General features: G+C 71.5%; 115 protein-coding genes and 3 tRNA genes (1 of these 118 only partly in view). 73 read left to right on the top strand and 45 right to left on the bottom strand.

From position 1 onward, the window contains the following. Positions 1 to 152, top strand: partial view of a dTMP kinase gene (locus tag GA0070561_RS24545; RefSeq protein WP_091405680.1) — the final stretch only. 517 nt of this gene lie to the left of the window's left edge; 152 of the gene's 669 nt are visible here — the last part of the coding sequence; its start codon lies off the left edge, out of view; the stop codon is at positions 150 to 152. Here GA0070561_RS24545 and GA0070561_RS24540 read toward each other — a convergent pair. Continuing rightward, the gene (locus GA0070561_RS24540; RefSeq protein ID WP_091406455.1) at positions 137 to 829 is read right to left on the bottom strand and encodes an SDR family NAD(P)-dependent oxidoreductase; all 693 of its coding nucleotides are present in this window, start codon (positions 827 to 829) and stop codon (positions 137 to 139) included. The two genes, GA0070561_RS24545 and GA0070561_RS24540, sit on opposite strands and share 16 nt — an antisense overlap. 158 nt (positions 830 to 987) lie before the next feature. Between GA0070561_RS24540 and GA0070561_RS24535 the strand changes: the two genes are divergently transcribed. The 4 genes from GA0070561_RS24535 (at position 988) to GA0070561_RS24520 (ending at position 5,299) form a co-directional block, all read left to right on the top strand. Next, entirely contained in the window at positions 988 to 2,004 is a 1,017-nt protein-coding gene (locus GA0070561_RS24535; RefSeq protein WP_091406453.1) for an NAD-dependent epimerase/dehydratase family protein, read from the top strand. Positions 2,005 to 2,080: 76 nt separating this feature from the next. After that, entirely contained in the window at positions 2,081 to 2,995 is a 915-nt protein-coding gene (locus GA0070561_RS24530; protein WP_091405675.1) for a MurR/RpiR family transcriptional regulator, read from the top strand. Beyond that, complete coding sequence (gene murQ / locus GA0070561_RS24525) at positions 2,992 to 3,933, top strand: N-acetylmuramic acid 6-phosphate etherase (protein ID WP_091405672.1); 942 nt, start codon at positions 2,992 to 2,994, stop codon at positions 3,931 to 3,933. Before GA0070561_RS24530 ends, murQ begins: the two co-directional genes overlap by 4 nt. Before the next feature lie 376 nt (positions 3,934 to 4,309). Then, positions 4,310 to 5,299: a sigma-70 family RNA polymerase sigma factor gene (locus GA0070561_RS24520; protein ID WP_091405669.1), complete on the top strand. Its 990-nt coding sequence runs from the start codon at positions 4,310 to 4,312 to the stop codon at positions 5,297 to 5,299. Positions 5,300 to 5,371: 72 nt separating this feature from the next. Here GA0070561_RS24520 and GA0070561_RS24515 read toward each other — a convergent pair whose 3' ends face one another. Continuing rightward, positions 5,372 to 6,349: a C40 family peptidase gene (locus GA0070561_RS24515; RefSeq protein WP_091405667.1), complete on the bottom strand. Its 978-nt coding sequence runs from the start codon at positions 6,347 to 6,349 to the stop codon at positions 5,372 to 5,374. Between the two features lie 501 nt (positions 6,350 to 6,850). Between GA0070561_RS24515 and GA0070561_RS24510 the strand changes: the two genes are divergently transcribed. Further along, positions 6,851 to 7,372, top strand: coding sequence for a DUF6232 family protein (locus GA0070561_RS24510; RefSeq protein ID WP_091405664.1), 522 nt, complete (start codon positions 6,851 to 6,853; stop codon positions 7,370 to 7,372). A 51-nt stretch (positions 7,373 to 7,423) separates the two neighbouring features. Here the strand turns inward: GA0070561_RS24510 and GA0070561_RS24505 are convergent, their stop codons facing one another. Both GA0070561_RS24505 and GA0070561_RS24500 read right to left on the bottom strand, forming a co-directional pair. Further along, a complete protein-coding gene (locus GA0070561_RS24505) occupies positions 7,424 to 7,753 on the bottom strand; it encodes a DUF3817 domain-containing protein (RefSeq protein WP_091405661.1) in 330 nt (109 codons plus the stop codon). Positions 7,754 to 7,778: 25 nt separating this feature from the next. Further along, positions 7,779 to 8,201, bottom strand: coding sequence for a hypothetical protein (locus GA0070561_RS24500; protein ID WP_181539325.1), 423 nt, complete (start codon positions 8,199 to 8,201; stop codon positions 7,779 to 7,781). A 134-nt stretch (positions 8,202 to 8,335) separates the two neighbouring features. Between GA0070561_RS24500 and GA0070561_RS24495 the strand changes: the two genes are divergently transcribed. The 3 genes from GA0070561_RS24495 to GA0070561_RS24485 are packed head-to-tail and all read left to right on the top strand — an operon-like array spanning position 8,336 to position 9,605. Next, on the top strand, positions 8,336 to 8,671 hold the full coding sequence (locus GA0070561_RS24495) for a DUF6158 family protein (RefSeq protein ID WP_091405655.1): 336 nt from the start codon (positions 8,336 to 8,338) through the stop codon (positions 8,669 to 8,671). Further along, on the top strand, positions 8,671 to 9,009 hold the full coding sequence (locus GA0070561_RS24490) for an SRPBCC family protein (RefSeq protein WP_091405651.1): 339 nt from the start codon (positions 8,671 to 8,673) through the stop codon (positions 9,007 to 9,009). The genes GA0070561_RS24495 and GA0070561_RS24490 overlap by 1 nt, the downstream gene beginning before the upstream one ends. 53 nt (positions 9,010 to 9,062) lie before the next feature. Next, on the top strand, positions 9,063 to 9,605 hold the full coding sequence (locus tag GA0070561_RS24485) for a DUF1360 domain-containing protein (protein WP_091405648.1): 543 nt from the start codon (positions 9,063 to 9,065) through the stop codon (positions 9,603 to 9,605). A gap of 55 nt (positions 9,606 to 9,660) precedes the next feature. Here GA0070561_RS24485 and GA0070561_RS24480 read toward each other — a convergent pair whose 3' ends face one another. The 5 genes from GA0070561_RS24480 to GA0070561_RS24460 all read right to left on the bottom strand — a co-directional run bounded on the left by GA0070561_RS24480 (position 9,661) and on the right by GA0070561_RS24460 (position 13,223). Next, on the bottom strand, positions 9,661 to 9,855 hold the full coding sequence (locus tag GA0070561_RS24480; RefSeq protein ID WP_091405645.1) for a hypothetical protein: 195 nt from the start codon (positions 9,853 to 9,855) through the stop codon (positions 9,661 to 9,663). Positions 9,856 to 9,904: 49 nt separating this feature from the next. Then, a complete protein-coding gene (locus tag GA0070561_RS24475) occupies positions 9,905 to 10,138 on the bottom strand; it encodes a hypothetical protein (protein WP_274531013.1) in 234 nt (77 codons plus the stop codon). A gap of 52 nt (positions 10,139 to 10,190) precedes the next feature. Further along, entirely contained in the window at positions 10,191 to 10,874 is a 684-nt protein-coding gene (locus GA0070561_RS24470) for an SDR family NAD(P)-dependent oxidoreductase (RefSeq protein ID WP_091405639.1), read from the bottom strand. A 99-nt stretch (positions 10,875 to 10,973) separates the two neighbouring features. Beyond that, positions 10,974 to 11,825: a helix-turn-helix domain-containing protein gene (locus tag GA0070561_RS24465; protein ID WP_244166437.1), complete on the bottom strand. Its 852-nt coding sequence runs from the start codon at positions 11,823 to 11,825 to the stop codon at positions 10,974 to 10,976. A gap of 303 nt (positions 11,826 to 12,128) precedes the next feature. Then, positions 12,129 to 13,223 carry a 3-deoxy-7-phosphoheptulonate synthase gene (locus GA0070561_RS24460; RefSeq protein ID WP_091405633.1) on the bottom strand — a complete coding sequence of 365 codons (1,095 nt, stop codon included), beginning with the start codon at positions 13,221 to 13,223 and terminating at the stop codon, positions 12,129 to 12,131. A 273-nt stretch (positions 13,224 to 13,496) separates the two neighbouring features. On the opposite strand from GA0070561_RS24460, the gene GA0070561_RS24455 reads away from it, so the two are divergent. Further along, positions 13,497 to 13,715 (top strand): hypothetical protein, encoded by a 219-nt coding sequence (locus GA0070561_RS24455; RefSeq protein ID WP_091405628.1) that lies wholly within the window; start codon positions 13,497 to 13,499, stop codon positions 13,713 to 13,715. Here GA0070561_RS24455 and GA0070561_RS24450 read toward each other — a convergent pair. After that, a complete protein-coding gene (locus GA0070561_RS24450; protein ID WP_091405623.1) occupies positions 13,682 to 14,431 on the bottom strand; it encodes a phosphodiesterase in 750 nt (249 codons plus the stop codon). The two genes, GA0070561_RS24455 and GA0070561_RS24450, sit on opposite strands and share 34 nt — an antisense overlap. 99 nt (positions 14,432 to 14,530) lie before the next feature. Here GA0070561_RS24450 and GA0070561_RS24445 point away from each other — a divergent pair, with 99 nt between their 5' ends. From GA0070561_RS24445 to GA0070561_RS24430, 4 genes are all read left to right on the top strand, one after another. Next, a complete protein-coding gene (locus GA0070561_RS24445; RefSeq protein WP_091405620.1) occupies positions 14,531 to 15,820 on the top strand; it encodes a M16 family metallopeptidase in 1,290 nt (429 codons plus the stop codon). Next, positions 15,817 to 17,154, top strand: coding sequence for a M16 family metallopeptidase (locus GA0070561_RS24440; RefSeq protein ID WP_091405617.1), 1,338 nt, complete (start codon positions 15,817 to 15,819; stop codon positions 17,152 to 17,154). Before GA0070561_RS24445 ends, GA0070561_RS24440 begins: the two co-directional genes overlap by 4 nt. Before the next feature lie 203 nt (positions 17,155 to 17,357). Continuing rightward, entirely contained in the window at positions 17,358 to 18,383 is a 1,026-nt protein-coding gene (locus GA0070561_RS24435) for an aspartate-semialdehyde dehydrogenase (protein ID WP_091405615.1), read from the top strand. A 159-nt stretch (positions 18,384 to 18,542) separates the two neighbouring features. Then, positions 18,543 to 18,983 (top strand): PPOX class F420-dependent oxidoreductase, encoded by a 441-nt coding sequence (locus tag GA0070561_RS24430; RefSeq protein ID WP_091405612.1) that lies wholly within the window; start codon positions 18,543 to 18,545, stop codon positions 18,981 to 18,983. Between the two features lie 15 nt (positions 18,984 to 18,998). Here the strand turns inward: GA0070561_RS24430 and GA0070561_RS24425 are convergent, their stop codons facing one another. Beyond that, the gene (locus GA0070561_RS24425) at positions 18,999 to 19,580 is read right to left on the bottom strand and encodes a nucleotidyltransferase family protein (protein ID WP_091405608.1); all 582 of its coding nucleotides are present in this window, start codon (positions 19,578 to 19,580) and stop codon (positions 18,999 to 19,001) included. Positions 19,581 to 19,684: 104 nt separating this feature from the next. Here GA0070561_RS24425 and GA0070561_RS24420 point away from each other — a divergent pair, with 104 nt between their 5' ends. The 7 genes from GA0070561_RS24420 (at position 19,685) to GA0070561_RS24390 (ending at position 26,196) form a co-directional block, all read left to right on the top strand. Beyond that, positions 19,685 to 20,368, top strand: coding sequence for a TMEM175 family protein (locus GA0070561_RS24420; protein ID WP_091405603.1), 684 nt, complete (start codon positions 19,685 to 19,687; stop codon positions 20,366 to 20,368). A 73-nt stretch (positions 20,369 to 20,441) separates the two neighbouring features. Continuing rightward, on the top strand, positions 20,442 to 20,858 hold the full coding sequence (locus GA0070561_RS24415; protein WP_091405600.1) for a CBS domain-containing protein: 417 nt from the start codon (positions 20,442 to 20,444) through the stop codon (positions 20,856 to 20,858). Positions 20,859 to 21,223: 365 nt separating this feature from the next. After that, on the top strand, positions 21,224 to 21,595 hold the full coding sequence (locus tag GA0070561_RS24410; RefSeq protein ID WP_091405597.1) for an SCP2 sterol-binding domain-containing protein: 372 nt from the start codon (positions 21,224 to 21,226) through the stop codon (positions 21,593 to 21,595). Then, complete coding sequence (locus GA0070561_RS24405) at positions 21,595 to 23,655, top strand: amylo-alpha-1,6-glucosidase (protein WP_091405594.1); 2,061 nt, start codon at positions 21,595 to 21,597, stop codon at positions 23,653 to 23,655. The genes GA0070561_RS24410 and GA0070561_RS24405 overlap by 1 nt, the downstream gene beginning before the upstream one ends. A gap of 95 nt (positions 23,656 to 23,750) precedes the next feature. Next, entirely contained in the window at positions 23,751 to 24,503 is a 753-nt protein-coding gene (locus GA0070561_RS24400) for a lysophospholipid acyltransferase family protein (RefSeq protein WP_091405591.1), read from the top strand. Positions 24,504 to 24,602: 99 nt separating this feature from the next. Further along, entirely contained in the window at positions 24,603 to 25,211 is a 609-nt protein-coding gene (locus tag GA0070561_RS24395) for an isochorismatase family protein (protein ID WP_091405589.1), read from the top strand. A gap of 4 nt (positions 25,212 to 25,215) precedes the next feature. After that, positions 25,216 to 26,196 (top strand): GlxA family transcriptional regulator, encoded by a 981-nt coding sequence (locus GA0070561_RS24390; RefSeq protein ID WP_091405587.1) that lies wholly within the window; start codon positions 25,216 to 25,218, stop codon positions 26,194 to 26,196. Here GA0070561_RS24390 and GA0070561_RS24385 read toward each other — a convergent pair. From GA0070561_RS24385 to GA0070561_RS24365, 5 genes are all read right to left on the bottom strand, one after another. After that, complete coding sequence (locus GA0070561_RS24385) at positions 26,078 to 26,800, bottom strand: hypothetical protein (RefSeq protein ID WP_141710450.1); 723 nt, start codon at positions 26,798 to 26,800, stop codon at positions 26,078 to 26,080. The genes GA0070561_RS24390 and GA0070561_RS24385 overlap by 119 nt on opposite strands. 72 nt (positions 26,801 to 26,872) lie before the next feature. Then, positions 26,873 to 27,586 (bottom strand): response regulator, encoded by a 714-nt coding sequence (locus GA0070561_RS24380; protein ID WP_091405585.1) that lies wholly within the window; start codon positions 27,584 to 27,586, stop codon positions 26,873 to 26,875. Then, complete coding sequence (locus tag GA0070561_RS24375) at positions 27,559 to 28,767, bottom strand: hypothetical protein (protein ID WP_208603855.1); 1,209 nt, start codon at positions 28,765 to 28,767, stop codon at positions 27,559 to 27,561. Before GA0070561_RS24375 ends, GA0070561_RS24380 begins: the two co-directional genes overlap by 28 nt. Further along, positions 28,757 to 29,935, bottom strand: a complete 1,179-nt coding sequence (locus GA0070561_RS24370) for a sensor histidine kinase (protein ID WP_091406451.1) — start codon at positions 29,933 to 29,935, stop codon at positions 28,757 to 28,759. Before GA0070561_RS24370 ends, GA0070561_RS24375 begins: the two co-directional genes overlap by 11 nt. Positions 29,936 to 30,053: 118 nt before the next feature. Further along, a complete protein-coding gene (locus tag GA0070561_RS24365) occupies positions 30,054 to 30,449 on the bottom strand; it encodes a VOC family protein (protein WP_091406449.1) in 396 nt (131 codons plus the stop codon). Positions 30,450 to 30,588: 139 nt separating this feature from the next. Between GA0070561_RS24365 and GA0070561_RS24360 the strand changes: the two genes are divergently transcribed. After that, positions 30,589 to 31,587 carry a hypothetical protein gene (locus GA0070561_RS24360; protein WP_091405583.1) on the top strand — a complete coding sequence of 333 codons (999 nt, stop codon included), beginning with the start codon at positions 30,589 to 30,591 and terminating at the stop codon, positions 31,585 to 31,587. A gap of 35 nt (positions 31,588 to 31,622) precedes the next feature. On the opposite strand, the gene GA0070561_RS24355 is transcribed toward GA0070561_RS24360, so the two are convergent. Beyond that, the gene (locus tag GA0070561_RS24355) at positions 31,623 to 31,946 is read right to left on the bottom strand and encodes a plasmid stabilization protein (protein ID WP_091405580.1); all 324 of its coding nucleotides are present in this window, start codon (positions 31,944 to 31,946) and stop codon (positions 31,623 to 31,625) included. A gap of 368 nt (positions 31,947 to 32,314) precedes the next feature. On the opposite strand from GA0070561_RS24355, the gene GA0070561_RS24350 reads away from it, so the two are divergent. Then, entirely contained in the window at positions 32,315 to 33,061 is a 747-nt protein-coding gene (locus tag GA0070561_RS24350; RefSeq protein WP_091405575.1) for a GAF and ANTAR domain-containing protein, read from the top strand. A gap of 179 nt (positions 33,062 to 33,240) precedes the next feature. After that, on the top strand, positions 33,241 to 33,738 hold the full coding sequence (locus GA0070561_RS24345; protein WP_091405571.1) for an STAS domain-containing protein: 498 nt from the start codon (positions 33,241 to 33,243) through the stop codon (positions 33,736 to 33,738). Between the two features lie 39 nt (positions 33,739 to 33,777). Here GA0070561_RS24345 and GA0070561_RS24340 read toward each other — a convergent pair whose 3' ends face one another. From GA0070561_RS24340 to GA0070561_RS24330, 3 genes are all read right to left on the bottom strand, one after another. Next, a complete protein-coding gene (locus GA0070561_RS24340) occupies positions 33,778 to 34,821 on the bottom strand; it encodes a hypothetical protein (protein ID WP_091405568.1) in 1,044 nt (347 codons plus the stop codon). Further along, complete coding sequence (locus tag GA0070561_RS24335) at positions 34,821 to 35,318, bottom strand: SigE family RNA polymerase sigma factor (RefSeq protein ID WP_091405565.1); 498 nt, start codon at positions 35,316 to 35,318, stop codon at positions 34,821 to 34,823. Before GA0070561_RS24335 ends, GA0070561_RS24340 begins: the two co-directional genes overlap by 1 nt. A gap of 120 nt (positions 35,319 to 35,438) precedes the next feature. After that, on the bottom strand, positions 35,439 to 35,816 hold the full coding sequence (locus GA0070561_RS24330) for a VOC family protein (RefSeq protein ID WP_208603854.1): 378 nt from the start codon (positions 35,814 to 35,816) through the stop codon (positions 35,439 to 35,441). 675 nt (positions 35,817 to 36,491) lie between these two features. Between GA0070561_RS24330 and GA0070561_RS24325 the strand changes: the two genes are divergently transcribed. Then, complete coding sequence (locus GA0070561_RS24325) at positions 36,492 to 36,794, top strand: MerR family transcriptional regulator (RefSeq protein ID WP_091405557.1); 303 nt, start codon at positions 36,492 to 36,494, stop codon at positions 36,792 to 36,794. A 230-nt stretch (positions 36,795 to 37,024) separates the two neighbouring features. Here the strand turns inward: GA0070561_RS24325 and GA0070561_RS24320 are convergent. Next, a tRNA-Arg gene (locus tag GA0070561_RS24320) sits at positions 37,025 to 37,100 on the bottom strand. Between the two features lie 158 nt (positions 37,101 to 37,258). Here GA0070561_RS24320 and GA0070561_RS24315 point away from each other — a divergent pair. Further along, positions 37,259 to 37,954 (top strand): hypothetical protein, encoded by a 696-nt coding sequence (locus tag GA0070561_RS24315; RefSeq protein ID WP_091405552.1) that lies wholly within the window; start codon positions 37,259 to 37,261, stop codon positions 37,952 to 37,954. A 21-nt stretch (positions 37,955 to 37,975) separates the two neighbouring features. Here the strand turns inward: GA0070561_RS24315 and GA0070561_RS24310 are convergent, their stop codons facing one another. Then, a complete protein-coding gene (locus GA0070561_RS24310; RefSeq protein WP_091405549.1) occupies positions 37,976 to 39,061 on the bottom strand; it encodes an alpha/beta hydrolase in 1,086 nt (361 codons plus the stop codon). 159 nt (positions 39,062 to 39,220) lie between these two features. Next, the gene (locus tag GA0070561_RS24305; protein WP_091405546.1) at positions 39,221 to 39,640 is read right to left on the bottom strand and encodes an HPF/RaiA family ribosome-associated protein; all 420 of its coding nucleotides are present in this window, start codon (positions 39,638 to 39,640) and stop codon (positions 39,221 to 39,223) included. Between the two features lie 304 nt (positions 39,641 to 39,944). On the opposite strand from GA0070561_RS24305, the gene GA0070561_RS24300 reads away from it, so the two are divergent. The 3 genes from GA0070561_RS24300 to GA0070561_RS24290 all read left to right on the top strand — a co-directional run bounded on the left by GA0070561_RS24300 (position 39,945) and on the right by GA0070561_RS24290 (position 43,639). Next, positions 39,945 to 40,751 (top strand): single-stranded DNA-binding protein, encoded by an 807-nt coding sequence (locus GA0070561_RS24300; RefSeq protein ID WP_091405542.1) that lies wholly within the window; start codon positions 39,945 to 39,947, stop codon positions 40,749 to 40,751. 294 nt (positions 40,752 to 41,045) lie between these two features. Next, positions 41,046 to 42,104 carry a cobalamin biosynthesis protein gene (locus GA0070561_RS24295; RefSeq protein WP_091405539.1) on the top strand — a complete coding sequence of 353 codons (1,059 nt, stop codon included), beginning with the start codon at positions 41,046 to 41,048 and terminating at the stop codon, positions 42,102 to 42,104. Further along, positions 42,101 to 43,639, top strand: coding sequence for a cobyric acid synthase (locus GA0070561_RS24290; protein ID WP_091405535.1), 1,539 nt, complete (start codon positions 42,101 to 42,103; stop codon positions 43,637 to 43,639). The genes GA0070561_RS24295 and GA0070561_RS24290 overlap by 4 nt, the downstream gene beginning before the upstream one ends. A 255-nt stretch (positions 43,640 to 43,894) precedes the next feature. Here GA0070561_RS24290 and GA0070561_RS24285 read toward each other — a convergent pair whose 3' ends face one another. Then, positions 43,895 to 44,296 carry a rhodanese-like domain-containing protein gene (locus GA0070561_RS24285; RefSeq protein WP_091405532.1) on the bottom strand — a complete coding sequence of 134 codons (402 nt, stop codon included), beginning with the start codon at positions 44,294 to 44,296 and terminating at the stop codon, positions 43,895 to 43,897. Between the two features lie 137 nt (positions 44,297 to 44,433). Here GA0070561_RS24285 and GA0070561_RS24280 point away from each other — a divergent pair, with 137 nt between their 5' ends. From GA0070561_RS24280 to GA0070561_RS24260, 5 genes are all read left to right on the top strand, one after another. Next, a complete protein-coding gene (locus GA0070561_RS24280; protein ID WP_244166421.1) occupies positions 44,434 to 45,210 on the top strand; it encodes a uridine kinase family protein in 777 nt (258 codons plus the stop codon). Positions 45,211 to 45,277: 67 nt separating this feature from the next. Continuing rightward, positions 45,278 to 46,423 (top strand): M48 family metallopeptidase, encoded by a 1,146-nt coding sequence (locus tag GA0070561_RS24275; RefSeq protein WP_091406445.1) that lies wholly within the window; start codon positions 45,278 to 45,280, stop codon positions 46,421 to 46,423. Between the two features lie 36 nt (positions 46,424 to 46,459). Continuing rightward, complete coding sequence (locus tag GA0070561_RS24270) at positions 46,460 to 47,803, top strand: dipeptidase (protein ID WP_208603858.1); 1,344 nt, start codon at positions 46,460 to 46,462, stop codon at positions 47,801 to 47,803. Between the two features lie 77 nt (positions 47,804 to 47,880). Beyond that, positions 47,881 to 48,087, top strand: coding sequence for a hypothetical protein (locus tag GA0070561_RS24265; RefSeq protein WP_030333429.1), 207 nt, complete (start codon positions 47,881 to 47,883; stop codon positions 48,085 to 48,087). Positions 48,088 to 48,179: 92 nt separating this feature from the next. Then, on the top strand, positions 48,180 to 49,772 hold the full coding sequence (locus tag GA0070561_RS24260) for an ATP-dependent DNA ligase (RefSeq protein WP_244166420.1): 1,593 nt from the start codon (positions 48,180 to 48,182) through the stop codon (positions 49,770 to 49,772). A gap of 10 nt (positions 49,773 to 49,782) precedes the next feature. Here GA0070561_RS24260 and GA0070561_RS24255 read toward each other — a convergent pair whose 3' ends face one another. Beyond that, complete coding sequence (locus GA0070561_RS24255) at positions 49,783 to 50,604, bottom strand: SURF1 family cytochrome oxidase biogenesis protein (protein ID WP_091405522.1); 822 nt, start codon at positions 50,602 to 50,604, stop codon at positions 49,783 to 49,785. 205 nt (positions 50,605 to 50,809) lie between these two features. Here GA0070561_RS24255 and GA0070561_RS24250 point away from each other — a divergent pair, with 205 nt between their 5' ends. Both GA0070561_RS24250 and GA0070561_RS24245 read left to right on the top strand, forming a co-directional pair. Next, positions 50,810 to 52,213, top strand: coding sequence for a cobyrinic acid a,c-diamide synthase CobB (locus GA0070561_RS24250; protein ID WP_091405518.1), 1,404 nt, complete (start codon positions 50,810 to 50,812; stop codon positions 52,211 to 52,213). Continuing rightward, positions 52,210 to 52,779 carry a GNAT family N-acetyltransferase gene (locus GA0070561_RS24245; RefSeq protein WP_091405515.1) on the top strand — a complete coding sequence of 190 codons (570 nt, stop codon included), beginning with the start codon at positions 52,210 to 52,212 and terminating at the stop codon, positions 52,777 to 52,779. Before GA0070561_RS24250 ends, GA0070561_RS24245 begins: the two co-directional genes overlap by 4 nt. 71 nt (positions 52,780 to 52,850) lie before the next feature. Here the strand turns inward: GA0070561_RS24245 and GA0070561_RS24240 are convergent, their stop codons facing one another. After that, a complete protein-coding gene (locus GA0070561_RS24240; protein WP_091405512.1) occupies positions 52,851 to 54,980 on the bottom strand; it encodes a transglycosylase domain-containing protein in 2,130 nt (709 codons plus the stop codon). Positions 54,981 to 55,101: 121 nt separating this feature from the next. Between GA0070561_RS24240 and cobC the strand changes: the two genes are divergently transcribed. From cobC to GA0070561_RS24220, 4 genes are all read left to right on the top strand, one after another. After that, positions 55,102 to 56,187, top strand: a complete 1,086-nt coding sequence (cobC, locus tag GA0070561_RS24235) for an Rv2231c family histidinol phosphate aminotransferase CobC (protein WP_091405510.1) — start codon at positions 55,102 to 55,104, stop codon at positions 56,185 to 56,187. Further along, complete coding sequence (cobT, locus tag GA0070561_RS24230; protein ID WP_091405507.1) at positions 56,187 to 57,284, top strand: nicotinate-nucleotide--dimethylbenzimidazole phosphoribosyltransferase; 1,098 nt, start codon at positions 56,187 to 56,189, stop codon at positions 57,282 to 57,284. Before cobC ends, cobT begins: the two co-directional genes overlap by 1 nt. Before the next feature lie 40 nt (positions 57,285 to 57,324). After that, positions 57,325 to 58,566, top strand: a complete 1,242-nt coding sequence (gene cobA / locus GA0070561_RS24225; RefSeq protein ID WP_091405503.1) for a uroporphyrinogen-III C-methyltransferase — start codon at positions 57,325 to 57,327, stop codon at positions 58,564 to 58,566. Between the two features lie 159 nt (positions 58,567 to 58,725). Then, positions 58,726 to 60,012: a hypothetical protein gene (locus GA0070561_RS24220; RefSeq protein ID WP_141710449.1), complete on the top strand. Its 1,287-nt coding sequence runs from the start codon at positions 58,726 to 58,728 to the stop codon at positions 60,010 to 60,012. Positions 60,013 to 60,060: 48 nt separating this feature from the next. Here the strand turns inward: GA0070561_RS24220 and otsB are convergent, their stop codons facing one another. The 3 genes from otsB to GA0070561_RS24205 all read right to left on the bottom strand — a co-directional run bounded on the left by otsB (position 60,061) and on the right by GA0070561_RS24205 (position 64,872). Beyond that, positions 60,061 to 62,625 (bottom strand): trehalose-phosphatase, encoded by a 2,565-nt coding sequence (otsB, locus tag GA0070561_RS24215; protein ID WP_091406443.1) that lies wholly within the window; start codon positions 62,623 to 62,625, stop codon positions 60,061 to 60,063. 41 nt (positions 62,626 to 62,666) lie between these two features. Further along, positions 62,667 to 64,067: an alpha,alpha-trehalose-phosphate synthase (UDP-forming) gene (locus GA0070561_RS24210; protein WP_030333449.1), complete on the bottom strand. Its 1,401-nt coding sequence runs from the start codon at positions 64,065 to 64,067 to the stop codon at positions 62,667 to 62,669. A gap of 142 nt (positions 64,068 to 64,209) precedes the next feature. After that, positions 64,210 to 64,872 (bottom strand): hypothetical protein, encoded by a 663-nt coding sequence (locus tag GA0070561_RS24205; RefSeq protein ID WP_091405496.1) that lies wholly within the window; start codon positions 64,870 to 64,872, stop codon positions 64,210 to 64,212. A 209-nt stretch (positions 64,873 to 65,081) separates the two neighbouring features. On the opposite strand from GA0070561_RS24205, the gene ettA reads away from it, so the two are divergent. The 4 genes from ettA (at position 65,082) to GA0070561_RS24185 (ending at position 68,667) form a co-directional block, all read left to right on the top strand. Further along, on the top strand, positions 65,082 to 66,758 hold the full coding sequence (ettA, locus tag GA0070561_RS24200; RefSeq protein WP_091405493.1) for an energy-dependent translational throttle protein EttA: 1,677 nt from the start codon (positions 65,082 to 65,084) through the stop codon (positions 66,756 to 66,758). Between the two features lie 12 nt (positions 66,759 to 66,770). Then, positions 66,771 to 67,217: an acyl-CoA thioesterase gene (locus GA0070561_RS24195; protein WP_091405490.1), complete on the top strand. Its 447-nt coding sequence runs from the start codon at positions 66,771 to 66,773 to the stop codon at positions 67,215 to 67,217. After that, positions 67,214 to 67,951 carry a DUF8185 domain-containing protein gene (locus GA0070561_RS24190; RefSeq protein ID WP_091405486.1) on the top strand — a complete coding sequence of 246 codons (738 nt, stop codon included), beginning with the start codon at positions 67,214 to 67,216 and terminating at the stop codon, positions 67,949 to 67,951. The genes GA0070561_RS24195 and GA0070561_RS24190 overlap by 4 nt, the downstream gene beginning before the upstream one ends. A 131-nt stretch (positions 67,952 to 68,082) precedes the next feature. After that, entirely contained in the window at positions 68,083 to 68,667 is a 585-nt protein-coding gene (locus tag GA0070561_RS24185; protein ID WP_030333460.1) for a type III secretion system chaperone family protein, read from the top strand. A 21-nt stretch (positions 68,668 to 68,688) separates the two neighbouring features. Here GA0070561_RS24185 and GA0070561_RS24180 read toward each other — a convergent pair whose 3' ends face one another. The 4 genes from GA0070561_RS24180 to GA0070561_RS24165 all read right to left on the bottom strand — a co-directional run bounded on the left by GA0070561_RS24180 (position 68,689) and on the right by GA0070561_RS24165 (position 72,702). Next, the gene (locus GA0070561_RS24180; protein ID WP_091405482.1) at positions 68,689 to 69,117 is read right to left on the bottom strand and encodes a globin; all 429 of its coding nucleotides are present in this window, start codon (positions 69,115 to 69,117) and stop codon (positions 68,689 to 68,691) included. Positions 69,118 to 69,240: 123 nt separating this feature from the next. After that, positions 69,241 to 70,626: an MFS transporter gene (locus GA0070561_RS24175; protein ID WP_091405479.1), complete on the bottom strand. Its 1,386-nt coding sequence runs from the start codon at positions 70,624 to 70,626 to the stop codon at positions 69,241 to 69,243. A gap of 233 nt (positions 70,627 to 70,859) precedes the next feature. Then, complete coding sequence (locus tag GA0070561_RS24170; RefSeq protein ID WP_091405477.1) at positions 70,860 to 71,918, bottom strand: mechanosensitive ion channel family protein; 1,059 nt, start codon at positions 71,916 to 71,918, stop codon at positions 70,860 to 70,862. A gap of 61 nt (positions 71,919 to 71,979) precedes the next feature. Next, positions 71,980 to 72,702 carry a hypothetical protein gene (locus GA0070561_RS24165; protein ID WP_141710448.1) on the bottom strand — a complete coding sequence of 241 codons (723 nt, stop codon included), beginning with the start codon at positions 72,700 to 72,702 and terminating at the stop codon, positions 71,980 to 71,982. 371 nt (positions 72,703 to 73,073) lie between these two features. On the opposite strand from GA0070561_RS24165, the gene GA0070561_RS24160 reads away from it, so the two are divergent. Beyond that, on the top strand, positions 73,074 to 73,610 hold the full coding sequence (locus tag GA0070561_RS24160; RefSeq protein ID WP_030488239.1) for an HNH endonuclease: 537 nt from the start codon (positions 73,074 to 73,076) through the stop codon (positions 73,608 to 73,610). A gap of 15 nt (positions 73,611 to 73,625) precedes the next feature. On the opposite strand, the gene GA0070561_RS24155 is transcribed toward GA0070561_RS24160, so the two are convergent. After that, positions 73,626 to 75,221, bottom strand: coding sequence for a DUF6194 family protein (locus tag GA0070561_RS24155; protein ID WP_091405470.1), 1,596 nt, complete (start codon positions 75,219 to 75,221; stop codon positions 73,626 to 73,628). A gap of 54 nt (positions 75,222 to 75,275) precedes the next feature. Between GA0070561_RS24155 and GA0070561_RS24150 the strand changes: the two genes are divergently transcribed. After that, positions 75,276 to 76,049 carry a MerR family transcriptional regulator gene (locus GA0070561_RS24150; RefSeq protein WP_244166419.1) on the top strand — a complete coding sequence of 258 codons (774 nt, stop codon included), beginning with the start codon at positions 75,276 to 75,278 and terminating at the stop codon, positions 76,047 to 76,049. On the opposite strand, the gene GA0070561_RS24145 is transcribed toward GA0070561_RS24150, so the two are convergent. From GA0070561_RS24145 to GA0070561_RS24135, 3 genes are all read right to left on the bottom strand, one after another. Then, complete coding sequence (locus GA0070561_RS24145) at positions 75,992 to 76,768, bottom strand: class F sortase (RefSeq protein ID WP_244166435.1); 777 nt, start codon at positions 76,766 to 76,768, stop codon at positions 75,992 to 75,994. The two genes, GA0070561_RS24150 and GA0070561_RS24145, sit on opposite strands and share 58 nt — an antisense overlap. 75 nt (positions 76,769 to 76,843) lie before the next feature. Further along, positions 76,844 to 77,368, bottom strand: coding sequence for a hypothetical protein (locus tag GA0070561_RS24140; protein ID WP_181541042.1), 525 nt, complete (start codon positions 77,366 to 77,368; stop codon positions 76,844 to 76,846). 97 nt (positions 77,369 to 77,465) lie between these two features. After that, positions 77,466 to 77,930 (bottom strand): Lrp/AsnC family transcriptional regulator, encoded by a 465-nt coding sequence (locus GA0070561_RS24135; protein ID WP_091405454.1) that lies wholly within the window; start codon positions 77,928 to 77,930, stop codon positions 77,466 to 77,468. A gap of 148 nt (positions 77,931 to 78,078) precedes the next feature. Between GA0070561_RS24135 and GA0070561_RS24130 the strand changes: the two genes are divergently transcribed. From GA0070561_RS24130 to GA0070561_RS24065, 14 genes are all read left to right on the top strand, one after another. After that, positions 78,079 to 78,981 carry a tryptophan 2,3-dioxygenase gene (locus tag GA0070561_RS24130; protein ID WP_091406439.1) on the top strand — a complete coding sequence of 301 codons (903 nt, stop codon included), beginning with the start codon at positions 78,079 to 78,081 and terminating at the stop codon, positions 78,979 to 78,981. 19 nt (positions 78,982 to 79,000) lie between these two features. After that, the gene (kynU, locus tag GA0070561_RS24125; protein ID WP_091405450.1) at positions 79,001 to 80,308 is read left to right on the top strand and encodes a kynureninase; all 1,308 of its coding nucleotides are present in this window, start codon (positions 79,001 to 79,003) and stop codon (positions 80,306 to 80,308) included. Continuing rightward, positions 80,305 to 81,642: an FAD-dependent oxidoreductase gene (locus GA0070561_RS24120; RefSeq protein WP_091405446.1), complete on the top strand. Its 1,338-nt coding sequence runs from the start codon at positions 80,305 to 80,307 to the stop codon at positions 81,640 to 81,642. Before kynU ends, GA0070561_RS24120 begins: the two co-directional genes overlap by 4 nt. A gap of 23 nt (positions 81,643 to 81,665) precedes the next feature. Beyond that, positions 81,666 to 83,147, top strand: a complete 1,482-nt coding sequence (locus GA0070561_RS24115; protein WP_091406437.1) for a 2-hydroxymuconic semialdehyde dehydrogenase — start codon at positions 81,666 to 81,668, stop codon at positions 83,145 to 83,147. Between the two features lie 20 nt (positions 83,148 to 83,167). Further along, positions 83,168 to 83,965 carry a 2-keto-4-pentenoate hydratase gene (locus GA0070561_RS24110; RefSeq protein WP_091405443.1) on the top strand — a complete coding sequence of 266 codons (798 nt, stop codon included), beginning with the start codon at positions 83,168 to 83,170 and terminating at the stop codon, positions 83,963 to 83,965. Beyond that, positions 83,962 to 84,894 (top strand): acetaldehyde dehydrogenase (acetylating), encoded by a 933-nt coding sequence (locus GA0070561_RS24105; RefSeq protein WP_258401084.1) that lies wholly within the window; start codon positions 83,962 to 83,964, stop codon positions 84,892 to 84,894. Before GA0070561_RS24110 ends, GA0070561_RS24105 begins: the two co-directional genes overlap by 4 nt. Next, positions 84,891 to 86,015 carry a 4-hydroxy-2-oxovalerate aldolase gene (gene dmpG / locus GA0070561_RS24100; RefSeq protein ID WP_167362489.1) on the top strand — a complete coding sequence of 375 codons (1,125 nt, stop codon included), beginning with the start codon at positions 84,891 to 84,893 and terminating at the stop codon, positions 86,013 to 86,015. The genes GA0070561_RS24105 and dmpG overlap by 4 nt, the downstream gene beginning before the upstream one ends. Then, complete coding sequence (locus GA0070561_RS24095) at positions 86,012 to 86,785, top strand: 2-keto-4-pentenoate hydratase (RefSeq protein WP_091405440.1); 774 nt, start codon at positions 86,012 to 86,014, stop codon at positions 86,783 to 86,785. The genes dmpG and GA0070561_RS24095 overlap by 4 nt, the downstream gene beginning before the upstream one ends. Further along, positions 86,782 to 87,204: a RidA family protein gene (locus tag GA0070561_RS24090; protein WP_091405437.1), complete on the top strand. Its 423-nt coding sequence runs from the start codon at positions 86,782 to 86,784 to the stop codon at positions 87,202 to 87,204. The genes GA0070561_RS24095 and GA0070561_RS24090 overlap by 4 nt, the downstream gene beginning before the upstream one ends. Then, a complete protein-coding gene (locus GA0070561_RS24085; protein ID WP_091405434.1) occupies positions 87,201 to 87,725 on the top strand; it encodes a 3-hydroxyanthranilate 3,4-dioxygenase in 525 nt (174 codons plus the stop codon). Before GA0070561_RS24090 ends, GA0070561_RS24085 begins: the two co-directional genes overlap by 4 nt. Beyond that, entirely contained in the window at positions 87,725 to 88,726 is a 1,002-nt protein-coding gene (locus GA0070561_RS24080; RefSeq protein ID WP_091405430.1) for an amidohydrolase family protein, read from the top strand. The genes GA0070561_RS24085 and GA0070561_RS24080 overlap by 1 nt, the downstream gene beginning before the upstream one ends. 94 nt (positions 88,727 to 88,820) lie before the next feature. Beyond that, a complete protein-coding gene (locus tag GA0070561_RS24075; RefSeq protein WP_091405425.1) occupies positions 88,821 to 90,284 on the top strand; it encodes an amidase in 1,464 nt (487 codons plus the stop codon). A gap of 57 nt (positions 90,285 to 90,341) precedes the next feature. Continuing rightward, positions 90,342 to 90,656, top strand: coding sequence for an aa3-type cytochrome oxidase subunit CtaJ (ctaJ, locus tag GA0070561_RS24070; protein ID WP_433354287.1), 315 nt, complete (start codon positions 90,342 to 90,344; stop codon positions 90,654 to 90,656). Then, positions 90,643 to 91,050, top strand: coding sequence for a DUF5130 family protein (locus tag GA0070561_RS24065; RefSeq protein WP_091405419.1), 408 nt, complete (start codon positions 90,643 to 90,645; stop codon positions 91,048 to 91,050). The genes ctaJ and GA0070561_RS24065 overlap by 14 nt, the downstream gene beginning before the upstream one ends. Before the next feature lie 166 nt (positions 91,051 to 91,216). On the opposite strand, the gene pepN is transcribed toward GA0070561_RS24065, so the two are convergent. Further along, positions 91,217 to 93,766 carry an aminopeptidase N gene (gene pepN / locus GA0070561_RS24060; RefSeq protein WP_091405416.1) on the bottom strand — a complete coding sequence of 850 codons (2,550 nt, stop codon included), beginning with the start codon at positions 93,764 to 93,766 and terminating at the stop codon, positions 91,217 to 91,219. A 221-nt stretch (positions 93,767 to 93,987) separates the two neighbouring features. Between pepN and GA0070561_RS24055 the strand changes: the two genes are divergently transcribed. The 4 genes from GA0070561_RS24055 to GA0070561_RS24040 all read left to right on the top strand — a co-directional run bounded on the left by GA0070561_RS24055 (position 93,988) and on the right by GA0070561_RS24040 (position 97,155). Next, positions 93,988 to 94,614 carry a mycothiol-dependent nitroreductase Rv2466c family protein gene (locus tag GA0070561_RS24055; RefSeq protein WP_091405414.1) on the top strand — a complete coding sequence of 209 codons (627 nt, stop codon included), beginning with the start codon at positions 93,988 to 93,990 and terminating at the stop codon, positions 94,612 to 94,614. A gap of 181 nt (positions 94,615 to 94,795) precedes the next feature. Further along, positions 94,796 to 95,311 (top strand): hypothetical protein, encoded by a 516-nt coding sequence (locus GA0070561_RS24050; protein ID WP_181539386.1) that lies wholly within the window; start codon positions 94,796 to 94,798, stop codon positions 95,309 to 95,311. A gap of 89 nt (positions 95,312 to 95,400) precedes the next feature. Next, positions 95,401 to 96,600 (top strand): DUF1015 family protein, encoded by a 1,200-nt coding sequence (locus tag GA0070561_RS24045; RefSeq protein WP_091405411.1) that lies wholly within the window; start codon positions 95,401 to 95,403, stop codon positions 96,598 to 96,600. 87 nt (positions 96,601 to 96,687) lie between these two features. Next, entirely contained in the window at positions 96,688 to 97,155 is a 468-nt protein-coding gene (locus tag GA0070561_RS24040) for a ribose-5-phosphate isomerase (protein WP_091405408.1), read from the top strand. An 11-nt stretch (positions 97,156 to 97,166) separates the two neighbouring features. On the opposite strand, the gene GA0070561_RS24035 is transcribed toward GA0070561_RS24040, so the two are convergent. After that, positions 97,167 to 97,508 carry a hypothetical protein gene (locus GA0070561_RS24035; RefSeq protein WP_091405403.1) on the bottom strand — a complete coding sequence of 114 codons (342 nt, stop codon included), beginning with the start codon at positions 97,506 to 97,508 and terminating at the stop codon, positions 97,167 to 97,169. Positions 97,509 to 97,647: 139 nt separating this feature from the next. Here GA0070561_RS24035 and GA0070561_RS24030 point away from each other — a divergent pair, with 139 nt between their 5' ends. Next, positions 97,648 to 98,193: a hypothetical protein gene (locus GA0070561_RS24030; RefSeq protein WP_091405400.1), complete on the top strand. Its 546-nt coding sequence runs from the start codon at positions 97,648 to 97,650 to the stop codon at positions 98,191 to 98,193. A gap of 165 nt (positions 98,194 to 98,358) precedes the next feature. Here the strand turns inward: GA0070561_RS24030 and GA0070561_RS24025 are convergent, their stop codons facing one another. Next, positions 98,359 to 98,625 (bottom strand): hypothetical protein, encoded by a 267-nt coding sequence (locus GA0070561_RS24025; RefSeq protein WP_091405397.1) that lies wholly within the window; start codon positions 98,623 to 98,625, stop codon positions 98,359 to 98,361. A 94-nt stretch (positions 98,626 to 98,719) separates the two neighbouring features. Continuing rightward, positions 98,720 to 100,867 (bottom strand): M14 family zinc carboxypeptidase, encoded by a 2,148-nt coding sequence (locus GA0070561_RS24020; RefSeq protein WP_091405394.1) that lies wholly within the window; start codon positions 100,865 to 100,867, stop codon positions 98,720 to 98,722. 179 nt (positions 100,868 to 101,046) lie between these two features. On the opposite strand from GA0070561_RS24020, the gene GA0070561_RS24015 reads away from it, so the two are divergent. Together GA0070561_RS24015 and GA0070561_RS24010 are read left to right on the top strand one after the other, a co-directional pair. After that, positions 101,047 to 101,556, top strand: a complete 510-nt coding sequence (locus tag GA0070561_RS24015) for a SigE family RNA polymerase sigma factor (protein ID WP_091405391.1) — start codon at positions 101,047 to 101,049, stop codon at positions 101,554 to 101,556. Beyond that, a complete protein-coding gene (locus tag GA0070561_RS24010; protein WP_091405388.1) occupies positions 101,553 to 102,383 on the top strand; it encodes a hypothetical protein in 831 nt (276 codons plus the stop codon). Before GA0070561_RS24015 ends, GA0070561_RS24010 begins: the two co-directional genes overlap by 4 nt. 111 nt (positions 102,384 to 102,494) lie before the next feature. Here GA0070561_RS24010 and GA0070561_RS24005 read toward each other — a convergent pair whose 3' ends face one another. From GA0070561_RS24005 to GA0070561_RS23995, 3 genes are all read right to left on the bottom strand, one after another. After that, the gene (locus GA0070561_RS24005) at positions 102,495 to 102,887 is read right to left on the bottom strand and encodes a hypothetical protein (RefSeq protein WP_091405386.1); all 393 of its coding nucleotides are present in this window, start codon (positions 102,885 to 102,887) and stop codon (positions 102,495 to 102,497) included. 119 nt (positions 102,888 to 103,006) lie between these two features. Continuing rightward, a complete protein-coding gene (locus GA0070561_RS24000) occupies positions 103,007 to 103,519 on the bottom strand; it encodes a hypothetical protein (RefSeq protein WP_141710447.1) in 513 nt (170 codons plus the stop codon). Between the two features lie 312 nt (positions 103,520 to 103,831). Next, positions 103,832 to 103,905 (bottom strand) — tRNA-Gly (locus tag GA0070561_RS23995). 321 nt (positions 103,906 to 104,226) lie between these two features. Between GA0070561_RS23995 and GA0070561_RS23990 the strand changes: the two genes are divergently transcribed. The 6 genes from GA0070561_RS23990 (at position 104,227) to GA0070561_RS23965 (ending at position 109,765) form a co-directional block, all read left to right on the top strand. Continuing rightward, positions 104,227 to 104,300, top strand: a tRNA-Pro gene (locus GA0070561_RS23990). Positions 104,301 to 104,438: 138 nt separating this feature from the next. Then, a complete protein-coding gene (tig, locus tag GA0070561_RS23985) occupies positions 104,439 to 105,785 on the top strand; it encodes a trigger factor (RefSeq protein ID WP_091405381.1) in 1,347 nt (448 codons plus the stop codon). A gap of 222 nt (positions 105,786 to 106,007) precedes the next feature. Next, positions 106,008 to 106,649 carry an ATP-dependent Clp protease proteolytic subunit gene (locus GA0070561_RS23980; protein ID WP_007464111.1) on the top strand — a complete coding sequence of 214 codons (642 nt, stop codon included), beginning with the start codon at positions 106,008 to 106,010 and terminating at the stop codon, positions 106,647 to 106,649. Between the two features lie 10 nt (positions 106,650 to 106,659). After that, positions 106,660 to 107,322, top strand: coding sequence for an ATP-dependent Clp protease proteolytic subunit (locus GA0070561_RS23975; protein WP_030333536.1), 663 nt, complete (start codon positions 106,660 to 106,662; stop codon positions 107,320 to 107,322). Between the two features lie 209 nt (positions 107,323 to 107,531). After that, entirely contained in the window at positions 107,532 to 108,827 is a 1,296-nt protein-coding gene (clpX, locus tag GA0070561_RS23970) for an ATP-dependent Clp protease ATP-binding subunit ClpX (RefSeq protein ID WP_030333537.1), read from the top strand. Between the two features lie 140 nt (positions 108,828 to 108,967). Beyond that, positions 108,968 to 109,765, top strand: a complete 798-nt coding sequence (locus tag GA0070561_RS23965; protein WP_091405377.1) for a carbon-nitrogen hydrolase family protein — start codon at positions 108,968 to 108,970, stop codon at positions 109,763 to 109,765. A 62-nt stretch (positions 109,766 to 109,827) separates the two neighbouring features. On the opposite strand, the gene GA0070561_RS23960 is transcribed toward GA0070561_RS23965, so the two are convergent. Beyond that, complete coding sequence (locus GA0070561_RS23960; protein ID WP_091405373.1) at positions 109,828 to 110,052, bottom strand: hypothetical protein; 225 nt, start codon at positions 110,050 to 110,052, stop codon at positions 109,828 to 109,830. Positions 110,053 to 110,856: the final 804 nt, after the last annotated feature.

Below are 110,856 nucleotides of genomic sequence, written 5' to 3'. Positions count from 1 at the left end.
TGCCCGAGTACCCCAGCTTCGTGCTGGTGGACGCGGGCCGCACGGCCGAGGAGGTGACCGAGCAGATTCAGGCGCACCTGGAGACCTGGCTACCGCCGTCCGCCTCCGGCGGAGAGGACGTCGGCCGGGTGGTGGCTCAGGCCCGCCCGTAGACCGGCACGGTGGCGCCACTGGTCGGGGCCGAATCGGCCGACGCGAGGAACCGGATCACCGGCGCGATCTCGGCCGGGGTCACCCAGCGGGAATGGTCGGCGTCGGGCTGGGCCGCCCGGTTCGCCGGTGTGTCGATGACGCTGGGCAGCACTGTGTTGCAGCGCACGTGCTGCGACCGGTACTCCACAGCGACCGCGTTGGCGAAGGCCAGAACCGCCGCCTTGGCCGTCGAGTAGCCGGCCGCGCCGCGAAACGGGGTGACCGCCGCGCGGGCCGAGACGCAGACCACCGCGCCGCCGCCGGACGCCACCAGGTGCGGGAGCGCGGCCTGGGTGACCAGGTAGGTCGGCCGCAGGTTGACGGTGAGCATCCGCTCGAACTCCTCGACCGGGGTCTCGTGCACCAACCCGCCGCTGGCGTACCCCCCGACGAGGTTGACCACCGCGCGCAGCGGCGCCGCCGGTTCGCCGGCCGCGGCCTCGACCGCCTGCGCCGCGCCCGCCGGCTCGCCCAGGTCCGCGACCACCCGGACCAGTCCGGCCGCCGCCGGCTCCGACCCGGGCCGGGCTTTCCGCTCCGGTACGACCACCCGCCAGCCCGCCTCGACGAACGCGGTGACGACAGCCCCGCCGAGCCCACCGGAACCCCCGGTCACCAACACGCTGCGCTCTCCCATGAACCCCACGCTAGTGCCCCCAGCCCTCATCCAACGCCCCGTCGATCATGAAGTTGTTGCCGTGACACGCCGAGTCGAGTGGCAACAACGTCATGATCGCGGTCTGCCGTGGGCAGAGCGGCTGGCCGAATCGACCCGCGACGGCGCAGGATCGGCGGATGCGGATCCTCATTCTCGGTGGCACGCGGTTCCTCGGCCGGGCGACGGCACGGCTCGCCGTCGAACAGGGGCACGAGGTGACCTGTGCGGCCCGTGGCGTGTCCGGGGCGGTGCCGGCCGGGGCGCGATTCATCGCGGCCGACCGCGATGACCCCGAGTCGCTGGTCCCGCTCGCCGCCGCGGGCTTCGACGCCGTGGTCGACGTGACCCGCCAGATCAGCCACGCCCGGCACGCGCTGGCCGCGCTCGCCGACCACGTCGGCCACTGGTCGTTCGTGTCGACGATCTCGGTGTACGCGGACCACGCCACCCCGGGCCAGACCGCTGCGGACGCGCCGATCCTGGCGCCGGCCCCGCCGGACGTGGACGGTCCGGTCGGACCGGACCACCGCTGGTACGGCGAGTGCAAGGTGAGCATCGAGGAGTTGGTCCGGGAGCGGATGGGCGTGGACCGTTCGTTCATCTGCCGGGCGGGGCTGATCGTCGGCGCGGAGGATCCGAGCGATCGTTTCCCGTACTGGGTGCGGCGGCTGTCGGCCGGTGGCGAGGTGCTGGCCCCCGGGCATCCGACCGATCGGGTGCAGTTCGTGGACGTCGCCGATCTGGCCGGTTGGCTGTTGCACGCCGCCAGCACCCGCCTCGGCGGCACGTACGACGGCACCGGTCCGGCGATGTCCAGGGCCGAGATGTTGGCCGGGGTGGCCGCCGGGCTGGGCATCGCCGATCCGGCCCTCACCTGGGTCGACCAGGAGTTCCTGCTGTCGCACGACGTGCGCGAGTGGTCGGGGGAGCGGGCGCTGCCGCTCTGGGTGCGGCTGCCGGAGACCGCCGGCCTGATGGACCGGGACGTCCGGCCGGCCCTGGACGCCGGTCTGACGATCCGTCCGCTGGCCGATACCGTTCGGGCGACCGCGTCCTGGATGACCGCGCACCCGGCAGCCGTCCGGCAGGGTGGACTCGACCCGGCGGATGAGGCGGCGATCCTGGGAAAGTGGCAGGCTGTGCGGGACCGGTGATCCCGGCGATCGAAGTTTCCCCCCACCTCGGACAGTCATAGTTGACGCTCACGCCTGCTGAAAGTAAGTTTCATCCGTGGCGAAGAGTGCGAAGATTTCTGCGAGTCACGAGCCCGGTGGGCTGATCGTCCACATCAGCGGGCTGTTGCCATCGCTGTCGCCCGCCGAGCAGCGGGTCGCCCGGCTGGTGGTCTCCGACCCGGCGGCCGCCGCCCGTCGGACAATCACCGACCTCGCCACCGCAGCCGAGACATCCGAGGCGACAGTCATCCGGTTCTGCCGTTCGGTGGGCATGGACGGCTACCCCCAACTGCGCATCCGCCTCGCCGCCGAGGCCGCCCGCCGGATCGAGCCACCGGACGCCCGAGTGGTCGGCGGTGACATCCCGCCTGGCGCCGACCTCGCCCAGATCATCGCCACCATCGCGTTCAACGACGCCCGCGCCGTCGAGGAGACCGCCGAGCAACTCGACCCCGCCGTCTGCGAGCAGGTGGTCGAGGCGATCAGCGGTGCCGGTCGGATCGACATCTACGGCGCCGGCGCCAGCGGGTTCGTCGCCTCGGACTTCCAGCAAAAGCTGCACCGCATCGGCCGGATCGCCTTCTACTTCCCGGACGTGCACACCGCGCTCACCTCGGCCGCCCTCCTGGGCCGGGGAGACGTGGCGATCGGCATCTCGCACACCGGCACCACCTCCGACGTGATCGAGGTGCTGGAGCAGGCCCGTACCCGTGGTGCCGCGACAGTGGCGCTGACCAACTTCCCGCGCTCGCCGATCACCGACGTGGCGGACTTCGTGTTGACCACGGCGGCCCGGGAGACCACCTACCGCTCCGGCGCGACGGCCAGCCGGCTGGCCCAGCTCACAGTGGTCGACTGCCTCTTCGTCGGGGTGGCCGCCCGCAACCGGGCCCGGGCCCGCAAGGCCCTGGAGGCGACCGCCGAGGCGGTCCAGTCGCACCGGGTGGGTGCCAACCGGAGGCGGGCATGACGGCCGGTGCGGAGATGCCCGCACGGCCCGCTCGCCCCACGGTCCGGGTGGGTGCCCCCACCGAACGGCGTAACCCGCTCAGCGTCGACCTCGACCTGATGTCGACCCGGGACGTGCTCACCGTGATCAACGAGGCGGACCGGCGGGTGCCCGCGGCGGTCGCCGCGGTGCTCGACGAGATCGCCACCACCGTCGACCTGGCGGTCGCGGCGCTTCGCGGCGGTCACCGGGTGCACTACTTCGGGGCCGGCACCTCGGGCCGGCTGGGCGTGCTCGACGCGGCCGAACTGGCCCCCACCTTCAACTCGCCCCGACACTGGTTCTGCGCGCACCTCGCGGGAGGCCCGGACGCCATGTGGCGGGCCGTCGAGGACGCCGAGGACGACGACCGGGGCGGCGCGGTCGAAGCGGCCAGTTGTGTACGGGCCGGGGACCTGGTGGTTGGTCTGGCGGCCAGCGGACGCACCCCGTACGTCCTCGGGGCGCTCGCCTCGGCCCACGCCAAGGGCGCCTCGACGGTGCTGCTCTGCGCCAATCCGGAGGCGGAGGCCGCCCGGTCGGTCGACGTGTTCATCGGGGTGGACACCGGACCCGAGGTGGTCACCGGGTCGACCCGGATGAAGGCGGGCACAGCGCAGAAGTTGGTGCTCAACACGTTCTCGACCGCCGTCATGGTGCGCCTGGGGCGGGTCTACTCGAACCTCATGATCGATATGGTGGCCACCAACGCGAAACTTCGCGGACGAATGATCTCGATTCTGGTCGAGGCCACCGGTTGCTCGGAGGAACTCTGCCGGCAGGCCCTCACCGAGGCGGACGGGGACCTGAAGACGGCGCTCGTCGCCCTCGTCTCGGGCGCCGAGATCGACGCCGCCCGGGCCGCGCTGGCCCGCTCGGCCGATCAGGTGCGCGGCGCCCTCGCCCTGCTCGCCTCCTAGCCCACCCGCCCCGGGAAGCGAACCGGCCTTCGGATTGTTCATCTGGCCGGGGGGTAATAACACCCCCGTGAATGAACCGACCGGTCCACCGGTGCGTATCTGGCAGTGACCAGGATCGCATCGCGGTGGTGACCCGGGTCGCTGTGCCCCCACGGCGGGCGGTGTTGCCATGGTGCGGTAACCCGTACGTGGTGCCCAGTGGCGAGCCACCCGATGGGGTGCTGACAGCAAACATGGACCGTGCTCTCAGCTACTACTCAGGCATTCGTGACACTTTCGACTCACGACGAGGAATCCCCGACACGTCTCATCTGTTGTGTAGGTGTCAGCACCGATCGGCACAGCAGAAGTTACCAGGGGCTGACAGGTGTGGGGAATGGCAAGGAACCGGGCAACCGGCGCGAGCGAGGGGACCGTGGGCAACGTGGACAAGAACATCGGCATGCGAACCGACGAGGTTGCCGAGGAGCGCGACCTGGTCGGCGTCTACCTGCACGAGATCTCCCGGACGCCACTGCTGGACGCCGCCAAGGAGGTCGATCTCTCCAAGGCGATCGAGGCCGGCCTCTACGCCGAGCACCTGCTCGGTGAGGAAGCCGTTCCCGCCGGTGTCGACCGGGCCGACCTGGAGTGGCTGGTCGTCGAGGGTGAGCGGGCGAAGGACCTCTTCATCCGCGCCAACCTCCGACTGGTCGTGTCGATCGCCCGACGGTACGTGCGCTCGGGGATGCCCATGCTGGACCTGATCCAGGAGGGCAACACCGGCCTCGTCCGGGCGGTCGAGAAGTTCGACTACGAGCGCGGCTACAAGTTCTCCACCTACGCCACCTGGTGGATCCGGCAGGCGATCAGCCGGGCGATCGCCCAGCAGGAGCGCACCGTCCGTCTACCGGTGCACCTGGTGGAGGACGTCAACCGGATGCGCAACGTGGCCCGGCAGCTGACCCGTGAGTTGGGCAGCGACCCGGAGCCGGAGCAGATCGCCAACGCCCTCGGCGTCACCGTCGAGCGGGTGAACGAGCTGCGCCGCTGGTCGCAGGACACCGTTTCGCTGGACACCCCGGTGGGCGACGACGGCGACACGAACCTCGGTGACCTGGTCGCCGACAGTGACGCTCCGTCGCCGGAGGACATCGTCCTCAGCGGCCTGGAGCGGCAGCGCATTGAGGGGCTGCTCAACCACCTCGACGACCGGTCCGCCGGCATCATGCGGGCCCGCTACGGGCTGGAGGACGGCCGGGAGCACTCGCTCACCGAGGTCGCGTCCCGGTTCTCGCTGTCCCGCGAGCGGATCCGGCAGCTGGAGATCCAGGCCCTCGGCCGGCTCCGCGAGCTGGCTCGGGCGGAGGGGCTGCAAGCAGCCTGACCTGGTAGTAATGACGGCGAACGGCCGGCGTCCGATAGGGGGACGCCGGCCGTTCGCCGTTTCCGATCGTGGTTAGCGGACCCGGCCGTAACCCTGGATGGACATCATGTTCATGCCACGCTTGAGCACGTTGCGACCGGCGCTGGGCGCGTCGATCACCTGACCGTCGCCCACGTAAAGAGCGACGTGCCCGAGCCCGCTGTAGAAGATCAGGTCGCCAGGGCGTAGTTCACCCCGCCCGATGTGGGCTACCGCGCTCCACTGCATCCGGGTGTTGTGCGGAAGGGACTTCCCGGCCGCCCGCCAGGCCGCCGAGGTCAGGCCGGAACAGTCGTAGCCGTTCGGCCCGTCAGCCGCCCAGACGTACGGCTTGCCGATCGCGCCGAACGCGTAACGCACCGCGGTGCCGGCAGCACCGGACACGGCGGGCACGTTCTTGGCCTCGGTCGTCGCCGCCTTGGGCTCGGGTCGCTCGGTGGCGGCCCCGTACGCCTGCCGGCGCAGCTCGTACAGCTTGGCAAGGTCCTGCTCGATCTGCTTCTTACCCGCGGCGAGCTGACGCGCCTGTGCGGCCTGCCGGGTCAACGTCGCGCCCAGGCGGGCCTTCTCGTCGAGCAGCCGCTGCTGATCGGCCGTGAAGCCGGAGATGCGCTCCTGCCGCTGGCGGGTCAACTGCTCGATCGTGCCGAGCCGGTCCAGCAGCGCGGCCGAGCCCCCCGGGCGCAGCAGGGCGTCCGCGGTGCGCAGGCCGCCACTCTTGTACGCGGTGGAGGCGAGCTCCGCCACGTCGGCCCGGCTCTGCTCGACCTGCTGTTCGAGCGGGCCGATGCGGGTCTGTAATCGGGCCACGGCGGCCTCGTTTGTCTTGATCTCCTCACGCAGTTTGTTGTACGACTCGACGACCCGCTCCAACTCGGCCGAGGACGTCTCGATCCGGCGGGTCAGGTCGGCGGGGGACGGTTCGGCCTGGGCCACCGCCGTCGGGGCGATCAGCGCGGCCGACATGCCGACCAGCGCCACGGTGCGCAGCAGATTTCTCAGGGATGACAAGAGCGGAAGGCCCCTCTCCCACGGCCGCCGGGGCTGCTGACGCCCTCGACGACACCGGCCGGGGCCATCCGGGCGGACGGCACTGGGCCGGACCGGCTCGCCCAACCTAACCCGGGACGGTTGTCGCTCGCAGTTGAAGCAGGGGCGAAAGTTGGCAGAGTTGCCGGCCGGGCCCCTGGGCTGGGTGGCGCCATCGTGGCTCATGACACCTCCGAACGAGGGAACATCACCCTTTTCGCGAGCTACTGACGGATATACGACTTTCGTCGTTCCGGGCGCATGCCGCCGGATTCCTGGCCGCCATAACCGATAAAACCTGAAATGGATGCTGTTTCTCGGCGATGTCACCCGGTCGTGCCGAGCTGTCGGGACCCGGTAAATGCCCAGGTCGACTGGCGGTGCCACAACACAATGAAGTCCGGAGCCGGGAATCCCGTCGACAGCCAGCGATGACTGTCGCCAGCGGGCCCACTCGGCCAACCGTCCCCTTCGGGAGGAACCGTGAATCGTGAAGGCGCAAAGACGCGACCGCCGCGAACGGTGCCGGGCGCCCGGTCGACCCTGCTGTACGCGCGGCCCGGCATCATCGTGACCGTCGACCGGTTCACCGTCGGTCGGAACAGTTACCGGGTCGCCGACCTGACCCATCTGCGTACCACCCGGGGCCCGCACGACCGGATCGCCGTCCGGGCCGTGGTCATCACCGCCAGCATGCTCGGCGGTGTGGGGGTGCTCCTCGGCTTCACCGGCGGTCTGCAACGCCTCACCGCCGAGGCGTACCTGATCCTCGGCGCGGTGTTCCTGCTCCCGGCCGCTCTCGCCCTGGTCGGCGATCGCTGGCGCCCACCGCCGCACGAACTGTGGGGGTGGTACCAAGGCTCGGAGGTGCTGCTCTTCAGCGCCGACGACGAACGGCAGTTCGGCCAGGTCACCCGGTCGCTGCTGCGGGCCCGGGAGGTCAACCGCTACGGCAGTTGGGTCGACCCGCTCGCGGAAGCGGACCCGTGGCGGCCCAACCGTTGACCCGGCGGCGGTGCGCCGGAGCCGCGTCCGGCCACCGGCCGGACAGCAGGCTCAGCGGGCGACCGGCTCCGGAGCCCGTTCCTGCTGCGGTGCGGCCACCCAGGCGCTGACCCGGCGCTCGGCGTAGAACGAGACGAACGGCACCGTGCCAGCCAACATCACCAGCAGCATCCGCTTCAGCGGCCAGTCGGCTCGGCGGCTCAGGTCGAACGCGGCCACCAGGTAGATCATGTAGAGGAAGCCGTGCGCCGGCCCGATCGTCTCCACGACGACCGGGTTGTCGAACGCGTACTTCAGTGGCATGCCGATCACGACCAGCAGGATCAGCACCACGCCCACGATCCAGGCGATCACGCGGTACCGGGTAAGGGCAGCGCCCACCTTCGTCCGTCCTTCCGAGCCCGGCTCAGCCGGGATAGTCACCGGGCCGGGCGCCCGGATTGGCGTTCAACCATGACAGGTAGTGGTTGTAGGCGGCCAGGTCGGTGTCCTCGACGACATCGCCGGTGGCCGGCACCCGGGACACCCGCACCGGGCGGCGTACCGCCGGTCGGGACCCGGCGGCGACCGCCGGCGCCGGCTCGACGGCCGGATCCGCCGGCGGCGCGTCGGCATCGGCCGCCTTGCGGCGGGCCAGCTTCACCTCACGCCACCAGACGTAGACCACGAAGCCGGCGAAGATCGGCCACTCGACCGCGTACCCCCAGCTCAGGCTGTTGCCGGCGGCGGCCCGGCTGATCTGCCACCAGCCCAGCCCGAGGAAGCTCACGACCAGCACGACCATGGCCACGTGACGTGCGATCCACGCCGGGGTCCAGAGCCGCCTCATGACATTGAGGGTACCGGGGGCGCTACCGGTCTCCGACACCGTGTCGTAGTCGTCGCCTCGCCGGCTTGGTTTGGCATCACCACGCCTGGGCAATCGTCTAGACGCCAGCCCACACGAGATCAAGGGGGGCGATCATGACCGGATCGGTACGTGAGGACGGCTTTGCGTCCGGCGGCAGTGCGGATATGAGCCCGGAGCAGCGGGTGCCCGAGTGGGGCGGCGATCAGCTCGCCGACCCGGCCGGCGCTTCCGGCCTCGACGGCGACCTCGGCATCGACCCGACGGAGCTGACCGACGAGGACCTGATCCGCGAGATGCACAGCCTGCACCGAACCCGCCTGGACACCCTGCGGCACGCGGCGGACTCCGCACTCGCGAACCACCTGCGGCGCACGGCGGAGCTGGAGACCGAGTACCTGGCCCGACACCCGGGTCGCGAGGTCGATCCCAGCCGCCTGCGGGACGCGTGATGCCGGCGCGCGCCGTGCGCGGCATGTCCGCGCCACCCGAGGTGGTCTTCAACACGGCCACCGACCCCGACCGTGCCTCGGCCTGGCTGCCGGAGCCGCTGCGCGGCGACGGCAGCCCCGCCGCGGAGATCAGCGGCGAGGAACTGCGCGCCCGCTGGGGCGACGGCGACACCGACGACTGGTCCGCCGAGATCCGGGTGGAGCCGGCCGATTCCGGCGGCGCCCGGATCCAGCTCGACCTGGCCGACGGGTCCGGCGGGCCCGGTCCGGACCAGTTGGCCGACGAGGCGCTCACCAACCTGGCACGCGAGGTCGCCGACAACCTCCAGGCCGGCTGAGCCGGCCGCGCGGGACGCCGTTCCCGCACCACCACGACAGTTGAGGAGATCGGGTGAGCGACACTGGCCTGCGACAGAAGGCGGCCCGGCTGCGCCGGGCGTACGCGCCGCACGAGCACCGGCCGCTCGGCGGCTACCTGGTGGCGATGGGCGCCTACGCCGGGGTGACAGCGGCTCTCGCCGGCCTGGTCAAGGCGACCGGCCGACCGGTGCCGGAGCGTCCCGCGCCGTCCGACGTGGTGCTGCTCTCCATCGCCACGCACAAACTGAGTCGGTTGCTGTCGAAGGACGCGGTGACCAGCCCGTTGCGGGCGCCGTTCACCCGCTACGACCGTCCGATCGGCAGCGGCGAGGTGATGGAGCAGGTCCGCGACTCGGGCAGCCCCACCCGGCACGCCATCGGCGAGCTGCTGAGCTGCCCGTTCTGCCTGGCGGTCTGGGTGGCCACCGGGCTGACCGGTGGCCTGGTGCTCGCGCCCCGGCTCACCCGCCTGGTGGCCACCGCGCTGACGGCGGTCGCCGCGTCCGACTTCCTCCAGATGGCGTACGCGACGGCGCAGCAGGCCGCCGAGGGCGGGCACCAGGACGAGGACTGACGAGCAGTACGCGAAAGGGGGGCCGGCAGACACCGGCCCCCCTTTCGCGTACGCCTCAACGTTGCATGCCGGACCAACCGTGCGGCGACTCCGGCTCCCGTTCGTCCTCGTCCGCCCCGGTGATGATGTCCCGATCCACCGCCGTGCGGTCGTGCTCGTTGGCGAAGTCCGGCTCGGGCGTGGTGTCCCTGCCCTTCGGGGGCTGACCCAGCGCCGGCACCTTCTCGTCGTGGTCCTCGTGGTGCGTCATGTCGGTGTCCCTCCTGCGGTCATTCACGCGATGGTGCCGCCCAGGTCGCTCAGCCGATGGAACCGCCCAGCAGGTCGCTGGCCTCGTCCACCGCGTACTCGCCCTCGGGAAGCGCGTCGATGCGGGCGAGCAGGTCCGGTGGAAGCTCGGCGGCCACCGCCCGGCGATAGATCTCCGCCTGGGTGACCCGCTCCTGCGCCCGGAAGATGTCGTCGAGCAGGTCGTCGAGGGCCTGGGTATCCGGCTCGCCGGCCACGGATGCGTCGTCGGTCACGTCGATCAGCTACCCGGGGCGGAATCGGTCAAACGTCACGCCGATGGCCGACGTACGGGACTCACCAGGGCAGTTCCCCTGCTTCGTCCTGGAAGGTCCCCGTCGGCCCGGTCGGCGCCAGGGTCGCCAGGCGTACGACCTGTCGGGCACTCTCTTCCACCGGTCGCCCGATGCCGAAGGGGGCGGTCATGTCGGTGGCGGTAGGGCCCGGTTCGAGGGCGTTGAACTTGATGCCCGGCTGTGACTTCGCGTACTGCACGGTCAGCATGGTGGCCGCGGACTTGGACGCCGAGTACAACGCGAGCGACAAGCCGAACTCCGGACGCTCAGGGTTGTTCACCGCCCAGAACGATCCGGCGCTGCTGGAGATGGTGACGACTGTGGGATTCGACGACTTGCGAAGCAGAGGCAGCGCCGCCTCGGTGACGCGCACGATTCCCACCGCGTTGGTGTCGAAGGATCGCAGCGCGGCGGGCCCGTCCAGCTCGGTCACCAGAATGCCCGCGTTGTGCACCAGGACGTCGAGTCGACCCTCGGCCGAGTCGATCGTCGCCAGTGCGGTGCGCACGGACGCGTCGTCGGTGACGTCGAGCTGGACGAATCGCGATCCAAGAGTCGCGGCGGCTTTCTCGCCCCGCTCGACATCACGCGCGCCGATGTAGACCTCGTGCCCCAACTCCAGAAGCTGTCTGGCGGTCTCGAAGCCAATGCCCTTGTTGGCTCCGGTGATCAGTGTGACGGTCATCCCGAACGCTATCCACGGCAGTTCGGCGTACCCGGAGCCCTCTTGAGACCGGGGTCTGACAGGACCCCCTCTGATCGCCGGAGCTGCCCTCGGCACGTCTCAGGTCTTCGCGGCCTGGACTGCTCGTGGTTCGCTGACGGCAGGTAGGCCGGCGGCGGCAAGGAGGGTCAGCTTCTCCGCGTCACTGGACCCGGCGTCGGCATGAAACACGACGAGCATCAGGCCATCCGCTCCGGCGATGCCCAGCCGTTCCCGATTGAGGGTCAGCTCCCCGACCTGCGGGTGATTCAGCCGAATCGGCGTTCCGCGCTGTCCGCGTACTTCATGGCGTGCCCAGAGCTGGCGGAATCGGGCGCTCGCCAACGAGAGTTCCCCGGTGAGTTCGATGAAGCGGGGGTCGTCTATGTCGGTGCCCACGGCCTGTCGCAGGTTCGCGACGAAGCACTCCGTGATGTTTTCCCAATCCGGGTGCAGTGCCTGCTCGGCGGGGTTCAGGAACAGATCCCTGAGCTGATTGCCCCCTTCGGCAAGGCTCGGGGAGAGGGCTCTGGCGAGGCTGTTCGAGGCCAGAATGTCGAAATACCGTCCCTCGATGAAGGCGGGCTGGACGAGGGAGCCCAGAAGTTTGAGTGCACCGGCCGGAACAGTTTCCGTACGCGGTCGACGTCTGCGCTTTTGGGGAGTGTCCGCGACCAGCTTCAGCAGGTAGGTCAGGTGCTCGTCGTCGAGCTGGAGTACGCGTGCGATGGACTCGAGCACCTGCACGGACGGGTTTCGGTCACGGCCCCGCTCCAAGCGCAGGTAGTAGTCCGCGCTCACGCCGGCAAGCATGGCGACCTCCTCGCGGCGCAGGCCCGGCACACGTCGCACACCCACATCCGGGATGCCGGCCTGCCGGGGTGTCACCAGCGCCCGTCGAGCACTCAGAAACGCGCCAAGGTCGTTCGACATCTCGCTCACAAATCAATCGTATGACCGGGACAGACGGTTGACGGGGGTCCTGTCGCACCCCCGGCTCCAGCGGGCGCGCACTGCCAGGGTCCACGTACAGACAGCGCCGCCCCCGGCCTTGTGGGCCGGGGGCGGCGCTGGTGTCGGTGTGCAGGTCGCCTCTCGGCGAGTGGCACTACGCGGCTCCAGCCGGACGGTATTCCGCGAAGGCTATTTAGGTGAGGCCCGGGGACACTGGACACACCGACACCCCAGTCAACGAGCCGACCCCCGCTCGTGTTCCGGGAGGCGTGGTGTCGGCGGTCACACCGTCGTCGGCAGCGTGGCCCGACGGGCCCGCACGGCCGAGGCGAGGTGGTCGAGCACCTCGGCGGTGTCGTCCCAGCCCAGGCAGGCGTCGGTGACCGACCGGCCGTACTCCAGCTCCCGGGTCGGGTCGAGCTCCTGCCGGCCGGGCAGCAGGAACGACTCCAGCATCACGCCGGTGATCCCACGCTGGCCGGCGGCCAGTTGAGCGGCCACGTCCGCGGCGACCAGCGGCTGGTTGCGGTGGTCCTTGCCGCTGTTGGCGTGACTGGCGTCGATCACCAGCCGCTCCGGCAGGTCGGCGGCGCGGAGCAGGTCGAGTGCCCCGGCGACCGACTCGGCGTCGTAGTTGGGTCGGCCGCCCCCACCGCGCAACACCAGGTGCCCGTCGGTGTTGCCCCGGGTGTGCATGATCGCCGGAGTGCCGGAGAAGTCGATGCCGGGGAAGACGTGCGGCACACCGGCGGCGCGGATCGCGTCCACGGCCGTGCCGATGCTGCCGTCCGGGCGGTTCTTCATGCCGATCGGCATGGACAGGCCGGAGGCGAGCTGACGGTGCACCTGGCTCTCCACGGTGCGGGCACCGATCGCGCCCCAGGCCACCGTGTCCGCGATGTACTGCGGGGTGATCGGGTCGAGGAACTCGCAACCCACCGGCAGGCCGAGGCGGAGCACGTCGAGCAGCAACGCCCGGGCCAGCCGCAGACCGGTGTTGACGTCCCCGCTGCCGTCCAGGCCGGGGTCGTTGATCAGGCCCTTCCAACCGACGGTGGAGCGCGGCTTCTCGAAGTAGACCCGCATGACGATCAGCAGGTCGTCGGCGAGCCGGTCGGCTGCCGTCCGAAGACGCTGCGCGTAGTCCAGGGCGGCGGCCGGGTCATGCACCGAGCAGGGACCGACCACCACCAGCAGGCGGTCGTCCTCGCGGTCCAGCACGCGACCGACCGCGCGGCGGCCGGTCAACACGGCCGACGCGAGCGGGGCGTCCAGGGGCAACTCGTGGTGCAGCAGGGCGGGCGTGGTCAGCGGCACGACACGGTCGATCCGCTGATCGCTGACCCGATCGGTCTCCGGGGTCGTCACGGTGGGCATCCTTCCGCCGACCGTGCCCGGGGCCGGTGCCCGGGACGAGCCGGCTGCTCGTACGCAAAAGGGCAGGAACGACAGCTCCTGCCCAGCCGGCTCGGTCCGTGGTGACGTCAGTTCATGGTGAAGTCACCGGCGTGCGAGCCGGCTGCCTAAACCATCGATAGGAACGCGTCACCGGGCCAGCGTACCCGACCGGACGCGGTCACCCGTCCTGTCGTCCCAAGATGCGGGGCGAAGATCGCGTGCCGGGGGTGCGGTCGGGGTAACAGGGGTGCCATGACACACGAGCAGAGCGATCAGGAGCGGGTGGAGTCCCGCGCGCACCACCTCCTGCCCGAGGAGGAGGCGGTGGGCAGCGACGACCCGGAGGCGCAGGCGGAGGCCATCCTCGCCGATTCGGACATCCGCGAAGCGGACCAGAACGCCGCACCGGACACGGTGCTGGAGCGTCGTACCTCGGATCAGACCGTGGTGGCGGTCGAACCGCCGGACTGAGCGGTCGCCCCGCGAGCCCGGCGTGACCCCCGGTAGGTCTGGTCGCGCAGCCAGGCCAGCGGACCTGCCACCCGCAGTTCGGGTGGCAGGTTGCGCACCGGGTCGAACGCGAGCGCCGCGTCCTCTGCGGCACTGAGCTGGGCATCGAGGCTGACCTGCCCGACCAGCCGCCACGGCCCCACAGCCGACGCGACCGCGAGCACCAGGCGCGGGGTGTCCGTCCGGGTCGCGGCGGCCACCGTGGCCAGGCTGCGACCGAGGTCGGCCGAGTCGGGGTCGGCCAGGGCGGCCAGCCAGAGGCGGCGCCGACCCGCGCGGAAGTACGTGATCGTGCTGTACGTGCCGGTGAAGCGACGTCGGGGCAGCGGCAGGTTCCGCAGCAGCGGGGCCGCGCCGCTGGAGCTGACCAGCAGGTCGAACGGCCGGCCGCCGTCGCGGTGCAGGCGCAGCGCGAGGCCCAGGACGTCTGGCCAACTGCCGGGCGTGGGCGTTCCCTTGGAGAGCCGGATGGTGGTCCGGTACCGGCCGGGGTGGTCGAGCAGACCGACCCCGGTGGGCGGTCCGGGCGTACCCCAGATCACCGTCTCGCCGACGAACGAGCGACCGGCCGGATGCAGCAGCCGGCCGCGGCGCAGCCGGCCGAGCGCGGTGCTGGCGCGTACGACGGCGGTGGCGGCCCGGCCGGCGGACCGGGACGGAGGCGGGGTGACGGTCATTGCTCTCCGGTACCCCACGCGGCGGCTCCGATGCCGCCCGGGTCGGCTCGCCGACCGCACGTCACCTTTCCGCCTCCGAGATCGGATAGCGTCGGGGGCATGCCCGACAGCGGTTACCCCTGGCCCATTCAGACGTCCCGACTGGACAACGGCCTGCGCGTGGTGGTGAGTGAGGATCGCACCGCGCCCGCCGTGGCCGTCAACCTCTGGTACGACGTCGGCTCCCGGCACGAGCCGGCCGGGCAGACCGGTTTCGCCCACCTCTTCGAGCACCTGATGTTCGAGGGCTCGGTGAACGTGGCGAAGACCGAGCACATGAAGCTGATCCAGGGCTCCGGCGGCTCGCTCAACGCCACCACCAACCCGGACCGGACCAACTACTTCGAGACGGTCCCGGCCGAGCACCTGGAGCTGGCCCTCTGGTTGGAGGCCGACCGGATGGGCGGCCTGGTCCCCGCCCTCACCCAGGAGACGCTGGACAACCAGCGGGACGTGGTGAAGAACGAGCGCCGGCAGCGCTACGAGAACGTGCCGTACGGCGACGCCTGGCTGCGGTTGCTGCCGCTGCTCTACCCGCCGGGGCACCCCTACCACCACGCGACGATCGGCTCGATGGCCGACCTGAACGCCGCCGACCTGGCCACCTTCCAGGCGTTCCACCAGACCTACTACGCGCCGAACAACGCGGTGCTCACCGTCGTCGGCGACGCCACCGCCTCCGACGTGTTCGCGCTCGCCGACAAGTACTTCGGCGCGCTGCCCGCCCGCGACGACATCCCGCCGGCACCGGACGGCCGCAGCGTCCCCGCCACCGGGCAGACGGCCGTCGAGTCGGTGAGCGCCGACGTGCCCGCGCCACGGGTCTACATCGCCCACCGCAGCTACCCGTTCGGCAGCCCGGGATACAACGTGATCACCGTGCTCGCCACCATCCTGGGCAGCGGCCGGGGCAGCCGGCTCTACCAGCGCCTCGCCGACGGTGAGCGGATCGCGCAACCGGACCTGGTCGGGGCGTACGGGGTGGACCTCGCCCACGCCCCGGCACCGCTGATCGCCACCGCCACCGCCCGCCCCGGAGTGAGCGCCGAGCGGCTGGCCGAAGGGCTGGCCGACGTCGTCGACGAGCTGGCCACCGTGCCGGTCACCGCCGCCGAGTTGGATCGGGCCAAGGCGTTGCTCAGCACCGGGTGGTGGCGTCAGCTGTCCACCGTCGACGGCCGCGCGGACCTGCTCGGCCGGTACACCACGCAGTTCGGTGACCCGGCCCGCATCGCCGAGCAGTTGCCGGCCCTGCTCGCTGTCACCGCCGAGCAGATCGCCGAGGCCGCCGCCGACGTGCTCGCCACCGACCGGGTGACCCTGACCTACCTGCCCGAGGAGACCTCATGACGCTGATCGCCGACCGTCCCGGCCCGGGTGCCGCCCGCCCGTACCGGTTCCCGCCGGTGGTCCGCCGCGCCGCGGCCGGTGGTCAGGTCGTCGCCGCGCACCTGCCGGGGCAGAACCTCGCCGTGGCCCTGCTGCTGCTCGACGTGGGCGCGGGCCAGGAGCCGGTCGGCAAGGAGGGTCTGTCCGGCGTGCTGGCCAAGGCGTTGGAGGAGGGGACCGCGCAGCGGGACGCCGCCGCGTACGCGCTCGCCGTCGAAGGGCTCGGCACCGCTTTGTCCACCGGTCTGGACTGGGACTCGTTCCAGGCCAGCGTGGTGATCCCGGTGGACCGGCTGAGTGCCGCCGTGGAACTGCTCGCCGAGGCGGTCCGGACGCCCAGGCTCGACCCCGCCGACGTACGCCGGGTCCGCGACGACGAGGCGACCGCGCTGCGGATGGACTGGGCCAACCCCGGCCCGCGCGCCGACGCCGCGCTGCGCGCCGACCTGTTCGGCGCGCAGAACCGCTGGGGACGGCCGATGCACGGCGACCCGGAGTCGGTCGCCGGGTTGGACGTGGAGGACGTGACGGTCTTCCACTCCGAGTGGTTCCTGCGCCCCGGCACCCTGATCGTCGCCGGTGACCTGGACCGGATCGACCTGGACGCGCTGGCCGCCGCGGCGTTCGCCGGCACCGGTGGTGGCCCCGCCGAGCGGGGCGGCCCCATCGAGGTGCCGCTGCACAGCGGGCGACGGATCATCCTGGTGGACCGGCCCGGCTCGGTCCAGTCCACGCTGCGGTTGGGCCACCCGTCGCCACACCGGGCGCACCCCGACTACGTGCCGATGACACTCGCCGGCACGGTGCTCGGCGGGGCGTTCACGTCCCGACTCAACCACCTGCTGCGGGAGGTGCACGGCTACACCTACGGCATCCGGGGCGACTTCGCCGCGTCGCGGCGGTTCGGTCGGTTCGCGGTCAGTTCCGGCGTGCAGACGGCGGTCACCGCGCCGGCCCTGGTCGAGGCGGTGGGCGAGATCACCCGTACCCAGGCCACCGGGGTGACCGAGGAGGAGTTGGAGGTGGCCCGCTCCTGGCGGGCCGGGCAGCTCTCGGTGGAGTTGCAGAGCCCTCGGGCGATCGCCTCCGCGCTGACCACCCTGGTGGTGCACGACCTGCCGGACGACTACCACGCGCGGCTGCGCGAGTCGCTGCTCTCCGCCGACGTGGCCCAGGTCTCCGCAGCGGCAGCCACCCACCTGCACCCGGAAGCCCTCACCCTGGTCATCGAGGGCGACGCCGCAGTGATCCGCGACGACCTGGAGGCCACCGCCCTGGGAGATCTCCTCCCCTGACCCCACCCGGCCGGCCTCGTGCTACCCCTCGCGCCATTGATCATGAAGTTGTTGTCACTCGCCACGGCGTGTCGCGGCAATAACTTCATGATCGACGGAAGAGGGGTTGGGGGAGCCTGGGTCAGGGGGCGGGATGTGAGGTGGGACCCGGGGGGTGGGAAAGGGGTCCCGGTTTCGGGGGTGGGGTCGGTAGCCTCGCGGGCATGAGGATCGGCATTGTGGGGGCCACCGGCCAGGTCGGTGGCGTGATGCGGCAGGTGCTGACGGAGCGGAAGTTCCCGGCGGAGCAGGTGCGGTTGTTCGCCTCGGCGCGGTCCGCCGGGCGTACGCTGCCGTGGCGCGACGGCGAGGTGACCGTCGAGGACGCGGCGACCGCTGACTATTCCGAGCTGGACATCGTGCTCTTCTCGGCCGGTAAGGGCACGGCCCGGGAGTTGGCGCCACGGGTCGCCGAGGCCGGCGCCGTGGTGATCGACAACTCGTCGGCGTTCCGGATGGACCCGCAGGTGCCGCTGGTGGTCGCCGAGGTCAACCCGCACGCCGCCCTGGACCGCCCGAAGGGCATCATCGCCAACCCCAACTGCACCACGATGGCCGCGATGCCGGTGCTGCGTCCGCTGCACGCCGAAGCTGGCCTGGTGGGCCTGGTCGTCTCCACCTACCAGGCGGTCTCCGGCGCCGGGCTGGCCGGCGTCGCCGAGCTGGACGAGCAGGTCCGCAAGGTGGCCGAGCACGCCGCCGGGCTGGCCTTCGACGGGTCGGCCGTGGAGTTCCCCGCGCCGCGCTCGTTCACCCAGCCGATCGCCTTCAACGTCCTCCCGCTGGCCGGTTCGATCGTCGACGACGGCTCGTTCGAGACCGACGAGGAGCAGAAGCTCCGCAACGAGAGCCGCAAGATCCTGGAGATCCCCGACCTGTTGGTCTCCGGCACCTGTGTCCGGGTGCCGGTCTTCACCGGGCACTCGCTCCAGATCAACGCCCGGTTCGCCCGGCCGCTCACCCCGCAGCGCGCCCACGAACTGCTGGCCGACGCGCCCGGGGTGGCACTGACCGACGTCCCGACGCCGTTGCAGGCCGCCGGCCAGGACCCGACCTACGTGGGCCGGATCCGCGCCGACGAGACCGTCGAGTACGGGCTGGCGCTCTTCTGCTCCAACGACAACCTCCGCAAGGGCGCCGCGCTGAACGCTGTGCAACTCGCCGAGCTGGTCGCCGCCGAGCGCCGCTGACCGGCACTGTCGAACTCTCACCGAGCCCTCGCCGTCCGTCGGCGAGGGCTCGGTGCCGTTCCGGGTGGTCGTCGCCCTGCCGTTCCGGGTGGTCGCCCGCGGCGGTCGGCAGGTCGTGCTTGGATGGGTCGGAGACGATCGTCCAACCTGGAGGACACCATGCCGGATGACCGCACCCAGCAGGCGTTGACCGATCTGGTGGCCGGCCGCTCGATGGGCGTGCTCGCCACCATCAAGCGGGACGGGCGTCCGCAGCTGTCCACGGTGCTCTACTCCTTCGACCGGGACGCGGGCCTGATCCGGGTCTCGGTCACCGACGGCCGCGCCAAGACCGCCAACCTGCGCCGCGACCCGCGTGCCAGCTTCCACGTCAGCAGCGAGGACGGCTGGGCGTACGCGGTGGTCGAGGGTCGCGCCGAACTGACCCCGCCGGCCACCCAACTCGGCGACGAGACTGTCGAGGAGTTGGTGGCGCTCTACCGGGGGCTGAGCGGCGAACACCCCGACTGGGACGAGTACCGCCAGGCCATGGTCGACGAGGGACGGATCGTGCTACGCCTGCACGTCGAGCGGCTCTACGGGATGGCACCTCGGGGCTGACCCGCCCACAGCCGATCAGCCCGGCTCGATCACGGTCACGCCGGGCCAACGCTGCGCCGGCCGGTGCCGGGCCAACCGCTGCCGCGACCGGGCCACGTCCACCCGGGCCGGGTTGTGCCGCCACACCCCGGCCAGCAGATCCGTCAGGCCGTACGGGGCGCAGACCCTGAGCCGGCCGGCCGGGTCCAGGCGGACGGCCACCGCTGTCGCGTACTCCGGCCAGGTGGCGACCGCCTCGGCCACGCTGCGGTACGGCTCGATGGGGTCGCCGCCGAACCTGGCCGCGTACCAGGTGTGCACCGCCGCCTGGTTGCGCGCCTGCCACGGCGGCTGCGGCCACATCCCCGCCAGCCGGGCGGTGGCCCGGTCGTCGTCGGAGCGGGTCAGCCTCGCCGGGTCGAAGAAGACCACGTCCACGTCCCGGACCCGCGCCGGGTCGAACCCGTCGCCGTACCGCTCGCCCCACACCAGGTCGCGCAGGGCGCCCGCGCCGATCCAGGCGTCCGGCAGCCCGGAATCACGCACCACGGTCAGCGCCCGGGTCAGCCAATCGCTGCCGGAGACCAGTTCCCGCAGCTCCTCCTCGCCCGTCATCATCCGCCCACGGTAGGCAGCGGAGTCGACGCGCGCGGGGTGTGCCGCCCGTCGACGGGTATACCGCCCTGCTTTGCCGTTGCGGGACGTCGGGGAGGGGGTGGGCGATGGGTGCCGGCACGAGCAGCGACGAGACCGGCCCCGCGGGACCGACCCTGCGGCGGGAAACCTCCCGGCTGCTGTCGTTCAGCGACGGGGTCTTCGCCATCATCATCACGCTGCTGGTGCTCGACCTCCAGCCGCCCCGGGTCGGCCGCGGTCAGCTTCTGCGCGCGCTGGTCGAGCAGTGGCCGGCGTACCTCGCCTATGTCACGTCGTACGTGTACGTGGCGGTGGGCTGGCTGAACCACCGAGCCGCCTTCAACCGGGTGGAGAAGAGCGGAAAGGCCCTCCAGTGGTACAACCTCGCAGTGCTGTTCAGCACCGCGCTGCTGCCGTTCGCCACCTCGGTCGTCTCGCAGGCCATGCGGGACGGCGACCAGGCGGACCAGCGGACCGGCGTGGTCGTCTACGGTCTGGTCGGCGTCCTGGTCTCAGTCAGCTGGCTGGGGCTGTACCACTACCTCGCCCGGCATCACGATCTGCTGGACCCGACGGTGCCGCTTCGGTTCTTCCCGGCCGAACGGGCCCGGGCCGCGATCGGCCTCCTGGGGTACGCGCTGGCGATCCTGGTCGGATTCCTCACCGGCCCGCTGTTCGCGCTGGTGATCTTCCTGCTGCTGCCGGCGTTCTACAGCCTGACCAGCAGCGGCCTCTACGAACTGCGACGCCTGCGGCACCCGCGTCGATAGGCCGGGGCCGTATGGGTTACCCCCTCCCGGGCGGCGGGTAGACGGGCCGTGCCGACACCGAGAGGGGAGCACCATGACAACGGTCGGAGAGTTCATGACGACCCGGTTGGTGACGATGGACGGCAACGACACGCTCATCGCCGCCGCGCAGGAGATGCGTGACAGCGCGATTGGCGATGTGGTGGTGACCGACGGCGACAGTGTGGTCGGCATCGTCACGGACCGGGACATCACGGTCCGAGGTGTCGCGGAGAACATGGACCCGGGCTCGACCCGGTTGAGCCAGATCACCACTCGCGACGTGATCACGGTGAGCCAGTACGACGATGCCGTGGCCGCCGCGGACCTGATGCGGACGTACGCCGTACGCCGACTTCCGGTGATCGACGACGGGCGCCTGATCGGCCTGGTGTCGATGGGTGACCTCGCGGTCGAGCGCGAACCGCAGTCGGTTCTGGCCGACATCAGCGCCGACGACCCGAACAACTGACCCGTCCGCCGCGGCACGCGCCGGCTCTCCCGTCCGGGAGGGCCGGCGCTGTGGCGTCTCGACCCCTTCGGTGATCAAGAGGTTCGCGTCACGACACGCCGGAGGCGATGACGCAAAGCTCTTGATCACCGGCGCGGGGCGGGGCGGGCGGCGCGGGGCGGGGCGGGCGGCGCGGGGCGGGGCGGGCGGCGCGGGGCGGCGCGGGGCGGCGCGGAGGGCGGGGTGGGGGACGGGTCACCCGAATTGGGCGAGGTTGAGCGGGGGAGCGGCGGGGACCCGTGCGGGGACGTGCAACGCCGGCCGTCCGTGCGACGCGAGCGCGGTGGGTGGGATCCCCGGCCCGGCAACTGGGAGGAGTGGACCCGATGGTGGACGCGACCACGAGGTTCTTCGAGGACCTGGACCGGCGGGGGTACGAACCCCTGCTGGCCAAGACCTCCGGGACGCTGAGGATCGACCTGCACGAGGGGGCGCAGACCCGACACTGGCTGCTGAGGATCGACCACGGCCGGCTGAACGTCAGTCAGGAGGACCAGGAGGCCGACACGGTGATCGGCGCGAGCCCGGTCCTCTTCGACGACATCGCCTCGGGGCGTGAGCACGGCCTGGCCGCGCTGTTGCGGGGGGACATGACGGTGTCGGGCGACGCGCGTCTCGTCGTACAGGTGGAGCGGATCTTCCCGGGTTCCCCGGACGCCCGCGGGCCGCGTCGGCGATTCGCCGGGGAGGTGCACTGATGGGGCAGAGCAACACGATCCGGATCCTGGACGGCAACACGTTCGTCGTCTGCGAGGACACCGGTGACATCGAGGCGACGCCGAGCGAGCCCACCGGGCTCTTCTCCATCGACACCCGGTTCCTGTCGACCTGGGTGCTGACCGTCAACGGTGAGCGACTCAACTCGCTCTCCTACGACGACCTGCAGTACTTCGAGTCGCGATTCTTCCTGGTCCCGGGGATGGCCACGCACTACGTGGACGCGAAGTTGTCGATCATCCGGGAGCGCACGGTGGGCGGCAGCTTCTGTGAGCAGCTGACCATCCTCAACCACGACGAGAAGCCGGTCGACCTGGAAGTCCGGATGGACGCGGCGTCGGACTTCGCCGACCTGTTCCAGGTCAAGGACGAGATCCTGAACAAGAAGGGCGAGATCTACACCGAGGTGGAGTCGGACCGGCTGCGGCTGGGGTACCGGCGGGGGAACTTCCGGCGGGAGACGGTCATCTCGTCGTCGATGTCGGCCCGGTACGACAGCAAAGGCTTCGCGTACACAGTGCACCTGGAGCCCAACGAGCAGTGGGATGCCTCGATCGACGTCCAGACCCACGCGGTCGGGCCCGGCGGCCGGGACCTGCGGTTCGGGCTGCGCCAGCACGGCACCGAGCGGCTCGCTCTCCAGCACGACCTGGAGAAGTGGATCGCCGACGCACCGAAGGTCAACAGCGAGCACGGCCGGGTGGCCAGCACGTACCGGCGCAGTCTGATCGACCTGGCGGCGCTGCGCTTCTCGCCGCTGTCGCTGGGCGGCGCCACCCTGCCCGCCGCCGGTCTGCCCTGGTTCATGACCATGTTCGGCCGGGACAGCATCCTCACCTGCCTGCAGACACTGCCGTTCACCCCGCAACTGTCGAAGACGACGCTGCGCATCCTGGCGTCCCTGCAGGGCAGCCGGTTCGACGACTTTCGGGACGAGGACCCGGGGCGCATCCTGCACGAGATGCGCTACGGCGAGACCGCGGCCTTCGAGGAACAGCCACACTCGCCGTACTACGGCTCGGTCGACGCGACGCCGCTGTTCATCGTGCTGCTCGACGAGTACGAGCGGTGGAGCGGGGACGTCGCGCTGGTCAAGGAGTTGGAGCAGGAGTCCCGGGCCGCGCTGAGGTGGATCGACAACTACGCCGACCTGGTCGGCACCGGCTACATCTGGTACGAGCGACGCAACACCGACACCGGCCTGGAGAACCAGTGCTGGAAGGACTCCTGGGACTCGATCTCCTACTCCGACGGCACGCTACCACCGTTCCCACGGGCCACCTGCGAGGTGCAGGGGTACGCGTACGACGCGAAGGTCCGCGCGGCCCGGTTGGCGCGGGAGTTCTGGGGTGACCCGGAGTTCGCCGACCAGTTGGAGCGGGAGGCGGCAGAGCTGAAAGAGCGGTTCAACCGGGACTGGTGGGTGGACGACGGCGAGTACTTCGCCCTGGCCCTGGACCCGGACGGCCGGCAGTGCGACATCCTCAGCTCCAACATCGGCCACCTGCTGTGGAGCGGGATCGTCGAACCCGAGCGGGCGGAGAAGCTCGCCGCGCACCTGGTCGGGCCGCGGCTCTTCTCCGGCTGGGGGGTGCGCACCCTCGCCGAGGGGGAGGCCCGCTACAACCCCATCGGCTACCACAACGGCACGATCTGGCCGTTCGACAACTCGTTCATCGCCTGGGGTCTGCGCCGTTACGGCTTCGCCGACGAGGCCGCGACCATCGCCAACGGCATCCTGGACGCGGCCACCTACTTCGACGGCCGGTTGCCGGAGGCGTTCGGCGGCTATCCGCGGGAGCTGACGAAGTTCCCGGTGGAGTATCCGACGGCGTGCAGTCCGCAGGCCTGGTCGACCGGTACGCCGCTCCTGCTGCTGCGCACCATGCTCGGTCTGGAGCCGCACGAGGGTCACCTGGCGGTCGAGCCGCGGCTGCCGGTGGGGATGGGTCGCATCGAGGTGCTGGACATCCCGGGCCGTTGGGGCCGGGTGGACGCGTTCGCCCGGGGTCGACTGGACCTGGACAAGCTCGGCGACTGACCGACCGGACCGCCGAACCGGCGGTGGCGCGCCACCCGCGTCGCCGCCGGTTCTCCACCCAGCCGATCCCCAGCCGGTCAGGGTAGATTCTGCGAATGCCGGAGCTCGTGTACCCGCCCGTTATCGCCGCCGCCAAGACGCTGTTCCGGGTCCTCGACCTGAAGATCACCATCGAGGGCGCCCACCACGTACCCCGCACGGGCGGCGCCGTGCTGGCCAGCAACCACGTCAGCTACCTCGACTTCATCTTCGCCGGTCTGGGCGCGAACGCGTCGGGCCGGCTGGTCCGCTTCATGGCCAAGGATTCGGTCTTCACGCACAAGATCTCCGGCCCGCTGATGCGTGGCATGCGGCACATTCCGGTGGACCGGCAGGCCGGCGCGGCCTCGTTCCGCGCCGCGGTGGGCGCGCTCAAGCAGGGCGAGGTCGTCGGCGTCTTCCCCGAGGCGACGATCAGCCGGTCGTTCACAGTCAAGGAGCTCAAGAGCGGCACGGTCCGGATGGCCCGCTCGGCGAAGGTGCCGGTGCTGCCGGTCGCGTTGTGGGGCACCCAGCGCCTCTGGACCAAGGGTCGCCCGCGCACTCTGACCCGTCGGCACACGCCGATCACCATCCTGATCGGCGAGCCGATCGACCCGGCGGACTTCCCGGACCCGAACGTGCTGGCCGCCGAGCTGACCACCCGGCTCAGCGCCCTCGTGGACCGGGCGCAGCGGGATTATCCGGACACCCCCGCCGGCCCGGACGACACCTGGTGGCAGCCCGCGCACCTGGGCGGCAGCGCGCCCACACCGGAGGAGGCCGCCGCTATGGACGCCGCCGCCGAGCACCGCGCCCCCAGCGCCTGACGCCAGGGGCCTCGACACGCGCCTAGTTGGCCGGATCGTTCCGCACCCGGACAGAATGGTGTCTGCCGGCGCGAACGCCGTCCGACCAGGATCGACGTCATGAGCAGAGCAGCACTCGTCGTGATCGACGTGCAAGAGTCCTTCCGTCAGCGCCCGATCTGGGCGTACGGCTCCAACCCCGACATGCTCCGCCAGGTCGACCGGCTGGTGGCTGCCGCCCGGCAGCGCGGCGACCTGGTGGTCTGGGTCCTGCACTCGGAGCCCGGCACGGGCGGGTTGTTCGACCCCGCCCTCTCCTACGTCCGGCTGATCGACGGGTTGGTCCCCGCCGAGGGTGAGCCGACGCTGGTCAAGACCGCGCACAACGCGTTCACCACCACGAATCTCCAGCAACTGCTCACCCAGGCGGGCATCACCGACATCACCGTCTGCGGCATCCGCACCGAGCAGTGTGTGGAGACCACCACCCGGGTCGGCGCGGACCTCGGCTACCGGATGACCTTCGTCACCGACGCCACGCTGACCTTCCCCATCCCACACCGGGACCTGCCGGAGACCGCCACGGTCGCGGAGATCCTCGCCGACCCGCGCACCCTGACCAACGAGGAAATCGTGACCCGCACCGAGTACGCGCTGGCTGGCCGTTTCGCGACCATCCGCACCGTGGACGAGGTCACCGGCGCGACCCTCGCCGGCAGCCGGGGCTGACGTCGTGACCCGGGTCGTCTTCCTGCTGGTCCCGCAGCTGCATCTGCTGGACCTCGCCGGGCCGGCTCAGGTCTTCTCCAGCGCCGCCGACCTCGGGTACGACTATCAACTGCACTACGTCGCGGAGCGCGAGCAGGTTCCCACCGTGCAGGGCGTGCCGCTGGTCGCCGACACCCGGTGGCCCGAGCTGGCCCCGGACGACCTGCTGATCGTGCCCGGTTGGCGGCCGGCGGCGCACGGGCCGCAGGGACCGGTGTCACCCGGCGACCTGCGGCGGCTCGCCGAGCACCACGCGGCCGGTGGCACGGTGGCCAGTGTCTGCGCCGGGGCGTACGCGCTCGGGCGGGCCGGGCTGCTCGACGGCCGACGCTGCACCACCCACCACGAGGTGCAGGACGACCTGGCCCGCCGGCATCCGGCGGCCCAGGTCGTCCGCGACGTGCTGTACGTGGTGGACGACCGGGTGGTCACCTCGGCGGGCATCGCCAGTGGCATCGACGTGGCGCTGCACCTGGTGGCGACCCGGCACGGCCCGGCGACCGCCGCGAAGATCGCCCGCACGCTGGTCGTCTACGCCCGCCGCAACGGGCACGAGCCGCAGGCCAGCGCGTTGATGCGGCACCGCTCACACCTGTCCGACTCGGTGCACCGGGTGCAGGATCTGATCGACAGCCGGTACGCAGAGCCCCTGCCGCTGGCCGAACTGGCCGCCGCCGGCGGTGTGGCCGAACGAACCCTGACCCGGCTCTTCCGGGCGAGCACCGGCCTCACCCCGCTCGGCTACCAGCAGCTGCTCCGGGTGGAACGGGCCGAGCACCTGATCGGGCACGGCACCACAGTGGAGGCCGCCGCGCGGGCCGTCGGCTTCACCGATGCCCGGATGCTGCGCCGCCTGCGAGCCCGCCCCACGAGGTCGGATCCGGTCTCGAGCGGTAGTAGTCGTCCCGGGAGTGGAACTCCACCGGCAACGAGCCGGGCAGCGTGATCCGGGTGTCCCCGGCGAGCAGACCGGGGCCGGCCCGCAGCAGCAGCACGTCGCGCTCCTGGGCCGAGAGGTCGACCAGTTGTGGACGGTTGAGCCGGAACATGGCCACCGCCCGGCGGACCTGCCGGGCCAGCGCCACGACCTCGGCGGTCGTTCCGCTGAGGGCCAACGCCGGCTGCTGAATGGTGCGCAGCGCGTCGCAGACGATCAGCAACTGTGCCGGGGCGTCCGGCGCGCTCGTCGGCAGCTCCAACCGGGACGGCCACTGCCAGCGGATCTGACCGCTCATCAGGCCGTTCAGTCGAGCCGGCGGTCGGGCCCGGTGCGTGCCGTCGGCGACCAGCGACAGCTGCGAGCCACTGCCCACCCAGCAGATCCGCTGGTCGGTGACGGTCACCGCGACCGGCTCGGGCAACTGCCAACGGCGGCGCACCTCGCTCGGCCCGAGCAGGTAGCCCGCGACCAGCAGCCGGTGTCGTCCGAGCAACCGTTCGCCGAGCATCGGTCGCAGGTTGTAGCGGCGGTCCAGGGTCGGGCCCACGTCGTCGTCGGGGGCGTCGAACCGGTGGGGACCGATGAAGAAGGGGGACGCGTCGGCGTGCATCGTCACGACCTTCCGGTCAGCTGGCTGTGTACTGAAGCCTTCCGGACCGGAGCGCCCCTGTCATGACGCCTGTTAGGGGGTCGGCCGGTCGTGTGTCGCCTGTGACCGGTAGATGCCGATCTCCTCCGGGCGGACGAGACCGTCCTCGATCGCACGGGCGAGTAGCGCCGCCTTTGTGGCTGCTGGTCGCCCCGCCCGGGTGTACTTGATCCGCGCCCGGTCGACGTACTGCTTCACTGTGTGCTCGCTGATCTGCATCCGCCGAGCCACCGACGCCTTGGACATCGACTGGAACCAGAGCAGCAGCGCCTCACGTTCCTTGTCGGACAACATCGGCCGGTCCGGCCGCGGGTCGCCGACCATCGCACCGGCCAGCGCCGGTGGCACGTACGGGCGGTCGCTCGCGGCGGCCAGCACCGTTTCCACGCAGTGTTCCCGGCCCTCGTGCTTGGCCAGGAACGCCACCGCCCCGGCGTCCAGCGCGGCGAGCATCGTCTGCGGGTCGGTGTGCTCCGAATAGACCACCACCCGCCGCCCGGCGGCGCTCAGCTCGGCCAACTTGTCCAACGCCATCCGCCCGTGCAGCCGCAGATCGAGCAGGATCACATCGGCGTGCGGCGCCGCCCGCAGCACCGCGTCCGGGTCGTCGCCGGTGGCGAGCACCGTCAGACGAGGCTCGGTGGCGAGCCAGGCGCGGACCCCCTCGACCACCACCGGATGGTCGTCGACGATCGCCACCCCGACCGGCCGATCGCCGGTCACCGCCGCCACCGGGTCTGCGCCCATCTGATGTTCCCGTCCCGTTCGTAGAGGTACTGCACCGGCCCGTCGTCGTGCTCCCCGAGGGGCGGGCCGGTCGACTCCGGCCCCTCCCGGTCCGGCGTGACGAGGCTGACCACCACCTCGTCCAGGCCGGAGACCACGGTCAGGCGCGCCCATCCCCGGGCGTCGGCCAGGGTGCCGGTGAGCGGGTCGGCCAGCCGGCGGCGGACCTCCACCGGCAGCGGCGGCGGGGTGCCGATGGTGACCAGGTCGATCGGTAGGCCGTTGCGTTCCGCCAGATCGGCAGCGGCTCGCAACTCGTGCAACAGCGGGTCGGGCACATCGTCGGACTCGGCGATCAGCCGGCGCAGCCGGGCGGCGGCCAGCATGCACCGGCGCTGCACCTCCGGGTCGTCCGGGTCGGCCTGGCCGCCGGCCAGGTCCCCGAGGACCCGCCCGGCCGCCGAGCTGACCAGAGCGAGCCGGTCCCGGCGTTCCCGAAGGCCCCGCTCGGCGGCATCCCGCTCCGCGGCCATCGCGTGACCGGCGGCCGAGACGGCGGCCCGTTCCCGAGCCAGGCCGACGATGACCGTGCTGCCCACGAAGACCGCCACCGGCAGGGAGAACGTGCCGTAGACGTACATCACGTAGCGCGCCACGTCGGCCGGATCGGGGCCGTGCACGAGTACGGCGACCAGCGCGATCAACGCGTGCGTGCTGAGGAGCGCGATCAGCCCCACGACGCGCCGACCCCACACCGCCAGCACGAAGAACCAGCCGAGCGTGCCCCACACCCAGTTGGCGGCGGTGAACAACTGCCGCTCACCGGCCGCGGCGAAGACGGCCGCGTCGACGACCAGCAGCAGCCCGGCCAGCGGCCACGGCGGCAGTGGCGAGCCTTGCAGCAGTCGTACCCCGGCCACCGCTCCGGTCACGGCGACCAGGATCCAGGCGCCGAGCACCACCGCTGGTGCGGCGAACTCCGCGCGGGCGGACAGCACCGCCGGTAGCGCGATCGCGACGTGCCAGGCCAACGCGATGGCGACGGCGGCGATCCGGGCACCCCGGTCGGACGCGTGCGCCACGGCGGCCGGCGCGGCGAGCGCCGTGGGGGAGTCCGGCTCGCGGGGGGTCGGGACGCTGGTGCGGTTCGGTGCCTCCGGCGCGTCGGTGGGGTGCGCCGGGGCGTTCAGGTCAGCCGACACCGGGCCACTCCAGCCGAATCCGGGTGCCCGCGCCGACGGCCGAGTGCACGACGGCCCGCCCACCAACCGTCGCCATCCGGCCGCGGATCGACTCGCGCAACCCGTACCGGTGCGGTGGGACGGTGGCCAGGTCGAAGCCGGGGCCGTCGTCGGCGACCTCGACCACGACGCCGATCGCGTCGCGGCTCAGCCGCAGCGTGGCCCCGGCGCCCGGCGCGTGGCGGACCACGTTGGACAACGCCGCGTAGGCGCTCTCGCTGATCGCGTCGGCCACCCCGACCGGGACCGCGCAGGACGCCAGGTCCAGCCGTACCGCAAGCTCGGGCAGCCGGCCGACCACCAACCGCAACCGCCCGTCGAGCGGCACCGGGCCGTCGCCGGCCACCGGGCCGACGTCGGTGAGCGAGACGAGGGTACGCAGGTCGGCCGCGCACCGGTCCCGGAAGACGACAGAGGGTCCGGCCACCGCGCCCAGCCCCACCATGGTCAGCGTCCCGAGCACTGTGTCGTGCAGGTCGCGGTTCTGCTGGCGTTCGGCCTCGCGGGCGGCGCGCGCGACCAACGCCTCCCGGGTCATCCGCTGGTGTTCGACGAAGGCGCGGTCCGCCCGGCCGATGCGTCGGCGCATGACCGCCGCCATCATCGCCGTGCAGGCGGTCTGGACCAGTAGCGTGGCCGCGTGCGCCCGAGCTTCGATGGGGTTGCCGGCGGCCTGCGCCCCGGTCACGTAGGTGGCCATCACGAGTAGCCCGGCCGGGATCGACCAGCGTGCCGAGGTCGTGGCCTGTGTGTTGATCACCGTGGTGCTGGCCAGCACGGCGATCCAACTGCCCTCGCCGGGCAGCACCTCGGGCGCCACCAACACCGGGATGAGCAGGCAGGTCAGCGCGGTGACCGCCACGTCACCGGCGACGAGGCCGGGGCCGATGCCGTGGCGCAAGGCGCGGTGCGCGTACCAGAGAGACCAGCCGGTCAGCACTGCCACGGCGGGCAGCAACACCGCCTGCTCCACCGGCGGGGTCTGCACCGACACGGCCACCGCCGCGCCGAACAGCCCGCAGCTCAGCCGCAGCAGCGCTGGCAACGTGGTGAAGATGAGGCCCAGGGCCCCGCCGGCCGGATTGTCCAGCGTGGGCGGCGGCACGGTTGGGGTGGCAACGGCCGGCATCGGGAAGTGTCCTTCCGACAACGACCCGGTCCGGGTCCACGCGGCGTAGATCGACATCGGACAATAGCATGGGGACCGTGACGGAGTGATCGCTTGCGTGCGGAGTGTCGCTAATGTGTCACTCTGTGCTGCGGGGCTGAAGAAGGTCCCAGCGGTTGCCGTAGAGATCGACGAACACCGCTACCGAACCGTACGCCTCGTGCCGCGGTTCCTCCAGAAAACGCACCCCGGCCGCCACCATCCGGGCGTGGTCCCGAGCGAAATCCTCCGTGTAGAGGAACAGCCCGACCCGGCCGCCGGTCTGGTCGCCGATCCGAGCCTGCTGCTCGGTGCTGCTCGGCCGGGCCAGCAGCAGGGCAGTCTCCCTGGCCCCCGCCGGGCGGACCACCACCCAGCGTGAACCGTCCGGTCGGGCGGTGTCCTCCACCAGTTCGAAACCGAGGTCGCCGACGTAGAAGCCGATCGCCTCGTCGTACTCCCTGACCAGCAGCGCGACAAGTCCCAGATGTGCCATTCGGCCATTCTGCCGACGGACGCCCCGGGTCCAGACGGCGACGTCCCCACCGGTCACCCGCGTCACGCCGCGGCCCGGCCGGCCGGAACCGGACGCGTCTGTCGTCCGTCTCATCCCCGGTGGAAGGGTGGTGAGCCGGATGCGTTCGTCCCGGACGGTACTGGCGGTGGCACTGCTCGGCATGGCGCTGGGTGGCTGCGGTGGCACGGACATCGGGCCGGGCGGGGCCGACGAGCCCGCTCCGGCCCAGATCGTCGATGGGTGGACCTCCTGCGCCGAGGCGGCGCCCCGGGCCGGCGAGATGATCACGGTGCCGAACGCGGAGACGTCGCCGCCGGCCGTGAAGGAGCCGACGCCCGGTCGCATCGACCGGGCGTTCACCCCGGTCGCGGCCGTGATCTGCGGGCGCGAGATTCGGCCGGGCCCCAACGGCGGCCAGGAGCAGATCGCCACCGAGCGACGCGCCGAGCAGATCGCACCGCTGCTCACCGCGCTGCGCCTGCCCAGCGAGCAGACCGGCGGGGAGGTCGCCTGCACCCTCGAGATGGTCATCCCGCCGTGGTTGGCCCTGGTGGACGACCGGGGGCGTTGGCTGCGGCCCCACATCCCGACGGACTCCTGCGGCAAGCCTCGCGCCGAGGTGATCGCCGCGTTGGCCGGGCCGCAGTGGACCACGGTGGACACCCGTACCATCCGGCAGATCGAATCCGCGGCGGCCGAGGCTGCCGGATGCGCGCAGCAGTGGACGGACATGGTGTGGGTGGAGACCCGGAACGGTAACCCCGGGCCGGCAGGGCCCGGGCTGCCGCCGGCCGCCGGGCCGCTGCGCCTCTGCGTCTACCAGGTGCCCGCGTCGCTTCAGGAAGGCGAGAAACCCGCAGGCGACTTCGTGTACGGCGGGCCGCCGCCGGCCGAGCGCCAGGCGGGTGTGCTCCGGGCGCTGTCCAATCGCCGGGCGGTGGTCGACTGTGCCACCCCGGCGACCCGCTTCGCGGTGCTACGCCCGCTCGAAGGTGCAGGCCCCGACCGGTACGTGGAACTCGACGGCTGCCGCCGGTTCCTGGTTGCGCCAGCGACGGGCGCTGCGCAGCTCGGCCAGGGCGACGACGCGCTGGTCACCCTGCTGGGGCCCGTCTGAGCCGGCTCGGCGGATCCACGATGCCCGACCGGTCGCTACTTCGACAGGGCCCGCTCCAGCTCGCTCTTCGACATCGACGAGCGGCCCTTGATGCCGCGTTGCTTCGCCTCGTTGTACAGCTGTTCCTTGGTGCGACCCTGGGCACCGCTGTGGGAGCGCTTACCGCCACGGTGCCCGGACGACACGTCGTTCCGGGAGGACCGGCTCGCCGTTCGGGACTCACCCGAGCGGGCCCGTTCCTTGTTGACCGTGCGGGCCGCGATCTCCTTGGCCCGCCCGGAGGAGGCGCCCCGCTGTTGCGCGCTCTCCTTGATGTGCTCGTACTGTCGTTCTCTCTTCGGGCTCGATCCTGCTGGCATCGGTGCCTCCCACCTCCGCTGTCGAGTGCGGTCGAGGCCCGGCTCGCGCGCTTCTGAGCTGACATCGGCACATTCCGAGCCGGGGCGTGGTGTTCACGCTGTCTGAGCACGATGCCCCGCCGTCCGGGGGGTCAAACGACTGCGCCCGAGTTGATCCGGCTGCACCTTCGGGGACGTTCCACTCCGCGTCGTATAGTTGTCGCCGCAGCCGACGCCTGGGCGTCGGTCAGTCAGCGTCCAGCAGCGGGCGCCCGGGCTCCGTTGGCGAGTCCGTGCGGCGCCCCGTGCTCGCGGAGCGCCATCACCACGCGCGCTGCCGTCGCCTTCCTGCAACTGGTACGCGCCCCGGGCACGAGGACCTTGAAGTCATGGCACAGCAGCCCATTGATCCCAATGTGGCGATCTCCGAACTCGGCCAGATCAAGCTCGGCGAGACCGATCTGTCTGGGATTTTGACCCAGGTCTCCGAGTTGGCACGACGCACGATCCCCGGAGCCGAGGAGGTGTCGGTGACGTTGATCAAGCGGGAGGGTGCGCACACCGCCGCGTTCAGCGGTGAGATGGCGCTACGACTCGACGAACTGCAGTACGAGCATGGTGAGGGTCCGTGTCTGGAGGCGGCCAGGGACGCCGCTGTCGTGTCCGTCACCGACATGTCCGAAGAGGCCCGCTGGCCACAGTGGGCGGCCGAAGCCGTGCAGGGCGGGGCTCACAGCTCACTGTCGATCGGGTTCCCGATCCAGGAGTCCGTGCTCGGGGCGCTGAACATCTACGGGGCCAAGGTGGGTGCCTTCGACGACGACGCGGTCACCCTCGCACAGACATTCGCGGGGTACGCGGCCGTCGCCCTCGCCAACGCCCACCTCTACGACGCCACCGCCACCCTGGCCGCACAGATGCAGTTGGCCATGCAGAGCCGGGCCGTCATCGAGCAGGCCAAGGGCATCATCATGGGCGAACGCCGCTGCACCCCCGACGAGGCGTTCGCCGTCCTCGCGAAGGTCTCCCAGGACTCCAACCGCAAACTGCGGGAGGTCGCTGCCGCACTGGTGGAGAGGGCCACCCAACCGCCGAGTCTCAAGCGTGATCGCGGTGGGTTGGGCAACCTGCCGTAGGCGTTCGGCAGCGGACTGCTGTGCCGCGGAAGGTGGCGGCCCGCCAGCGCAGCGTCGGCTGAGGTCGGCCAGGAGCGGACGCGCCGAGTGGCGGCCGACTGCCCAGGCGGTTATCGTCGAGGTTGGTCAAGCCATGCGCCAATCCTGTAACGGATTTTCCACAGGAGGCGTGTGCTCCTATGACTGAGCGTTCCTGGTTCTTCCAGAGCCACTTCGACAGATTCCCGGCGGCGGTCAGCCTCGGGCAGGCCACGCCAGCGGCGCTCGCCGGTCCCCAGCGGGATGGGCTTTTCGACGTCGACTCCTCCGGGCCGTCGTTCCGGGTGACCCGCTACACCGAGCCCACGAACCTGTCCGCGACCATCTCGGCCGACCGGATGGTCGTCGCCCCGGTGGGGTACGTCGACATGGACACCGCCCCACGCCTGGCCACGGCCCTGATGAACGCGATCGACAGCCATCCCGAAGTCTGTTGCGACCTGACCGGCGTCGGCTTCTTCAGCGCCGCGGGTGTGCGCGTACTCCTGCTGGCGCGGGACCGGGCGGGCCGGGTCGGCTCCCGGTTCTCGATCCGAGGCGCCGAGGGAATCACCCAACGGGTGCTGCGGATCACCGGGGTGGAGCGCCTGCTCCTGGGCCCCGAACAAGACACCGGCCCAGCCACGCGTCTTGGCTGACCCGCAGCTCATGAACCAGACTTGCGCCACGCGTTGGCGTCACCAGGTGTCCGGGCGATCGAGATCGCGAGCCGGCTGGTACCCGCCGAGGATCGCCAAGCCCTCCGCCTCGGTGTAGCCGTTCCCCCGACCCTTGCGGAACGCCTCGACGTGGCAGGGCTTGACCACCATCTCCAGCACGTCACTGCCTTGCCGGCGGGCCCGGTAGGGGCCGGCGACAAGATCTCCGCGCCGGGCGTCGTCGCCGGCCGGGGCGAGTTGCGCCCGAACAGTCAGCCAACGGCCGGATGCGTCACCGACCACCAGGGAGCCCTCGACGAAAGAGTCCCGCGCCGACCGGCCGAGCGTCACCGAGCACTCCAGCAACCGTCCGTCGGGCGGCAGCGACTCCAGGCGGAACGGCACGACGCAGCGGTGGGCACCGTCGAACCGGACCCGGCTCGCCGTACCGGCCGCCTCGTCCCGGGTGGTCGCGTAGACGTCCACCTGGGCCCAGAGCCCGTCGGCGGGTTGCCAGCGGACGAACCACAGCTTCCGGTCGCCGGACGGATCGAACCAGGCGACCCCCGAGCGGTCGCCGACCCGCACCTCGGTCCGTCCCTGCGGTCGCCCCTGCGAGGACAACGTCTGCTGGAGCCCGTCCAGCAACCCTTCGGTACGCGCCAACACGAAACGGGCCCCCCCGGTCGGACCCCGAAACTCGACGCTCTCGATGCCGCGCCCGGTGCGCCACGACGCGGAGCTGGCATCGCTGACCAGCGTGTCGGTCGAGAAGTGCACCGTCGCGGGATCGGCACCGACCTCCTCGGGGCGTACGGTCCCATCGCTCTGTGCCTCCGGCAGCATCAGCGCCGCGGCCGGCATGATCGGGTCATCGGTGCTCCGAACGCCCGGGATCGCCAGCACCACCGAGGTGAGAGCCACACACGCCGCTGCCACGCCGCCGGCGATCAGTCCCCTTCGTCGCAGTCGCAACCGCCGGCCGCGATGCCGGGCCTGTTGCACGATCGGCGTCGGATCGATGTCGCCGCCCGCCCGATGCTTGAGCGTGGTGGCGAGCTGCTCATCGAGGTCACTGAACATCAAAGCTCTCCTGCCCATGCGTGGGTTGCCGCAACCTGGCGCTGACGCAGCGCCGCCAGGGCCCGCCTCGCGTGTGTGCGTACCGTCCCGGTCGAACAGGCCAGGATCTCGGCGATCGATGTGTCGTCCAGATCCTCGTAGTAGCGCAGGACGATCACGGTGCGCTGACGCGCCGGCAGATCACAGACCAACCGCCACAGGGCGTCGCGCTCGGCGACCCCGGCGGCTTCGTCCACGTCGCCCGCCTGATCGAGGACCGCGGCAACCGAGATCTCCCGGCTGCTGAGCCGACGCCACCACGAGTTGTGGGTGTTGACGAGCATGCGCCGGACATAGGCATCGGGACGGTCCGTCCGCGAGATGCGGCCCCACCGGGCGTACGCCCGCGCGAGGACATCCTGAACCAGATCCTCGGCCCGGTGCTCGTCACCGGTCAGCAGCCGGGCGAGCCGCACCAGCGCTGAGGTGCGAGCGAACGCGTACTCCTCGAACGTCACGCCCTATTAACGCCGTAGGCCGGCCAGCCCGTAGACACCTGCCGGGCACTTTCTGCCGAGCAGGGCCGTCGTGACGCGCCTACCTGTCGCTGACGTAGGTGCCCCGCCGCGGCACGGTCATCACCGGTCCACGCTCTGGAGCTGTTGGACGATCTGGATCGGGTTGCCGTCCGGGTCGGCCGTCCACGCGATCAGCAGGCGATCGAGCCACCGGTGCGGTGCGGCAAGTGCGGGGGCGCCGTTCGCCGTGAGTTCGGCGTACGCGGCGGCGGTGTCGTCGGTCCAGAGGATCACGGCGGCCCGCTGGCCCTGGGGTACGGGGTCGAGCCCGTGATCGTCACGGGTGGAGGCCACCGAGGCGATGCCGATCTTGTAACCGTCGAGCGCGAGATCGATGTGGATCGGCTCGCCCTCGACCGGCACCCGGAAGGTCTCGGTGAAGCCGAGACCGGCGTAGAACTCGGCCGCGCGCGGAACGTCCTCGCTGAAGAGGATCACCTGAGGAGTGCGGAACCCGACGCTAGCAGCGCAGTGCCGGTGTTGAGCGCCGGGAGACAGCTGCGCGCCGGCGGGGGCTATCTCCGTCCTCGGAGAAAATCTATGTGCGAAGCGCTAGACATTCGCACCGTCGCCGACTAACGTTCCTGTGGTCGAGAACAGAGCCAACAAAGACGCTGACGTTGCCGCCCCGCACGAGGGCGAAGGAGTGGGGCCGGGGATCTTGCAAGCCCTGCTCAGCTCGGCGGCTGACATTTGCCGCAGTTAGGTAGTACGCAGGAAGGCGTGTGACAGCGGGTGGGGCCAACGCTTTGTTCAGGGCTTCACCCGAGGTGAGAAGAGTTCGTCGTACGTGTTGGGGCCATGAAGTCGCGTGGGGCTCGGACACCGACGGACAGCACGGAGTACGGCAGAGGAAATCAGAGGCAAGGGAGGGCATTACACCGTTGGATCGCCCGCTGCCAGTCGCTGTCGTGGGCTGGGCGCGGACACCGCAGTTTCCCTCGAGCGAGAGGTGGTCTCCGGTCACGCTTATGCGATCCTCGCACCCGAAGCCGTCCCTGACGGCCGGTGCGGAAAAGACAAGCCGACGTTCTGTCGGTAGATGGTGTTCCTGACCCACAACCCTTGGGCCCCGGTGCTTCCGAGCACCGGGGCCCTCGTGATGGAGGTTCCATGGCTCAACCCGATGACATGCTCGACGATGAGGACTACCCCGCCTACACGATGGGCCGTGCCGCCGAGATCCTCGGCTGCTCGCAGGATTTTCTACGCCGACTCGGCGACGCGAAACTGATCGACCCGCAGCGCTCCAGTGGCGGGCACCGCCGCTACTCCCGCTACCAACTGCGCCTTGCCGCGCGAGCTCGGGAGTTGTGTGACCAGGGCACTGACATGGCCTCGGCCTGCCGGATCATCATTCTTGAGGACCAACTCGAAGAGGCCCTTCGGCGCAACGAGCGCCACGAGCAGGGCTGAGCACACCCTCCGCGCGGGCCTGCCCGCACGGTGAAGCCGAACGCCATACGGTCCCTCCCGTCCGGGCAGGGGCCGTCTGTCGTCTGGGGAAGGGTCTCGGTCGTCCGGACGGGCGGGCCTGTCGGCAGCGCTCGATTGTGGTCCCGTGCCTGCGACTTCCGGATGACCGACTCCAGACGCGGCCCTGGCCTGGTGAATTGCTCGTTGGAGCGGAAGCTGCAAGTCAGCGGTGGCGCGCCCGGCAGGATTCGAACCTGCGGCCTTGGGATTAGAAGTCCCCTGCTCTATCCGCTGAGCTACGGGCGCGTGGCGTGGATGTCGCGCCCAGAGGGTACCGCCGTCCCACTGCCCGACGGCGAAAAGGGTGCCCGCGTCCACGTTGCCGAGCAGAGTCTCACGTCCGCCCCGTAGCGGGCATCCGGGTTACCGCGGAGCGACCTGGCCGCGGACCGTACCTTTGGCTGGTGTTGCTGGATTCCGACGCCGAGAGCGACGTCGCCTACGAGCTGTGCCAGGTCGTCGGTCGCGCCATCCTGCCGTACCGGTCCTCGGGCGACTTCGGTACCGCGTTCTTCTTCCGCGGCGGCGACGACCCGGTGGGGGAGTCGCTGCTGACGGCGGCCGACCTGGTGAGCGGCTCGGGTGGTGAGTTGAGCCTGCGGGCGAGTGTCACCGAGCCGGCGGGGGTGGCCCCGGCCATCATTGCCGAGGCCGACATCGTGCCCGGTTGGGCCCGCTTCGCGGGCGACGGGGTCGCGGTGTTGCCGACCGCTGGCCTGCACCGGTATGCCGGCGACGGCGGCTGGCGGTGGCGCGTCCAGCCGGTGCCGGCGGGGATCGCCGCCGGGCCCGAGGTGGTCGCCCGCCTCGGCGCCGACGCCAGTTCCGCTTTCGTGCTGGCCCATGGGGTACGCGAAGACGGCTCGCGGCCGCTGGAGGTCGCGATCGAGCGGGTGGTTCGCGACGGGGACGCCGTGCTGATCACCACCGAGCTGCCGCCGGGGTACGTCGGCGCGCCGGTCTTCATCGTTCAGGCTGAGCCCACCGGTGAGGTCGCCCCGTACTGCCTGGGTCTGGTCCTGCCCGGTGTCGGCGCGCACCCGGTGGCGACCTTCGACCGGATCCGTGCCGTCCTCCCGGCGACGCCCGGCGACGTCTGAACCACGCGCCGTCCGGCCTGGTCAGGCGCCGAGCGTCGCCGCACCCGCCGCGTCGGCCGTCTGCGTGCTGGTCGGCGGTGCGTCAGCGCGGTCGGCGTCGGTCGGCGCGGTGTCAGCTGGGGACGCGTCTGACCGCGCGGCGTCGGCCGGGGCGGTGGGACCGGCGGCGAGGAACGCCTCGGCCCAGCGGCCCACCTCGTCGAAGACCTTCTTCCGTACGGTGGGGCCGGAGAGCGTGAGGTCGTGCAGCCCGCCGTCGAAGCGGGCCAGTGTGACGTGGCGGCCGAGGCGCGGCGCGTAGCGGACCATGTGCTCGACGTCCAGTACGGCGTCGGCCAGGCTCGCGTTGTCGTGCCACTTGGTGCCCCGGAAGGACCGGGTCGAGCAGGCCAGCAGCACCGGCACCTGGATGTCCAGCCCGGCGCGCAGCCGGCGTTGCCCGGTGCGGATCGCGTTCAGCCAGCCGGCCCGGACCGGGAACCCGGCCAGCGGCTTCCATGCCAGGTCGTAGGTCCACTCGCCGCGGTGGTCGGAGTGGATGCTCTCGCCGTACACAGTGCCCAGCCCGAACGGGAGGATGCGGTGCGGCGCCCTGCGGCCCAGCCGGGACGCGGCGGCCGCGAGGGGTCGACGGACCGCCCAGGGGGCGTTCAGGTCGAAGAAGGGGCTGTTGAGCACCAGGCCGTCGATGGTGCCGGTGTCGCGGCGGGCGTCCGCCCAGAGCGAGATGATCAGGCCGCCGGTGGAGTGGCCCATCGCCAGCAGGGTGTCGTGCCCGTCGTCGGAGCGGATGATCTCGGCGGCGGCGTCCAGCTCGGGGAAGTAGTCGCTGATGTCGCGGCAGAAGTTGGGGGTCTGGGCGGGGAGCAGACTGCGGCCGTATTTGCGCAGGTCGAGCGCGTAGAAGTCCCAGCCTCGCTCGGCGAAGAAGTCGGCCAGGTGCGTCTGGAAGAAGTAGTCGACGAAGCCGTGCACGTAGAGCACGGCCCGCCCGGTGGGGCGCTCGGCCCGCCGCCGCACAAGGGTCGCGACAACGGGACCTTCGTCGTCGGTGCCCAGGTCGATCGTCTGCCGCTCGTACGGCGGCCCCAACACGTCCGGTTCCACGAACGCGACGCTACGCCGCCAACCTACCCAGCGGTAGCCCGCGCATCCCGCTCGCTTCGGTCGACCCACTCACCCCCGCGATCTTGCACTTTCTGTCCCGACAAAGAGGGGCAATGGCCACTGATCGGGAGCCGAAAGTGCAAGATCGCGAGGCGTGGGTCAGGCCGTTTCCGCGTCGGCGCGGGGGGCCGGGTTCTCCGACTCGTCGGCCTCCATCTGCGGCTGCGGAAGGTCGCGCAGGTGCTTGTTGTGCCGGGGCTCCTGGCGGGTCTTGGCGTCGTTGAGCCGACGGCGCAGGTCGTCACGGACGTCATTGAGGGCGGCGTGCAGGTCCTCCTCGGCGGAGGTGGTGACGATCTTCTGCCGCCCGGCGATCCAGCACTCCAGGGTGACCTTCTGACCACGCGCCTCCCGGTCCTTCACCGACACCTCCAGCTCGGTCGCGTCAGCGTGGAAGCTGGCGAGCCGGGCGTCGAGGGTGGCGAACTGCTCGGCGATCCAGTTGCGGTCGCCCTGGGAGAATCCGGCGCCCACCCGCAGGCACTCAGCCACGGTGGCCGGGTTCGCCACGGCGCTCATCGCTGCGCCTCGGAAGCGTTCGCGGAGTCGATGGTAGTGATCGTCATGGCGCTGACCTCTCGTCGACGTGGAGCTGTCGGTGGTGCGTTGATCAAGTCCTTACCCAGTTCGGGTGGCCTGGGAAACCGTGGACGGCAGCTCGGGCGGGTCGGGCGTACCACATCCGGGCGTGATCAGGGCGTTGTCCACAGGTGGGTGCGTCATCCACAGGTCGGGGACGGGCGCTCACGGAGGGCGTCCCCAGTGTCGATGCTCGGTATCGAGTCGACTCGCGCTGGCAGGCCCCGATCCCCCTGGAGGGACGATGTTCGACACTTACGTGACAATCGTCGGCAATGTGCTGACTACGCCCGAGTGGCGGCGTACGACCCAGAGCAACACCTTGGTGGCCAACTTCAAGGTCGCCTCGACCGCCCGCCGACTCGATCGGGACAGCGGCCGTTGGGTTGACGGCAATTCGCTCCGCGTCCGCGTCAACTGCTGGCGCAAGCTCGCCGAGGGGGTGGCGGCCTCCGTCATGGTCGGCGATCCGGTGGTGGTCTGCGGGCGGCTCTACACCCGCGACTGGACCGACGACGGCGGTAACCATCGCACGCTCTACGAGCTGGAGGCGGTGGCCGTCGGCCACGACCTGTCCCGGGGTCGCGCCCGCTTCCTGCGCAACCGGCCGAGCATGGCGACCAGCACCGTGGAGGACGCGGAGGCCGAGAGCCGGGTGCACGGCGAGCCCACCGAGCCGGTGCCGGCCGGGCAGGCGCCCGTGCTGCCCGACGACCGTCCGCTGGACGACGACTTCGAGCTGCCCGACTACGCGGAGCTGCGGACCAGCCCGTTCGGCAACGACCCGGCGGGCGACGACAGCTCCCCGAGCGGCGGGGTCTTCGGTAACGGCGGAGCGCTTGCGAGCGGCGGGCAGGCCGGGCAGGCCGGGCAGGCCGACGTTCCGCCGGACCTCGACGACGAGTTGGCCCCTCCGCCCGAGGCGGACGACGACAACGCCGACGGTGACCTGGACATCGAGTTGGGGCCGATGCCCGACGAGGGGCAGCCGGAGCCGGCGCCGCCCGGTCGAGGGCGGCGTGGCCGGGGCCGGATCCCGCAGCCAGCCTGACCGATCGGCTCGGCCGTCGCGGGTTGGGCGGCGGTCGAGCCGGCCAAGGCACCGTCTCGGTCACGGGTGCTGCGGCGAAACGGCACCATCCGGCACGGCGCGGTGCGACACGACGGGGGCGGGGTGGCGGCGCGACCAGCGTCGTCACCCCGCGTGACGGGCGTCGGTGGGCTGGTCTGCCTGTTCACTCCACGGGTTCCCGTTGCCGGTGCGAGGCCGTGGGTTGGGCTGGTTCACGGAATGCTCGTCTAGGCTGGCCGGCCGGAGGTGGTGCGGGTGCGACGGACAGCGCCGATGGCGAACGCGGTGGGGCTGCTCGCCGGGTACGCGCTGGACAGGGTGCTCGGCGACCCCCGCCGGTGGCACCCGGTGGCCGGCTTCGGGCAGGCGGCGGGCGCGCTGGAGCGCCGCCTCTACCGCCCCGACCGAACGGCGGGTACGGCATTCACCGCGCTGGCCGTCGGTGGGCCGGTGCTGCTCGGGGCGGTCGCCGCGGCGGCTACCCGGCACCGGCCGGTGACCCGCGCGGTGCTGGTGGCGGCCGGCACGTGGACCGTGCTGGGCGGCCGCACGCTACGGCACGAGGCGACCGTCATGGGTCGTACGCTGCGTGACGGTGACCTGCCCGCCGCCCGGCGACGCCTCGGTCACCTCTGCGGGCGGGACCCGTCGACGCTGGGTGAGTCGGAGCTGGCCCGCGCCACAGTCGAGTCGGTCGCGGAGAACACCTCCGACGCGGTGGTCGCTCCGCTGCTCTGGGGTGCGGTCGCCGGTCTGCCCGGGCTGCTGGGCTACCGCGCGGCGAACACCCTCGATGCGATGGTCGGGCACCGCTCGACGCGCTACGCGCGGTTCGGCACGCCGGCCGCTCGGCTGGACGACGCACTCAACCTCGTGCCGTCCCGGCTGACCGGGCTGCTCACCATCGCCGTCGCGCCGGTCGCGCACGGGGACCGGCAGCGCGCCTGGCAGGTGTGGCGGCGGGACCGCAACGACCACCCGAGCCCCAACGCCGGTCAGTGCGAGGCGGCGATGGCCGGTGCGCTCGGGGTCCGCCTCGGTGGTCGCAACGTCTACTTCGGGCGCTCCGAGGTGCGGCCGTTCCTCGGCGACGGTCCCCGCCCGGAGGCTCGGCACCTGAAGCGAGCCGCCCGGATCTCCGGCGCGGTGGGCCTGGCCGCCGTCGGGCTGGCCGCCGCGTACCCGCTGACGCTCGGCCGGCTGGTCGGCGCGGCGAGCAGGCGTGCACTGATCGGCGCGGTGGGTCGGCGACGGCCGGCAGATGCGGTCGGAGGGCGCGGGCTGGCTGGCGTGGCCGGGGGCGTCGGGGTGCGGCGGGGGAGTGGGCGGTGAGCGGCGGGCTGCTGGTGGCCGGCACGACGTCCGACGCCGGCAAGAGCGTGCTCACCGCCGGCATCTGTCGTTGGCTGCACCGGCAGGGCGTGAAGGTGGCGCCGTACAAGGCGCAGAACATGTCGAACAACTCGGCGGTGGTCGTCGGGCCGGACGGGCGCGGCGGCGAGATCGGGCGCGCCCAGGCCATGCAGGCCGCAGCGTGCGGGCTCGCACCCGACCTGCGGTTCAACCCGGTGCTGCTCAAGCCGGGCAGCGACCTGGCCAGTCAGGTGGTGCTGTTGGGCGAGGCGGTCGACACGATCACCGCGGGCACCTTCCGGCAGCTACGCCCCCGGCTCGCCGAGACCGCGTACGCCGCACTGGCCGAGCTGCGCGAGACGTACGACGTGGTGATCTGCGAGGGTGCCGGCAGCCCTGCGGAGATCAACCTGCGGGCCGGTGACTACGTCAACATGGGGCTGGCCCGGCACGCCAACCTGCCTACCATCGTCGTCGGCGACATCGACCGGGGCGGTGTCTTCGCCTCGATGTTCGGCACCGTGGCCCTGCTCGACCCGGCCGACCAGGCGCTGATCGCCGGATTCGTGATCAACAAGTTCCGGGGCGACCTCGGGCTGCTCCAGCCGGGTCTGGACATGCTGCGTCAGGTCACCGGCCGCCCCACGTACGGGGTGCTGCCCTGGGCACTCGACCTGTGGCTCGACGCGGAGGACTCACTCGCCTACGGCCGGGTGCTCGGCCGACCCGCCGCCCCGCACGGCAGCGAATGGCTGGACGTGGCCGTCGTCCGCCTACCCCGGATCAGCAACGCCACCGACGTGGAGGCGCTCGCCACCGAGCCCGGCGTCCGCGTACGCCTCACCATCGAACCGGCCGAGCTGGCCGCCGCCGACCTGGTCGTCCTACCCGGCTCCAAGTCCACCGTCGCCGACCTCCGGTGGCTGCGCGAAACCGGTCTCGCCGACGCGGTGGCCACCCATGTGGCGGCCGGCAAGCCCCTGCTCGGCCTCTGCGGCGGTTTCCAGATGCTCGGCCGCGCCATCCACGATCCGGTGGAGAGCCGGCAGGGCAGCGTGCCGGGGCTCGGTCTGCTGCCCATCGACATCACCTTCGATCCGCGCAAGACCGTCCGGCAGTCGGTGGGCACCGGTCACGGTGGCGTCCCGGTGCGGGGCTACGAGATCCACCACGGGTACGTCTCTCAGGCCGACCCGAGCCTGACCCCGCTGCTGACCAGCGACGACGGTGTCGGGGAGGGTGGGGTGCTCGGCGTGGTGCACGGCACGCACTGGCACGGGGCGTTCGAGTCCGACGAGTTCCGCCGATGGTTCCTCACCGAGGCGGCTCGCCTGGCCGGCCGCAGCGGGTTCCGGGTCGCGCCGGCCACCAGCTTCGCCGCCGCCCGGGAGCGCTCACTCGACCTGCTCGGCGACCTGGTCGAGGAACACCTGGACACCGATGCCCTCTGGCGTCTCATCGAAGCCGGCCCACCCGCCGACCTCCCCTTCATCCCACCCGGCGCCCCGTCCTGACCCTTGGCCGGTCCACCGTCCCATGCGGAGCGTGGGGCGGGAGGCCGCGCCCGGGCAGCGAGGCGTGCTCTTGAGCCGGTCGCCAGCCGGTCGCCAGTCGGGGGGCCCGCCGGGCGTCACCACTCCCGCATGATCGTGCTCGATCGTTGTTTCAGGGGCCTCGTCCGCGCGAGGAGGGGCCTGTTTCCTGGATCGAGTGCGATCTTGCGCAGACCGACGGCCCGGGACGGAACCTGAGGGGCAGGGTCGGGGGAGTCAGGGGCGGATGTCGGCGGGACGGTCGGTGGTGGGCAGGCCGGCGGCGAGCCAGGCGTCCACGCCGCCGATCATGTCCGTGGCCCGGCGCAGCCCGAGGGTCTGCAGGCTGGCGGCGGCCAGGCTGGAGCTGTAACCCTGTCGGCACACCAGGATGATCTCCCGGTCGTACCCGGTGGCCTCGGGGATCCGCCAGGCGCTGGCCGGATCGAGGCGCCACTCCAGTACGGTCCGGTCGATGACGACCGCGCCCGGCAGGTCGCCCTGTTCGCGGCGCTGTAGGTCGGTACGGGTGTCGACCAGCAGCGCACCGCCGCGGACCGCCTCGACGGTCTGCTGCGGAGTCAGTCGGTGCAGCCCGGCGCGGGCCTGTTCGAGTAGGGCATCTATACCGGGGCTCATTACGTCTCGGAGCACCACCCGATCATGCCGATTCGGTGGCACCCCGGGCGGCGAACGGGCCGCCCGTCACCCGTCGCCGCACCAATTCCCCCGGACGTGACGATGGCCGGCCAGGACGGTCAGCCGGAGGTGTCACCGTGGCCCACCTCGGCCCCCCGATCGGCATGATCGACACGGACCGACAGGGGTACCGCGGCGTCGATGAACCGGAGTCGATCACCCCGCCAGCAGCGGTGGCGGCATACTTCGGTCATGCACCACGGGAGGCTGCGCTGAACCCGGGAACTGGCGGGCCGACCGTGGCGGTTGTCGAGGCGTACGCCGAACTGGCTCGTCGGGTGCTCGCGGGCCCGGCGCGGTTGGGGCGGACCCGGCTGGTCGCGGTCGACGGGCCGAGCGGCGCGGGTAAGAGCCGGTTCGCGGCGCGGCTCGCGGATGCCCTGGCGGGGCCGCTCGGCGGCCGACCGCCGGTGGTGCACACCGACGACCTGCTCGACGGGTGGGACGACCAGGTCACCTTCTGGCCCCGGCTCGACGAGGGGGTGCTCGCCCCGCTGCGCGTCGGGGAGCCGGGCGCCTATCGGCGGTACAGCTGGGTCCGGCAGTGTTTTCTGCCCCGGCCGGTTTCGGTGCCGGTGGCTCCGGTGCTGGTGGTCGAGGGGGTCAGCGCCGCCCGGGCGGTCGTCCGGCCGGAGCTGACGCTGGCCGTGTTCGTCACCGCGCCCGCGTCGCTGCGGCTGGCTCGCGCGGTCGCCCGGGACGGGCCGGAGATCCTGCCCGAGCTGCGCCGCTGGCATGACGGGGAGCGGGCGCACTTCGCCGTCGACGAGACCGCGACCCACGCCGACCTGTTGGTGGATGGCGCGCCGACACTGCCGTACGACGCGGACCGGTACTACGTGCGACTCCGCTGAGCGGGGCATGGACGTGGGCCACCGACTGCGGCACGATGCGGAGAGCTACGGCGAACGGGGAGCCACCATGACGGCAGCGGACGCGCCAGCGCGGCGTCGGATCACCCTCACCGGCATCAGCTCGCGGGCCTGGGAGCATCCGGCCGACCGGGGTGCCCTGGTCGCGCTGCGTGAGCTGCGTGGTTTCGACGACGTGGTGCGGGCGTTCTTCGGGATGTGGAACGAGCGGGGGTTCCGGCTGTCCGTGCTGGCCTCCGGCATCCGGGTCGACCACCGGCAGTACCCGGCGGTGTGGCAGCGCTACACCGAGGCCGCGGCGGCGCTCGACGTGGCCGAACTGCCCGAGCTGTACGTGACCCAGTCGCCCTGGTTGGGCGCCGAGGCGGTCGGGCTGGAGCGGCCGTTCATCGTGCTGAACTCCGCCTGCGTGCAGCAACTCGACGAGGACGAGCTGCGCTGCCTGCTCGGCCACGAGTTGGGGCACGTGGGCAGCGGGCACGCGGTCTACAAGACCATGCTCATGATCCTCACCCGGTGGGCGGCCAACCTGAGCTGGTTGCCGGTCGGCGCGATCGCGCTGCGCGCCATCATCGCTGCGATGCTGGAGTGGTGGCGCAAGGCGGAACTCTCCGCCGACCGGGCCGGCCTGCTCGCCGGGCAGGACCCGGCCGCCGCGCTGCGGCTGCTGATGAAGCTCGCCGGTGGCGGTGACCTGTCCCAGGTCGACACCACCGCCTTCCTGGAGCAGGCCGCCGAGTACTCCGGTGGCGGCGACCTGCGCGACAGCCTGCACAAGATCCGGATGACCGCGTGGAGCACCCATCCGGTGCCGGTGGCGCGCGCGGCGTCGCTGCGCCAGTGGATCGACTCCGGGGCGTACGGGCAGGTGCTGGCCGGGGACTACCCCCGCCGCGAGGACGACAGCTCGACAAGCGTGTCGGAGGAGATCAAGGCGGCGGCCGAGTCGTACCGGGAGGAGTTCAGCCGGTCCACCGACCCACTGGTCGGGTTGCTGCGCCGGCTCGGCGACGGCGCGAGCGACGTCGGCGAGTGGGTGGGCGGCACCGCCGGTCGGGCCCGTTCCTGGATGGACGCGGCCACCGAGGCGGCGGGCCGCGCACACCGCGCCGGGCGGGCCGCACCGGGCGCGCGGGCCGGCGCCGGCCCCGCGGACAGCGGTGACGGTACGGGCTCCGCCGGCACGCCCCGGTAAGGCCGGCATACGATGCCGGTCATGACCTCACCGATCATGTCCGAGTCCGAGGTGCGGGCCGCCGTCGAGCGGGAGATGCCCAGCGTCCGGGCCGACCTGGAGCGCCTCGTCCGCATCCCCGGCATCGCCTTCGAGGGCTTCGACCACTCGCACGTGGAACGCTCCGCCGAGGCGGTCGCCGAGCTGCTGCGCGGCTGTGGCCTGGACGTCGACATCGTGCGATCCGGCGGCCAGCCGGCGGTGATCGGCCGTCGGGCCGCCCCGCCCGGCGCGCCCACCGTGCTGCTCTACGCCCACCACGACGTCCAGCCGGTCGGCGACCGGTCGCTGTGGGAGTCCGACCCGTTCGAGCCGGTGGAACGGGACGGCCGGCTCTACGCCCGGGGCGCGGCCGACGACAAGGCCGGCATCATGGCGCACGTCGCGGCGCTGCGCGCGTACGGTGACGCGCTGCCGGTCGGCGTGGTCCTCTTCATCGAGGGCGAGGAGGAGTACGGCTCCGACTCGCTGGAGCAACTGCTGGCCGAGCACCGCGACGAGCTCACCTCCGACGTCATCGTCATCGCCGACTCCGGCAACTGGGACATCGGCGTACCGGCGTTGACCACCTCGCTGCGGGGCATCGTCAACTGCTTCGTCGAGGTGCGCACGCTGGACCACGCGGTGCACAGCGGCATGTTCGGCGGCGCCGTGCCGGACGCGCTCACCGCGCTGGTCCGGCTGTTGGCGACGCTGCACGACGACGCCGGTGACGTGGCAGTGGACGGCCTCGTCGGCCGGGAGGGCGCCACCGTCGACTACCCGGAGGACCGGGTCCGGGCCGAGGCGGGGCTCGCGGACGGCGTGCAGTTCATCGGCACCGGCCGGATCACCGACCGGCTCTGGACCAAGCCGGCGCTGGCCATCCTCGGTATGGACGCGCCGTCCACCAGCGAGGCGCCGAACGCCCTGGTCCCGGCCGCGAAGGCGAAGCTCAGCGTCCGCCTCGCCCCGGGCGACGACCCCAAGCGGGCGTACGCGGCGCTGCGCGCGCACCTGGAGCAGCACGCGCCGTGGGGTGCGCAGGTGACTGTCACCTTCGAACACGACGGCGACCCGTGCGTGATCGACGCGTCGGGGCCGATGTTCGACGCCGCCCGTTCGGCCTTCCGGACCGCCTGGGACGGCACCGCCCCGGTGGACATCGGCGTCGGCGGCTCGATTCCGTTCATCGCCACCTTCCAGGAGATGTTCCCGAAGGCGGCCATCCTGGTGACCGGTGTGGAGGACCCGCACGCCCGCGCGCACGGCCCGAACGAGAGTCTGCACCTGGGGGAGTTCGCCCGGGTCTGCCTCGCCGAGGCGCTTCTCCTGCGCAACGTGGCGGCGGTCGGCGGTTAGGTGTCAGAACGGCAACTTTGGGCCTGATCTGGGAGTTTACGGCGTGTCGGATGGTCGGCTGTTATAGCCTTTCGTACATGAGTACGAACGAGGTGATGGCCCGGTTGGGGGCCGCTGTCAGCGCGCTGGGAGATGTCGATGTCTCCGCGTGGTCCGAGGACACGCTCAACGAACAGCTCGGTGAGCTCTCCGCCGCACTGGTCGCCCTCGACTCGGTGCTCTCCCGGGTCGCCGGCGAGGTCCGGGCCCGAGGATTGCGCATCGAGGAACCCGTCTCCGCCTAGGCCCTGATCCGTCGTCCGCGTGAGTGGGCGGCACCCTGCCGACACCGCCCGGGCACGGCAATGCCCGGGCGGTGTCGGAGGTGACTGGCAGGATGAGCTGCGTGCGGTTCCTCGATCTGGCAGCCACTTCCGCCGCCGTCGGCGCCACCAGCGGCCGACGGGCCAAGGTGGAGCTGCTCGCTGACGCGCTGCGCCGGCTCGACCCCGGCGAGGTCGAGCCCGGCGCCGGCTATCTCGCCGGTGAGCTGCGCCAACGGCAGACCGGGGTCGGCTACGCGAGCCTGCGTGACCTGCCGCCACCGGCCGCCGAGCCGACGTTGACGGTGGCCGCCGTGGACGCGGCCATCGCGCAGATCGCCGCGGTGCACGGCTCGGGCTCACAGGCTCGGCGTCGGGCGCTGCTCGGCGCCCTCTACGCGGCGGCGACGGCCGACGAGCAGCGGCTGCTCACCGGCCTGTTCAGTGGCGAGCTACGGCAGGGCGCCCAGGCCGGGCTCCTCGCGGACGCGGTGGCCCGGGCCGCCGAGGTGCCGGTGGCGGCGGTCCGCCGGGCGCTGTTGCTCGCCGGTGACCTCCGGGCCGTGGCGGTGGCCGCGCTGGCCGGAGGGGCCGCCGAGTTGGCCGAGTTCGGTCTACAGGTCGGCCGCCCGCTGGCGCCGATGCTCGCGCAGAGCGCCCCTTCGGTCGACGAGGCGCTCGCCGCGACCGGCACGCCGGCGGTGGTCGACGTGAAGCTCGACGGCATCCGCATCCAGGTGCACCGCTCCGGCTCCGACATCGCCGTGTTCACCCGCAGTCTCGACGAGATCACCACCCGGGTGCCCGAGGTGGTCGCCGCGGTCCGTGCCCTGCCGGGCCGCGAGTTGGTCCTCGACGGCGAGGCGATCGGCCTGGACGAGACCGGCCGCCCACTGCCGTTCCAGCAGACGTCGAGCCGGGCCGCCCGACGCACCACCCCCAGCACCACCGGGCGTACACCGGTCGCCCCGGCGGTGCTCGCGGCGGCCGCCAGCACGGGCGCGACGGTGCTCACCCCGTACTTCTTCGACCTGCTGCACCTCGACGGCCAGGATCTGATCGACCTTCCCGGCCGGGAGCGGTGGGCCGCCCTCGCCGGTTCGGTGGATTCGTCGCTGCTGGTCGGTCGGATGGAGGTCGACGGCCCGGAGCAGGCCGCCGCCGCGTTCGCCGCAGCGCTCGACGCCGGGCAGGAGGGGGTGGTGGTCAAGGCGCCGGACGCCCCCTACGACGCCGGCCGGCGCGGTGCCGCCTGGGTCAAGGTGAAACCGCGGCACACCCTCGATCTGGTGGTGCTCGCCGTCGAGTGGGGCAGCGGCCGACGCAAGGGCTGGCTGTCCAACCTGCATCTGGGTGCGCGTGACGCGCGCACCGGTGACTTCGTCATGCTCGGCAAGACGTTCAAGGGGCTCACCGACGAGCTGCTGCGGTGGCAGACCGAGCGGTTCCTCGACCTTGCCGTGGAACGCGGCGACTGGGTGGTCCGGGTCCGGCCCGAGCAGGTGGTGGAGATCGCTTTCGACGGGGTGCAGACGAGTTCGCGCTATCCCGGTGGGATGGCACTGCGGTTCGCCCGGGTGGTGCGCTACCGCGACGACAAGTCCGCCGCGGAGGCGGACACCATCGACGCGGTCCGTGCCATCCACGCCGGCCGCGTGACCGGCTGACCGGGCGAGGTCAGGCGGAAGCGGTCGGCGTCGGCTCGGCGGCCCGGTCCAGCGGAGCCGGGGTGGTGCCGATGCCGGCGGCCCGGCGGGCCTCCCGACGGGCCACCCAGCCGTAGCCGAAGAGGGCCATCACCGCGAACAGCCACCACTGCACGACGTAGCCGAAGTTCTGCCAGTTGTTGGCGTGCCCGACCGGCACCGCCTTGAACACCGGATCGGCTGCCGGGGTCTGCTCGTCGAGCAGCAGATACGCACCGTAGACGGGGTAGGGAAGCTCGCCGGCCAGCCGCGACACCCCGATCCGCCGGATCTCCAGCAGCCCGTCGCGCCGGGCCACCGCGCCGGCGCCGCTCTCGGTCTCGTGCACCCGGCCGACCACCGTCACGTCGCCGGTCGGTGCGGCCGGCACCGACGGCTGGGCGGTCGCCCCACCGGGCGCCGGCGGGATCCAGCCCCGGTCCACCAGCAGCGCCGTGCCGTCGGCGAGCACCAGCGGCGTGAGCACCTCGAAACCGACCCGGCTGTCCACCGTCCGGCCACGGACCAGCACGGTGTTCGTGGGGTCGTACCGGCCGGTGACGGTGACCCGGGTCCAGACCTTGTCCTCGGCGGGGGCCGGACCGGCCGTCCCCGCGCCGCCGGCGGGAGTGCGCAGCGCGTTGGCGAGCGGCACGGGAGCCATCCGCTGGCCCGCGTCGATCCGCTCGTTGACCTCGGTGCGCCCCCGGTAGCGGTCCAGCTGCCAGTTGCCGAGGAACACCATGACGGCGGCCGCGACAAGGGTCAGCACGAGAGCGCCCAGCCAGCGTGGGCTCAGCAGGAACCGGTACACGGCACCGAGGCTACTCGTATGACCGGCGCCACTGACCTGGACCGGCCGGACCGGGCCGGGGCCGACGCCCCGGGGCACTGCCAGGGCCGGGCCGTCCACCCCGGTTGGCGGTGCTCGCGCCTCCGGCCGGGCGGGTATCGTCACGCCGACGGATCGGCCTTGGTCGTCCCGTCGCGTACCCGCCGCCGCTCGCGAGGAGTCGATGATGACCGTCGTGCCGCGCCTGGTGCTCAGCGCGCCGTCCTCCGGACACGGTAAGAACGCGCTGGCGATCGGGCTGCTCGCCGCCCTGGCCGAGCGAGGGGTCGACGTCGCCGGGTTCAAGCTCGGGCCGGACCACGTCGACGCCGCCTACCTCGGCCTCGCCTCCGGTCGGCCGGGTCGGGTGATCGACCCCCGACTGGTCGGCCTCGACCGGCTCGCCCCGCTGGTGGCGCACGGTACCGCCGGTGCCGGGCTGGCCGTGGTGCAGGGCAGCATGGGGCTGTACGACTCGGTCGGTGGCCGTCCCGAGCAGGAGTCAACGGCCGCCGCGGCCGCCGCGCTGCGCAGCCCGGTGGTGCTCGTTGTCGACGTGGCCGCGATGGGTCAGTCGGTGGCCGCCCTGGTGCACGGTTTCCGCTCGTACGACGAGCAGTTGTGGCTCGGTGGGGTGATCCTCAACCGGGTGGCGTCCTCGCGACACGAGGGGATGCTGCGCGAGGCGTTGGACGACGTGGGGGTGCCGGTCTACGGAGCGCTGCGTCGACAGGACCTGCCGGCGGTGCTGCCGTCGCGGCGGCACGGGGTGGCACCGGTGGTCGACGACTCGGCCGACGCCGTCCGTGCGGTCCGCCGGCTGGGCGAGGCCGTCGCCGCCACCGTCGACCTGGAACGGCTGCTCGGGCTGGCCCGCTCCGCCCCGCCGCTGCCGGCGCCGGCCTGGTCTCCCGAGGAGGCCCTCGGCACGTTCACACCCCCGGCGAACCGCCCACTGGTGGCGGTGGCCGGTGGGCCGGGCGGCAGCTTCAGCCACCCGGAGACCACCGAGTTGCTCCGGGCCGCCGGCGCCGAGGTCGTCGTCGTCGACCCGCTGCGCGACGAGGCGCTGCCGGTCGGCACCCGCGCGCTGGTCGTCGGCGGCGCGCTGCCCGAGGCGTACGCCGAGCAGTTGTCGGCCAACCGGCGGCTCTGCATCGCGGTGGCCGAGTTGGCGCGGACCGGGCGTCCGGTGATCGCCGAGGGCGCCGGGCTGCTCTGGCTGGCCCGGGAACTGGACGGGCTGCCGATGTGCGGTGTCCTGGACGCGGTCGGCGTCAGCCGCGACGGGGTGGTGGCCGGCTACCGGGAGGCGACCGCCCAGACCGACAGCGTGGTCGCCGCCACCGGCACGGTGCTGGTCGGGCACAAGGCACACCGTGCGGTGCTCACCCCCCGCGCTGGTCAGCGCCCGGCCTGGAGCTGGGACGGCGGCGCGCCGGAGGGCTTCGTCTGGCGCAACGTGCACGCCTCACAGCTCACCCTGCACTGGGCGAGCCATCCGGAGACGGCGGCCCGGTTGGTCGCCGCGGCGGCGGCAGACCCGACGAGCGAGGTGGTACCCGCGCAGCCGGGCGAGGTGTCGGTGTGATCGGTCAGGTGGCGGTGCGCCGATTCCCGGCGTTGACCGTCTCCACCCCGCGTACCGAGGTGCGTCAGCTCACGGCGGCCGACGCGGCGGCGGCCGGGGAGATCTTCGCCGACAAGCTGACCCGGCGTTGGCTGCCGCTGCCCGACGACTCCGGCCCGATCGACGGGCTGGCCTGGTGCACCGATCTGGCCCGGCAGCGGCGCGACAGCGGGGAGGGCGACCACTACGCGGTACTCCGGCGGGAGGACGACCAGGTGGTGGGCTCGCTGTGGACCCGGCGCACCGACTGGGGCGCCCGCCTCACCGAGATCTCCTACGCGATGGCGGCGCACGCGCGGGGCTTCGGCTTCGCCGCCGAGGCGGTCGACGCGGTGGCCATCGCGCTGATCCTGGAGCACGGCTTCCAGCGGGTCGAGCTGCGGGTGGCTCCCGGCAACCTGGCCTCGCGCCGGGTCGCCGAGAAGGCCGGGTTCAGCTACGAGGGTCTGCTGCGGAACGCCGGGTTCGTCAGCGGCGGCCGGGTGGATCTGGAGCTGTGGTCGTTCGTCGCCGCCGACCTGCGCTGAGCCCGCCGACCTGCGCTGAGCCGCGCCGGCTCCCGCCGAGCCCCGCCGACCTGCGCTGACTCTCGCGCCGGTCAGCCGACGATGGCGTCCGACGGTGGGGTGAACTGGCGGGTCGGGGTGCCCTTCAGGCCGTCGCGCAGGGTCTCCGAGACCGCCTTGATCGGGATCTGGGACTGCCCGTCACCGACCGCGTTGAACGGGTTGTCCGGGTCGGAGATGAAGCTCGCCGCGGCCAACTCCGGGGTGTAGCCCACGAACCAGGCCGACCGGGTGCTGTCGGTCGTACCGGTCTTGCCGGCCACCGGGCGTCCGACGGTGCCCCGCACGCTGTCGGCGGTGGACCAGCCGCCGCAGCTGCCGCGCGCCGGGGTGTCTCCGGTCGGGCAGCGGGCCGCGTCGGTGGCCGCCCGCGCGGCATCCGCGCTCACCACCTGCCGGCAGCGCGGCTTGGCCACCTCGCGGTGCAGACCGCCCGGGGTGGCGTACGTGGCGGGCGTGCCGTCCCGGTTCATGATCGCTTGCACCGGGATGGCCTCGCAGTAGCGGCCGTCGGCCGCGATGGCGGCGTACGCGTTCGCCATCTCCAGCGGGGTGGCGTCGGAGACGCCCAGGGTGAACGCACCCCACTTCTTCGCCTTGGCCGGGGACGCCTGTTCCCGGTCGACGTCGGTGCGCCACCGCAGCCCGAGCTGTTCGGCCAACCGGACCGCCCGGTCCGCGCCGACCTTCTCCTCCAGCCACACGAAGTACGTGTTGACCGATTTGCCGAAGCCGGACCACATGGTCTGCTGGCCGGTCATGGCGCCGCTGGCGTTGGAGGGCGCCCAGCCGTCGTACACGGCCGACTTGTAGCGGTACGGCGCGTTGAACGAGGTGGAGAGGGTCATCCCCGAGTCCAACGCGGCCAACATCGGGAACATCTTGAACGTCGACCCAGCCTGGTAGCCGGCCAGGTCACCGCCGCCGAGCAGCGGTGCCACAGTGTTCGGGTAGTTGGCCTTCACCTTCGGCCCGGCCTCGGGGTTGGAGCTCTGCGGGTTGTCGGCCAGGTCCAGCGAGTACGTCCGGTTCACCGCCATGGCCTTCACCCGCCCGGTGCCCGGCTCGGAGACCACGATGCCGTTGGCGAACGGGCTGCCGGTGGCTTCCTTGGCGCCGACGCTCTTCTCCGCCGCCTCCTGGACCTTCGGGTCGAGGCTGAGCACGATCCGGTAGCCGCCCCGGCGCAGGTTGTCCATCCGTTCCAGCCGGTTCGCCCCGAACGCGGGCTGCGCGCTCCACCAGTTCTTCAGGTAGTCGCAGGCGAAGCCCCAGCTGTTGTACTTCTCCGCCACCGCTGCGCAGTCGTGCGGTGGGGTGGTCAGCTTGAGCCGGATCGGCTCGGACTTGGCGGCGGCGGCCGAGTCGGGGGAGAGGTAGCCGAGTTGGCTCATCCGGTCCAGCACGTAGTTGCGCCGCCCGGTGGCCTCCTTCTGGTCGGAGTCGGCCGGGTCGTACTCGGAGGGGGACTTGACCAGTCCGGCGAGGGTGGCGGCCTCGACCGGGGTGAGGTCCTTCGGGGTCTTGGAGAAGAAGATCTCGCTGGCCGCGTAGATGCCGTACGCCCGGTGTCCGAAGTACGCCGAGTTCAGGTAGCGCTCCATGATCTGTTCCTTGCTCATCTCCTTCTCCAGGTCCAGCGCCATCCGCATTTCCTTGACCTTGCGAATGCTGGTCTGCTGGGTGGCTTCCTGGACCTCCTTGGGCGTGGTCGCGCTGTCCCGCAGGGCCATCCGGACGTACTGCATGGTCAGCGTCGAGGCGCCCTGGGAGCCGCCGGAGCGGGCGTTGGAGACGAAGGCCCGGGCCACGCCCTTCGGGTCGACGCCGTGGTGCTGGTAGAAGCGGGAGTCCTCGGCGGCCACGATCGCCTGCTGGATGTTCGGCGACATGTCCGACAGCTTGGTGTACTGCCGGTACTCCTCGTAGAACATGGTCAGCACGGTCTTGCCGTCCGGGCCGTAGACGTACGAGGTCTCGGCGGGCAGGGCGGTCTTCAGCACCCGGGTCTTCTGGTCCACGGCGTGCGCGGTGGCTTTCGCGCCGAGCCCGGTGAGGGCGACCAGTGGATAGGCGGCGGCGGCGATCACGATTCCGGCGATCAGTCCGGCGCGGAGGAGAGGGACGAGACGACCAGCGGCAGCAAGGGGTCGGTTGCTCACCTGGTCAAGTTATGACATTTCCGATTCGTACATGAGAAGAACTCTTAAACCGGCGAGTGGTGACGCGGCTTACGCTGAGATCGACTGTCCCACCGGCCGCCTTCCCGGCAGGATCGCGGACATGTCTGATCAGCCGAGCGCTGTCGCCCCACCCACCGGGGTCGAGCCGGACCTCGCCCACCACGGCGACGCGGAGGCGACCCCCGGCCTGATCGACCTCGCCGTCAACGTCCGTCGGGCGCGGCCTCCCGCCTGGCTGGCCGACCCGATCGCCGCGACCCTGACCGACCTGGCCCGGTATCCGGACCCGGCGCCGGCCCGGGCGGCGGTCGCCGCCCGACACCGCCGTCACCCGAACGAGGTGCTGCTCACCGCCGGCGCCGCCGAGGGTTTCGTGCTGATCGCCCAGGCGCTGCGCGGCGTGCACCGCCCCGTGGTGGTGCACCCTCAGTTCACCGAGCCGGAGGCGGCGCTGCGGGCCGCCGGACACCCGGTCGAGCGGGTGCTGCTCGACGCCGCAGACGACTTCCGGCTCGACCCGTCCCGGGTGCCCGCCGACGCCGACCTCGTGATGATCGGCAACCCGACGAACCCGACCTCGGTGCTGCACCCCGCCCGGACGGTGGCCGCGCTGGCCCGGCCCGGCCGGGTGCTGGTGGTCGACGAGGCGTTCGCCGACACCACCATCGCCTCCGGGCACCCTGGCGAACCGGAGTCGCTGGCCGAACGCCGCGACCTGCCCGGCCTGCTCGTGGTGCGCAGCCTCACCAAGACATGGGGCCTGGCCGGCCTGCGGATCGGCTACCTGCTCGGCGCCGCCGAGCTGCTGTCCCGGCTGGCCGCCGTCCAGCCGCTCTGGGCCGTCTCCACGCCCGCGCTGGCGGCCGCGTCGGCCTGCGCCAGCGCCGTCGCGGTCCAGGCCGAACGCGCGATCGCCGCCGACCTCGCCGCTGACCGCGAGCACCTGGTCGCGCGCCTCGCCGAACTGCCCGGTGTACGCGTCGTCGGCCGTCCCGCCAGCGCGTTCGTCCTGCTGCACCTGCCGGGCGCGACAGCGATCCGGGCCGCCCTGCGCGAGCGCGGCTGGGCGGTGCGCCGAGGCGACACGTTCCCCGGCCTCGGCCCGGACTGGCTGCGGGTGGCGGTACGCGACCGAAACACCACCGACGCGTTCATCGACGTGCTGCGCGAGACCATGGAGGCATGATGTTGGAGACCACGATCGCGGCGATCCGCGCGGCGGACGAAGCGGCCATGGCCGCGGCCCGGGAGCTGCAGGGCCGGCTGACCAAGCCGGCGGGATCGCTGGGCGCGCTGGAGGAGCTTTCGGTACGCCTCGCCGGCCTGGCCGGAGTCTGCCCACCACCGCTGCCCGAGCCGGCCGCGGTGGCGATCTTCGCCGGCGACCACGGGGTGCACGCCCAGGGGGTCAGCCCCTGGCCGCAGGAGGTCACCGCGCAGATGATCGGCAATTTCCTGGCCGGTGGAGCGGTGGTCAACGCGTTCGCCCGGCAGGCCGGCGCCTCGGTCACAGTGGTCGACGTCGGCGTGGCCACCCCGCTGTCCGCCGAACCGGCTGCCGACCCGGCCGCCGACCCGGCCGTGCTCGACCCGGCCGTGCCCCGGCTGGTTGTCGCGTCCGTCCGCCGGGGCACCCGCGACCTCACCATGACCGCCGCGCTGACCCGGGACGAGGCGCTGGCGGCGGTGCAGACCGGCATCCGGATCGCCGACGAGCTGATCGACGCCGGTGCCGGCATCCTGCTCACCGGTGACATGGGCATCGGCAACACCACCCCGGCCGCCGTGCTGATCGCCGCGTTCACCGGCGCCGACCCGCTCGACACCACCGGTCGGGGCACCGGCGTCGACGACCCGACGTACGCGCACAAGGTGGCGGTGGTGCGGGCCGCGCTGGCCCGGCACACCCCCGACCCGGCCGACCCGCTGGGGGTGCTGGCCGCCGTCGGTGGTCTGGAGCACGCCGCCCTGGCCGGGCTGATTCTGGGCGCCGCAGCGCGCCGCACGCCGGTGCTGCTGGACGGCGTGATCGCGGTCTCGGCCGCGCTCGCCGCCGCCGCGTTCGCCCCGGCGGCGGTCGGCGCCATGGTCGCCGGCCACCGCTCGGCCGAGCCCGGTGCCACTGTCGCGCTGCGCCACCTCGGCCTCGACCCGCTGATCGACCTGGGGTTGCGCCTCGGCGAGGGCACCGGCGCGCTGCTGGCGTTGCCCGTGGTCACCGGCGCGGTCCGGGTGCTGCACGAGGTGGCCACCTTCGACTCCGCCGGGGTGGCCGAAAAGTGAGCACGCGCAGCGAACGAGCCGTCCGCCTCGGTGGTGCGGCGTGACCTCCAATCCGTACCCCCTGGGTTTGCGGCTGCACGGGCGGCGGGTGGTCGTGGTGGGTGGTGGCGCGGTCGCCACCCGGCGCGTACCGGCGCTGCTGGACGCCGGTGCGGACGTCCTGCTGGTGGCCCCGGAGCTGACTCCGGCGCTGCGCGCCCGGGCCGACGCGGGTCGGCTGCACTGGGTGCCGCGTCGGTTCGTGCCCGAGGACCTGGACGGCGCCTGGCTGGTCCAGGTAGCGGTCGACGACCCGATAGCGGCGGCCTCGGTGAGCGCCGTCGCCGCCGAGCGGCGGATCTTCTGCGTCCGGGCCGACGACCGGACGGCCGCCACCGCCTGGACCCCGGCGGTGACCCGGCACGGCCCGGTCACCGTGGCGGTGCTCGGCGGCGGCGACCCGCGCCGGGCGATGACCGTCCGCGACGCCATCCGCGACCTGCTCGCCGTCCGTCTGGCACCGGACGGGATCGCTGGCCGGCCCGACGCTTCCACAGGGACGACCGGTGGACGGCAGGCCGGGCGGGTGGCGCTGGTCGGGGCCGGGCCGGGAGACCCGGAACTGATCACCGTGAAGGGTTGGCGGCTGCTCACCGAGGCCGACGTGGTGGTCGCCGACCGGCTGGTGCCCGGGCTGCTCCTCGACGAGCTGCGCCCGGACGTCGAGCTGGTGGACGCCTCGAAGATCCCCTACGGCCCGTCCCGGGCCCAGGAGGAGATCAATCAGATCCTGGTCGACCGGGCCCTGGCCGGCGCGTTCGTGGTGCGGCTCAAGGGCGGTGACCCGTACGTCTTCGGCCGCGGCGGCGAGGAGTTGCTGGCCTGCGCGGCCGCCGGCGTGCCGGTGACAGTGGTGCCCGGGGTGACCAGTTCGATCGCCGCACCGGCCGCGGCCGGCATCCCGGTCACCCATCGGGGGGTGGCGCACGAGTTCACTGTGGTCTCCGGGCACCTGGCACCCGACGCGCCGGCTTCGCTGGTGCGCTGGGACGCCCTCGCCGGTCTGCACGGCACCCTGGTGATCCTGATGGGGTTGAAGAACCTCGCCGCCATCACGGCCACCCTGATCGCCCACGGTCGGTCGCCGCAGACGCCGGCCGCCGTCGTCCAGGAAGCCACCACCGGCACCCAACGGGTCCTGCGGTCCACGCTGGGCGAGGTCGCGGCCGACCTACGTGCGGCCGACCTACGCCCGCCCGCCGTCGTCGTGGTGGGCGACGTGGTGGGCGCGCTCGACGGCTGACAGCCGACCGAACGCGGCGGCGACTCGTCCGGCGGTGGACCCGGGCATCGGAGGGCACTGACGCGGTAGATCTTGGACAGTTTCCGTTACGCGCTAACGGAAACTGTCCAAGATTGCCAGCTGCGGCGGTTGTCGGTGGCTGTCGACACAATGTCGACCATGCTCACCGTGAAGGATCCTCACGAGACGTGGCGAACGGAACTGCTCACACCTGTCGCACTGCAATGCGGAAGCCCCGGCCTGAGCACCAGCTTCGAGGACGTCCCCTCGCAATGGCGCGATGCTCCGATCCGGACTCTGCGGTGCACGGACGCGGACGGCTCCTGGGCCGTCCTCGTCACGGTGGTCCGTGGCTTTCGTCGGCAGGCCGGCGACTCGCTCGTCGGCAACGAGTTCGGCCGTGACCCGCACACCGCCTACGACCTGGACTCGCCCGGCGACCTGGTGTACGAGCTGCAGGTGACCGAGGATGACGGATCCGACGAGCCCGAGCTGCTGGCGTTCCGACTCTTCGGTGACCCGCAGGCGGTCGGGGCGGAGGTGCTGCGGTGGGCCGGGAAGAAGGCGGCGTACTCGGTCAGCCCGTCGGTCGAGCGGGCCGGGACACGGCAGCGCCGGGCCCGTCGGCAGTTCGACCATCGCCAGGCCAGCGCGGCATCGCCACCGGTCCGGGTCGGCGTGGTGTCGGACGAGGCCGCCGCCGACCTCGACGCCCTCGATGCGTCCGCGTTGTGCTGGCACTTCCCGCGCGGGAACACCGGCGCCTACCTGCGGTCCGCGGTGGTCGCACTGGTCGGCTACGGCGAGCAGCGGCCGCACCTGCGCAGCCGGTGGCTCACCGCACGGGTCGAGGGCGAGGAGTTGGTCATCGGCATCGACGACCTGATCCCGGCCAACCAGCGGCACCGCTGGGACAACGCCCGCTGGCTGTGGGACCGCCGAGCGGCGAACACCCCGGCAGGGCTTCGCTGGCAGGTCGATCGGGTCGAGCAGGCCGCCCCTGCGGTCGCGGCCGTCCGCCGTGGCGCGTTGCCCGAGGCGCTGACCAACGCCGGGGTGGAGACGGATCCGGAGCTCGACGCGTTGCTGACCGGGGTGCCGTCCCGGCTCTCCGACGCCGAACTCACCCCGACCTGGGTGGCGAACCTGTACCGCGGTCTCGCCGACCTCGCGCCCTGGCGGCTGGACGCGGCGTACCGGGTTTGGCGTGACGCCCGACAGGCACAGGGGCTTCCGGTCCAGGACTCGGTTGTCCTGTTCGGCCTCGGCGGTGTCGGCGCGGCCCGTAAACCGAAGCTCGCGCTCGACCACACCGGCGACGCCCCACTACTGCGCCTGATTCACACCGGCAGCAACGCGGTGCTGCCGTACGTGCACTGGACGGTGCCCACCGACCTCGACGCCCACCTGTACGGGTGGCAACCGAGCCTGCCGTACCCGCACTGACTGACGGGGCCGGAGCATGCGCTCCGGCCCCGTCGAACGAGCGGTCGACTACTGCTTGAGCATGTTGTCCAGCAGCAGGGCACAACGGATCAGACCGAGGTGGCTGTACGCCTGCGGGTGGTTGCCCAGGCCGCGCTCGGCGAGCGGGTCGTACTGCTCGGGGAGCAGCCCGGTCGGGCCGGCGGTCAGCACCATCTGCGCGAACAGCTCCTCGGCGTCGGTGCGGCGGCCGGTGCGCAGGTACGCCTCGATCAGCCACGCCGTGCAGATGTGGAAACCGCCCTCACGGCCGGGCAGGCCGTCGTCCCAGTGGTAGCGGTAGACGACCGGGCCGCTGCGCAGGTCCGCCTCGATCCGCAGGACGGTGGACAGGAAGCGCGGGTCGTCGCCCGGGAGCAGGCCGGAGAGGCCGATCCAGAGCGACGAGGCGTCCATGTCCTCGTCGCCGTACGCGACGCTGTACGCCTCGACGTCGGAATGCCAGCCGTGCTCCAGCACGTTGGCGCCGATCCGATCGCGCAGGTCCTTCCACTCGGGCCGGTCCTCGCCGCCGTGCTCGCGCATCACGTGCAGCGCGCGGTCGACCGTCATCCAGCACATCACCTTGGAGAAGACGTGGTGCCGGGGTGGCAGCCGGGCCTCCCAGATGCCGTGGTCGGGCTCGTGCCAGCGGCGGCGGACCGCCTCGACCATGTTCTCCAGGACCCGCCACTCGTCGTCGCGGACCGAACCGCGAGCGTCGGCGACGGCCGCGATCAGGTCGGCGATCGGGCCGAAGACGTCCAGCTGCAACTGGTGGTTGGCGAGGTTGCCGACCCGGACCGGCCGGGAGCCGGCGTACCCGGGCAGCGTGTCGATGACCGCCTCGGCGCCCAGCTCGTAGCCGTCGATGGTGTAGAGCGGATGCAGTCGCTCCGGGTGCCCGCCGGTGCGCTCGATGCAGCCGTCCACCCAGCGCAGCAGCGCCTCGGCCTCCTCGACGGAGCCCAGGTCGACAAGTGCGCGGGCGGTCAGCGCGGCGTCGCGCAGCCAGCAGTAGCGGTAGTCCCAGTTGCGGACGCCGCCCAGCTCCTCGGGGAGCGAGGTGGTCGCCGCGGCCAGGATCGAGCCGGTGGCTTCGTGGCAGAGCCCGCGCAGGGTGAGGGCGCTGCGCGCGACCAGGTCCCGGGCGGTGGACGGCAGCCGCAGCGAGGCCACCCAGTCCTTCCACGGCTGCTCGGCGGCGGCCTGCCGCTCGTGGATCGGCACCCGGTGGTGCTCCAGGCTGTGCGTGCCGAAGCGCAGCTCCAGCACGACCTGGCCACCGGCGGCGGACAGGTCGACGATGGCCTTGGCGGTCTCGTAACCGCCGTCGTTGCCGACCTCCCACTCCACGCCGGGGGCGTAGAGCGCGACCGGTTCGTTGGAGCCGAGTACCAGCAGGCCGTCGCCGAGCGGCTGCAACTGCACGGCGACCTGACCGAACTCGGGCCTCGGCGCGAACTCCACCTTGACCTTGCCACTGCCGGTCAGCACCCGCACCAGCGTCGAGTCGCCGGTGATGACCGCCGGGCTGTCGTCCGGGGTGGTCTCCCGGGCCGGCTTGTCCAGCCAGTCGGTGACGGTGAGCCCGGACCAGCGGGTCTCCACGGTCATCGTGCCGGAGCGGTAGCGCTGGCCCAGCGGGATGCCGCCACGGTCCGGGGTGATGCTGAAGTGGCCGGCCGGGCTGCCACCGACCAGGTCGGCGAAGATCGCCGCCGAATCCGGCTTGGGGTGGCAGAGCCAGCTCACCTTGGCCTCGGGGGTGAGCAGAGCGACGGTACGACCGTTGGCCAGCATGGAGTGCCGTTCGATCGGCACCGCCCGCTCACCGAACAGCCAGTGGCGCCGGGTCTCCAGCAGCAGCGCCAGCGCGCGGGCGGCTTCCAGCGGGTCGGCCACGCGGTAGCTGGCCTGGGTGTCGCCGGGGCCGATCTTGATGCCGAGGTCGGGACCGTGCAGGTGGGCGAACCCGTTCTCGTCGGTGACGTCGTCGCCGATGAACAGCACCGCGCTGGAGGCGAGCTGGGTCCGCAACTGGTCGAGTGCGGTGCCCTTGTGGGTGGCCACCACGGAGAGTTCGATGACCTCCTTGCCCTGGGTCACCGTGACGCCGTCGAAGGTGGCCGGACCGTTGCGGACCGCCTCGATGGCGGCGGCGGCGATCTGCGGGTCGACCCCACGGGTGTGCATCGCGACGCTCGCCGGTTTGCGTTCCAGCCGGATGCCCGGGTGCTGGGCGGCGATCTCACGCAGCGCGTTGCGGACCTGGGTCCGCACGGCGACCAGCTCGGGGGAGAGCCGCTCGACGAAGCCGATGTCGAACTCGGAGCCGTGGCTGCCGACGAGGTGCACCTCGCTGGGCAGCCGCGAGAGCGCGGCCAGGTCGCGCAGCGCCCGACCGGAAACCACCGCCACGGTGGTCTGCGGCAGCGCGGCGAGCGCGCGGACCGCGGCCACCGACTCGGGCAGCGGGACGGCCGTGCTCGGGTCCTCCACGATCGGCGCCAGCGTGCCGTCATAGTCGCAAGCGACCAGGAGCTGGGGGACCCGGGCGATCCGGCCGATGGCGGAACGCAACTCAGGGTCCATGACCCCGGTGGCGATTGCCGCCCCATCGTTGACGGGCGTGTTCACTCGGCCTCCGCCTCGGGAACTCCGAGCTCCGAGAGGAAAGACTTGGCCCAGTGGCCCACGTCGTGGGTACGCAGGTGACGTTGCATTGTCCGCATCCGGCGGCGTGCCTCGGTTTTCTCCACGTGCACTGCCCGGAGGAGGGCGTCCTTGACCGCGTCCGGGTCGTGCGGGTTACACAAAAATGCCTGGCGAAGCTCGGTGGCGGCGCCGGCGAACTCACTGAGTACGAGCGCACCACCCTGGTCGGCACGTGATGCTACGTATTCCTTCGCCACGAGGTTCATTCCGTCTCGCAGCGGGGTCACCATCATCACGTCGGCAGCAACGTACATCGCCGCCAGCTCACTGCGACTGTACGACTGATGGAGGTAATGGACCGCCGGCACGCCGACCCTGCCGAACTCGCCGTTGATCCGACCGACCTCGCGCTCCACCTTCACCCGTAGTGCCTGGTAGTGCTCCACGCGCTCGCGGCTGGGTGTGGCGACCTGAACCATGACCGCGTCGGGAACTGTCAACTTTCCGTCAGCCAGCAGCTCCCGGAAGGCCTTGAGCCGCAACTCGATGCCCTTGGTGTAATCCAGCCGGTCCACGCCCAGGATTATCGTCTTCGGGTCGCCCAACTCGGCGCGAATCTGCTTGGCCCGCGCCTGGATCGCCGGATCGGCGGCCATCCGCTCCATCTCCTGGGTGTCGATCGAGATGGGGAAGGCGCCCGCCTTCACCTGCCGACCGTCGACCTGGATCATCTGCCCCTCGTAGCGCAGCCCGAGCAGGTGCCGGGCCAGCCGGACGAAGTTCTGCGCGGCCAGCCGCTGCTGGAAACCGACCAGGTCGGCGCCGAGCAGACCGCGCAGGATCTCGGTACGGAACGGCATCTGCATGAACAGCTCGATCGGCGGGAACGGGATGTGCAGGAAGAACCCGATCCGCAGGTCTGGGCGGAGCTCACGGAGCATCGCCGGCACCAACTGGAGCTGGTAGTCCTGCACCCAGACCGTCGCGCCCTCGGCCGCCACGTCGGCTGCGGCCTCCGCGAACCGGGCGTTGACCAGGCGGTACGCCTCCCGCCACCGGCGCTTGTAGGCCGGCGTCTCCACCGCGTCGTGGTAGAGCGGCCAGATCGTCGCGTTGGACTGGCCCTCGTAGTAGCGCTCCAACTCCTCGGCGCTGAGCGGGACCGGGTGCAGCCGGATCCCCTCCAGGTCGAACGGCTCGGGGGCCGCGCCGGTGCCACCGGCCCAGCCGACCCAGGTGCCCTTGTGTTCGGCGAGTACGGGATGCAGCGCGGTGACCAGCCCGCCAGGGCTGCGTCGCCACTGCCGGCCCTCGGGTGTGCTCACCTCGTCGACCGGCAGACGGTTCGCCACTACGACAAAGGAGCTACGGACGGTCACGATCGGCCACCTCCGGGTACTGACGGGTCCACCGCGATGAGCGTACTGAGCGTAGCTGCGGCGTCTTGTGCCCCGTGCCGGAGTCTCCTACCCGCCTCGGTGCTACCGAATCCTAGAGGTGATCTTGTCGACAGCCCGCGGGTCAGAGGTCGATGATCGGCCATTCCTTCGGCAGCACCTCGCCGAGCAACTCCCGCCGATCCGTCATGATCGGTGTGATCCCCCGAGCCGCCTCCATCGCAGCCTGGGCCAGGTCCACGGCCGGCACACTCCGCAGCCACAGGCCCAGCGCAGCCGAGCAGTCCGCAGTCAGGGCCATGACCTGCGTCGGACGCAGAGCTGCAAGGAGGTCCAGCACCCACCACCCTTCCTGAGGAATGTGTCGGTAGGCGCTGGCCAGGCATCCCGCCGGGATGACCACCGTCAGTCGGCGATCAGAGGCCACCGCGATTCTGGCGGCGACATCCTCATCGCCACCGGCGAAGGCCAGCAGCGCCGGAGTGTCCAACACGAATGCCGATCTGCCAGGAGTGGCCGCCGGTTCATCCGGCCTGCCCGCTCCGGGTCCTGCGACGAGAGCACCCAGTTCGGGTGTGATCTGTTCCAGCGCCGCGTTCAACACCCGCCCGGCCCGCTTCAGGTGAGCCGGAGAGAGCGCGAAGCCCGCCTGCCGGAGTGTGCGCAGGATGCGCTCGGCGGCCATGTCCTTTCGTACGCAGTCCGCGACAAAGGCCGATATGTCCGGTTCCTCGGCCAGCCGGTCGGCCAGCTCGTCCGGAAGCTCGATGACGAACTCGGTAGACATCGAGTCACGATAAAAAGCGGGCTGCCGAGCGGCAACACGGCGCGCCCGCGTACTCCTGGGGCGGGGTGATGTGGGCGAAGCGCGCCGTACCTGTCAGGATTGACGATGGCGTGCGCGCGGCCGGCTCCCGGCCGGCGGCGGCGGGCGGTCCTCGAAGCCCGCGCCGCGCCGCCGATCAGTGACAGCAACCGACGGAGGTAGCCCGCACCGTGGCCCAGTACATCTACGTTCTGGAAAAGGCGCGCAAGGCGCACGGCGACAAGGTCGTGCTCGACAACGTCACGTTGAGCTTCCTGCCGGGGGCCAAGATCGGTGTGCTCGGTCCGAACGGCGCCGGTAAGTCCAGCCTCCTCAAGATCATGGCAGGGCTGGACAAGCCGAGCAACGGCGAGGCCCGACTCATGCCCGGCTACACCGTCGGCATGCTCGCCCAGGAGCCCCCGCTCAACGAGGCCAAGACCGTGCTCGGCAACGTCGAGGAGGCGGTCGCCGAGACCAAGGCCAAGCTGGAGCGGTTCAACAAGATCGCCGAGCAGATGGCCACCGACTACTCCGACGAGCTGATGGAGGAGATGGGCAAGCTCCAGGAGGAGCTTGACCACCTCGACGCCTGGGACGTCGACTCCAAGCTCGAACTGGCCATGGACGCGCTGCGCTGCCCGCCGCCGGACGCCGACGTGACCCAGCTCTCCGGTGGTGAGCGTCGCCGGGTCGCGCTCTGCAAGCTGCTGCTGGAGGCGCCCGACCTGCTGCTGCTCGACGAGCCCACCAACCACCTGGACGCGGAGAGCGTCTCCTGGTTGGAGCAGCACCTGGCGAAGTACGCCGGCACCGTCATGGCGATCACCCACGACCGGTACTTCCTCGACAACGTGGCCGGCTGGATCCTGGAGCTGGACCGCGGCCGGGCGATCGGGTACGAGGGCAACTACTCCACCTACCTGGAGAAGAAGGCCGCCCGGCTGGCCGTCGAGGGCCGCCGCGACGCCAAGATGAAGAAGCGCCTCACCGAGGAACTGGAGTGGGTCCGCTCCAACGCCAAGGCCCGGCAGACCAAGTCCAAGGCCCGCCTGGACCGGTACGACGAGATGGCCAACGAGGCGGAGAAGACCCGCAAGCTCGACTTCGAGGAGATCCAGATCCCGCCGGGCCCGCGCCTGGGCAGCACGGTGATCGAGGCGGTCAACCTCAGCAAGGGCTTCGGCGACCGGCTGCTGATCGACAACCTGTCGTTCTCGCTGCCGCGCAACGGCATCGTCGGCATCATCGGCCCCAACGGCGTCGGCAAGACCACCCTGTTCAAGACCATCGTCGGGCTGGAGGAGCCGACCGGTGGCGAGGTCCGGGTCGGCCCCACCGTCTCGCTGTCGTACGTCGACCAGAACCGTGAGGGCCTCAACGGCGACAAGACCGTCTGGGAGGTCGTCTCCGACGGGCTGGACTACCTGATGGTGGGCAAGGTCGAGATGCCGTCGCGGGCGTACATCGCCGCGTTCGGCTTCAAGGGCCCGGACCAGCAGAAGCCGACGAAGGTGCTCTCCGGCGGTGAGCGCAACCGGCTCAACCTGGCGCTGACCCTGAAGATCGGCGGCAACGTCATCCTGCTCGACGAGCCGACGAACGACCTGGACGTGGAGACGCTGTCCAGCCTGGAGAACGCGCTGCTGGAGTTCCCCGGCTGCGCCGTGGTCATCTCGCACGACCGGATGTTCCTGGACCGCGTCGCCACGCACATCCTGGCCTGGGAGGGCGACGACCAGGACCCCTCCCGGTGGTTCTGGTTCGAGGGCAACTTCGAGGCGTACGAGAAGAACAAGGTCGACCGCCTCGGCGCGGAGGCCGCCCGGCCGCACCGGGTGACCTACCGCAAGCTGACCCGCGACTGACCGGCCGAGAAGGTGTCTGACCGCTTCGTCTACCACTGCACCCTGCGCTGGTCCGACCTGGACGCGTACGGCCACGTCAACAACTCGCGCTTCCTCACCCTGTACGAGGAGGCGCGGGTGGCGTTGATGTTCGCCGGCGGCCGGGCCTGGGGCGTCGGCTCGTTCGCCGACGGGGTGGTGATCCGCCGGCACGAGGTCGACTACCTGCGCCCGGTCGACTACGCGCTCGGCCGGGCCACCGCGGAGGCGGCACCCACAGTGCGGATCGAGCTGTGGGTGGAGGAGATCCGGGCCTCCCGGTTCACCGTCGCCTACGAGCTGTACGACGGCGAGGTGCTGGCCAGTCGGGCCCGCTCGGTGCTGGTGCCGTTCGACCTGACCCGTCAGGTGCCCCGGCGGATCACCACCGAGGAACGGGACTTCCTGCTCACGTACGCGCCGCAGGGCGGCGCGGCGTGACCCGGCCGGGCACCGCCGAGCCGGGCCGGACGGCGGCGTCCACCCACGGTGTCGCCGGGGTGGCGGACGCGGGCGCCTTCCTGGCCCGGCTGGTCCGGTTGGATCCGGTCGCGCCGGTCCGGCTGCGGCCGGCCGGCGCACCGGGCCGGGTCGCCCTGTGGGCCCGGCTGCCGTGGCAGGTCCTGGTGGTCCGCACAGTTGCCGGTGGGCCGGCCGACGGCGTCGCGGAGGACGTCACGGTGGCAGCCGCGGAGTTGCTCGCCGAGCTGGAGCGGGGCGGCACGAAGCTGCCGACCCGCCGGGACGCCCAGTGGCGGTGGCCGCTGCCGCCGGCGTGGAGCCACCAGGTGGAGGCGCTGCCCGTTGCCGAGTTGCGACGGATCGCCGACGCGGCGGCGGGCACCCTGCGGACGGCGAGCGAGCAGGGTGTGGCCGGCCGTGCCGTGGGCCAGCGGGCCCTGCGTGACGCGTTGCTCGACCACGTGGCGGTGCTGATCACCCCGGACGGGACGCCCGCCGCGCCGGTCGAGGTGCCGCAGCGGCTGGTGCAGGGGGTGGTCCGGATGGGCTTCCTCGGCGCCGCCGACGGCTCGGCGGCCGGCGAGGGCGGGGACGCCGTTCAGGTGCGGGTGGCCGGTCGTTGGGTCGGCCTGGTGGGACCGCACGGAGCGGCTTGGTTGCAGAAGGCCACGGATCTTGCCGTGACACCCCTGAGCGCTCGTCCGAACGGATGACCCCGGATCATTCTTCTGGTCAGGGGCGGTCGTTGGGGGGGTGCTTCAACCCGGCTGTCCGGGTACCGTCCATCCTCGGATCCAACGCACCGTAGGCGACTGGATCCGCTGGGGAGTGAGGTGCGCGAGCGATGCCGTGGTGGTCATGGCGCCCCGGTCCCGCCGACGGCGGCGATCCGGAAACCCGAAGCGGGATCACAGTCGATAGCGCGGTCCGGATCGGGCCGCCCAGCCCTCGCCAGCCGGGGGACGACTGCCCGTCCAACGAGCGGCCCGTGCTGACCGAGATGCCCGCCACCGTCGAGCCGGTGAGTCTGCGCCGGGTCTGTGACGCGCTCGATCTGCTCGACGTGCGTTACCTGGCCGACGGCGACGGCAACCTGCTGGCGATGTGGGAGCGGCACGCGGTGCTGGTCACCCTCGAAGGGCCGGAGGACGAGATCCTGGTCATGCGGGCACGTCCGCACGCCACGGTCCCGCCGGACTGGGCCGACCGGGCGTACCGGGTGGTCAACGAGTGGAACCACACCCGCCGGTTCTGCAAGGCGTACATCGGTGACCCGACCGAGCGCGGTCAGCTACCGATCTACGCCGAGCTTCAGGTGCCCCTGGGCGCCGGCACTCACGACGCGCTCCTGGTCGAGATGCTCGACTGCGGCGCGGCGGTCGCCACCAGCTTCGTGGACTGGCTGCACGACGAGGGCGCGCTGCTCTGACGCCGCTCCGGGTGGGGTGGGTCAGCCGCCGTTGGCCGGGTCGTCCTCGACGTTGACCATGAAGTACGCGGCCCGCTCCAGGTAGTCCCAGAGGGTGCCGGCGATCTCCGGCTCAAGGTCGAGCCGGTCCACGGCGCGGCGCATGTTCCGCAGCCAGGCGTCCCGTTCGGCCGCGCCGATCCGGAACGGCGCGTGGCGCATCCGCAGCCGCGGGTGCCCGCGCTGAGCGGAGTAGGTGTTCGGCCCGCCCCAGTACTGCATCAGGAACAGGGTCATCCGGTCCGCGGCCGGGCCCAGGTCCTCCTCCGGGTACATGGGTCGCAGCAGGGGGTCGGTGGCGACGCCGGCGTAGAACTCGTCGACCAGCTTGCGGAAGGTGGGTTCGCCGCCGACCGCTTCGAAGAGGGTCATCGACGCACCGGGACGGTCGGAATCACCTGCGGAAGTCACCGTTCCATCCTGCCAGGTGTGTCCGGTGCCGACCCGACCCGCACGGCGTGCGTCGGATCACGCCGGGTCGACAACCCCGAATATCGGGCACCCGGCCCGCCATGGTGGAGGTCGGTTCGACGGTCAGGTCACCGCGTGCCGGCGGTGGCCGTCACCGGCATGCGGGTCGGACGTGTCTTCCACCGGGCGGTCGCTGGCCGGGCCGCCGGGCCCGGAGGGCGGCGGAGCGGCGTTGGCCAAGGCGGCGGCGGTGATCGCGTCGTCCACCGTCTGCCGGTCCGGCCACCGCAGCGTGGCCACCGCCATCAGCACCACCCCGGCTGCACTCCAGACCCCCACCACGATCGGAATGGGGAACCGTTCGGCGAGCATCCCGGTGACCAGCACCGCGAGGCCCTGGATGACCTGTATGCCGGTGGCCATCACCCCGAAGGCGCGGGCTCGAAAGCCGTTGGGCAGCGCCTGGACGAACAACCCGTTGGCCATCGGCATCATGCCGGCGACTGCGAAACCGCAGAGCGCGGCGAGCAGCGCGACCACCAGCGGCGGGGGGTCGAGCAGCACCGGTACGAGCACCAACGGGGCGAGCACCGCGAGCGGCCGCATCAGCTTCAGTCGGCGAGCCGGCCCGAACAGGCGACTCACCAGCAACCCACCGAGGATGAAGCCGATCGGGTTGGCCACCATGATCGCTGCTTGTGCGGTGCCAGCGCTCACCGCGCCACGGCTCTCGTCGTTGGCCCAGGCTGCGGCCAGACCTTCGGGAACGATCGAGAAGAGCATCGAACTGAACACCAGCACCGCGATGGCCCGCAGCACCGGTGTGCGGAACACGATGCCGAACCCCTGGCGGGTCTCCTGCAGCAGGTGGCTGCGGTGCTCCGGGTTGATGACCGCCGGGCGGTGGCGCACACCGAGGCGAACCAGCAGCGCCGAGAGACCGAACGTGGCCGCGTTGAACAGCAGCGCCGCCTCCGGGTCGACGGCGGCGACAGCGGCGCCGAAGACGTACCCCACGACCTGGGCGGCCTGCCCGACGCTGCTGTTCAGCGACAGCCCCAGCACCAGTCGGTCCCCGGTGAGCAACTGCGGGATCAGCGCGGACTTCGCCGCCTGGCTCGGCGGGTTGGCCAGCGTGGCGGCGAAGATGAGCACCAGCACCGCCTGGTACGGCAGGCCCGGAATGGCGATGAGCAGCATCAGCGCCATCCGGATGATGTCGCACGCCACCATCACCCGTCGGAACGGGTACCGCTCCGCGAGTGCGGCGAGCACGGGACCGCCGAGCAGCCAGGGCAGGAAGCTGACCGCGAAGGCGGCCGCGGAGAGCGCGACGGACCGGGTCTGCTGATAGACGAGCAGGGTGACGGCGGCCTTCGCGACGTAGTCGCCGACCCAGGAGAGAGCGCCGGCCACGAACACAGCCCGGAACTCGTGCTGGCCGAAGACTTCGCGGAATGTGGCGGGGCCTTCCGCGGAAGGTCGCTCGTCAGGCACCGTCGCCTCCATCGGCCCCGGCTCGGCCGCTCGTGGCAGCCCGGCCGGAAGCGCTCGTCAGATCTACGGATCAGCGAGGATGTGATCACGCTTTGGTGTGAACGCGTGTTCCGGATTCTGCCCGATCGTCTGACAACTAGCTAGGTCGAACGGGCCGTTCGTCGCCTCCCCGACTGAACGAACGGACGATACCCGAGGGGCCGGCCGGCTCGCGACCCCTGAATTGCCGGACAGTGTCGGCCGTTTCAGGTGGCGCCGCCCTGACCGGTCTCACCCTCGGGCAACGGCCGGGTCGACAGACCGGGATAGATGCGGGTCGCAGCGATCTGCGCGGTGATCCCCGAATTCTCCAGCGCCTCGGCGAGACGTCGACGCAGTTCCCGCCCCACCGCGAACTGCCCGTCCGCGGTGGTCTTCACCACGGTGCGGATGACCGCGCCGTCCACCGTCACCTGCTCGACACCCAGCACCTCGGGCGCCTCCACGATCTCGGGTGACAGCTCCGGGTCCATGGCGATCGAGGCGGCGGCGGTCCGTAGCACCGCCGTGGCCTCCTCGGTGCTGTTGAAACCGATGGGCAGGTCCACCACCACGAGAGCCCAACCCTGGCTCTTGTTGCCCACCCGGATGATCTCGCCGTTGCGGATGTACCAGAGCACGCCGCGGCCGTCGCGCACCGTGGTGACCCGCAGGCCGACCGACTCGACCACGCCCATCGCCTCGCCCAGGTCGACGTTGTCACCCACGCCGTACTGGTCCTCGATCAGCATGAAGAGGCCGGCGATCAGGTCCTTCACCAGGCTCTGCGCGCCGAAGCCCAGCGCGACGCCGGCGATCCCCGCGCTGGCCAGCAGCGGAGCCAGGTCGAAGCTGAACTCGCGCAGGATCATCAGCAGCGCGATGCCGAAGACGAACGCGGTGGTCAGGCTGCGCAGCACCGACCCGATCGCCTCGGCCCGCTGCCTCCGTCGCTCCGGCACGAACTCGGCCGGGTCGACCGCGGCGGTGGGCACCCGCTCGCGCAGCGGCCGCAGCATCGTCGGCACCGCACCGTCGGTGGTCGTCCGAACCAACCGGTTGATCGTCCGGTGCAGCGCCCAGCGGGCCACCATCGCCAGTGCCAGGATCAGCAGCACCCGAAGCGGTTTGAGCAGGATCCAGTAGCTTCCCTCGGCGAACCAGGACGACCCGGTGATCCGGTAGATCCACTCGCAGGAGGTGCTGCCCTGGCAGCTCACCGAGACGGCGTCGGACAGGGCTAGGGGCGTCACGCTGGCGGCACTCACTATGTCTTCGTACCGCAAGGGACCCGAGCGCCCGCCGCCGACCCACCGGCCGGGTGACCTACCGTCGAGGGCAGGATGCTCACCCTCTCCCGGGCAACGCGGCAAGGAGTCGTGCGTACTCGGCCTCACTACCGATCGCCGCCCGGTGTTCGGGGTGGGCGACGTAGTGCCCGATCACCGCAGCGAGAAATCCAGCGTCGATGTTGTCCCTCCGCGTCGCCCCCCGGCTCTGCGGAATGCCGCGCCGCCGAACCAGTTGGGGTTCCGTGATCCTCATTCCCAGCCACAGCCGGCGGTCGGCGGCCGAGGGGATCTGCGGGACCAGCAGGGCCTCCCACGGCACGGTGCGCGAGCCCAGCGCCCAGGTCAGCCGTACCCCGTACGGGTGCAGCCGCACACCGTGACCCCGCCACGCCCACGCCACCACCAGCGCGGCCAGGCCGACCCAGAGGACATCGAAGACCACGTCGAACGCCGACAGCGTGCCCTGTCTGGTCGAGCGCGCCAGTGCGTCGATACGGGTGGACGCGGGCCCGAGGTAGCCCAGGGCGAAGAACACCGTCCAGGCGGGCCCGGGTGTGGCGAACGCCGGGATCTGCGGCTGCACCACGAGACAGGCCGGGCGGACCCCCATGACGACGATCGCCAGGATCAGGGCCGCCAGGGAGCCGAGGATCAACAGGCGCTGCCCCACGATGGACGCGGGCCCCGAGGCTGCGGCGTTCACGCCGACCAGGAGAAGCCCAAGTGCCAGGACGACGTGCCGATGGCGCACGGTGGCGGCGGCAAGCTTGTCGATCATGCCCGTGACCATAGGAGCCGATGGCTGCTGGACGTGCTGGCCGATCGGTCGAGGCTGAGCAGCGAAGCGTCGTAACCGAGGTGGCTGGTGAGACCGGGGTCGATCCGGCGGCCGGCGCCGGTCCGGGACCGGTGAGACCGGCGGCGGGGGTGTCACAGGCCAGCGTCCGCCCAGGCCGGAGCAGTTGCCCGTCCCGGCGTGGGTGATCCGCTTACCAGAAGAGAGATTAGTACGTGCAATCCGGGGTCCGATCAGGGACTATTGGCGCAACGGACGTCGGTGATCGGCCCGGCGTCGACCGTGTGGGCCCCTGTGCCCGGCCCCGGTCGGCGGCGGTCCCCAGCAGCCGCTGAACCGGGAGGGTGAGCGCGATGCCTGACATACGACCCACGGTGGGCTCCGGCGCGTTGGTCCTCAACGCCACCTACGAGCCGCTGTGTGTCGTGTCGGTGCGTCGCGCCGCGATCCTCGTCCTCTCCGCCAAGGCCGTCTGCGTCGCCGACGGTGACGGCATCCTGCACAGCGCCCGGGACGCACTCCCGGTGCCCTCCGTGGTCCGGCTGACGCGCTTCGTCCGGGTGCCGTACCGGACGCATGTCGGGCTGTCCCGCCGGGCGATCTTCGCCCGGGACGGGTGGCGGTGCGCCTACTGCCGGGGCCCGGCCGAGACCATCGACCACGTCTTTCCGCGCAGCCGGGGTGGCCGGCACGCCTGGGAGAACGTGGTCGCCGCGTGTGCCCGGTGCAACCACACCAAGGGCGACAAGACCCCGGCCGAGATGGGATGGCGGTTGCACGCGTTGCCGGCCCCGCCGAAGGGCACCGCCTGGCGGGTGCTGGGCCACCGCGCCCCCGACCCCCGCTGGGCCGACTGGCTGGACCTGCGCGAGCCCGAGGCAGCCGCCTGACCACGTAGGGCGTGGTCAGGCTCCGGATTGCGGGCGGATTGCCCGGCGCGCTGCGCGTTCGTGGCGGTCGACCGCTCGGCGGTACGCGATCGCGAGTAGCCGGTCGATCTCGGGCAGCAGTTGCGGACCGGGCATGACGACGCTGGCGAAGCCGTACTGTGCGTAGCCCGGGTGCGGCACGAGGGTGCCCAGTCGGGCGAAGTCGAACTCGTGCCGGTGCTCCTCGAACGCCTTGGGCGGGAAGCCGAACAGCCGCTCGAACTCGGCCCGGCCGAGGTCCAGGTTGAGGCGGAAGACGCCGGGGCGGTCAAGCTGTGCGGCCTCGTCGAAGCCGGGCACGTCGTGCTCGACGATGGTGGCGAACGGCTGGCGGCGGTCCGAGCCGACGAAGAAGAACCGGTCGCCCCAGGCCGCTTCGGGTGATCCGTTCTCCTCGCTCGCCACGACCTGCTCGACGCCGGGCAGTGCGGCGATCCGATCGGCGAGCACTGCCGTGTCGACACCGGTCGGGACGTGCAGGACCGCGTCGGCGTGTTCGATGGTGGCCTGGTCCAGCGGGAAGTAGCGGTAGTCGTGGGTCCGCTGCTCGGCCGCCGTGATGTCGGACGTCGGCAGGTACCGGGGAAGGCTGGTCTCCTGCTGGAGTCGGCCCTCGTAGGTCGAGGCGGCGGGGGGCCCGATGCCGAGCGCCGGGCTCGCGCCGAGGCTGCCGGCGATCACCGCGTACCGGTCGCCCAGCAGCGACGCGATGATGGCGCCGGCGCCGGCCCAGGTCACCTCCGTGTCGGCCAGCGTCATCGTGCTCAGGTGACGCTGGAGGTGCGTGTTGTGCGCGAAGACCAGTGTGGGCCCTCGGTGTGCCTCGGCCGATCGGATCGCGAGCAGGTTCTCGGCCATCAGCGCGTCCCGGACCGCGGCCAGGCGGGCGAAGCGTTCCTCCTGGGCCAGTGGTGCGGCGGCCGCGGCGTGGTAACGCAGCAACGCGACAGCGGCCGTGGCGTGCACGAACGCCGCCGGCCAGCCCGCTGACTTCCACGGCGCCCGCAGGTACAGCTCGGTCAGCAGGTCGTCGGCGAGCACCCGCAGTCGCTGGGCGTCGGTCGAGCGCCCGACCGATCTGCCGGGTTTCCAGATCGCGGCCGTGTCACTCCACCGCACCTCGTCCCCGATCAGGTCGTCGATCTCGGCAGTCCGGTCCAGGTCCAGGAACTGGCAGACCTGGGTGAGGTGGCGACGCGGGCTCGGGGCGCTCTCCAACTCCACCGGGGCGTCGAAGCCGTGGAACGTCAGGCGCTCGGCGACCGGCCGTCCGGCGTTCCACTCCCGCATCCGTAGCAGGAGGTCGCGGTTGGCCGGGGCCGCCCCGAATCCGTGGCTGAACCCTTCGGCGAGCGCCCGGTCGAGTGTCACGGCGGCGACGCCCTGCACGAAGTCGTCGGCGATCAGCCCGGCCGTCCGGTCGCTCTCCACGGCGATCGAGCGGTAACCGTGCTCCGCGAGCGACAGAAAGGCCTCGTTGCGGAGCTGGAGGAAGGCGGACTCACCGTGCGTCGGCTCGCCGAGCGCGAGCAGCTCCGGGGACACCGCCAGCAGGTCGAGAAAAGGTGGCATTCCATGAACCGTATCGTTGAACCAGCGGTTGAAACTCACGAGCGGTGGAGCGCGGTGACAGCCACAAAACCTTCAAACCCGGGGGTACGCCGACCGGTCGACCTCGCGCGCGCCCACGGTCTCTCCGCGCAGGCCGTGCGCAACTACGAACGAGACGGCGTCCTGCCTCCGGCCCAGCGCACCCCGAACGGCTACCGTCGCTTCACCGAGCTGCACGCCAAGGCGCTGCATGCCTACCTCGCGTTGATCCCGGGCCACGGCTATGCGGCCAGTGGCGAGATCATGCGGGCCGTCAACCGAGGCGAGATCGACACGGCGTTGCGCACCATCGACCAGGGTCATGCCCTGCTCCAGCGCGATCGGGAGACCCTGGACGCGGTCGAGGCGGCGGTGGCGACGCTCACCGGAACGAGACCGCAACCGCAGAGCCAGAAAGCCGTGCCGATCAGCGTGCTGGCTCACCGGCTCGGTCTACAGGCGGCCACGCTGCGCAAATGGGAGCGGGCCGGGATGCTGCGACCGGTACGTGACCCGGTGACCCACTACCGGCTCTACCTTCCTGACGACGTCCGGGACGCCGAACTGGCCCACCTGTTGCGCCGCGGCGGGTACCGGCTCGACCACATCGCCGGCGTGCTGCGTCGAGTGCGCGACGCCGGCGGTGCCGAACCGCTCGCCGCCTCGCTGCGCCAGTGGCGGCAACGGCTCACCGAGCGAGGCCGGGCCATGCTCACCGGGGCCGCCCGGCTCGCCGAGTACGTCGACACCGGTCAGCCGCCTGAACGCGCCTTGACCAGCGAGGCGAAGACCACCACGTTGTCCGCGTAGCCGGTCTCGCCGCCGACCCACTGGCCGCCGCAGGTGATCAGTCGGAGGCTCGGGCGGCTGAAGTCGCCGTACACCTCGTCCACCGGCAGCCGGCCCTTGTCGAACTTCTCCACCGAGTTGACCTCGAAGACCGCCACGCGCTGGTCGGTGCGGGTGACCTCGATCTCGTCACCGGAGCGCAGCTCGCGGAGTTTGTGGAAGACCGCCGGTCCGCTGGTGGTGTCGACGTGCCCGACGATCACGGCTGGGCCGTACTGGCCCGGGGTGGGCCCCTGGTCGTACCAGCCGGCCTCCTGGGCGCGGGCCGCGTCCGGCACGGCGATCGTGCCGTCCGGGGCGATGCCCACGTCGTGTACGGGCGCCCGCACGTCGATCTTCTCGATGGCGAGGCTGGTGGGATGGCTTGCCAGCAGTACCGGGAACTTCTTCGGCGGCGGTCGCAGGCCGGCGCTGAGCCGGTCCGGCAGCAGGCTCATTCCGGTCACCTGCTCGACGCCGAGCATCGCCACGATCAGCACCATCAGCGCGGCGATGGCCAGCACCGGCAACCCGGGGCTCGTACCGAACCGGTGTCGGGCCGACCCCGGCGCGGCCGGACGTCGCGGCGGCAGCGGGCGGGCGGCCGGATCGGTGGTGGTGACGCTGGCCGACACGGCCTGCCCGGCGACCCGGCGCAGCCGTCCGGAGACGCGGGCCAACAGCCGGCCCGACGCGCGCAGCGCCGGCCCGGCCCGGAGGCGTGCGCGGCGATCCCGCCGCGCACGCGCGGATCTGCGGGTCATGGGTGATCCGGCTCAGGAGCCGGCTCCCGGTCGACGTCGGCCGCCGGCCATCCCGAGCACGATCGCGGTGGCCACCAACGCCACGCCACCGAGCACCAGCAGCGAGCCGGTGCCGCGCCCGCCGGCCATCCCACCGCCACCGGTCGCCGGACCCTTGCTGGGTGAGGCCATGTTCAACACGGTCAACGTGGTCGACGACGTCTGGCCGTTCTCGCAGCGCAGGTCGACCGGGTAGTCACCGGCCGCCTTGTCCCTGGCAATGGTGGCCTGCCCGGTCAGGAAACCCTTGTCCGGTTTGAGCATGACGTGCCCGAACGCGTCGGAGTGCACGCTGGACTGTCGGTTGTTGTTGTCGTTGTCGCAGCTCGCCTTGATGTTGACCCGGCTGCCGGCCTGGACGCTGTTCGGTGTCACCTCAACGAAGACGTTCTCGCCGGCTCGCGCCGGCGCGACCGACAACAGGACGAACGCCCCGACCAGCCCCACCAGTGTCAGTACGGACGAGAGCGCGCGGTTGATCGTGCGGATTGCCTGCATGATTTCCCCCCAACCGGCGACGACCGCCGGAACCCTCCCCTGGGCACGCCGGCTGCTTTCCCGTTGGCGCGGGGGCAAACCCGCACTGTGGGCGGGGTCAGCGGGGGCGGGGGATGGGGCCGGTGGCGGGGAGGGGGGTGACGGGGTGCCAGTTCAGCGGGGAGGAGAGGACCATCGTGCTCGACGGTTGGCCGTACGGGGCGAGACGGTCGATGACCCCCTCGAACGCGCCGATCGAGCCGGCCGCCACCTTCAGCACGCTGCACGCGTCCCCGGTGATCCGGTGGATCTCCAGGATCTCCGGCCAGTCGGCCACCGCCGGGTCGTGCAGGATGCACCGCGCGCCGTAGCAGGACATCCGGATCAGCGCGACCACGGTACGGCCGGCGCGGCTCAGGTCGACGTGGGCGTGGTAGCCGGTGATGATCCCGGCCTCCTCCAGCCGGCGCACCCGCTCCGCGACCGACGGTGGGGACAGGTGCACCCGGCGGGACAACTCGCTGAAGGAGAGCCGCGCGTCGGCCTGCAACTCGCGCAGCAGCGCCCAGTCCATGTCGTCCACGCTCAGACCTTACTTTCGTGAACCGACTTCGCCTAGTTGCCTTTGGTTTGCCAGGTGAAGGGACCGAGAGCCGTTGATTCGGCATTCCGCAGGCCGATCCGACCGCGAGATCATGACGTCGGCAAGTCCGGGGGAGGGAGACGAGATGGTGGATCAGACGGAGCGGCGGGCGCCGAACCGCCGTGCCACGGTGCAACCGGTGACCCCCGGGCAGCGCGCCGCGCAGGCGGAGCGCACCGGTGGTGAGCCGACGCTGGAGTTCGCCGACATGGTGCCGTACGACGCGTACGTGCAGGCCAGCGCCCTGCACAAGATGCAGCACCCGCTCAGCAGCGACCCGGGCGAGATGTCCTTCCTGATGGTCAGCCAGATCATGGAGCTGTACTTCGGGCTGACCTGCCACGAGCTGCGGGAGACCCAGCGGCTGATCCGCGCCGACCAGATCTGGGAGGCGTTGGCCCCGCTGGGCCGAGCCAAGCTGCACCTGGAGGGGCTCAACGCCGCCTGGCAGGGCCTGCGCTGGATGAGCCCGGCCGACTTCAACCGGTTCCGCAATCTGCTCGGTGAGGCCTCCGGCTTCCAGTCGGCGATGTACCGGCAGTTGGAGTTCCTGCTCGGGCTGCGCGACCCGACGCTGATCCGCCCGTTCCGCCGGCAGGCCGAGGTGCACGCCGAGCTGAGCGCCGCGCTGGCCACCCCGAGTCTCTGGGACGATGTGCTCGCGCTGCTCGCCCGGCGCGGCTTCGACCTCCCCGCCGACCTGCTCGACCGGGACGTGGCAGTCGAACACGACCCGCACCCGTTGGTCGAGGCGGCCTGGGTGCGGATCTACGACGACGCCAGCCCGGACAATCACCTGCGGCTGCTCGGCGAGGCGCTGAGCGCTGTCGCCGAGGAGTTCGGCGACTGGCGCTGGAACCACGTCAAGGCGGTGCAGCGGACGATGGGTGCCAAGGTCGGCAGCGGAGGCTCCGCCGGCCTGGCGTGGTTGCAGCGCAGCATGGCCCGGGTGGTCTTCCCGGAGCTGTGGTCAGCCCGCACCGCGATGTGACCGGAGAGCGAGAAGAGCAATGACGACCCCTCAAGCCGAGCCGCTGGGCCTCGCCGCTGGCGAAGCGGAAGCGCATCGCCGTGACGAGGCCGACCCCGGTCACCGGCACCTGTTCCACGTGCCGCCGGCCGACGGCGGCGACCACCCCGAGTCGGCGTACCTGGCCGGCAACTCGCTCGGCCTGCAACCTCGGGCCACCCGCGACGAACTGCTGGCCGACCTGGACGCGTGGGGGCGGCTCGGCGTGGAGGGGCACCTGGAGGCGGAGCGCCCCTGGCTGCCGTACCACGAGTTGTTGACCGGGCCGGCCGCGCGACTGGTCGGCGCCCGGCCCGCGGAGGCCGTGGTGATGAACTCGCTCACTGTCAACCTGCACCTGCTGATGGTGAGTTTCTACCGACCGGCCGGCGCGCGCACCCGCATCGTCATCGAGGACGCTGCGTTCCCCTCGGACAGCTACGCCGTGCGCAGCCAGGCCCGGTTTCACGGCCTGGACCCGGACGACACAGTGGTCCGGTTGCGTCCGCGCGCGGGTGAGGACGCCCTGCGCACCGAGGACGTGACCGACTACCTGGCCGCCGAGGGCGACCGGGTGGCGCTGCTGCTGCTCGGCGGGGTCAACTACCTCACCGGTGAGCTGCTGGACATCCCGGCGATCACGGCTGCCGGCCGGGCCGCCGGCGCGGTGGTCGGTTGGGACCTGGCCCACGCGGTCGGCAACGTGCCGCTGGCCCTGCACGACTGGGACGTCGACTTCGCCGCGTGGTGCTCCTACAAGTACCTGAACTCCGGCCCGGGTGCGCTGGCGGGCGTCTTCGTGCACGAGCGGCACCTCGGCGACGAGAACCTGCCCCGGTTCGAGGGATGGTGGAGCACCGCGGCGGCCACCCGGTTCGAGATGACGCCGGTGTCCCGGCCACCGGCCACTGTGGAGGCCTGGCAGATCTCCAACCCGCCCATCTTCGCGATGGGTCCGGTGCGTACATCGCTGGAGCTGTTCGACGCGGTGGGGATGACCGCGCTGCGCGAGCGCAGCCAGCGCCTCACCGGCTGGCTGGAGTCACTGCTCGACGAGGTGACCGTCGGCCGGCCGCTGCGGGTGGTCACCCCGCGCGACCCGGCCCGTCGGGGCTGCCAGCTCTCCGTGCGCATCGGTTCCGGCAGCGCCAACGAGCTGACCAAACGCCTACGGTACGAGCACGGGGTCATCGCCGACGCCCGCGAACCCGACGTCGTGCGGTTCGCCCCGGTGCCGCTGTACTCCACGTACCTCGACTGCTGGCGTGCCGCCGCCGCGCTCGCGGCGACGGTGGGGGCGACCTCATGACCGCGCGGCGCGACGAGATCGCGATCATCGGTGCCGGGCTGGCCGGCTGTCTGGCGGCCTGCTTCCTGGCCCGGCGTGGCTACCCGGTGGCCCTCTACGAGCGCCGCTCCGACCCGCGCGCCGGCACCGCCGAACGCGGTCGCTCGATCAACCTGGCGCTCTCCGAGCGCGGCCTGGACGCGTTGCGCCGCATCGGGCTGGCCGAGCAGGTGATGACCGACGCGCTGCCGATGCGCGGCCGGATGATCCACCCGGTCGAGGGCGAGCAGCAGTTCCAGTCGTACAGCGCGGCCGGCGACCGGGCGATCAACTCGATCAGCCGGGGTGCGCTGAACAACGCCCTGCTGGACGAGGCCGCCGCGCTGCCGGGCGTGCGGGTCGTCTTCGACCACCGGCTGGTCGGGCTCGACCCGACCGACGGCGCCCTGAGCTTCGAGACCCCGCAGGGCCCGGTCGCGGCGAAGGCGTCGGTCGTGCTGGGTGCCGACGGCGCCGGCTCCGCGGTGCGCGGGCAACTGCTGGCGTACGGGCTGCTGGACGAGAGCGTGGACTTCCTCGACTACGGCTACAAGGAGCTGACGATTCCGCCGCTGGGCGGGGACTTCGCCCTGGAGGAGGACGCGCTGCACATCTGGCCGCGCGGCACCTCGATGATGATCGCGCTGCCGAACCCGGACCGCTCCTTCACCTGCACGCTGTTCTGGCCCAACGACGGTGCCGGCAGCTTCGCCTCGCTGACCAGCCCGGCGGAGATCGAACGGCACTTCACCGAGCACTACCCGGACGTGGTCCCGCTGGCCCCGAACCTGGTCGACGACTACCAGCACAACCCGGTGGGCGTACTCGGCACTGTGCGCTGCACCCCGTGGCAGGTCAACGGGAAGGTCGGCCTGCTCGGCGACGCGGCGCACGCCATCGTGCCGTTCTACGGCCAGGGCGCCAACTGCGCCTTCGAGGACGTGGTGGAACTGGACCGCTGCCTGGACGAGTGCGCCGACGACTGGTTGGCGGCGCTGCCGCTGTTCCAGCGGCGCCGACAGGAGAACGCCGAGGCCATCGCGACGATGGCGCTGACCAACTTCGTGGAGATGCGGGACAAGGTCGCCTCCCCGGTGTTCCAGACCCGGCGGCGGGTGGAGCACGCACTGGAACGGGCACTGCCCGGCCGGTACGTTTCCCAGTACGAGCTGGTGTCGTTCTCCACCACCCCGTACGCGGAGGTTCGCCGCCGGGTACGCCGACAGCACCGGGTGCTCGGGGCGGTCGTCGGTGGGGCCGCGCTGCTGCTGGTCGGCGCGATCGGTGCGGCACTGAGCCGAGGGAGGCGGGCATGACCGGCAACTGGGATCCGCGGCTGATGGCCGGCCACGCGCCGAGTGGCCCGCAGCGGTTGCGCAACTTCGTCGCCGGCGAGTTCGTCGACGGCGCTAGTACGTTCGCCAAGGCCAGCCCGGTCACCGGGGAGCAGGTCTTCGAGGTGGACGAGGCATCGCAGTCCACTGTCGACGACGCGGTGGCCGCCGCCCGGGCGGCACTGCGGGGGCCGTGGGGCCGGATGGGGGAGCGCGAGCGCGCCGAGGTGCTGCGCCGCGTCGCCGACGAGCTGGAGCGCCGTTTCGACGACCTGGTCACCGCCGAGGTCGCCGACACCGGCAAGTCCATCGCCCAGGCCCGCACCCTGGACATTCCGCGCGGCGCCGCGAACTTCCGGGCGTTCGCGGAGATCGTGGCGACCGCCCCCACCGAGTCGTTCACGACTGTCACCCCGACCGGCGGCCGGGCACTCAACTACGCGCTGCGCAAGCCGGTCGGCGTGGTCGCGGTCATCGTGCCGTGGAACCTGCCGCTGCTGCTGCTCACCTGGAAGGTGGCTCCGGCGCTGGCCTGCGGCAACGCCGTCGTGGTCAAGCCCAGCGAGGAGACTCCCGCCTCGGCGACGGTGCTCGCCGAGGTGATGGCCGCCGCCGGCGTACCGGCCGGGGTGTTCAACCTGGTGCACGGTTTCGGGCCGGACTCGGCGGGCGAGTTCCTCACCCGTCACCCGGGCGTCGACGCGATCACCTTCACCGGCGAGTCGGCCACCGGCGGCGCGATCATGCGGGCCGCCGCCGACGGGGTGAAGGCGGTGAGCTTCGAACTCGGCGGCAAGAACGCCGGCCTGGTCTTCGCCGACGCCGACCTGGACGCCGCGGTGGCCGGCTCGGTGCGGTCCAGCTTCACCAACGGTGGGCAGGTGTGCCTCTGCACCGAGCGCATCTACGTGCAGCGCCCGGTGTTCGAGGAGTTCACCGCCCGGCTGGCGAAGCGGGCCGGCGAGCTGGCGTACGGCTGGCCGACCGACGAGGCCACCGCCACCATGCCGCTGATCTCCCACCAGCACCGGGCGAAGGTGCTCGGCGCGTACGAGCTGGCCCGCTCGGAGGGCGCCGAGGTGCTCACCGGTGGCGGCACGCCCACCTTCGGCGACACCCGCGACGGCGGGTCGTACGTGCAGCCGACGGTGCTCACCGGGCTCGGCCCGGACGCCCGCACCAACCGCGAGGAGATCTTCGGCCCGGTGGTGCACGTCGCGCCGTTCGACACCGAGGACGAGGCGTACGCCTTCGCCAACGGCACCGAGTACGGCCTGGCGGCGACCGTGTGGACCCGGGACGTGGGCGTCGCGCACCGGGCCGGCGCCCGACTCGACGCCGGCATCGTCTGGGTCAACACCTGGTTCCTGCGTGACCTGCGTACCCCGTTCGGCGGGGTGAAGGCGTCCGGGATCGGTCGCGAGGGCGGCGTGCACTCGCTGAACTTCTACTCCGAACTCACAAACGTCTGCGTGGACCTGTCGTGAGCCGTAGCGAGGGAGCGGGCATGGAAGCTGACATCGAGGCCGCCAACCGGGAGTTGGCCGACGCCCGCAGCACCGGCAAGCCGTGCGCGCCGCTTCGGGGCCGGCTGCTGCCGGAGGGCGACGTCGAGGCCGCGTACCGGGTGCAGCAACTCCAGGCGCGGGCCTGGCAGGGCCGTGGCGAACGCCGGGTCGGCGCGAAGATCGGGTTGACCTCCCGGGCCGTGCAGGAGACCTTCGGGGTGTTCCAGCCGGACTTCGGCATGCTGACCGACGCCATGGCGGTCGGTGACGGGGTCGAGGTGCCCATCGACCGGCTGCTCCAGCCCCGCGTGGAGGCGGAGATCGCCTTCGTGCTCGACAAGGATCTCCCGAACCCGCAGCTCACCACTGTCGACCTGATCCGCGCGGTCGACCACGTGCTGCCAGCGATCGAGATCGTCGACTCCCGGATCGCCGCCTGGGACATCTCCATCGTGGACACCGTCGCCGACAACGCCTCCAGCGGGCTCTTCGTGCTCGGCACCACGCCGCGCCGGCTCGCCGACGTGGACCTGCGACTGTGCGGAATGGTGCTGGAGCACGCCGGCGAGCCGGTCTCGGTGGGCGCGGGCGCCGCCTGCCTGGGCAACCCGCTGCACGCCCTGCAGTGGTTGGCCGGCACCCTGGCCCGCGCCGGCGATCCGCTGCGCGCCGGAGACGTGGTGCTCTCCGGGGCGCTCGGTCCGATGGTGCCGGTCACCCCGGGTGCCGCGTACGAGGCCCGGATCTCCGGACTGGGCTCGGTTCGCACGAGTTTCAGCAAGGGAGACAACCAGTGACCGGTGTGGCGGTGCTCGGTTCCGGCAACATCGGTACCGATCTGATGATCAAGGTGTTACGGCTCAGCGAGAGCCTGCGCATGGTGGCGATGGCCGGCATCGACCCGGCCTCCGACGGCCTGGCGCGCGCTCGCCGGCTCGGCGTCGCCACCACCGCCGACGGGGTGGACGGGCTCGTGGCGATGCCCGAGTTCGCCGACGTCGAGCTGGTGTTCGACGCCACCTCGGCCGGCGCGCACCGACGCCACGACGAGGTGTTGCGCGCCCTCGGCCGCACCGTGGTCGACCTGACCCCGGCCGCGCTCGGCCCGTACGTGGTGCCGCCGGTCAACCTCGACGAGCACCTGCACCAGCCCAACGTCAACATGGTGACCTGCGGCGGGCAGGCGACAGTGCCGATCGTCGCCGCGGTACGCCGCGTCACCCCGGTGGCGTACGGGGAGATCGTCGCGTCGATCGCGTCGAAGTCCGCCGGGCCGGGCACCCGGGCCAACATCGACGAGTTCACCGAGACCACGGCCCGGGCCATCGAGGTGGTGGGCGGGGCCGAGCGGGGCAAGGCGATCATCGTGCTGAACCCGGCGGACCCGCCGCTGCTGATGCGCGACACCGTCTACTGCCTCTGCCCGGACGCCGACGCCGACACCGACGCCATCGCCGCCTCGGTCGCCGAGATGGTGGCGGCCGTGCAGGAGTACGTCCCCGGCTACCGGCTCAAGCAGGACGTGCAGTTCGACCGGGTCGAGGCGTACCTGCCGACGCTCGGGCGGCGGCTCACCGCTCTTCAGGTGTCGGTCTTCCTGGAGGTCTCCGGCGCCGGGCACTACCTGCCCGCGTACGCCGGGAACCTGGACATCATGACCTCCGCCGCGCTGCGCACCGCGGAGCGGCTGGTCGCCCTGCGTTCTTCGGAGGTGGCCGCGCCATGACCGAGCTGTACATCCAGGACGTGACACTGCGCGACGGCATGCACGCCATCGCCCACCAGTACACAGTCGACCACGTACGCACCATCGCCGCCGCGTTGGACGCCGCCGGGGTGGCCGCCATCGAGGTGGCGCACGGCGACGGTCTCGCCGGATCCAGCGTCAACTACGGCCACGGCGCCGCCAGCGACGCGGAGTGGATCTCGGCGGCGGCCGAGGTGCTGACCACTGCGAAACTGACCACCCTGCTGCTGCCGGGCATCGGCACGATCGCCGACCTGAAGGCCGCGAAGGCGCTCGGGGTGACCAGCGTCCGGATCGCCACCCACTGCACGGAGGCGGACATCTCCGCCCAGCACATCTCCTGGGCCCGGGAGAACGGCATGGACGTGGCCGGGTTCCTGATGATGTCGCACATGTTCGATGCGGCCGGGCTCGCCGGGCAGGCCAAGCTCATGGAGTCGTACGGGGCGCACTGCGTCTACGTCACCGACTCGGGCGGCCGGCTGCTGATGTCCGACGTGGCGCAGCGTGTCGACGCGTACCGGCAGGTCCTCGCCCCGGAGACGCAGATCGGCATCCACGCCCACCACAACCTGTCGCTCGGGGTGGCCAACAGCGTGCTCGCCGTCGAGCACGGCCGGGTCACCGGGTCCGCGCCGGTCGGCCCCGACGCGGTGCACGGCCGGACCGTCCGCGTCGACGCCTCCCTCGCGGGCATGGGCGCGGGCGCCGGCAACGCCCCGCTGGAGGTCTTCGTCGCGGTCGCCGAGCTGCACGGCTGGAAGCACGGCTGCGACGTGTTCGCGCTGATGGACGCCGCCGACGACATCGTCCGCCCGCTGCAGGACCGGCCGGTCCAGGTGGACCGGGAGACGCTCTCCCTTGGGTACGCCGGGGTCTACTCCAGCTTCCTGCGGCACGCCGAGCGGGCCTCCACCAAGTACGGCGTGGACGTCCGGTCGATCCTGGTCGAGCTGGGCCGCCGCCGGATGGTGGGCGGCCAGGAGGACATGATCGTGGACGTGGCACTCGACCTGGCCGACAAGGAGCAGGCTGTGAGCGCGAGGAGTGAGCCGGGTTTGCGAGCCCCGCAGTCGCGAACGGAAGGTGGCGCAGCATGATCGGCGTGGACATCACGGGGATCGCCGAGAAGCTGGGCGCGGCGGCCGACACGGCCACCGCGATCCCGCAGCTCGCCGCCGAGACCGGCCTCGACGTGGACACCGCGTACGCCGTGCAGGCCGCGCTGCTGCAACGCCGGCTGAACGCCGGTGAGCGGCTCGTCGGGTTGAAGATGGGGCTGACCAGCAGGGCGAAGATGGCCCAGGTCGGCGTGGACGAGGTGATCTGGGGGCGGCTCACCAACGCGATGCGGGTGCCCGACGGCGGTGTGGTGGACCCGGCCGCGTACATCCACCCCCGGGTCGAGCCGGAGGTGGCGTTCCTGCTGGACCGGCTGCCCGAGCCGGGCGAGCCGGTCGGCGACTTCGCCACGGCGGTCCGCGCGGTCGCCCCGGCCATCGAGTTGATCGACTCCCGCTACGCGGACTTCCGTTTCTCGCTGCCGGACGTGGTCGCGGACAACACCTCGGCCGCCGCCTTCGTGATCGGGCCGTGGTCGCCGGTGCCGGCGGGGCTGGACAACCTGGGTGTGCTGTTGGAGGTCGACGGGCGGGTGGCGCAGGTCGGCTCGACGGCGGCGATCCTCGGTGATCCGCGCCGGGCGCTCGACGAGGGGATCCGGCTGGCCGGCCGGCACGGGGTGCGGCTGGAGTCCGGCTGGGTCTTCCTGGCCGGTGCCGCCACCGCCGCTGTGCCACTGCGTCCCGGCGCCCACGTCCGTGCCGTCGTCGAGAAGCTCGGCACGGCCTCGCTGCGGGCGTCGTCGTGACCGCCCGGGTGGTGGCCGGGAAGGCCGTCCCGCGGGGAGCCTTTCCGCACGTCAAGGTCGCCGGCGGGTTCGTCTTCGTCTCCGGTACCTCGTCGCGACGCCCGGACAACACCTTCGCCGGTGTCGAGGTGGACGGGTTCGGCACCACCAACCTCGACATCCGGGTGCAGACACGGGCCGTCATCGAGAACGTGCGGGATCTGCTGCGTTCGGTCGGCGCGGACCTCACCGACCTGGTCCAGGTGACGACGTATCTGGTCAACATGAACGACTTCGGTGGTTACAACGAGGTGTGGGCCGAGTTCTTCGACGCCTCCGGACCGACCCGTACGACGGTGGCGGTGCACCAGCTGCCGCACCCGCACCTGCTGATCGAAATCCAGGCCGTGGCCCTTCTTCCCTCGGGAGGTCAGTCGTGAGTGAGATCGCCGAGCCGTTCAGCTTTCCGGGCTGGATCGCCGACAACCAGCACCTGTTGAAGCCCCCGGTGGGCAACAAGGAGATGTTCCCCGGCGGGGACGACTTCATCGTGATGGTGGTGGGCGGGCCCAACCAGCGCACCGACTTCCACGTGGACCCGTACGAGGAATTCTTCTACCAGGTCAAGGGCAACATGCACATCAACCTGGTCACCCCGGAGGGGCCGCGTACGGTGCACGTGCGCGAGGGTCAGATGTGGATGTTGCCGCGCAACACCCCGCACTCGCCGCAGCGGCCGGAGGCCGGCTCGATCGGCGTGGTCGTCGAGCGGGTCCGCGAGGAGGGCACGCTGGAGACGTTCCAGTGGTACTGCCCGGAGTGCGGCAGCAAGGTGCACGAGGTCGAGTTGCAGGTCCGCGACATCGCCGCCGATCTGCCCCCGGTGTTCCAGGCGTTCTACGAAGACGAGCAGGCACGCACCTGCGCCAACTGCGGCACCCTGCACCCGGGCAAGGGCTGATGCCCGCAGGCGTGGTCGACGTGCACACGCACGTCGTACCGAAGGGTTGGCCGGACCTCGGCGCGGCGTGCGGCGGGTCCGGCTGGCCGTGGTTGCGGGTCGACTCCGAGCGCGCCGCCATGATCATGGTGGGGGAGACGGAGTTCCGCCCGGTCGGCGCCGAGTGCTGGGACGCGTCGCGCCGACTGGCCGACATGGACGCCGACGGCGTGGCCGTGCAGGTGGTCTCGCCCACCCCGGTCTTCTTCAGCTACGACCGCCCGGCCGACCAGGCGGTGAAGGTCGCCCGGATCTTCAACGACCTGACCCTGGAGGTCACCGCGGCCGGAGGTGACCGACTGGTGCCGTTCTGCCAGGTGCCGCTCCAGGACCCGGACGCCGCCTGTGCCGAGCTGGACCGCAGCCTCGCCGCCGGGCACGTGGGCGTGGAGATCGGCAACCACGTCGGCGACCGGGACCTGGACGACGCCGGCGTGGTCACCTTCCTTCAGCACTGTGCCGAGGTGGGCGCACCCGTCTTCGTCCACCCGTGGGACATGCCCGGCGGGCCGCGACTGGACCGCTGGATGGCCCGGTGGCTCACCGGGATGCCCGCCGAGACGCACCTGTCGGTGCTGGCGATGATCCTCGGCGGTGTCTTCGACCGGGTGCCCGAGACGCTGCGGATCTGTTTCGCGCACGGCGGCGGCAGTTTCCCATTCTGGCTCGGCCGCGCCGACAACGCCTGGCACCGCCGTGGCGACCTGGTCCGGGGCGCGTCCTCCGGCCCGCCCAGCAGCTACCTCGACCGGTTCAGCGTCGACTCGGTGGTCTTCGCGCCGCCCGCCCTGCGGCTGTTGGTCGACACGCTGGGGGAGGACCGGGTGCTGGTCGGCAGCGACTACCCGTACCCGCTGGGCGAACGACCGGCCGGCGCGGTGGTTCACGCGGCCGACTTCCTCAGTGACGACCAACGCGACAAGCTCCTGTCCACCAACGCCCTCCGTTTCCTGCACGGCTGAGCACAGCACCTCGCCCTCGGCGTCCGGTTGGTCCGTTTCCGGTCGCCAGCGCGTGTCGGCTGCGGGAACGACCGACTGCCGGCAGGATGACGGCATGGCCGAGCCGCACGACCTGACCGCGTTGGAGCAGGCCGCCGCGATGACCCGCGGCGAGCTGTCCAGCGTCGACCTGGTCGAGCATTCCCTGCGCCGGGTGGCGGCGCTCGGCGACACCGTGGGCGCGTTCGTCACCGTCACACCGGACCTCGCCCGGCAGGCCGCGCGCGCCGCCGACGCGGTGCCGATCGAGGAGCGCGGCCCGCTGCACGGCGTGCCAACCGCGATCAAGGACCTGACGCTCACCGCCGGGGTCCGCACCACCTTCGGTTCGGCCGCCTTCTTCGACTTCGTCCCGCCGGTCGATGCCGACGTGGTCCGCTTCATCAAGGCCGCCGGTCTGGTCAGCCTGGGCAAGACGACCACCTCCGAGCTGGGCTGTTCGCTCTACTCGGAGGGCCGGGTCGCGCCGCCGGCCCGCAACCCGTGGCAGTTGGCGTACACCGCGGGCGGGTCCAGCGGCGGCGCGGCGGCGGCGGTCGCGGCCGGGCTGGTCCCGGTCGCCCAGGGGTCCGACGGCGGTGGGTCGCTGCGCATCCCGGCGTCGCTCTGCGGCCTGGTCGGCTACAAGCCCAGTCGGGGCCTCGTCTCCGGCGGGCCGATCGGCTCTGGCGCGTTCGGCCTGCCCACCAGCGGCCCGCTCGGGCGGACGGTCACCGACGTCGCGGCACTGCTCGACGTCATGGCCGTTCCGGTCCCCGGTGAGCCCTACCTGCCGCCGCCCGCGCCGCCCGGCGGCTACCTGGCCGTCGCGCGCCGGGCCGAGCCCGGTCCGCTACGCATCGGCCGGTTCACCACGCCGATGCTCGCCGACGAGCCGGTGCACCCCGACTGCGTGGCCGCCGTGGACCGGGCCGCCGCGCTGCTCACGGCCGCCGGCCACGAGGTGGTCGAGGTGCCGCCGCCGCTCGGGCCGGCGGCGTGGCCGCTGTTCGAGATCCTCTGGTACGTCCTGGCGCTCGCCCCGGTGCCACCGCAGCGGGAGGCAGAGCTCCTGCCGTTGACCCGGCTGCTCCGGGCCCGGGGCGCCGAACTCTCCGCCGGCACCCTGTCCGCCACCCTCGGGGAGTTGCAGGCGCAGGTGCGCCTCGGTGCCCGCCGCACCGCTGGCTGCGACCTGCTCCTCTGTCCCACCCTGGCCACCCCGCAGGCCCCCGTCGGCTGGTTCACCGCCGACGCGGACCCGGCCGCCGACTTCGACAGGCAACGCCGGTTCTCGCCCTACTGCGCCATCTTCAACGTCACCGGTGATCCCTCCGTCTCCCTGCCACTGGGTACCACGACCGACGGCCTGCCCGTCGGGGTGCTGCTCACCGGTCGGTACGGCGGCGACGCGCGGCTTATCGCTACCGTTGCGCAACTGGAGAACTCCAGTGACGGATGGGATCGGCACCCCGCAATCTGGCGGGCCGTCGACTCCGCTAACGTGAATGGTGACGGAGTCGGGCGGTCGGCAGTGTGATCGTCCATCCGACCCGGTTGTTCAAGGTCGTCCTTCTTCCGCCTGGGGGCGTTGGGATTGTCTGTTACCGAGACGTTGCTGGTCTTCGTCGGCATCCCGGTGGCCGCGGTGCTGGTCATCGCCGGCCTGTCGTACGCCGGTAGCCGTGGGGGTGCCACCGGCGGTGGCGGTGGCGCCAAGCGCTACCGCCCGGGCCGGCCCTTCGACTTCACTCCGGTCTGGTTCCTGGGCCGCCCGGAGCAGCTGGCCGACTCGGCCGGCACCGCGCTGACGGCGGGGGCGCAGGCGCCCGCGCTGACCAGCCACAAGCTTGAGCAGGCCAGCGTCGAGGCGCCGGCCGGTGGAACCGGAGGCGCAAGTGACCGTTGGTGAGAAGCAGACCGGGTCGGAAAATCCGCCCGAGGTGCTCGACGGGCCGTTCTCGACCCGCCAGCTGCTGCGCATCGACGAGGCCCTGCGCCTGGCCGACAAGGGCACCGGCCTGGTCTTCTCGGTCTTCGTCGGTGGTCTCGACGAGCCGATCCGCGAGCACGCCCAGCGGCTGCACCGTCAGCTCGCCGAGCCCGACAAGTCGGTGCTGATCGCCGTGTCGCCCAACCAGCGTCAGCTGGAGATCATCACCGGGCGGTACGCCCGCAAGCGCATCCCGGACACGTACGCCAAGCTGGCCGCGCTCTCCATGGTCGGCGCGTTCAGCGGCGGTGACCTGGCCGGCGGCATCATCAACGGCCTCGACCAGCTCGCCAGCCACGCCGGCAAGGGCTGAGCCACACACGACGCGCGGGCACGCAAGATCGTGCCCGATCCAGGAAATAGGGGCCTCGGCTGCGGCTGAGGCCCCTATTTCCGTGTTCGAGCACGATCTTCGCAACCGACGGCCCGGGGCCGGCGCGGGCTCACACCCACGCCGGCCCCGGGCCGGACAACGCTGCTCAGGCGCTCTGGGCGTCCTTCGCGCGGGCCTTCAGCGCCCGCACCACACCGTCGCGGCCCTCGGCCACCAGCCGACGCAGCGGGGCGGGGTGCCCGTCACCGGCCAGCCACGCGTCGGTGGCCGCGACCGTGTCGTCCTCCACCAGGTAGGTCGGGTACGCCAGCTGGGCGAACTCCTGCGCCGGCTCGCTGTCCCGGGTGGCCCACACCTGCCCGACCGCCGCGAAGTACCGCTCCCGGTACGGGGCGACCAGCTCCACCTGAGCCGGGTGGGCGAAGCCCTGCAACAGCGCCCGGTGCCGCCAGTTGGGCAGCGCGTCCGGGCCGGTGAGCAGGGCCCACACGGCGGCCTTGTTCTCGGCCGTCGGCATCAACGCGTGCGCGTACGCCGCTTCCCGCTCACCGCTGGCCGTGCGGTCACTGCTCAGCTCGGCCTCGATCTCGGCGGTCCCGGCGGCACCGTTGGCCACCAGCGCGGCGAGGACCGACCAGCGCAGCTCGGTGTCGACGGTCAGCCCGGCCGGCATGCCGGTGCCGTCCAGCCAACCGCGCAGCGTGGCCAGGTCTTCCTCGGAGCGGACCGCCGAGGTGAACGCGCGGGCCCAGGCCAACTGGAACCCGCTGCCGGGCTCGGCGGCGGCGAGTGCGTCGCGGGCGGTACGGGCCAGGTCGGCCCAACCGGTCGGTGCCCAGGCCGGGTCGGCGTACAGGGTGAGCGCGGTGGTCGCCTGCCGAAGGGTGGCGGTGACCAGGTTGATGTCGGTCTCCGCGGGCAGCCCGCTCAGCGTCAGCGCCACGTAGTCGCGGGCGGACAGCTCGGCGTCGCGGATCATGTCCCACGCGGCGGTCCAGCAGAGAGCGCGGGCCAGCGACGAGTCGAAGCCACCGATGTGCTGCACCACTGTCGCCATCGAGCGCTCGTCGAGGCGCAGCTTGGTGTAGCTGAGGTCGTCGTCGTTGAGCAGCAACACGTCGGCCGCCCGGACGCCACGCAGCGGGGCGAGATCCGTGTGCTCGCCGGTCACGTCCACCTCGTACCGCTCCCGACGGACCAGCCGCCCGTCGGTCAGGTCGTACAGGCCCACGCCGATGCGGTGGGTCCGCAGCGTCGGGTACGCCGCCGGGGCCTCCTGCCGCACCAGCACCTGCTCGTACGTGCCGTCGGCCCCGATGGTCACCTCCGGCCGCAGCGTGTTGACCTGCGCGGTCTCCAACCACTGCGCGGCGAACTTGCGCAGCTCCCGCCCGGAAGCGGCCTCCAGCTCGGTGAGCAGGTCGTCGAAGGTGGCGTTGCCCCAGGCGTGCTTGCCGAAGTAGGCCCGCAGCCCGGCCACGAACGGCTCCTCACCCACGTACGCGACGAGCTGCTTGAGCACGCTCGCGCCCTTGGCGTAGGTGATGCCGTCGAAGTTGACCTCCACGGCCTCCATGTCCGGCATCTCGGTGTAGACCGGGTGGGTGGAGGAGAGCTGGTCCTGCCGGTAGCCCCAGTTCTTCCGGATGGACAGGAAGGTCGTCCACGCCTCGGTGAACCGGGTCGCGTTGGTGTTGCACCAGTGGCTGGCCCACTCGGCGAACGACTCGTTCAGCCACAGGTCGTTCCACCAGCGCATGGTGACCAGGTCACCGAACCACATGTGGGCCAGTTCGTGCAGGATCGTGTTGGCCCGCTGCTCGTACTCGAAGTCGGTGACCTGCGAGCGGAACAGGTAGTGCGACTCGGCGTGCGTCACGCAGCCGAAGTTCTCCATCGCGCCGGCGTTGAAGTCGGGCACCCAGAGCTGGTCGTACTTCGGCAGCGGGTAGCGCACGCCGAACTTCTCGTGGAAGAAGTCGAAGCCCTGCTTGGTGATCAGGAACAGGTCGTCGGAGTCCAGGTACTGTGCCATCGACGCCCGGCAGAACACCCCCAGGTCGATGCCGTCGTGTGCGTCGCGCACCTCGTGGTACGGCCCGGCGCACATCGCCGTGATGTAGGTGCTCATCCGGGGCGACTCGGTGAAGTGCAGCGTCTTGAGCGCCTCACCCGCCGACTCCTCCCGCTGCACCGGCATGTTGGAGACCGCCCGCCAGTGCGCCGGGACGGTGACGTGCCAGGTGTAGACGCTCTTCAGGTCGGGCTGGTCGAAGCAGGCGAACACCCGCTGCGCGTCGGCCGTCTCGAACTGGCTGTAGAGGTACGTCTCGCCGTCCACCGGGTCGACCGTCCGGTGCAGACCCTGGCCGCTGTTGGAGTAACCGAAGTCGGCGTCGACCACCAGCACGTTGTCGCTGTCCAACCCGGACAGGGTCAGGCCCTTCTCGGCGGACCAGTCGGAGAGGTCGACGGGCGCGCCGTTCAGCGTCGCGGACCGCACCGACTCGGCGGCCAGCTCGATGAAGGTGCTCGCGCCCGGTTCGGAGCAGCGGAACCGGACCTCGGTCGTCGACCTGAACGTGCGGCCGCCGGCCGCCAGCACGGCGCTGGACAGGTCCAGACTGATGTCATACCCCGTCACGTTGAGCAGGCGTGCCCGCTCGGTCGCCTCGACCTGCGTCAGGTTGCGCACTCCCGGCACTGTTCGTCTCCATCCCACATGTCGCCGTACGCCCGGCGGCGCCCGTTCGCCTACCGCTCGTGACGGCTGGCCCGATTCGAGTCTTCCATGTACGGGCAGCCCGCGGTGGCCGAGGTCACGCTCTCATTCGGGTGCCGGTCGCTGCGCTGCGGGGTGAAGATTCTCTTGAGACGCCGACCTGTCGGCGCCACCCGTCGCGAAGGGATCTCACCGTGACCGAACGTGTCACCGCCGACATGTGGTTCGACCCGGCCTGCCCGTGGGCGTGGATCACCTCCCGCTGGTTGCTTGAGGTCGAGCAGATCCGGGATGTGGACATCCGCTTCCACGTGATGAGCCTGGCCGTGCTCAACGACGGCCGGGACGAGCTGCCCGAGGAGTACAAGGAGTTCCTGAAGACCGCGTGGGGCCCGGTGCGGGTCTGCATCGCCGCCGAGCAGCTGCACGGCAATGACGTGTTGCGCCCGCTCTACACCGCGCTCGGCACCCGGATCCACCTGCAGAAGCAGGAGCGGGGTCCGGAGCTGTACGTGGCCGCGCTCACCGAGGCCGGCCTCGACCCGGCACTGGCCGCGGCCGCCGACAGTACCGACTACGACGAGGCACTGCGGGCCAGCCACGAGGCGGGCATGCGCCCGGTCGGGCAGGACGTGGGCACCCCGGTCGTGCACGCGCCCGGCCCGGACGGCACCCCGGTCGCGTTCTTCGGGCCGGTGATCACTCCGGCTCCGAAGGGGGAGGCCGCCGGCCGGCTCTGGGACGGCGTGCTGCTGGTCGCCGGTACCCCGGGCTTCTACGAGCTCAAGCGCACCCGCGAGCAGAGCCCGATCTTCGACTGAGCGACGACCACCGCGCCCCCGTCCGTGCTTCGTCAGTCGCGCGGACGGGGGCGTTTCTCGTCGGGTGCCGAGGTCGGCGGAGGGTCGTGGCGTCACCGGGAGGCGGGCGGCGTCGTTTCCCTCGGTGTCCGCCGCAGCGACCCGTAGGGCCGCACGCCGCAGTTCGTGGAGGCAAATCCCGATGGCCAAGCACCGTGCGTCCGGTGACGATCAGTTGACCCGGCAGGGGGTGATCGAGACTCCCGGCAGGGACTACTGGTCCGTTGACGACTCCCGCTGGCCGACGGTCCGCCCGGACCTGCCCGCCCATCTGGTGGATCTACTCGCGCCGCCCATCGTGGTGGGCGTGGCCCGGGTCCCGGTGACCTCCCGGCTCACCCCGCCCATGGCGGTCGACCCACTGCCGTCGTCCGTCGACGCGGTGCCGACCGACGCGCCGGCGCTGGTGCCGTCGGGGGCCGCACCGGCCGAACCGGCACCTCCGCCGCCGGCGCCGGCTCCTCCGCGCCCGGTGCCGACGCCGCCGCTGAGCCCACGGCCCGTTCCCACGCCTCCTCCCGACCGTCCCGTGCCGGGACCGCCCGCGTCGCCCCGCCGCGCCCTGAACACCGGGCCCATCGGGACCGGTCGGCGTGGCAACGGTGGGCCGGTGAGCGCGGGTAAGCACCGCCGGGGCACCTCCGACCGCGCCAGCTGACCACCCGGGCCCCACCGGGCGCTTTCATCTGGTGGACGCCCCGCGGGTCCCCGTCGGCGGCGACACCGTCGCCGGTAGCGTCAGTGGACATGACGGTCGTGCATCCGATCACCCGGGCCTGGGTCACCACTGGCGGCACCGGCGCGCAAAACTACGACGAGTTCGCCGACGACGCGGAGATCACCGCGATCATCGAGTCGAACCCGCACAGCGCTCTCGGCATCGAGATGCCGCACCGCGCCCCGCAGAGCCTGGGCAAGTCGTTCCTCGACGCGCTGCCGGACGCGGTGGCCCGCCTCGCCGAGGCCAAGGCCGACGGCAGTTACACCCCCGCCGAGCAGGTGGTGGTGCTCTACCGGATCAGCGCGCCCGGTGAGGAGCCGGCGTACGGGCTGTTCGCGATGGTGGACACCGACCAGATCTCCACCCGGGCAGACGAGCCGGGCCTGGTCATCCGCAACGAGGACGTCTTCATCGCCAAGGTGCGCGAGCGGGTGGCGCTGGCCGACGCGCTGGGTCATCTGCTCTCACCCGTACTCCTGCTTCAGACCGGGCGTGGCGACGAGCTGCACGCCGCGCTCGCGGCGGCGACGGACACGGCCGGCGCGCCCGCCGCGACGGACACCGACCAGGCGGGGCGCACGCACGCCATCTGGCTACTCGGCCCCGGCCCGGAGCAGGCCACACTGACCGCTCTCGCCGGTGGTGGGGACCTGGTCGTCGCGGACGGCAACCACCGCAGCCTGGCCGCCCAGACCGGAGGGCTGCCGCGCTTCCTGGCCGTGGTCACCACTCCCGCGTCGGTGGCCATCCAGCCGTACAACCGGCTGGTCAGCGAGCTGACCACCACCCCGGCCGAGCTGCTCGACCGGCTGCGGGCCGCGGGCGCCGAGGTCGAGCCGATCGACGGCCCGGTCGAGGTCCCGGCGGCCGGCGGCACCGTGCACCTCCGCCTCGACGGCCAGGGGTACGCGGTGCGCCTGCCCGCCACCGCCTCCGCTCGCCTGGAAAACCTGGACCACGCCCTGGTCGAGCGGCTGGTGCTGCGCGACGCGCTCGGTCTGGACCCGGGTGACAAGCGGATCACCTACGTCGGCGGTGACTACCCGGCGAGCTGGCTCACCGGTGAGGTCGACGCCGGCCGGGCCGAGTTGGCCATCCTGATCGCGCCGGTGACCGTGGCGGATTTCGTCGCGGTCAACCTGGCCAGGGAGAAGATGCCCCGCAAGAGCACCTGGTTCACCCCGAAGGCGCGCGGCGGTCTGGTCGTCGCCGAGCTGCCGCGTTGAGTGCCATCCTCACGACCGTGTGACGAACCCGGCTCGGGGACGCCGCCCCTGTGACGTCCCCGAGCACGGCCTGACAGACTGCCCGGTATGCGCGTCTACCTGGGATCCGATCACGCCGGTTTCGAGTTGAAGGTGCACCTGGCCAACCACCTGGCCATGCAGGGCTACGACGTGGTCGACGTCGGCCCGCACAGCTACGACCCGGACGACGACTACCCCACGTTCTGCCTGCACACAGGCGACCAGGTGGTGGCCGACGAGACGGGCCTCGCAGTGGTCATCGGTGGCTCCGGCAACGGTGAGCAGATCGCCGCGAACAAGGTCGCCGGCGTCCGCGCCGCGCTGGCCTGGAGCGTCGAGACCGCTCAACTGGCCCGCCAGCACAACGACGCGAACGTCGTCGCCATCGGTGCCCGCCAGCACACGCTGGACGAGGCGACCGCCATCGTCGAGGCGTTCCTGAACACGCCGTTCTCCGGCAACGAGCGGCACGCTCGTCGGATCGCCCAGGTGGCCGAGTACGAGCGGACCCGGAAGCTGCCCGACCTGCCCTGACCGTGCGGCGCTCAGCGCGGCGAGCGGGGCAACTCCTCGCGAGGCACCCAGTTTCGCCGCACGACCACCACCCGGGCTTCCGCCTCGGCCAGGTCGTCGTCGGTGGGGCGGGCCGCGTCCCGGGCCCGTAGCGCGGCGCTCAGCCCCACCTGGGACGAGCCGGAACCGACCAACCCGCGCAGCCCCCGCTCGCCGTCGCGCTCGTCGCCGCCCGTGCTTCTGCGTCGCGGCGGCGGCTCGTCACCGTCGTGCACGCCCGGCGTGCTGACCGTCGGGCCGTCCGCACCCGGTCTGGCCGTCTCGGTGTCGGCGTGGTGGCGCAGCCGTCGCCGTCGTCGGTCGGGGTCACCCATCAGCCGACCGTACCCTGGCCGGGTTCGATCCGGCACCGTCGCGGGGCCGCGCGTCCCGGCCGGGGTCGGCGACCGATTTGCCGGCTGGCTACCCTCGAATCAAGGCGGTGCTGTTGCCGTCGGTCAGGGGGAGGACGAGATGGCAGACCAGACGCAGCCGTGGGCGGAGCGGACCGTGGAGGTGCCACCGCAGGCCGGCGTCGGGGTGCCGCCGCAGCGTGACGGGTTCCGCCGGGGGGTCGCTCCGGTCGGTGAGCCGCGCACCCCGCGGACGGAGCCGTTCCCGGTGGTCGAGCAGGAGCCGACCGGCACGGGTTGGCCCGGCGAAGCGGTGCCCCGTCGCTCGCTCAGCTCCCGGATGGCGCAGTTGCGGCGCGGCGGTGAGTGGAGCGCGGCGGCAGGCCTCTTCGCGTTCGTGTGTTGGGGGATCTGGGCGCTGTCCGGTCAGGGTGACCTGAGCGGCCCGCTGCTGGTGCTGGTGCTCAGCCTGCTGGTGGCGGTCGGCCTGTTCGCCCTGTTCCGGCTGGTCGGCCGGGTGGTGCTGGAGCGGCAGCTGGGCCGGGTCCGGCGTAGCGCCCGAGGTGCCCACCTGGCGACGGCGGTGTTCCTCGTCGGCCTCGGCGTGGCGTGGCTCCAGCAGACCGAGTGGGTCGTCTCGGCCTGGAACTGGATCTCCTCGAACTGACCGGGCGTGCACGGGCGGGCCGGTCCGAGACCGCCCACCCGTGCACCCGGTCGTCTCCCCACCAGGCAAGGTCGCTGCTTACCCGGCCGGCCGCGGTTCATCCGTGGCCGGCCGCTCCGACCGGTACCTCCTTCGTGGGCCTGCGTGTGCCCGATGGTGCGGCGGTCAGTGGGTGCCGCCGTGCCCCTCGGCGTCGGCTCGGGGCGACGCGACCCGGGCGGCCGGATCCTCGACGCCGGGCTCGCCGCCGTCCGGGGCGACCGCCCCGTCGTAGTTGTAGAGCGGTCGACCATCGTCGTGCTGCTTGGTGGTCTTGATGTAGCGATGCATCAGGCCGTCGATCTCCACCTCGACGAGTGCCTCGTTGCCGGTCTCGTGGGTGCTGCCGTCTCGGGGGCCGCCCACCAGGTGGGCCGTGGTGTTCGTGTCCATGAACGGGCCCTACCCGCCGGGCACCCGGGGGAAACGGGTGAAATCCGGCCAGCGATGCCGCGCCCCGACGAGTGGACGCGGCACCGCTGAGGGATCAGCCGGCGGATTCGGCGGCGGCGTAGTCGCGGGCCACCCGGACCATCTCCACCAGCCCGCCGGCGTACTCCTGGGATTCGCCGTGCGCCTCGTCGAACGGCGGCTGGAAGCCGACGCCCTCCCACTGGTTGGTCGCCGGGTTCCACCGGTCGTTGCCGACCTCGAAGTCCCAGGCGAAGATGCCCAGCTCGTAGTAGAGCTGGTCGGCCGAGTTGCCGGCGGCGGAGTACAGCACGTCGGCGACCGGTCCGGTCTGCGACGGCCAGGTGACGGTGCCGCGCTCCTGGGCGATGGCGCCGACGATCCGCCGGGCGCTGTTGAGGAACAGCGTCGACTCGTCGATCGACGGTCGCGGCAGGGTGACCCTGCCGTCGGCCCGGTACGCCCCCGGCGGCCACATGAAGTACCCGCCGTAGGAGTGCACGTTCATCGCGAACTTGATGTTCGGGTGGTCCTGAGCGAGCGCGATCACGTTGCCGCTCTCCGCCTCGGACAGCTCGGCGGTGCCCGCGTAGGTGCCGGACAGGCAGTTGGCGCTGGCGCCCACATAGCCGTCGAAGTACGAACCGACTGTGTAGTTGCGGTTGATGTCGACGCCCCACGAGGTGCGGTTCTTCGGGTCGCGGGCCGCACCGGTGCAGTGGTTGACGAGGTTCTTGCGCTGGAAGTTGAAGTCGTTGAACGAGTAGTTCGCGCCGTCCGGGTTGACCATCGGGATGACGAAGATGTCGACCTGCTCCAGCAGCTCACGGGTGGCCGGGTCGGTCCGGGCGTTGGCCAGCATCCGCTCGGCGAACTCCAGCGTCACCAGCGGGGTGGCCCACTCCCGGGCGTGTTCCTGGGAGTAGGCGAGCACCCCGACCCGGGAACCGTCCCGGTGTACGCCGAGGCGCAGCGCCTGCACCGTCCACGGCCGCGCCGGCACCTCGGTGCCCTGGAGGCCGTCGTCGAGTCGGGTGGGGCCGGCGACGGGCATCGGCAGCCCGGCCGAGCCGTCCTCGACGATGGCCCGGAACCGGTCCGGCTGACGGGCGTTGATCGCCGCCGCGACCTCGTCGGTGGTGCTCACCGTCTTGCCTGCGGTGTCGGTGGCCAGTGACACGGTGAGGACGCGGTCGCGGTAGCCGACGGTCAGTGGCCGGTTCGCCCGGCCCGGGTCGACGGTCCGCACCTGGACACCGTTCATGTTCTGGTCGCCGAAGCGGACCGACTCGACCACCAGGGCGGCCACCGCCGGGTCGCCCAGGTAGCCGACGGCGTTGCGTCGGTATCCCTGGGTCTTGTTCGGCAGGTCGATCACGTCCACCAGGTCCCGGTACTGGCGGGCCAGCCGCTTGATCCGCGCCTGGATGTCCACCGGCGTCAGGTACGCGTCGATGAAGTCCTTCTGGTAGCCGGCCGGCAGCGGCGGCGGGGAGGCGTTCGGCCAGGGCGTCGGGGTGACCGCCCGGCTGACCCCGCCGAGGCTTGAGGTGGCGCTCAGCTGAACCGGTCGGCTCGGCACCGGCTGGGGGAGCGCGTAGTGGTACTGGTACTCGCCGGAGTCCTCGAACCGGTACAGCGGGAACGAGCCGGTGGCGCCGTCCGCCGTGCGCCAACTGACGGTGATCTCCACGTCCGGGTCGTCGGTGGCGGTGGTGGCCACCTGGGCCTGCAGGAAGGTCTGTCCGGTCGTGGTCCACCAGTACGCCTGCTGCACCTGGAGGGTGTCCACGGCAGTGGCGGCGGCGGTGGACCGCTGGCCGGCGGCCGGCGCGCGCAGCCCGGCTGCGGTGCGGGCCTGAGCCGCGCGGACGCTGTCGGCGTAGTGCCGGTTGCCGTCCCCGGCGCGCTGCACGACCTGCACGGCCGTCGCGCCCTGCGCGGTCAGTTCGTCGAGTTGCGCGCCGCTGAGCACCAGGTCGGCGATGATCCGGCCGTCCCGCGCCCGGGGCCGGTTGGCCAGGTCCGCACCGGTGGCGACGAGCCGGTCCAGTTGGGCCTGATCGCGGAGCTGGACTCGGACCACTGCGGTTTCGGTGGCGCTCAGAGCGATCGGGGCGGCCGGGTCGGCGGGTGCGGCCGCTCCGGAAGCCGGATGGGACAACACTGCGCTGAACAGGATCACTGTGGTGGCGGCAGCTGTCCACCGTCGTCGGACGATCATGTGCCCTCCTGTGACGGACGTCGATGTGCTTGGTCCTTACACCAGTGCACAGATCGACACCTGTCAAGGCGTCCTCCGCGCCTTCCCGGCGTTGATCCCGTGACATGTCCGCGAGATTCGGAGCAACCCCCTGGGCCAGACCCCGCGTGACTAACTCGAAACAGGGATCGGAGGCCTGAATGAGCGATCGCGACGAGGCGTTCGCCGAGTACTTCGCGGCACGGTCCGGTGCCATGCGCGGCACCGCGTACCTGCTGTGCGGCGACTGGCACCGTGCCGAGGACCTGGTCCAGACCACGTTCGTCAAGCTCTACCGGGTCTGGAACCGGATCTCCCGGCACGAGGTGCTCGACAGCTACGTGCGCCAGATCCTGATCCGGACCTTCCTCGACGAGCGCCGCCGCGGCTGGTGGCGGCGTGAACGGGTGGGTGGCGAGGACGCCGAGCAGGTGGCCCCGCCCGACTCGCCGGAGAGCCGACTGGTGCTGCTCCAGGCGCTGGCCCGGGTGGCACCGCGTCAGCGGGCCGTGCTGGTTCTGCGGTACTGGGAGGACCTGTCGATCGAGGACGTCGCGGCGCTGCTGGAGTGTTCTCCAGGGACGGTGAAGAGCCAGGCGGCACGCGGGCTCGACACCTTGCGCGGCCTCCTGACACCCACCTACAGCGGGATCGAGATGGGGGAGCGATGAACGAGCAGCAGTTGCGCGAGGGGCTGCGCAGCGAGATGGCGGGGACAACCCCACCACCACCATTGAGTACGACAGCCGCGCTCCACGCGGCACGGCGGACGCACTTCCGTCGACGCGCGCTGTGGGCGTCCCTCGGATCGGCGGCTGTCGTGCTGGCGGTCACCGGCTTCGCGGCGGTCGCCACCCCGGACGGCCACGTCTACCAACCGGCGGGCCAGGGGCCACTGGCTTCTCCGGACACCAAGGAGCCCTGGCCGACCGGGCCGGACGGGCAACCGCAGGAGGACCGGACCGCGCGGGCCGGGTCCAGGTACGAGCAGGGCGCTCACCTGCTCACCGAGGCTATCTCGGTCGTACCGTCCGGCTACACCACTCCGGAGGACCCGTCGGGCCGGTCCGCCGAGGAGCGGACGCTGCGGACCCACCAGGCGCAGTTCGAGGCCAAGGTGGACGGCGTCGACGTGTGGAGTTACTCGTCCTCGGTGGCCGTGGCGCAGGGCAAGGGCACCGGTCGCCTGATCGTCGAGGTGCACGCCGCCGGCAACCAGTTGCCGACCGAGCCGTGCGACCTGGCCCAGAAGTTCTGGGGCATGCGGGGCGAGTGCCAGGTCGAGACCGTCGGAGCCGTGCGGGTCGGCGTGGTGGTCCGACCGGGCAGCGACGATCGGCTCGACCAGTGGTCGGCGTACCGGCACCCGGACGGCGTGGTGGTCTTCGTGGCGCAGGGCGTGCGGCTGGACGAGAGCCGGCCGGCGTTGACGAAGCTGCCGTTCTCCGTGCCGCAGTTGGCGGCTCTCGCTGTCGACGAACGGTTCCACCTGAAGTGACACGGCGACTCGGCCTCGCCGAGTGGGTCCAGGTGCCGCCACCGGCGGTTCACCTGGGCCTTGCCGTGTGTCAGAACCGCCGTGACCCGTACGAGCTGCGGCGCGTCTCTCTCAACGGCGCGCAGTGAGGGGCACGAGGACGAGGAGGGCAGTTCCGAGCGTGGCGGCGCCGACCGCCCACCACCAGAAGAACCCGGCGAACACCGAGGCGACCAGGAGCCCCACGCCGAGGCCGGCCAGCAGGCCGAGTGCGAACAGGGCCCGCGGGGGGAGCGCGAGGTACGGCAGGCGTCGTACCACCAGCACCTCCAGCCAGGTGCCGCCCACTGCCAGCAACCCTGCGCCGATCCCGTCGACGGCGGACAGCCCGTGACCCTCGCTGATGGGCACGAGCACCCTGCCCTCGTCGCCCGCCGGGACGAAGAGGACGAGCACGCCGGCGACGATGAGCAGAGCGGCAGTGTGGACCTGCCTGCGCGGGGCGCCCTCACCATCGGGTGACATCGCTACAGTCTCGGCCGCCCGTCAGCGTTTGCACAGGAGCCGTATCGGCGAACTCCGAACTTCTGGCGCCCCAGCTGGTCGGCTGCCCGCCCGCGTCAGCGGACTGGGAGGCGCGCCAGTCAGCTTTCGAAGACCCGGCGACGCCCTTCTCGGCTGGTCACCTTGAGCGTGGCGGGCGGCGTGGCGGGGGACGGCCAGATCTGCAGCAGGTACTCGTCGACAACCGCGCGGTAGTCCCAACTGCTGTTTCCGGCGTCGTCCATCCCCCGGCAGTGGTAGCGCATCCGGTACGAGCCGGGCCCGGCCGAAAGTCTCGGCAGCGCGTGGGACTTTTCTCCGGCCCATTCAATGAGCCTCAACTCCGACCGGGACGCCTCGAACGGCACCTCCACCACGTCTTCGAACCCCTCGAGGTCAGGCCCTGGGTCGCCCTCGTTGACCCTGACCGTGAACCCCACGGTGCCGGTATGGCGACCCGTGACGAGGAAGACTTCGCCCGGCGAGGTGGCGATGAGGCCGGTCGGGCGCCTGCCGAAGAAGACGTTGGGCCAATCGGTCCGACCCCAGGACTGATCATCGGCGATCTCGAGGAAGCCGTAGTGCACTCCGACATGCGCTCGAAACTCAGCCACGCGGCGACAGTAATGCACGCCCCTCGATGCGCTGACTGCACGCTCTGCCATGACCAGCGGATCTCCTCGTGGGGCAGTCGCGGACCGTCCGGCCTCCCCGCACAGGGGCGTAGGCGACGCTCACTGGGGCCGGTACCGGCTTGGGTCCTCCGGGACCTGGTCCTCACCGACAACGCAGCCGATTGCGGCCCGGGCAGCGGCACGCAGGCGTGCCGTGGAGGAGGATCGGTGTCGCGCCGGCAGGATCCGGGATGGGGGAGACAGGAACGGCCCAGGTGCCGCGATCATGCGGTCTACCTGGGCCGTCGTGCGTGGAGCGGGCGACGAGAATCGAACTCGCGTAGTCAGTTTGGAAGACTGAAGCTCTACCATTGAGCTACGCCCGCGTGCATCCCGCCGAAGCAGGACGCGCCCCTAGCGTACCCAATGTCGACGCCCGACGCGTAACCGCGTCGCCGCCCCGCGGTGCCGCGTCGTCCGCGACCCGCCGGCACGGCGCCCCAAGATCCGCACAACATCCGGGATGTAGTGGCCTCGCCGTGCCAGGAGACCACTACATCCGTGAAGTTGTGCGGATCTTGGAGTCGCCCCACGGATCTTGGCGGCACGCAGGTGGAGCGGAATGGTAATTTTCGGGTGATGTGTCCGGGTGGGGGATGCCCCGGCACCGACTGAGGCGTGGCGACGGCATAGACTGCACGTCGCCACGGGGTGTGGCGCAGCTTGGTAGCGCACTCGCTTTGGGAGCGAGGGGCCGTGGGTTCAAATCCCGCCACCCCGACTGTCGTCCGCGGCCGGGCAGCCCCGGGTGCCGCCCAGCGCGGCCCCCGGGCGATGCCGGAGCGTCAGGCCGGCTCGCCTACACTCGATGGGCTGAATCACGCCCAGACTCAACTGAGATCCGTCAAGGAGTACGCCTGTGAAGAGCACCGTCGAGACTCTGAGCCCGACGCGCGTGCGGCTCGCCATCGAGGTGCCGTTCGTCGAGCTCGAGCCGAGCCTCAAGAAGGCGTACCGGGAGATCGGTTCGCAGGTCCAGGTTCCGGGCTTCCGCCGGGGCAAGGTGCCGACCGCGGTGATCGACCAGCGGGTGGGCCGGGGCACCGTCCTCAACGAGGCGGTCCAGGAGGCCATCCCGGAGAACATCCTCGCCGCGGTGCGCGAGCACGACCTGAAGACGCTGGGGCGCCCGGAGGTCGAGATCACCGAGTTCAACGACGGTGACTCGCTGAACTTCACGGCCGAGGTCGACGTCCGGCCGGAGATCACCATCCCGGACGCGAGCACCATCGAGGTGACCGTCGACGAGCTGCAGATCGACGAGAGCGAGATCGACGAGCAGGTGAAGAACCTGCGCGAGCGTTTCGCGACCCTCAAGACCGTCGAGCGGGCCGCCGCCGAGGGCGACTACGTCCAGATCGACCTGAACGCCACCGTCGACGGCGAGGACGTGCCGGGCGGCCAGGCGAGCAACATCTCCCACGAGGTGGGCAGCAAGCAGCTCCTGCCGGGCCTGGACGAGGCCGTGGTCGGCCTCGCGGCCGGCGACGACACCACCTTCACCACCCAGCTGGTCGGCGGCGACTTCGCCGGTCGGGACGCCGAGGTGGCGGTGACCGTGCGCACGGTCAAGGAGAAGGAGCTGCCGGAGCTGAACGACGAGTTCGCCCAGATGGCGAGCGAGTTCGACACGATCGAGGAGCTGCGCGGCGACCTGCGGAACCGGGTCACCCAGGGCAAGCAGGTCGAGCAGATCTACGCCGCTCGGGACAAGGCCCTGGCCCAGCTCGTCGAGGCCGCCGAGATCCCGGCCCCGGAGGGTGTCGTCCGCGAGGAGGTCGAGAGCCGCAAGCAGGCGATGGTCGACCAGCTGGAGCGGATCGGCGCCTCGATGGAGGAGTACCTCGCGGCCGAGGACAAGACCGAGGAGCAGATCGACGCCGAGCTGACCGAGGCGGCGACCGAGGGCGTCAAGGTCCAGCTCCTGCTGGACACGCTCGCCGACGCGGAGGACGTGCAGGTCTCCGACGACGAGTTCGGGCACGAGATCGTGCACCGGGCGCAGCGCGCCGGGATGGCCCCGCAGCAGTACTACGACCAGCTGGTGCGCTCCGGCGCGGCCGCCGCGGTCTTCGGCGACGTGCGGCGGGGCAAGGCGCTCGCGGCCGTCATGGAGAAGATCACGATCAAGGACTCGGCCGGCAACGGGATCACCCTCGACGCCCTGCGCGCCGCCAACGAGGCGGAGCACAACCACGACCACTGATCGTCGGGTGCGGCCGCCGTCCGCCGCTCAGCGGCGGACGGCGGCCGTTTCCCTTTCCGGGTACGTCCCGGGCAGCAAGCACTGCCGGGTACGCCCGGAAGCCCGCGCCGCGGGTACGCCCGACACAGCTGCGCTGAGAGCGAACAGTGCCCCGACCGGGACTCTGCCGCCCCACACAGCGGTTAGTGTCGGGAAAGACGGTACGGAGAGCGAAGGGCTGCCATGACCGACATGCACATCCCCAAGAAGTCGCTCCGGGCGATTGACGCGCGCGGTGGCGACTCCATTGGCAACCTCGACGACTCGGTCTACAACCGGTTGCTCAAGGAACGCATCATCTTCCTGGGCAGTGAGGTGACCGACCAGGTCGCCAACCGCATCTGCGCGCAGCTGCTGCTGCTCGCCGCGGAGGACCCGGACCGCGACATCAACCTGTGGATCAACTCGCCGGGTGGCTCCGTCTACTCCGGCATGGCGATCTACGACACCATGCAGTTCATCGACAACGACGTGTCGACCGTGGCGATGGGCATGGCTGCCTCGATGGGTCAGCTGCTGCTCTGCGCGGGCACCAAGGGCAAGCGGTACGCCCTGCCCCACGCACGGATCATGATGCACCAGCCGTCCGGTGGTCTGGGCGGCACGGCGTCCGACATCGCCATCCAGGCGGAGCAGATGCTCTACACGAAGCGGATGTTCCAGGAGCGGGTCGCGCACCACACCGGCCAGAGCCAGTCGCAGATCGAGGCCGACTCGGACCGGGACCGTTGGTTCACCGCCCAGGAGGCCATGGACTACGGCTTCATCGACAAGGTGATCATCGGAGCCGCACAGGTTCCGGATGGCGCCGGGACCCTGAGCTGAGGAGCTGACGATGACCGATCTGAGCCTGCCGCCCCAGTTCGCGGCCGTGCACAACCGCTACGTGCTGCCGTCGTTCGTCGAGCGCACGTCGTACGGGGTCAAGGAGTCGAACCCGTACAACAAGCTCTTCGAGGACCGGATCATCTTCCTCGGCGTCCAGGTGGACGACGCGTCGGCCAACGACGTGATGGCCCAGCTGCTGACGCTCGAGGGCACCGACCCGGACCGCGACATCATCATGTACATCAACTCGCCGGGTGGTTCGTTCACCGCCATGACGGCGATCTACGACACCATGCAGTACGTCCGTCCGGACATCTCGACGGTCTGCCTCGGGCAGGCGGCGAGCGCGGCGGCGGTGCTGCTCTCGGCGGGCACTCCGGGTAAGCGGATGGCCCTGCCGAACTCGCGGATCATCATCCACCAGCCGGCCACCGAGGGTGGCTACGGGCAGGGCTCGGACATCGAGATCCAGGCCCGGGAGATCCTGCGGATGCGTACGCAGCTGGAGGACATGCTGTCCCGCCACTGCAACCGCCCGATCGAGCAGGTTCGCAAGGACATCGACCGTGACAAGATCATGACGGCCGAGGAGTCCAAGGAGTACGGGCTGGTCGACACGATCCTGACCAGTCGTAAGAAGGGTCTGCTGGCGGCCAACGCCGCCCGCTGAGCTGTACCGGGTCAGAGGTTGGCCGGGGATCCGTTCCCGGCCGACCTCTGACACACCCGTTTTGGGGGTCGGAGAATGCCCCGCCAGCGGGTAACGTCGGGTCCGTACCGCTTCGCCGGTTGGACCGGCGGCGCGAACTAAGCCGGGCGGCGCGCAACGTCCGCAGGTCAGGGCCGGGTCTCCGGCCGATGAGTGCAGGGAGAACGTAGGTGGCACGGATCGGTGACGGCGGCGACCTACTGAAATGCTCCTTCTGCGGCAAGTCGCAGAAGCAGGTCAAGAAGCTCATCGCGGGCCCAGGGGTCTACATCTGCGACGAGTGCATCGATCTCTGCAACGAGATCATCGAAGAGGAGCTGGCCGAGTCCGGCGAGGTGAAGTGGGAAGAGCTTCCCAAGCCGATGGAGATCTGCCAGTTCCTCGACACCTACGTCGTGGGGCAGGATCAGGCCAAGAAGGCGCTCGCTGTAGCGGTCTACAACCACTACAAGCGGATCCAGGCCGAGGCGGCTGGTGCGCCGGGCTCCGGCAGTGACGCCGTCGAGCTGGCCAAGTCCAACATCCTGCTGCTCGGTCCGACGGGGTGCGGCAAGACCCACCTGGCGCAGACCCTCGCCCGGATGTTGAACGTCCCGTTCGCCATCGCCGACGCCACCGCGCTGACCGAGGCGGGCTACGTGGGCGAGGACGTCGAGAACATCCTCCTCAAGCTGATCCAGGCCGCCGACTACGACATCAAGCGCGCCGAGACCGGCATCATCTACATTGACGAGGTCGACAAGATCGCCCGCAAGTCGGAGAATCCGTCGATCACCCGGGACGTCTCCGGTGAGGGCGTGCAGCAGGCCCTGCTCAAGATGCTCGAGGGCACGGTGGCCAACGTGCCGCCGCAGGGTGGCCGTAAGCACCCACACCAGGAGTTCATCCAGATCGACACCACGAACGTGCTGTTCATCTGTGGTGGCGCGTTCGCTGGTCTCGATCAGATCATCGAATCCCGCACCGGGCAGGGCGGCACCGGCTTCGGTGCCCGACTCCGGTCGGTCTCCGAGCGGTCGACCGACGACATCTTCAGCCAGGTCATGCCGGAAGACATGCTCAAGTTCGGGCTGATCCCCGAGTTCGTCGGCCGGCTGCCGGTGATCACCAACGTTCGCAGCCTGGACCGCAGCGCCCTCGTTCGGATCCTCACCGAGCCGCGCAACGCCCTGGTCCGGCAGTACCAGCGCCTGTTCGAGCTGGACGGTGTCGAGCTCGAGTTCGACGAGCCGGCGCTGGAAGCCATCGCCGATCAGGCGATGCTGCGGGGCACCGGTGCCCGCGGTCTGCGGGCCATCATCGAGGAGGTTCTGCTCTCCGCGATGTACGAGGTGCCGAGCAACCCCGACGCCGCCCGCGTGCTGATCACCCGCGAGGTTGTCCTGGAGAACGTCAACCCGACGATCGTGCCGCGTGAGTTCACCGGGCGCCGGGCTCGGCGCGACCGCGAAGAGAAGTCCGCCTGATCCTCTCCGCGTCACGCCGGCCGTTCGATCCTGAGCGGCCGGCGTGATCGTGTTCGGCGCCGTTCGTCAGGGACCACCAGCCGTGCCGGCCAGACTGCGTGACGCTGTCCGTCAGAGCCCTCCAGCCGTACCCTTTGCTCATGCGTGTCGCCGTCTGCCAGCTGAACGCCCGGGACGACCGTAAGGCCAACCTGGCGGCCGCGGAGGCCCTACTGGAGCGCGCCGCCGCCGGCGGCGCGGATCTCGCCGTCCTCCCGGAGTACGTCGACTACCTGGGTCCTGCCGCTGGGCTGCCCGAACCTGAGCCGGTCGACGGCGAGGTGGGCAGCTTCTTCGCCGGGGTCGCCCGGCGGCTCGGAATCTGGTTGGTGGCCGGCTCGTTCCACGAGGCCGGCCCGGACCCGGACCACACCTGGAACACCTCGCTGGTCTTCGACCGTTCCGGCAGTCTGGCCGCGAGCTACCGCAAGATCCATCTGTACGACGTGGAGATCCCCGGTCGGGTCTCCTACCGGGAGTCGGCGAGTGTCGCGCCCGGGGTCCAACCGGTGGTGGTCGACGTCGAGGGGCTGCGGGTCGGCCTGTCGATCTGCTACGACCTGCGCTTCCCGGAGCTGTACCGGCTGCTCGCGTCCGATGGCGGCGCGCAGCTGCTGGTGGTTCCGGCCGCGTTCATGATGCACACCGGCCGGGACCACTGGGAGGTCCTGCTGCGGGCCAGGGCTATCGAGAACCAGTGTTTCGTGGCGGCGGCCGGTCAAACCGGCGACCACGAGCCAGGTCGAACCTGCTTCGGCCGCAGCATGGTGGTCGACCCGTGGGGGACGGTCGTCGGCCAGGTGCCGGACGGCCCGGGAATCTCCGTCGTCGACCTGGACCTGGAGCGGCTCGACACGATCCGCGCCGAGCTGCCCAGCCTGGCCAACCGCCGGCTCTGAGCTGCCCAGTCTGACCAACCACCGGCTCTGCGCCCAGCATGGCCATCCGCCGGCTCTGAACCTCAGCCCTCCAGCAGGACGCCGATCACCGCGAACCCGGCGATGACCGCGGCGGTGACCAGCAGCGCCGTGGTCATCCGGGACCTGCCCCGTCGGGCCAGTCGTCCCACCGACAGCACGAGTACGACCAGCACGACCGCGCCGATCACCACCTGCCAGAACGGCCCGATGAGGCCGAGCAGCGCCTCCTCGGCGAACACCCTGGCGCCGCGCCCGGACTCATCCATGACTGACACTCTGGCACGTCGAGGCGGCCCGCGTCCTCGGCTGCGCCGGGGAGTAGAGGTGCTCGCGTCCTCGGCTGCGCCGGGAGTCGAGGTGCTCGCGTCCTCGGCCGCGCCGGGGCCGACGGGCGCTCTTCGTCCGAACCAGTGATGAACCCTGATTTGCCTTCTCCGGGCCGTCCGCGTAACTTTCTCTCTGCACGGGGGAGGCCGGACAAACCGGCCGAGAACGGGCGCCAGGCTCGTGGCGGGAACGCCGAGCGAGACTGAGGATCGGGCGGTGCGGAACACCTCGGAAACGGGGTTGCGAACGCGGAGCCGACCGGGTAGAGTTTCGGAGCCGGCAGGAGCCGGGCAGAGAGCCGCGAAGCGGCGATCGGCCGGTCTGCGGCTTCCCACGACAGAAACGAACGTCGGCAACGACGTGCGTCATCGTGGACTCGAGCAAGCAACACCATCCGCATAGTCGGTTGAAGCATGACGAACCGCGAAATATCGGTTTGACACGGCGGAAACGAGCGGGTAACGTAGTAAAAGTGCCTGGCGCTGAAAGAGCCGGTCACGGAGCGGGAAATAGCCCCGGTTGGGGTTCCACTGAGGTGGGGCTTCTGGTCGGTGTGTGGTTGTTCTTTGAGAACTCAACAGGGTGCTTGTAAAGCCAGTGCCAATTATGATTTATACCCCGGACTGGTCAGGCTTTGTGTCTGGCTGGTTGGGATTCCTTTGGCAACATTTGTTTGTTGTCAGGATGCTGTTCAACTAATTTTTTGTTGGAGAGTTTGATCCTGGCTCAGGACGAACGCTGGC

The organism is Micromonospora saelicesensis, assembly GCF_900091575.1.
Classification (GTDB): domain Bacteria; phylum Actinomycetota; class Actinomycetes; order Mycobacteriales; family Micromonosporaceae; genus Micromonospora; species Micromonospora saelicesensis.
The sequence above is the reverse complement of the archived record's forward strand: the minus strand, read 5'-3'. Positions and strand labels throughout refer to the sequence as shown.

Coding starts and splice junctions, on each gene's coding strand:
- GA0070561_RS24490 (WP_091405651.1), top strand. CDS start 8,671: ATGCCGGCGCGCGCCGTGCGCGGCATGTCCGCGCCACCCGAGGTGGTC.
- GA0070561_RS24445 (WP_091405620.1), top strand. CDS start 14,531: ATGCCCGACAGCGGTTACCCCTGGCCCATTCAGACGTCCCGACTGGAC.
- GA0070561_RS24260 (WP_244166420.1), top strand. CDS start 48,180: ATGAGCTGCGTGCGGTTCCTCGATCTGGCAGCCACTTCCGCCGCCGTC.
- GA0070561_RS24465 (WP_244166437.1), bottom strand. CDS start 11,825: ATGTCGAACGACCTTGGCGCGTTTCTGAGTGCTCGACGGGCGCTGGTG.
- GA0070561_RS24110 (WP_091405443.1), top strand. CDS start 83,168: ATGGAAGCTGACATCGAGGCCGCCAACCGGGAGTTGGCCGACGCCCGC.
- GA0070561_RS24535 (WP_091406453.1), top strand. CDS start 988: ATGCGGATCCTCATTCTCGGTGGCACGCGGTTCCTCGGCCGGGCGACG.
- GA0070561_RS24495 (WP_091405655.1), top strand. CDS start 8,336: ATGACCGGATCGGTACGTGAGGACGGCTTTGCGTCCGGCGGCAGTGCG.
- GA0070561_RS24025 (WP_091405397.1), bottom strand. CDS start 98,625: ATGGACACGAACACCACGGCCCACCTGGTGGGCGGCCCCCGAGACGGC.
- GA0070561_RS24300 (WP_091405542.1), top strand. CDS start 39,945: ATGTTCGACACTTACGTGACAATCGTCGGCAATGTGCTGACTACGCCC.
- GA0070561_RS23960 (WP_091405373.1), bottom strand. CDS start 110,052: ATGGATGAGTCCGGGCGCGGCGCCAGGGTGTTCGCCGAGGAGGCGCTG.
- GA0070561_RS24470 (WP_091405639.1), bottom strand. CDS start 10,874: ATGACCGTCACACTGATCACCGGAGCCAACAAGGGCATTGGCTTCGAG.
- GA0070561_RS24175 (WP_091405479.1), bottom strand. CDS start 70,626: ATGGAGGCGACGGTGCCTGACGAGCGACCTTCCGCGGAAGGCCCCGCC.
- GA0070561_RS24405 (WP_091405594.1), top strand. CDS start 21,595: ATGGGGCAGAGCAACACGATCCGGATCCTGGACGGCAACACGTTCGTC.
- GA0070561_RS24275 (WP_091406445.1), top strand. CDS start 45,278: ATGACGGCAGCGGACGCGCCAGCGCGGCGTCGGATCACCCTCACCGGC.
- GA0070561_RS24220 (WP_141710449.1), top strand. CDS start 58,726: ATGCTCACCGTGAAGGATCCTCACGAGACGTGGCGAACGGAACTGCTC.
- GA0070561_RS24425 (WP_091405608.1), bottom strand. CDS start 19,580: ATGATGACGGGCGAGGAGGAGCTGCGGGAACTGGTCTCCGGCAGCGAT.
- murQ (WP_091405672.1), top strand. CDS start 2,992: ATGACGGCCGGTGCGGAGATGCCCGCACGGCCCGCTCGCCCCACGGTC.
- GA0070561_RS24050 (WP_181539386.1), top strand. CDS start 94,796: ATGGCCAAGCACCGTGCGTCCGGTGACGATCAGTTGACCCGGCAGGGG.
- GA0070561_RS24250 (WP_091405518.1), top strand. CDS start 50,810: ATGACCGTCGTGCCGCGCCTGGTGCTCAGCGCGCCGTCCTCCGGACAC.
- GA0070561_RS24325 (WP_091405557.1), top strand. CDS start 36,492: ATGGCTCAACCCGATGACATGCTCGACGATGAGGACTACCCCGCCTAC.
- GA0070561_RS24030 (WP_091405400.1), top strand. CDS start 97,648: ATGGCAGACCAGACGCAGCCGTGGGCGGAGCGGACCGTGGAGGTGCCA.
- GA0070561_RS24115 (WP_091406437.1), top strand. CDS start 81,666: ATGGCCGGCCACGCGCCGAGTGGCCCGCAGCGGTTGCGCAACTTCGTC.
- GA0070561_RS24165 (WP_141710448.1), bottom strand. CDS start 72,702: ATGATCGACAAGCTTGCCGCCGCCACCGTGCGCCATCGGCACGTCGTC.
- GA0070561_RS24140 (WP_181541042.1), bottom strand. CDS start 77,368: ATGCAGGCAATCCGCACGATCAACCGCGCGCTCTCGTCCGTACTGACA.
- GA0070561_RS24005 (WP_091405386.1), bottom strand. CDS start 102,887: ATGTCACCCGATGGTGAGGGCGCCCCGCGCAGGCAGGTCCACACTGCC.
- kynU (WP_091405450.1), top strand. CDS start 79,001: ATGACGACCCCTCAAGCCGAGCCGCTGGGCCTCGCCGCTGGCGAAGCG.
- GA0070561_RS24440 (WP_091405617.1), top strand. CDS start 15,817: ATGACGCTGATCGCCGACCGTCCCGGCCCGGGTGCCGCCCGCCCGTAC.
- GA0070561_RS23975 (WP_030333536.1), top strand. CDS start 106,660: ATGACCGATCTGAGCCTGCCGCCCCAGTTCGCGGCCGTGCACAACCGC.
- GA0070561_RS24205 (WP_091405496.1), bottom strand. CDS start 64,872: ATGTCTACCGAGTTCGTCATCGAGCTTCCGGACGAGCTGGCCGACCGG.
- GA0070561_RS24520 (WP_091405669.1), top strand. CDS start 4,310: ATGGCAAGGAACCGGGCAACCGGCGCGAGCGAGGGGACCGTGGGCAAC.
- GA0070561_RS24355 (WP_091405580.1), bottom strand. CDS start 31,946: ATGCCAGCAGGATCGAGCCCGAAGAGAGAACGACAGTACGAGCACATC.
- GA0070561_RS24480 (WP_091405645.1), bottom strand. CDS start 9,855: ATGACGCACCACGAGGACCACGACGAGAAGGTGCCGGCGCTGGGTCAG.
- GA0070561_RS24500 (WP_181539325.1), bottom strand. CDS start 8,201: ATGAGGCGGCTCTGGACCCCGGCGTGGATCGCACGTCACGTGGCCATG.
- GA0070561_RS24450 (WP_091405623.1), bottom strand. CDS start 14,431: ATGACCGTCACCCCGCCTCCGTCCCGGTCCGCCGGCCGGGCCGCCACC.
- GA0070561_RS24095 (WP_091405440.1), top strand. CDS start 86,012: ATGATCGGCGTGGACATCACGGGGATCGCCGAGAAGCTGGGCGCGGCG.
- GA0070561_RS24010 (WP_091405388.1), top strand. CDS start 101,553: ATGAACGAGCAGCAGTTGCGCGAGGGGCTGCGCAGCGAGATGGCGGGG.
- GA0070561_RS24285 (WP_091405532.1), bottom strand. CDS start 44,296: ATGAGCCCCGGTATAGATGCCCTACTCGAACAGGCCCGCGCCGGGCTG.
- GA0070561_RS23965 (WP_091405377.1), top strand. CDS start 108,968: ATGCGTGTCGCCGTCTGCCAGCTGAACGCCCGGGACGACCGTAAGGCC.
- GA0070561_RS24155 (WP_091405470.1), bottom strand. CDS start 75,221: ATGCCACCTTTTCTCGACCTGCTGGCGGTGTCCCCGGAGCTGCTCGCG.
- GA0070561_RS24045 (WP_091405411.1), top strand. CDS start 95,401: ATGACGGTCGTGCATCCGATCACCCGGGCCTGGGTCACCACTGGCGGC.
- GA0070561_RS24075 (WP_091405425.1), top strand. CDS start 88,821: ATGGCCGAGCCGCACGACCTGACCGCGTTGGAGCAGGCCGCCGCGATG.
- GA0070561_RS24185 (WP_030333460.1), top strand. CDS start 68,083: ATGCCGTGGTGGTCATGGCGCCCCGGTCCCGCCGACGGCGGCGATCCG.
- GA0070561_RS24265 (WP_030333429.1), top strand. CDS start 47,881: ATGAGTACGAACGAGGTGATGGCCCGGTTGGGGGCCGCTGTCAGCGCG.
- cobC (WP_091405510.1), top strand. CDS start 55,102: ATGTCTGATCAGCCGAGCGCTGTCGCCCCACCCACCGGGGTCGAGCCG.
- GA0070561_RS24345 (WP_091405571.1), top strand. CDS start 33,241: ATGACTGAGCGTTCCTGGTTCTTCCAGAGCCACTTCGACAGATTCCCG.
- GA0070561_RS24365 (WP_091406449.1), bottom strand. CDS start 30,449: ATGGCACATCTGGGACTTGTCGCGCTGCTGGTCAGGGAGTACGACGAG.
- GA0070561_RS24340 (WP_091405568.1), bottom strand. CDS start 34,821: ATGTTCAGTGACCTCGATGAGCAGCTCGCCACCACGCTCAAGCATCGG.
- GA0070561_RS24380 (WP_091405585.1), bottom strand. CDS start 27,586: ATGGGCGCAGACCCGGTGGCGGCGGTGACCGGCGATCGGCCGGTCGGG.
- GA0070561_RS24385 (WP_141710450.1), bottom strand. CDS start 26,800: ATGCACGCCGACGCGTCCCCCTTCTTCATCGGTCCCCACCGGTTCGAC.
- GA0070561_RS24430 (WP_091405612.1), top strand. CDS start 18,543: ATGCCGGATGACCGCACCCAGCAGGCGTTGACCGATCTGGTGGCCGGC.
- GA0070561_RS24270 (WP_208603858.1), top strand. CDS start 46,460: ATGTCCGAGTCCGAGGTGCGGGCCGCCGTCGAGCGGGAGATGCCCAGC.
- GA0070561_RS24350 (WP_091405575.1), top strand. CDS start 32,315: ATGGCACAGCAGCCCATTGATCCCAATGTGGCGATCTCCGAACTCGGC.
- GA0070561_RS24460 (WP_091405633.1), bottom strand. CDS start 13,223: ATGCCCACCGTGACGACCCCGGAGACCGATCGGGTCAGCGATCAGCGG.
- GA0070561_RS24040 (WP_091405408.1), top strand. CDS start 96,688: ATGCGCGTCTACCTGGGATCCGATCACGCCGGTTTCGAGTTGAAGGTG.
- GA0070561_RS24395 (WP_091405589.1), top strand. CDS start 24,603: ATGAGCAGAGCAGCACTCGTCGTGATCGACGTGCAAGAGTCCTTCCGT.
- GA0070561_RS24370 (WP_091406451.1), bottom strand. CDS start 29,935: ATGCCGGCCGTTGCCACCCCAACCGTGCCGCCGCCCACGCTGGACAAT.
- GA0070561_RS24080 (WP_091405430.1), top strand. CDS start 87,725: ATGCCCGCAGGCGTGGTCGACGTGCACACGCACGTCGTACCGAAGGGT.
- cobT (WP_091405507.1), top strand. CDS start 56,187: ATGTTGGAGACCACGATCGCGGCGATCCGCGCGGCGGACGAAGCGGCC.
- GA0070561_RS24015 (WP_091405391.1), top strand. CDS start 101,047: ATGAGCGATCGCGACGAGGCGTTCGCCGAGTACTTCGCGGCACGGTCC.
- GA0070561_RS24160 (WP_030488239.1), top strand. CDS start 73,074: ATGCCTGACATACGACCCACGGTGGGCTCCGGCGCGTTGGTCCTCAAC.
- GA0070561_RS24455 (WP_091405628.1), top strand. CDS start 13,497: ATGACACACGAGCAGAGCGATCAGGAGCGGGTGGAGTCCCGCGCGCAC.
- GA0070561_RS24410 (WP_091405597.1), top strand. CDS start 21,224: ATGGTGGACGCGACCACGAGGTTCTTCGAGGACCTGGACCGGCGGGGG.
- GA0070561_RS23980 (WP_007464111.1), top strand. CDS start 106,008: ATGACCGACATGCACATCCCCAAGAAGTCGCTCCGGGCGATTGACGCG.
- GA0070561_RS24540 (WP_091406455.1), bottom strand. CDS start 829: ATGGGAGAGCGCAGCGTGTTGGTGACCGGGGGTTCCGGTGGGCTCGGC.
- GA0070561_RS24400 (WP_091405591.1), top strand. CDS start 23,751: ATGCCGGAGCTCGTGTACCCGCCCGTTATCGCCGCCGCCAAGACGCTG.
- GA0070561_RS24415 (WP_091405600.1), top strand. CDS start 20,442: ATGACAACGGTCGGAGAGTTCATGACGACCCGGTTGGTGACGATGGAC.
- GA0070561_RS24435 (WP_091405615.1), top strand. CDS start 17,358: ATGAGGATCGGCATTGTGGGGGCCACCGGCCAGGTCGGTGGCGTGATG.
- GA0070561_RS24020 (WP_091405394.1), bottom strand. CDS start 100,867: ATGATCGTCCGACGACGGTGGACAGCTGCCGCCACCACAGTGATCCTG.
- GA0070561_RS24420 (WP_091405603.1), top strand. CDS start 19,685: ATGGGTGCCGGCACGAGCAGCGACGAGACCGGCCCCGCGGGACCGACC.
- GA0070561_RS24035 (WP_091405403.1), bottom strand. CDS start 97,508: ATGGGTGACCCCGACCGACGACGGCGACGGCTGCGCCACCACGCCGAC.
- GA0070561_RS24120 (WP_091405446.1), top strand. CDS start 80,305: ATGACCGCGCGGCGCGACGAGATCGCGATCATCGGTGCCGGGCTGGCC.
- GA0070561_RS24295 (WP_091405539.1), top strand. CDS start 41,046: ATGGCGAACGCGGTGGGGCTGCTCGCCGGGTACGCGCTGGACAGGGTG.
- GA0070561_RS24305 (WP_091405546.1), bottom strand. CDS start 39,640: ATGAGCGCCGTGGCGAACCCGGCCACCGTGGCTGAGTGCCTGCGGGTG.
- dmpG (WP_167362489.1), top strand. CDS start 84,891: ATGACCGAGCTGTACATCCAGGACGTGACACTGCGCGACGGCATGCAC.
- otsB (WP_091406443.1), bottom strand. CDS start 62,625: ATGGACCCTGAGTTGCGTTCCGCCATCGGCCGGATCGCCCGGGTCCCC.
- GA0070561_RS24360 (WP_091405583.1), top strand. CDS start 30,589: ATGCGTTCGTCCCGGACGGTACTGGCGGTGGCACTGCTCGGCATGGCG.